The sequence below is a fragment of the Paenibacillus sp. TAB_01 genome (genome assembly GCF_043945595.1).
Lineage (GTDB): Bacteria > Bacillota > Bacilli > Paenibacillales > NBRC-103111 > Paenibacillus_S.
Map to the genome: position 1 here is coordinate 1,366,901 of NZ_JBIFNP010000001.1, position 105,600 is coordinate 1,472,500.

Consider the following 105,600-nt stretch of genomic DNA (forward strand, 5'->3'; position numbering starts at 1 on the left):
TCGGCTGCATTTCGGTATGTATCCCGGTTGTGCTGGCGAGTATGGTATATTACCAGATTTCGACGGACCGGATGGAGAAATATATTCAGACGGAAAGCGATTCGTCGCTAACTATCATGAAGGACCGCGCCGAGAGGGTTTTGCAGGAAATGGAACAGGAATCGCTCCAGTTAGCCAATGATCCTCTGATTCAGCAAGCATTGTCCGGCCCGCAGGACCCGTCCGGCATCTTGACGATAGACATATTGAAAAAGATCGCGCTTGTCAAAAATTTTAACAGCTTCATCAACGATATTTATTTGTACAACAGCACCGAGCATGTCGTTCTTTCCAACGAGTACGGTTCCATCGCACTGAACAATTATAAATATAAAGACAATATTGAGAAGCTGCTGGCCAGCAAGCGTCCGACCCAATGGACCCAGCTGAGCGGCCGCGAGGGGTATATTACCTTTGCCCGGCTGCTTCCGCTGATTGGAACGGGCGGTCACCAGGGTGTGCTGGGGTTTGAAATCGAAACCTCTATGCTCAGTAAATTCATGGAGACGGACACGGTGCTGCTGACAGGCGACCGCGAGCTGGTCGTTGTCAAGCTGAACGACCCTTTCGGGGTTGACCGCAAGCCGGGAGTCGATCTGACGGAGCAAACCGCCAAGCTGAAAGGGATTGCGATGATCAAAGCGTCGGACCAGGGCGCGGGATTTTTTGTTGCGGAAGGCATCGACGGGAAGCCGGCTCAATACCGGTTTGTCAAAAATGTGTTTTCCAGAACATATGTTTCCGTAATTCCGGAGCAGGTGATCACCGACCAATTGGGCTGGATCCGCAAGCTGATGGTGATGATCGTTACGGTGTTCGTTGCCGTCGGTATTCTCTTGACCTATTTTACCTCCAAAAAAGCTTATACTCCGATTGAGAAGCTGATTACCCACAGCCGATCTCTGCGTGTTGATGGAGTGGAGCAGAAGGAGGACGAGTTGGATATTATTAAGGAATCGCTCGATTATTTGAGCCGCGAGACGCAGAAGCTGGAGTCGTATATGCAGGATATCGAACCCTCGCTGCGCGAGAAGTTTCTTTTCCAGCTGTTGAGCGGCGATTATACGGCCAATCAGACGCTGATTCAGGATTGCGGGACGTATGGCGTGGAGGTGGACTGCACCTACGTTACGCTCATTGTCGACGCCGAAAATATATACAAGGAAAAGCGGTTTTTACCGGAGGAAAAAGGGATTGTCGCTTTCTCTCTTGCCAATGTTATGCAGGAGCTGCTAAGGAATCACGGGCTGAAGGGCTATGTCGTGCCGTATCAGGGACGAGGCGTGGCCATTCTGCAGTTCAAGCCCGACATGACGCAGCAGACGATGCGCAGCCTGACTTCGGATTATGTTCAAGCCATGATCGAGGCTTTTCATACCTACCTGTCCTTCGAGGTAACGGTAGGGGTCGGCAGATATTATCCGTATGTCGCCGACGTTCCGGTTTCCTACAAGGAGGCCGACCATGCGCTGCAGTACCGGCTGTTCCGCGATGCGGAGCCCGTGCTGTTTATCGACGATGTGGAGCATGGCAAAAAGCAGACTTTGCTGAGATATCCGGGCGAATGGGAAGCCGCCATTATGGAATCGCTTGAGCAGGAGGATATTGCGTCTGCGGTTCAGCATTTCAGGAAATTTACGGAGATGCTTCAGGGCTCGCAGTCGTATGTCTTCATTTACCAGAGCTATCATGTGTTTCTTTCTTCTTTTATCGTATCTCTGGAGAAGCAGGGCGCGAATGTGGTGGACATTATGGAGCATAACCTGTTCGGGCAGCTGAGAAGCAAGCAGACGTCCAAAGAGATGTGCGACTGGTTTGAAGAAACGCTGTTTCCGCTTTATTTGTGGCTGACGCGAAACGACCGGGAAGCGGCCGGAGATTCGGCTATCCAATGGATTTGCAAATATATAGTTGATAATTGCGGCAGCGATCTGTCCCTGGTGCACTGCGCCGAAAGGGTGGGCGTCAGCCCTTCTTATTTAAGCCGCCTGTTTAAGAAAAAGATGGGCAAGAACTTCCTGGAATATGTCGTGGAAACGAAAATTGCCGAAGCCAGACGGCTTCTCAAGGATACCGATCAAAGCATCAGCGAGGTTGCGGCCGCGATCGGCTATTCCGAGCGGAACTTTATCCGTGTCTTTCAGCGTCATACCCAGATGACTCCGGGGCATTTCAGGACACTGCACCGGTAGCTTGTCTGCCGATGGTGCATAGGCGGTGTATATGCCGATGCCATAGGGGCAGAAGCGTTCCTTTTAAGTGAAATCTATACCAATACATTTTACATTCGAATGGAGAATCAGGATGAAAATTAAAAGTATCGAGACCTTTACTACTCGCCAGCTTTCCGTTGTCCGTGTCACCTCCGAGGATGGACTGCAGGGATACGGGCAAATGGCTCCGTATCACGCCAATATTTCGGCGCTTGTTCTTCACCAGCAAGTCGCTCCCCACGCGCTGGGCGCCGATGCCAATGACATCGAGGCTTTGGTGGAGACGGTGGTCCGCGAGGAGCACAAATTTCCAGGCTCCTACATTTGCCGGGCCGTCGGCGGTCTGGATACCGCGCTGTGGGACTTAAAAGGGAAACGCGCGGGAAAAAGCGTCAGCGAGCTGCTGGGCGGACGTCCGGGCAAGGTGCCGGTGTACGGCTCGAGCATGAAGCGCAACATCACGCCGCAGGCCGAAGCGGAAAGAATTGCGCGCTTGAAGGAAACGCAAGGCTTCGAAGCGTTCAAAATCCGCATCGCCAATAACTTCGGCAATGACGTCGATGTGTACCCTGGCCGCTCGGAAGAAGTCGTGCGTGCGGTTCGTGCGGCGATTGGAGACGATACGCAGCTGTATGTGGACGCGAACAGCGGCCTTACGCCCGCCAAAGCGATCGAAATGGGCAAGATGCTGGCGCAGTACGGGGTTTGCCACTTTGAGGAGCCTTGCCCTTATATGGAGCTCGAATGGACGAAGCAGGTAGCGGATGCGCTGGATATTCCGGTAACCGGCGGGGAGCAGGATACCGATCTCGCTCAATTCAGACGCATGATTCAAATGCGCGCCGTAGATATCGTCCAGCCGGATATTTGCTATGTCGGCGGGATCAGCCGGGCGATGGAAGTAGCCCGAATGGCTGAAGCCGCAGGGATGACTTGCACGCCGCATGCGGCAAACCTGTCCATGCTGACCGTATTTACGCTGCATATGGTTACGGCTATTCCTAACGCCGGAAAATATATGGAATATACGATCGAAGAGGATGCTTGGACGAACGGGCTGTTCACAGAGCCGCTCCAGGTGATCGACGGGCAAGTGCAGGTTCCGCAAGGTCCGGGCTGGGGAATTACGGTTCGGCCGGAGTGGCTTGAGCAAGCGGACTATCAAATCAGCGAATAAACGGACGAGGTGCTTTTTATGGAGACAGCAATAAAAAGGCAGAGCGCTCAGGCCAAGGAGCGCACGCATCTGTGGCAGGCCATGCTGCAAAATAAATGGATGTACGTGCTGGCGCTGCCGGGCATCCTGTATTTTATTCTATTTAAATTCGTGCCCCTGTGGGGGCTTCTGATCGCCTTCAAGGAATACAACCCGTTTAAGGGGCTGTGGGGAAGCGAATGGATCGGATTTACCAATTTTACCGATTTGTTCTCCGATCCTGTATTTTACCTCATGCTTAGGAATACATTTGCAATCAATATTTTCGGGATCGTCTTTATGTTCCCGCTGCCGATCCTTCTGGCGCTGATGCTGAACGAAATCCGGCATGAGGTATTTAAACGGATTAATCAATCGATCGTTTATTTACCGCACTTTTTATCTTGGGTGGTTGTCGCCAGCATGACGTTCTTCATGCTTTCCACCGATGTGGGGCTTATTAATAAGCTGATCTCGGCTATGGGCTTCGAGACCGTGTCCTTCCTGTCGAACCCGAATTATTTCTGGGGGCTGCTCACCGCCCAAAGCATGTGGAAGGAAGTCGGCTGGGGAACGATCATTTTCCTGGCGGCCATGGCCGGCGTAGACCCGCAGCAGTATGAAGCGGCAGTCATTGACGGGGCGTCGAGGATGAAGCAGATCTGGCATGTCACGCTGCCGGCGATCCGCCCGACTATCATTATTTTGCTTATCCTGAGACTGGGTCATATGGCCGACGTAGGTTTCGAGCAAATTTTGTTGATGAATAATCCGCTCGTCACTTCGGTTTCGCAAGTATTCGATACGTATGCGTACACCGTAGGTATCCTGGGCGGCAAAATCAGCGTCGGCGTCACTGTCGGCATGTTCAAAGGCGTTGTCGGGCTTGTTCTCGTGGTGCTGTCCAACTATGTTGTGAAAAAGCTGGGTCAAGAGGGCATATACTAAGGAGGGAAATTCATTGAGTTACGTCGCAACCAAGAAGCTGACACTCTTCGACTATATTAATTACTCGCTGCTCGCCATTATTTCCATCGCCTGCGTGTTTCCGTTCATTTACGTGTTCAGCGTCTCCTTTACCGATCCTGAGGTTTATGTGCCGCTGCAATTTTATTTATTTCCCGAGAAATGGTCGTTGTCCGCGTACAAATATATTTTGTCGACCAACAGCTTCGTGAATGCATTGAAAAGCACGGTGTTCGTCACAGGGGTAGGTACTCTGATCAGTATCGTCATTTCGTTCGCTTTTGCTTACGTGCTGACTAAGAAGCATGTGCCCGGGCGCAATCTGATGCTGGGCGGCGTGGTATTCACGCTCGTGTTTAATGCCGGCATTCTGCCGAACTACTTGCTGATGAAAGAAATGAACCTGCTCAATTCGTACTGGTCCCTGATTTTATCCGGCTTGACCAATGCCTGGAGTCTGATCGTCATCAAGGGTTTCCTGGATTCGCTGCCTCCCGAGCTGGAGGACGCGGCGCGTATTGACGGCTGCTCCGACATCGGCGTCTTCTGGCGTATCGTCATTCCGCTGTCGATGCCGGCTATCGCCGCGTTCATCTTGTTCTTCGCGGTATCGTACTGGAATACTTACTTCAACGCTTTGATTTACTTGAGCGATGCGAAAAAGTGGACGCTGCAAGTGCTCGTCAAATCGCTGGTTATCGACTCGGATTCCAACGGCGTCGGAGCCTCCGGCGGCAGCGACGATCGGGTGCTGCCGCAGGAAACGATCCGGATGGCTTCGATTGTATTGGCTATGGTGCCGATTCTGATCGTATATCCGTTCCTGCAAAAGCATTTCGCCAAGGGCGTTATGCTGGGCTCGGTGAAGGGCTAATACGAGACGGTTGGATCGAGTTATATGCAGTAGTCGTGTTTGCCTATATTAGAAAAATCAGCCTGGCCATTAGGGTCAGGCTTGTTCTTTTATGGTCTCATAGACCTGTCTATATGGCCGGATAACCATATTTTGTTTGTTATTTGTAAGAGTTTTCTGATATATTTAGGTCTAAGTTACTAAATTCGGGAGCTAGCGATGCCGATATGTTCTGAGAGATACCAGAGGAGGCGTAGAAGCCTTGGCTAAGAGTAAAGAGATGACTCTGCATACGTTTATGCAAAAGAAACCATGCGATCTTGGTACTTTTGTGGTACTTGCTTTGACACTTGCAGAAATGCTAAGGAAGCTGCACCTTAGAGGTCTCTTACGTTATAATCTGCATCCTGAACGCATTACCATCCATCCGCCATCTGGCAGATTAACATTTCTGGCCGTACAACCGGATGCGCTGCCTGCGGATGAACGAGCTGCGGAACAGCAGGAGAAGGACCTGATTTCGGCGTTTGCGTACATTTCGCCGGAGCAGACGGGCCGTATGAGACGGAAAGTTGATTCTCGCAGCGACTTGTACGCTTTAGGGGTTCTTTTATACGAGCTGCTTACAGGCATTCTTCCTATGAAAGGCGGCACCGCTAATGAGTGGGTCCATGCCCATATGGCTTGGCTGCCCATTCCTCCCCGGACGATCAACCCCGACATCCCTCCGATTTTGAACGATCTTGTGTTAAAGCTGCTCTCTAAATCGCCGGAACATCGCTATCAAAGCGCATACGGTCTTCATTACGATTTGCGTAAATGCTCGGTTCAGCTGCAGGAGACAGGAATCGTGGAATCGTTTTCATTAGGCGAAGCGGATGAAATCGCCCGGTTTCAGCTTCCGGAGAAGCTCTACGACAGAGAACAAGAGGTGCAGGCGCTGCTGTCTGCTTATGAACGAAGCCGTTCGGGCTCTATGGAGCTCATGCTCGTCGGAGGCTATGCCGGGAGCGGCAAAACCGCGCTGATCAAATCCATTCATGTTTCCATGGTACATAACAGCGGCTATATGATCTCGGGCAAGTTTGACCAGCTTCGGCATTCCATTCCCTATGCTGCGTTAATCAGCGCCTTTCGGGATCTGGTTCGGCAGGTGCTGTCCGAGTCCGATACCCAGATTGTCCGCTGGAAGAAAAAGCTGCTGGCGGCCCTTGGTCCAAACGGGACGGTGATTGCCGAGGTGATTCCGGAGCTGACGTTGATTATAGGGAAGCAGGCGCCGGTAACAGAGCTGCCGCCGTCCGCATCGACCAGCCGATTCCAGACGCTTTTCAGCCGATTCATTAAGGTTTTTGCGGACAAGCGGCATCCGCTGACCCTCTTTCTGGATGATTTGCAATGGGCCGATCCTGAATCGTTTCAGCTGCTCCGTTCTTTGATCCATGATGCATCCAATCAATATGTTTTGATCATCTGCACCTACCGAAGCAATGAGCTCCGCGCGGGATCGGCGAATACGGAGGGATTGGACAGCTTGCTTGGAACGGGAGTCCGTATTCAATGGTTGACCGTCAAGCCGCTGGGGTACCGGCACGTTCTCCGGTATATTGAGGGTGTGCTTCATACCGAGCTGAATAGGATCAAGCCGCTGGCAGACGCTATTTACCGGAAAACAGCGGGGAATCCCTTTTATATCAGGCAAATGCTGCAATGCATTTATGACGAAAAGCTGCTCTATTTTCATTCGGACCGGATGAGCTGGGAGTGGGATATGACAGCGATCATGGAACGGGAAGGCTTTAAGGACGTCATCAGCCTGATTGAGGGAAGGTTTCATATGCTGCCTGAGACAACGCATCGGGTGCTGCGGTTGGCGGGCTGCATCGGCAATGCGTTCGATATTCGGATGCTGTCGCTGCTGTGTGAACAGACGATAGAGCATACGGAGAAGGATTTGCTGCCTGCATTAAACGAAGGTCTGGTTCTGGCTGAACAGGATACCTATCTATTCTTGCACGATCGTGTGCAGAAAGCAGCTTATGATCTCATACCGGATGAGGAGAAGGAGCGCGTCCATTTGCAAATCGGCCGTCTGCTGCTGGATTTCTTCGATACGGAAGCGACGGAGGAGCATCTCTTTGACGTTGTGCATCATTTGAATTTGGGCAGCGGCTTTATGACCGATCCGACGGAAATGGAGCAGTTGGCGCGGCTGAACCTGCAGGCGGGGAGAAAAGCCAAGGCCTCCGCGGCTTATGTCTGCGCTCTTCAGCTGTTGAAGAAGGGCGCTCAGTTAATTGAAGCCGAGGGCTGGTCCCGGAAGGACATGCTGTATTATCAGCTGCTGCTGGAAAGCTCGGAATGTGAATATTTTTGCGGATATTTCGACCAGGCGGAGGCTGTACTGGAGCGGCTGCTTCTGCATGTCACCCGGCTGGAGTACCGCGCCAAAGTCTATGTCGTACAGATTACGATGTACGCATTTCTTAAACGAGAGGACATCGCGGGTGAAATCGCCCTAAAGGCTATGGAGGAGTTTCATCTTATCATCCCGTCTAAACCTTCACGTCTGTCCATTGCCGCTGAGATTTTGCTTACCCAAGCATGGCTTGCCAAACATAGAAACCGCCAAGGCTTGATGCAGCCGTCCAGCAACGATCCGCTGCATCAAGCCTTGGCGGATATTGTCATGGCTGCGTCACCGATTTTATTTAACGTTAATTATGAGAAGGCTGCCATTGTATTTGCCAAATATGTGCGAATATCAGTGAAGCAGCGATATACCGAAGCGTTCGCCATTGCGCTTGGTTCTTATGCGATTACACTGGCTTACGGATTAAAAAGCTATCGAGCCGCTCTGCAATTGGCCGACCTGGCGCTGAAGTACTCTGAGCAGACAGCCAGTGGCCTCGTGAGGGGCAAGAATCTGATGATTTTGACGCTGATATCGCAATTTGTGCGTCCTCAGGAGCTGGGCCAATCGTTCCAGCAGGCGGGACAGCTAAGCCTGGAAGCGGGAGATCTGGTGTATGCTGGCTATGCGATTTCTTCACAGCTGATTACGGACAGTGAAGATCTGCGGCATTTGAATCAAGTATGTATAGCTTATAAGGAAAAGGCTTCGCGCGTTTTGGACGAATTAACGCTCAAGGTGCTGCATCAAACGATGCATTATGTTCATCGATTGCAGCATGGGGAGGAATCATATCACCAGAGTAATGAAAAAGAGCAGGCAGGTGAGGAGCGTCTGCTGCCGGAAGAAGCCCCGGATAATCAGTCCAAAGGAAATAGGTTCTACTATTACACCTGCAAGATTGAGATTTATTACCTCTACGGCCATTATTCAGAAGCAGCGGCATGCGCGGAGAAAACCAAGTCACTAGGGAGCAGCATATTACAGGCCGTCAAGCAGAGACACTGCTTCTATCATGCTCTTGCGCTCATGGCTCAATTATCTGGAGCCTCCGCTAAGGTGAGACGGCGTTTCCGTAGAATAGTAAAAACGTTATTGGCCCAGATGAAACAATGGGCCAAGTCCGTACCTGTTAGCACCATGGCCAAATATAAGCTGATGCAGGCGGAGCAGGCGCGATGGGAACAGGATCCGATGAAAGCAACTGCGTTGTATGATCAAGCGATTCAATGGGCGCAGCAAGCGGATAGTGCTCGTGATGAAGCGATTGCCAATGAATTGGCGGCGCAATGCTATTTTTCACTAGGCAAACAGAAAGTGGCGGAGGCTTATCTCGAGGAAGCCTGCATGGCTTACTTCCGTTGGGGTGCGACGGGCAAGCTTCGTCAACTGCAGGAGCGTTATCCTGCACTCAAGCAGCTTTCCTTCGCAGAGCAGGCAGCAGCCGAGGAGATTCCCGTTCACACAGAAGGGAAACGGGCTGCACAGGGTGGAATGAGCAGAGGGCTCAATAAAGTGTGGGACATGGACATGCTCAGGCAGGCTGCGAAGATGGAGTCCATGGACGGGGCGGAGGAATCGGGGCTGCCGGGGAGCTTTCTGGAGCTGGCCGTTGGCAATGCCGGCGCCGAGAGAGGCTTTCTCTTGCTGGAGAAGAAAGGGGAGCTGGTTGTAGAGGCGAAGAAGGATATCAATCGGAGGCAGATGGGGCCAGGCTGTAACGAACAGCTTTATTCCGCAGCGGTGGTCCAATTCGTCCTGCGAACCGGGGAAGCCGTCGTCCTCGGCGAAGCGCATCAAAGCCTGTTCGCTGCGGACCCTTACATTCGCCGGAATCGGCCCTTATCGATTCTATGCCTGCCCATTCGGTACCCTGATCAGCGGACGGCGTCCTGTACCTGGAAAATAATTTAGTGGCCGACGCCTTTTCGGGGGCCGGTTGGAAGTGCTGGAAATTGCCTTCTCCCGCATGGTTTATTTAAAGCAGCGCCAATCGCCGGACCGTGCCGGTGAAGCTGATTATATCGGAGGAACTTCGATGCCTGCGCTGATCGAACCGCTTACCCATCGCGAGAAGGATATCCTTCGTCTTATTGCCGACGGGCTCTCCAACAAGGAAATTGCCTCCCGCTTGACAATCACGGAGGGGACTGTCAAAATCCATGCCTTCAATATCTATGGAAAGCTGCAGGTGAATAGACGAGTACAGGCGGTCTCCAGAGCCAAGGAGCTGCAGCTTCTGGATTAATACGAGGGAATTGACGACCGGTCAATCGGTGAGCGGTAAGCCGGCGGGAACAGCCGTTGTTGACATAGCTGTGCTATGAAGACACAGCCGGTGGTTGACATGGGATGCTTGGAGGTCCGGCGGCTTGGCCGGCGGCGAGTCTTTTGAAAAACCGTTTGCCGCTGACCCCCGTCTCTCGGTTGATCGTGCCTGATCCTTTTAGAGGATGCCATGCTTCAACGTCATCTCGATAAGGCTGCTTTCTCTTTGTTCTGATCAAGCAATTCCCCTCGAATGATCTGTATATCGTGCGGCGCATCGATGGCCAGACGCAAATGCCCATCTTCGCTTTTGAGCACCTTGACCATAATCTGTTCATTAATAACGATGTATTCTCCCGGTTTTCTTCCCAGCACCAGCATCTATCGTATTCCTCCTTAGGCTTCGGTTTATGAGCTTCACACTACACTGTCCGACCGGATAAGTAACCTAACGAAAGTTATAGCAGGAAAAAATAATATCGAAATCGGCTTTTGGCGAAAATTTTCTAAAACAGCTATTAACAATAAGAATCATGCTGCCGATATAAATAGTAAGCAAATATACTTTGAACACTCAAGGACGAGTGAATAGGCGCGGGCTTCAGGACGAAGCTGCCAGTACCCCTGCCTATTTACTCGTCTTTTTTGTTTTCGGGCGGTTCCGCCCGTTTATCGATGTACAAGTGGATATTGGAAAATCGTATGGCTCATGGATGAGCAAACAGGTCGCTGTTCTTTCTTCAGGACGAAGAGGAGGCATCGGCCGTTTGCTCATCTTTTTTATTTCTTGAAGGGAGAGATGCGGAATGTTGGTGCTTGGCAGAAAACCAGGAGAATATGTAATCATTGATGGTCAAATTATGGTAAAAGTTGTTAAAAGTGATGAGGGTCATCTTCGGCTGGCGATTGATGCACCGAAGCATATTTCGATCGTTCGCGGGGAACTGTTCGAAGAGAACGAACAAACGAATAAGCTATCGTCGTAGCAGAAAAACCGTCTTCGTCCACTAAGGGACTAGTGGATGCAATCAGGGACGACACGCACATGAACTTGCAGTCTTGTGCTCAGGATTAGCGCGCAGTCCGGCAGCGGCATGCAAGGGAAAATGTACGGCATGTACAAAGGATGCAAACGGATGTGCATTCTAAAACCATCACACGGAGGTAGTAGCAATGATCATTAACCACAACGTAACGGCTTTGAACACGTATCGCCAGTTGTCCACGAACAGCACGAACCAATCCAAAAATATTGAGAAGCTGTCTTCCGGTCTTCGTATCAATCGTGCAGGCGATGATGCAGCCGGTCTCGCGATCTCCGAGAAAATGCGCTCGCAAATTCGCGGATTGGACCAAGCGGGCCGTAACTCGCAGGATGCCATCTCGCTGATTCAAACGGCGGAAGGCGCACTGAATGAAACTCATAGCATCCTTCAGCGTATGCGTGAGCTTGCCGTACAGTCTTCCAATGATACGAATACATCGGACGACCGCGTTGAGATACAAAAGGAAATCAGTCAATTAACTTCAGAAATTAACCGTATTGGTAACACTACGGAGTTCAATACCAAAAAACTGTTAAACGGTGAGCTGGATTATTCCGCAGCTACTTCCGGTGCAACCAATGGTAATGTGGCTGTCAGCGCATCCACGATCATTACGAATGCGGCTACGGCGGGTTATGCTACGGGCGGGGCCTACGGAGGCGGAGGCTCTACCAATTCCAAAGCTTCTGCGGCTACGGCGACAGGCACCGTGGATACAAGCGCGCTTACCGTTGCTGCAACGAATGATGAATTAACGCTGAAAGTTGACGGGACGGAATATACCCTGAATATCACGACTGGTGCCGCAGCTGGACAAGCGACATTGGATAACATTAATGCAGCTTTGGCCACAGCAGGTGCGACGGCGTCGGTAGATAGCACGACAGGAAAGCTTACGATTAAATCCGACACATTGGGCAGCGGGGGTTCCGTAGAGATCCTTGGCGGTAACTTTGCAAGCACGTTCATGTACGATTCCGCTTCAGAGACGCTCGGCGATATTACTCATACGGAAGGCAAGGATGTTGGAGACGTATGGATTCACAGCGATACGGCTTCTGAAGTTACAGGCGGTCTGTCCTTTACGGACGGCGCAACCGGAACACTTGACGGCGCGAACCAAGTCGTTGTTGACGCTGCTGCAGGTATGAACGAATTGACGGTTACCATTGACGGCGTACAAAAAACGCTTACATTGGCGACGAAAACCTACGATGGTACGACTGCAGGCAGCCAAGCGAAGGATTTGTTAACGGACTTGAACGCTGCATTAAATACGGCGTACGGTTCCGCAGCCGGTAAGTTCACCCTGGATTCCGGCAATAAGCTGGTGCTGACTTCCGCAACTACCGGTACGACAAGCGACGTGACGGTTGATGGCGGCGGCTTGGCTGACAAGCTGTTCGGCGCTGCATCCACCCGTGTTACACAAGAGCGTCTGGCGGCTAACAACCAAATGACCGTGGATGTTGACGGCACATCGGCAACGGTCAATTTGGCCGACAAGGTTTATCAGGATCTGGATGATTTTGTTACATCCAATGCGGCTGCATTTACCGCAGCGGGCGTGACGGCAACCAATGACGGCGGTAAGCTGAAGCTGACCAGCAATACCAGCGGAGTGGACAGCTCCGTAACCAATGTTACAGATAGCGATGCAACGCGTCAGCTGGGCTTGGTACAATCCGACGGTTCAGCTCTCGGAGCCGGTAATTTTGTAGACGGTGCGAACGGGAATACCACTCTTTCGCTCACAGTAGACGGAGAATCGGTTGATGCCGTCATTCAAGAGGGGAATTATACCGATCGTTCGCTGCTTGCCGCAGCGGTTCAAAGCGCGATTAACAATGCAACGACGACAGCCAAAGACGTTAACGTCTCGGTCAACGAGAATAACGAGCTGGTCATCACAAGCGGCAGCACAGGCACGACTTCGGGGGTTACCATTAATACGCATGCGACCAAGGATGCGGCAGGTATTCTCGGATTGACCGCTAACACGGCAACAACAGGTAAAGCCGAGGAAAACAGCGAGTTAACTTTCCAAATCGGCGCGAACCAGAATCAGTCTATGGCGCTGAGCGTAAGCGATATGCGTGCGAATTCTCTGGGACTTACAGGCACAGGGACCGGCTTCTCCAGCGGAGACAACGTAACGAACGGTACCAACAATGTTGAGAACGAAAAAGCTCTGGACGTGACAACAAGCGCAGGCGCTTCAAATGCAATTACTGTCATTGATGCGGCGATTTCCAAGGTTTCTAGCGAACGTTCTAAATTAGGGGCAAGTCAAAACCGTTTGGAACACACCATTAACAACCTGGGAACATCCTCTGAAAATCTGACTGCGGCCGAATCCCGGATCCGCGACGTAGATTATGCTTCAGCCGCTTAAGAGGCAGCAAGCACAGTCGTCCTGACTGGTAACGGTCAGTGATCATGATCGGGTGAATTGCTGGAAACCCCTTAAGCTACCCGCCCCACAACGCAGCTGGAAACGGCAGACGTGACGGGTCGAAAAGCGGGAAGATTGGGCAATCAGCAGCCAAGCTCCTGTCTCGAAAGAGTGGAGAAGGTTCAACGACTAAGATATACCGCCTTAGGTGCAAGCGATGGCGATGAAATCTGTAGGAAACGAACAGCGTGAGAAGCGTTCGTTCCGAAGTGCCCGGCCCCTAGCAGGTCAAGCTGAGGGTGAAGATATAGTCTGGTCAATCATGAAAGTGATTGTTCGCACGATGGCGAAAGAAATGATGGAGCAAACCAAGAACTCCATTCTCGCACAAGCAGCGCAAGCGATGCTGGCTCAAGCCAACCAACAGCCGCAAGGCGTGCTTCAATTGCTGCGTTAATATCAAGTTACAAAGGAGAGAGGTTGGCCCAATAGTGACTAACCAATTAAGATAAAAATTTTAAACACCGGGGAACTAAGCGGTCTATTCTCGCTTAGTTCCCCGGTGTTTTTGCATCCATAGCTGACTTCTTGAGCAGATTAAGGGTGAGGGCCAACCAACGACCTCCAGACTAACAAAACTTACTTTGGATTAGTCTCGTCGTTTGACAATTATTACAACTATTACTGGTACCGGTGGAATCTGACAAAGATGAGAAACGGCGGCCAGGTCCTTCTCAATTCACGCTCATGCCCTTGCCATGCAAGTAGTCGGTCATTTCGGTAAGAGGATGCTTCATTTTCAGCCTCTCGATGTGTCGACGCGACCAGCTGTCCTGGCGGTTGTTCTCGCTGCGAGTCTGATAATATTGGCTGATCTCGCGGTCGTAAGACTCGATGCGTTCCCGCTGCTCTGCTTCGGGGGCATAGCGGTTCTCGAAGTAGACTGCATCGAGCGGAAGACGCGGCTTTACTTCCGGCTGCTGATCCGGCACGCCGACGGCGATGCCGAACAGGGGGATGACATATTCGGGCAGGCCGAGCATTTCGTCAAGCCGCCGGATGTCCCTCCTGACCGAGCCCATAATTACAGTACCCAGCCCGAGCGACTCGGCGGCAAGTACGGCATTCTGAGCGGCGAGCGCAGCATCGACAATAGCGATTTGGCAGAAAGCGGAGCTTTCCAGCGTCGCTTCCATATCCTGCTTCTCTTGTTCCGTAGCCATGATAGTGAGGCGCTGAAGATCGGCGCAAAAGATCAACAGATGCCCGTTCTCTTCGACATAAGGCGTATTCGTAATTTCCCTCAGCTCGCGTTTTAAGGCGGGATCGGTAAGGCCAATAATCGAATAAGCTTGCATAAAGCTGGACGAAGCGGCCATTTGGGCGGCTCGAACAATCGTTTCGATCTGCGCGGGCTTTAAGAGCTCATCCTTGAATTTGCGTATCGAACGGTGATTCATGATGGTGGACAATACTTCGTTTGGCGTATTACTGGACGGTATATTCATGAGATCCACTCCTTTATCATTTTTTTGTTTCCTGGAAACAATATAACTTACGAAAACGTTTATGTCAATAATGTTTCTTGGAAACAATTTTTACATACTGTATTGGACTTGCTATAATGAAAATAACCAAAGATGAAGGTGGCGTTAATAATGAATCAGCCCCATGATGAACAGCTTTATCAAGATGTGTTCGAGGCGTTCAGGCAGTTCGCTATTAAAATACAGCAGGAGGACGACGAGGAGGGGGCCTGGCTCCTTTCCCAGTGCCCGGATTTGCAGCTGCAGACGGTTTTGAAGGAAATGACCCTGATGATGCTTCATGTGTTGGACGGGATCGGGAAGCTGGGACGGGCGAACGGCAGCGCGTTGTCCAGCACATTCGGTTTTCCGAAGGGACCGTATCCAAAGTAACCAAGCGCCTTGCTGCGCACGACTTGATCGTGATTGAAACGATTCCCGGGAATAAGAAGGAGCTGTACTTCAGTATGACGCCGAAAGGCGAAACGATCTATAAGCTTCATGAGCGGCTTGACGAGCGTATTAAGTCGGGCGCGATTCGTTTTATGGCGGAGTATACGCAAGAGCAGCTGATGTTTGTAAAGGATTTCATACAAAAGCTGACTTCCATCTCGTTTGTCCAGCTGGGTGAAGAGAATGAGAAGTCTGCAGCGACGAAAGCGAAGGCTGCAAGGCCCGATGCCTGAATGTTTTATAAAACTTCAGGAGTTCGGAAGAAAAGTCATCGTCCAAAGAAGTACCCGCAGAGCTGTGTTTATTTGAAACGTACAGGCACGTATAGGCCCTAGCCCACATAAAATGTTACTAATCTCATCGTGGGGGTGGCTCAACGTGCCTGGATTTTTCTCAGCTATAGCTTTATTTATTAAAGAATTAATGCTGTTGGTTTCCTATGTTAAAAATAACGCTTTTCCCCAGCCGCTGTCTGAGTCGGAAGAAGATAAGCATCTTCGATTAATGGCCGAGGGCAACCAGCATTCGAGAAATTTACTTATTGAGCATAATTTACGGCTAGTCGCTCACATCGTAAAAAAATTCGACAATACCGGTGAAGACCTAGAGGATCTGATCTCTATCGGAACGATCGGACTGATTAAAGCGATTGAATCGTTCAGTCCGGATAAAGGGACCAAGCTGGCTACATTCGCCGCGCGATGCATTGAGAACGAAATATTAATGCATCTGCGTTCCCTCAAAAAGACACGCAAGGATGTCTCCCTGCATGACCCGATCGGAACGGACAAGGAGGGAAATGAGATCACATTGATTGATATTCTCGGTACGGAAGCCGACGATGTCGTGGATAAGGTGCAGTTGAAAATCGAGAAATCGAAAATATATAAGAACCTGGATATATTGGACGACCGTGAGAAGGAAGTTGTCGTGGGCCGCTTCGGGCTCGAGCATGGCGGGGAAGAGCGGACGCAGCGGGAGATTGCGAAGGAGCTGGGGATCAGCCGCAGCTATGTGTCGCGGATCGAGAAGCGGGCGCTGATGAAGCTGTATCATGAGTTTTATAAGGCGAAGCGGTAAGGCCGGTAAGGTTGATAAGTCGCATACTTCATTTATTTGGGATCAAGTAATGGAGGCGCAGGGAATGACCTTAATCCAGATCGAGCATGTGAGTAAGAACTATGTGATGGGCGGGGAAATGATTCGGGCATTGGATGATATATCGTTAGAGATTGACTATGGCGAGTTTGTGGCGATTATGGGGCCATCGGGGTCGGGCAAGTCGACGTTGATGAATATTATTGGCTGCTTAGATATTGCCGATCATGGAGACTACGTGTTGGATGGGAAGGCAATTCATCAGCTGAAGGATGCCCAGTTGGCCGAAATAAGGAATCGGAAGATTGGATTTGTTTTTCAGAGCTTTAACTTGCTGCCACGGCTTAATGCGTATGAGAATGTGGAGTTGCCGCTCATTTATCGCGGTATGAGCAGGCGTGAAAGGGAGCCGCTTGTCATGCAGGCTTTGGAAGCGGTCGATTTAGGAGAGCGCAAGCGACACCTGCCTTCAGAGCTTTCCGGCGGGCAGCAGCAGCGGGTTGCGATTGCCCGGACGCTGGCTGGCGATCCGTCAATTATTTTGGCGGATGAGCCGACAGGAGCACTGGATTCGAAGACGGGTGTGGAGATTTTGGACATTTTTAAGAGATTGAATGAGCAGGGCAGGACGATTGTTTTGATTACGCATGATCTGGCGATTGCGCAGCAGGCGAAGCGGGTAGTGCATTTTCGGGATGGCCGGCTCTTTGAGGCTGGATAGGTGGATGTTAGCACCCGGGCTCGGATGGCTAAACTCAAGGAGATCCATTTAGACTGGCCCTAGAAACGCTGTTACGTGAAAAGCACGCCCCCCCCATTGGATTGCGGAAATCAGTGGGAGGCGTGCTTTTTTGTCAACAATGAACGTTATTCACTTTCGCAAGCATTCAATTCCTTTGTCCATAAGCAATTTAATGAATAGCCCGCCCTGAACGGATCGGTTTTGGAAGCTTTCTATTTTTGCGGTGGTCGTTGAATAAAAATCCGTCATCGGAACCCGGCTTTCCGACTCATTATAAGCAACCCACAGGCGGTCCACGAGGGTCGTGAAATCTTCCTTGTTGTCACAAAGCGCAGCGCTCCACACCAGCCAATCCGATTTGGTGTAGGTATTGCGATTATCCAGCATGAGGCCGTAAGGACCGGAATGCTTCTCGATATAGGCTTTCGTCTCTGCCTTGAAAGTATCTTTAGGGAATAAATTCAGACTGAAAATTTGATCCCATACCGCATTGTATTTCATACTAAAGGAGCCGGGACGGTCAAAGGCCAGACGGAAGGTACCATCCTCATTTGCGGCCATCATCAGCCATTTCTCAACCATGGACCCGGCAATTTTCATCAGTTCTTCTGCTTTGTCCTCGTTTCCGGCTAAGCGGTTCAGAAGAGAGAAGCTGGCGATCCCCATCATCGCTTTAATCGACAAATTGCAGTTATGGGCCAGATGCCCCGCGAAATCGTCCGTGCATAACTGGTTATCCGGGTCTACTCCGTTAGCGATGAGGTAATTACACCATTTGTCGAGGTGGCTCCAATGCTCCTGAGCGAACGAAATGTCATTTTCCGCAAGCGCAACTGCCGCGCAGCAGATCAGCATATTTCCGCATTCTTCTACGGGCATCTGCCAAGTCGGGCATGTCCCGCTGCTATATACCTGTCCGTTAAGGAGAGGATAGGTCCCGACATCGTGGGGAGCAAAATCGTAATGCCAAACCTCCATGGCGGCATATTTGAAAATCGGTCTTAGCATCCCTTTGACAAGCTCCGGGTTATAAAGCAAAAATTGAGGGATGGAAGGGTAGGTCACGTCGACCGTCGCGGCACACCCGTTACTGAAATTTTCCTTAGAAATAAACAACACGTCTCCATTGGCATCCACGCAAACTTTATGCGCAGCAACAGCTTGCCGGTAGGCAAGGGATAACAGATCCGCATATTTTTCATTGCCTGATTCCTTGGCATCCTGATACAGCCTGGATGAGAACAGCTCGCATTTCCTGGCAAGATGATCGTACTCGTCCAGAGCTTGCTGGATCGCTTCCTCGATGGTTTGGCCGTCTTTTTTCCAATAAGCATTCAGCGGCTCGTGAAAATATTCAATCGCCTTGATATCGTCATAAGCGACGGCAAATAGTCCCTCCGCATTGTGTTCCGTATCTAATGAGATCGACAGCGCCATCGTATGGTTCAAGGTGCCGTATGTATTCGTCCCGGTTGAAGCCTTTAGCACGGAATGCTTGTGGCTTGAAGCGAGGTAAAGGTATCCCCAATTAATCCTGCGATCATCCCCCGCTGCGCTTAACACTCTCTGGATCTTGCTGCCAACCCTGCCGCAGGCAAAGCCCGGCCGGCTAAGATCGGCATATTCGGTCGGAAACTCGTATTTCAAATTTTGGCATAACTCGTCGTCCACTGTAATGGTAATCGTCACACTATGGTTACGCCCGTCATGGCTCCAGGCTTTCGTATGAATATAAGATACGGGTCTGGACAACAGTTTCAAATCATCCATCAGAAGAGGAGTCGTGAAGGTAACCTCTAAATGAATTTCATCACATATAAAACGATAGGTGGTTGAGAGTGCAGTGATGTCCAGACTAATTTGTTCCATTTTCAGAATGTTTGGCGTATCGCCCATAAAAAGATACTCTTTGCCATCTACCGAAGCCGTTCCGGTCATCCGATGAGGTTTGCCCGTCCAATGCTTGGTGTCCGAATCATTCAGACGGTCGGCCATCGACCAAACGGAAAAATAAGGATCTACCGTAATTAGTGGAACAGCTGGAGCCCGCAAATTCATTTCAATTCCTCCTGTTTTCGTCCTGGATAAGGATAAGGTATGATGCAAAACAAATGTACTGCCTATAGTTTAATTTATCACTTTATTGGGGTTATAATAATAGGAAATGTAATTGAAAATGTGAGGATTATAATCATGCGGGAAGAAGTATATAATTTTTGGCATATGTGTGATTCCAGGTTTCCACTGAATGTTGTCATGTCGGGCATCTCTTATTGCGACAAAAATTACCGGATTGAGCGGCATGGACAGAACCTGTTTTCGTTCGAATACATCATGGACGGCAGCGGCGTTCTGGAGATTAACTCCCAAACCGTGTATCCTCACAAAAATGACGTCTATATTTTGACCCGAGACAGCGATCATATTTATTATTCCAGTGAAGATCATCCTTGGACTAAAATCTGGGTTGTTTTTTACGGGGAGTTTGCCGAGTATTTGTTTAAGCAATATTTACCTGCAGATACGTATATCGTAAAAGACTGCAGCATTCTTTCTTATATGAATGAAATCATCAATATCACGTCCGCCAGCAATAAGAGTTATTCCGAAATGGTCGATGAAGTCTCGGTGATGCTGTTGAAGATCGTTCTGCATTTGAAGAACCATTTGGAGCATAAAGTGCTCTCCGCTGCGGCGCAGATCAAATTATGCCTGGACGTTAACATTGAAAACCGGCTGGACCTGGACGATGTTGGCATCCAGCTTGGATATTCGAAAAATTATATCATCAAGCTGTTTCGGGAAACGTACGGGATCACGCCTTATGCTTATTTCCGCAAACATAAAATCGAGCTGGCCAAGCATTATTTGCTGAATACGCATCTCACCATCAACGAAATTTCCACCAAGCTGCACTTTGCGGACCAACATTATTTTTCTTCAACTTTTAGCGACATTGTCGGCCTATCGCCGTCCCATTACCGGAAAGGAAAAAATAACATTGGAGGGGAAGGTAATTAATCCGAGTTCAACGGGAGGCTGCCGAGAAAGCCGCACGAGGTGAACCATGCGTACCAACGCAGCGGCTGGAGGAAGATACCCCACCGGAGTATCACACATATTCAGGGTTTCTCGACAAGCTCAGGCTGCCGGCACGATCGGCAGTCTTTTTCTTAACATGATAGAATTTATAAATTTTCGGGTGCCCCGCAAAGTACCTGAGTCCGCCTCGAAGCATACGCCCCACTTTGTGGGGTTTTCTTGTGATTGGCAAATATAAAATTATTACAAAAATAATTTATAAAATTACATTTTAATAAAAAGTCATGAGAGTATAATTCTTTGCATGAGATCTCTTTACAAGATTGGTACTCAAATGATTTCGCAGGAGGTTATGTTCGTTACACATTAGGAGGAGAGGAACGATACAAATGAAAGCGGTTTTAGAAAACTATAGAGAGAATACGCAATTAAAGAAAAAGAACCGTATTCTGCATAGTTTAAAAAGAGATTCACTCTTATACCTGCTGTTACTGCTGCCGATGGCGTATATTCTTATTTTTAAATATGCCCCTATCTATGGCGTGCTGATGGCTTTTCAGGATTATAACATTTTCGAGGGAATCAGCGGCAGTGAGTGGGTTGGGCTTGATGTCTTCAAATTCATTTTCGAACAAAATAGTTTTTACCGTGCGCTTACCAATACGCTTGTGTTGAACCTTCTGGATTTGGTAGCGGGGTTCCCTGCACCGATCATCCTGGCCATATTGTTGAGTGAAATCCCGTATGTCCGATTTAAAAAAGTGACCCAAACCATTTTATATTTACCGCACTTCTTATCCTGGGTCATCATTGGCGGTATGGTCTATCTGCTATTCTCATCAGGCGGTATGGCGAATACGGTCTTATCCAGTATCGGGATTGGTAAAATTGAGTTTCTTTCTCAGAAAACAAATTGGTTGATTATGTATGTGGCTATCGGGATATGGCAGAGCGTGGGATGGGGAACCATTATTTATTTGGCTTCCATCATTAGCATCAATAAGGAGTTATATGAGGCGGCAGATATCGATGGATGCAGCAGGCTTCGTAAAATATGGCATATTACTTTGCCTGGGATTAAGCCTACGATTATTATTTTGCTGATTTTACAAATAGGCAGGATGCTCTCGATCGGGTTTGACCGGCCATTTGTGATGGGGAATTCACTGGTCAATGAATACTCCGATGTCATCAGTACCTATGTGTATCGGATTGGCATTGGGTCCGGCGATTTCTCGCAGGCAACCGCCGTTGGATTGTTTCAATCGGTTGTAGGGTTAATCTTGTTAGTGGCAGCCAATTATATTTCCAAAAAAATGGGTGAGCAGGGAATTTGGTAAGGAGTGTGAGTTTGTTGAATAGAAACAAAAGAATCGATTTTACCGATATAAGTATTATTTTAATCATAACGATTGTATCCATTACTTGTTTAATTCCATTTTTATATATGATTTCGCTCTCTCTTAGTTCGAATGATGCCATTATTTCTCAGAAGGTCGCCATTTGGCCGGTAGACTTCACACTTGAAACGTACCGAACGATTCTAAGCGATGTTGAAATGATTTATACACTTGGGTACACGATTGTGCTGACGATTGTCTATACACTGGTTTGTATGTTTTTAACGGTTTGTGCAGCTTATCCGCTGACAAAGCAAAGACTAATGGGAAGAAGCTTGATTTTAACCGTTCTGGTATTCACCATGTATTTTAGCGGAGGTTTAATACCCAGCTATATTCTTGTGAAAAATCTGGATTTGATGAATACGATGTGGAGCTTAATTTTGCCAGGCGCTATGAGTGTTTTCAATTTAATCATCCTCAAAACCTTTTTTGCATCGCTTCCGGAAAGCTTGGAAGAATCGGCCTCGATTGACGGTTGTAATGATCTCGGAATCCTGGTACGAATTGTTCTTCCGTTATCTTTGCCTTCTATAGCAACGTTAAGCCTCTTTTATGCGGTGGATAGATGGAACGGTTTTCAGGATGCGCTGTTTTATATCACAGATAAGAATCTGTATCCGATGCAATTAAAGCTGTACCAAATCATCACGGCGAACCAGCAGCTCGATACCCAGCAAGGTGAAGGCAGTGTTGGGGCTTATATTGTTCCTGAGTCATTGAAAGCGGCAAGTGTTATGTTTGCAACCGTTCCCATCTTGGTTGTTTACCCGAAACTTCAAAAATATTTTGTGGATGGCGTCATGACGGGGGCAATTAAAGGATAGGAGGGCGGAGTGAAGGGTGGTGGTTATTGGACCAGGCACTGCGGAAAAGTCGGTTTTTTTGCTGAAAATGATAAAGGAGAGGTCATAAAAATGAAAATGAAAAAAATGTTGGTTGTACTGCCGGTTTCAACACTATTCATAGGTGCTTTGGCAGGATGTGGAGGCGAGAGTGATAAAGTAAGCCAATCGGCATCACCGGCAGCTTCAACACCTTCCAGTCCTCCGGTTACACTAACAGTTGAAGTATTTGACAGAGGCATACAGGGACAGCCGGATCTGAACAATAATACGTGGACCCGGTATATCAATGATAATTTCGGTAAACAGAACAATGCGATTGTGAAATTTGTTGCGGTACCCAGATCTCAAGAAATTGACAAGCTCAATGTATTGATGGCAGCAGGGGAGGCGCCCGATGTCTCATTTACTTATGACAGCGCAACCGTATCCAGATACGCTAAAGTGAACGGTATTGTTCAATTGAACGATTTATTGGCTAAGCATGGCAAAGAATTAACGAATTATTTGGGTAAGACCGTGCTTTCTTATGGACTATTCGATGGAAAACAGATGGCGATTCCTGCCAAACGAACTTCGCTGGCATGGAATGGCATGTTTATTCGAAAGGATTGGCTCGATAAATTAGGGATGCCTGTTCCTACGACGAGGGATGAATTATATAACACTTTAGTTGCATTCCGCGATAAAAATCCGGGAGGCGTCGATGGCGTTATCCCTTGGGGCTTAGCTGCAACGGGTTTGAATTATAACTATGGAAACTTAGGCGAATCCTTCTGGGGGAAAGAGTCGGAGGAGCAATTCGTTACGGCTCCGTACAGCTGGTTAAGACCCGGCAACAAGGATGCGATGAGGTTTCTGAACAAGCTCTACAATGAAAAATTAATTAGCCCTGATTTCGCTTTAGACAAAACAGCCAAGCAAGCGGATGCCGATCTGACGAACGGCAAAATCGGATTTTTCAGCGCCAATTGGGATTATCCGTTACGGCAAAATATTAGCCAGCCCTTAAAAGCCAATGTGCCGACTGCAAACTATGTGCCGATTGACGTGTTCCAAAATTACGAAGGTAAGTATAAGAAAATCGCATATAACGAGAACGGCGTCAATGTCATTATTCCTAAGAGCAGTAAAAATGCGGAGCTGGCTATTAAATATTTGAACTGGATGGCCGACCCGAAAAACTTGTTCTTCCTTCAATATGGTCAAGAAGGAGTCAACCACAAGATGGTGAACGGGATTCCGCAGGTGATTAATCAGACCGGGGACAATATGCAGACGAGTTATCTGAATCTGGATTACACACTGGTGGTCAATGGGGTGGAGCTTGGCGACCCTGAGAAAAATATTAAGGCTTTAGCTGCATCGGCGCCTGGATATGAAGAAGTGGCAGAACAATCGTACAAAATCAGTACGACGGATACGTACACCAGCTTCTTCTTTGATACGCCGAATGAGTCCAACATTAAGTTCGGCAAAACATTAGGGGATATGAACAAGCTCATGACGGATAAACTGATCGTCTGCAAGCCTCCAGAATTCGATGCTTTGTACGATAAGCTGGTTGCAGAATACCTGGCAGCAGGCGCGCAGGCTGTGACGGATGAAAATGTGAAGATCTACAAAGCAATGCAAGCAAGTAAGAAGTAAGCGGAAGAGCATGTACAACAATTCATATAAGCCGTTGTTCAATCATCGGCTTATATGAATATCAATCAATCGGCTTATGATGAGAACTCCAATCATCCAAGATGGTCTGTGATTCCAACCGACCGCGGCTCCTTCTGGATTACATCGGGCAGCAGTGGCGGATACAGCCTGTAGGAGGTGGTGAATATGTAAATGGCACCGGAGCTGGCATTACGAATGGCACGTCAGTCATTCAATCGCCGAAGACAACGGTTTTTGACAGCGCTTCCAATGGAATGGGGAGTATAACAACTTGTGGGATTACAAAAGGAGCCGACAATCAGCAAGTAAAATTTTGTTGTTAAACAAGGAAAGTAAATTGTAAGTCAAAAAAGGAGGTTGTCTCATGGGAAAAATCAAAAAATCCAGTTGGGTATTGTTTTGCGCTTCAATTGTCATTAGCTTGTTCGCATCCTCGTCGGGATTAGCTTACGCTGCTCCGATTCACGCCGGACCACAATTCGTGGATGGCTATTATGCAGACCCGGATGTACAGATTTATGATGGGCCTATTGGGTGTATCCGACTCGTGCAAGTCAACCTGGCGAGCCCTCCAGCGCGGGCGCGAAATCGATGGATATCTTCTCTTCAACCGATATGGTCAATTGGACCAAACACGCCAATGTCATAAGCTCTGCTAATATATCATGGTTAGAAGACTCATTGTGGGCACCCAACGGGGTTTACCGCAATGGGAAATACTACATCTACTTTGCTGCTAACGCAATCAATGGCGATGGTCAATTAGGCGGAATTGGCGTTGCCGTGGCGGATAACCCAGAAGGTCCCTATACCGATGCGATCGGCGCCCCCCTTATAAATGTTGTCAGAAATGGCGCAGGTCCAATGGATCAGGATGTATTTATTGATGATGACGGTCAGGCTTATATGTATTATGGCAGCTGGGGCGAATGCAATGTTGTAAAGCTTAACGCTGACATGAAATCGCTGGGAACATGGCCTGACGGAACTGTCTATAAGAAAGTTACGCCCACTAAAACGGGCGATAATGATTATTTTGAAGCGCCCAAAGTGTTCAAGAGAAACGGGATCTACTATATGAATTATGCTGCCGGGGTATGGGCAGATTCTTCTTACAAGGTCATGTATGCAACGTCGAGCTCGGTAACAGGACCCTTTGTACCACAAGGCATTATGCTGCATACGGATACGACAACAGCAGATGGGCCTGGTCATAATGGTATTGTTCAATCGCCTGTAACCAATGATTGGTACATTTTTTACCATAAGCGTTATCTAAGCAGCGGACAACGCGTGCTGGCATACGATAAATTTGAGTTTAATGCCGATAATACGATTAAACCCGTCGAAATGGCCGTGGAAGATAACTTTGAAGACGGTAATGATACAGGATGGACCCCATATGGCGGCACATGGACAGCATCAGGCGGTCAGTATAATGTAGGATCAAATCCAGGGGCCAAGGCTCTTCTGGACACCAATTTCTCAGATCTGGTTTATGAAGCGGATGTGACACCCGGTTCAACCGGCGATGCGGGTCTGGTATTCAGGGTATCTAATCCTGGAACAGGTACGGATGCTTACCAAGGCTACTATGCCGGACTCGATGTTCCCAATCAGAAGGTGTTCATTGGCAAGGCCAACAACAACTGGACATCGCTCGCCGCTGCTTCTATGAGCTTAACGGCGAATACAAAGTATCACGTCAAAATTGTAGCACAAGGCGCGTCCATTCAGGTTTATGTGGATGATATGGCTGCACCTAAGGTTAGTGTGACGGATTCCACCTATACTGGGGGGAAAACAGGAGTCAGGACATTCAATTCAGCTGCCAAATTCGATAATATTTCCGTTCAAAGCAGCCGATATGAAACTGAAAATTTAATTGTAAGCGCAACCTCGGGTGCCAAACACGCCATGTTCGGCAATGGAACCGGCCGGGACCTCAGTCTGAGCGGGGGATTTGGAACTGCGCTGAACGCCAGTGGAGTCAACGACTATGTGACTTACACAGTGAATGTGCCTGAGGCACGCACCTATACTGTAAAGGTCGGTGTGAAAAAGGGTAACAACAGGGGACAGTTCCAGTTGTCGGTCAACGGTATAAATCACGGTGCAGTTCAGGATTTATATTCAAGTGCATTTAACTATGTGGAACTGAATGTGGCAACGATAACCTTCAGTTCCGCAGGCGATAAATCCTTCAAGTTTAATGTTACAGGTAAAAATGCTTCAAGCTCAGACTACGATCTGTCGCTTGATTATATTAAACTCGTACCTAATTGATGTACTCTAAACCTAGGCCCCGGCCTAGGTTTTTTGCTTTAATTGAGTATATACTTTCACAACTGAAAGGCTTACAATACCATTGATCAGATAAAAACATAAATAATTACAAAATTAATTTATAAAAATACATTTTATTCATCAAAATTTAGAGTACTATTATTTACATAAAAAATCTTCATCGGGAAGTCATTAACAGGTTTCAATGATCAACGATCACGGAGGTACTGATGTATAGTGTAATTATTGTAGATGATGAACCTTGGGCGATAAAAGGAATAAGGAATGCCTTTAACTGGCATCAATACGGGTTCGAGATCATAGGTCAATTTACAAGTGCCCACAAGGCCATGGAGTTCATTTCTGAGGGATCTCCCGATCTGGTCTTTACCGATATCAGAATGCCCGATATTTCCGGCCTTGACCTTATGAGGATGACGAAAGACATGGGATTGGACGTTGACTTCGTTGTTGTAAGCGGTTTCGCTGAATTTGCTTATGCGCAGGAGGCTATAAGATACGGTGCGCTGGATTATTGTCTCAAGCCCTTGGATATCGAGCTGGCGGATCCCTTAATGGAAAAGCTGGCCTTGCATTTCTCCAAGAAGCGAAGCGTTCGAAATAACCTTATTTTAGAGGCGCTTACCGCACCGGATAAAAGTGATTTAAAAAGTTTGACGCCATTTTTGGATAATGCATCGGATAATTATTTGCGTGTCGTTATCGTGTATTCCAATAGTGAGATCAAGGAGGGTCAAGCCATTCAGTTTGGCGGTATTGAGCAGACCTTAGAGGTTGAATTGGGCTCAAGAAAGACGCTGTACATTCTCAAAAGTGATAAGAAATCAGAGCTGGATGTTCAATTGGATGCGGCAATACTCACAGGCTCGAATATAAAATCGATAGGAATTAGCTCCATTTCTACGAATTACGATCACATGGCCAAGCTCATCAAGGAATCCGATCTTGCAGCTTCACAGCCATTTTTGCATGAGGAACAAGGGATATTTGAATATGAGCCCAAGCTCAGTTTGGTGAATTCGTTTATCGATGGCATGGCTTCCAGTATAAAAGAGAAAAGGTTTGAAGACCTGGATGACATCATGCAGAAAATGAAGAATTTCTTCTCATCTTATCATTTAGGTATGGGAGAAGTCGTTTATGTATGGAATCAAGTGGTCAGCACCTTGGTTGGCACCTATTACGAAGAATTGAAGGACATGGAGCTTGATTTCCTCAACTATTCTGAACTGAAGGAACGATTTGAAAACTTTGATTCCTTATGCAGCTTTTTAAATGATATTTTCATCTACTTAAAGCAGCTTAACGGCCAGTCCATCCATGAAAACGATAAGCACGCTTATTTTACCCAGCTGGTGAAATATATCGACAATCATTATCAGGAAGAGCTGTATTTGAAAGATTTATCTGTCAAATTTCTGATCAACCAAGTGTACTGCTGCCAACTGTTCAAAAAAGTTTTGGGCAAAACCTTTTCGGGCTATGTAACCGATTTGAGAATCAAAAAAGCTTGTGAGCTATTGAAAAGTACAGAGCTGTCCATTGAAGAAATTGCAACCAAAGTAGGTTATTTGGACTATTATTATTTCAATAAAGTATTTAAGAAGCATTGTGGGATTACGCCTACGAAATTCAGAAAAGGCTGACTGGAGTGGGGGAAACTTGAAGATTAGCAGACTCAAGCTTAAACATCAGATCGTACTGATCTTTTTATTTTCGATTCTCATATTTACCATCATGGAATGCTATTCCTACTATAGCTTTTATAATTTAACCCAAAAGAGAGCTATAAATTATGGGAATACGATCATAGAACAAACTCGCCAAAAGATCGATTCCGTTTTTAACGATATTCAAGTCAGCACCAACATAGCTGTGGATAATAAATGGGTACAGGAATTTACCGTTGCAGAGGATGACTATAAAAGGAGCTTTGACATTGGCACGTATGTCATCGACCTCGTTGAATATATGAGGCTCTTTAATTCTTATTTGAGCGGCATTGTGATTACTGATAGCCAAGGAAGGAGAATTTCCAGTCTGGCGACGGCCAACGGGGATATTACGTTTTCCAATCAATATACTGCTTTTATTCATTCATTTACAAATGAGAGTGAAACAGCCGGTAAAGGGAAATTTACAAGCCTATTAAAGGATGAGAAAACAGGAAATGAATATTTCTTTTATATAGCCCCCATTATTGAGGCGATTGGCGGGGTTCAATTTGCTAAAAAGACAGGCTATTGTTCAGTCATCGTGAATAGGGACAAGATGCAAGAGCTTGTGGAAAACACAGAATTGACGCCTAACTCAGCTTTGTATATCCTTAACAGCCAGAATGAGGTCATTGCGGCAAATAATGCACAATGGCATGGCAATGTATTCAAGGAAATTCTTGCGATAGATAGTCAAAGTTTAACTGATGGGGTCAAAACCAAAATCGATGGGGAAGAGGTCATCGTACAGGCCAAAGGCTTGAGGCAGGCGGACGGATGGCGGATCGTCAGTATGATACCGGTGCATGAGCTGACAACGGACATGAAGGCGATTAAGAACATTAGCATTATTGCAGGAATTGGTATCATTGTAAGTATCATGATTCTGGGGTACTTTTTCTTAAACAATCTGACTAGACCTGTGATGGGGCTTGTCTCCGATATGAAAAAAATTGGAAATCGCGACCGAGGCTTCCGGGTGAAGGTTCGGTCAACCAATGAAGTTGGCGTTCTGGCTTATGATATTAATAATATGATTGACAAAATGGAAGAGATGACGAGTCACGTTGTTACTACCCAGGCAAGATTATATGAGGCTGAATTGAGCAAAAAACAGGCGGAGTTTTCTGCCTTGCAAAGTCAAATCAACCCGCATTTCCTTTATAATACTTTAAATTGCATTAGTAGTATCGGTCTGGAATACGGCAGTAAGGAAATCGCGCAGATGACTTCAAGCATGTCCAAGATTTTTCGATATAGTATTGAAAAAAGCGAACTCGTTTTAATAAGCGATGAGGTTCAATGTATTAAGGCCTATCTCAATATTATTTCCATTCGATATGAAAACAAGTTCTCTTTGGAAGTGAAGGTTGATGACAAGCTGTTGGGTATGAAAACACCTAAAATGATCCTGCAGCCCATTGTGGAAAATTCCGTCTATCATGGACTCGAAAGTATGGACGCAGGAGGACGACTTTGTGTCAGCGGCCGTATTGACGAGAATGGCGATATCTGTTTTCAAGTAACCGATACGGGGAAAGGGATAGGTCAAGAGGAACTGGAACGCATAAAGGCGAACCTGCATATGGAGTATTCGGAGAGAGCGAAAACTAGTTTAGAAGGGAAAAATATAGGGCTTTCCAATATTAATAATAGGATAAAGCTGCTGTTTGGAGAGGGTTACGGGGTAGAGATAGAGAGTCAACTTGGTCGTGGAACGACAGTGATGGTTAAGATTCCATCTATATGAAAAAATAACGCGAACAGAACCCGCCAACATCAATGATAGGCGGGTTCTTAGGCTGTTGAGAAACCTGTCTTGAGTGAAAAATGAGTACAGACGCAGGTGGGGTACTCAAGCTTACGAAGCCCGTTTTTTCTTCGAAAAACGCTTAGTTTACGCCCGCCTTTAAAATCCGTGAAAATACCGTAAATTCTAATCCCATTCACGGATTTTAACAGCGGCTGGAGGAAGATACCCCACCGGAGTATCACGCAAATACAAGGTTTCTCAACAAGCTTGAGCCCCGCCAGAGACAGGCGGGGTCTGCTGCGTACAAACCTTTTAACGCGCCCGGATCCGCACAGCGGCCTTCGGCATACAATCGGAAATGCACATCTCTACACCGCCGCAGCTGTTCATCGTCCAGTGCACGGTACATCCTGTTCCCTCAGCTTCATAGTGCAAGCCTTCCGCCATGTTGACCACGATGCTGAAGGCTTGTTCGGCTTCACCCGCATAGTGAAATTCCGCCTGATACGCCGTATAGCTTTCGTTAAAGGACTGCTGCAGCATCCAAACATGAAAACCGGTGGAAACTTTGCCAAGCTGGTAATAAGCAGCAAACCAATTGACGACCGGAGCCGACAAACCGCCGAAATGATGCCAGCCTGCGCCTCGGCCTGTTTGCACGATAAAGTGCTCATAACAGTTATAGGTGGCCTCGGTCTCACGCTTCCATAACTTTAAAGCGGTATCCGCGATGCGGAAAGCAAGCTCGGGGTAACCCAAATCGAGCATGGTTTTCCAGAAAAACCATTGATGCGGCATCCAAACCGCACCGTTCCAGTAGCCGTCCGCCCGATAATAAGGCGCGCTTTGGTCAACGGTGGACAGGCCGATTGGCGTCCATAAACGTTTCTCATCGAACAGCGCGGCAACCAGGCGCTCCGCACGCGATTTACTGCAGATGCCGGCGACCAGCGGGTAAAGCCCATCCATCCCCATGTTGTAATTGGCCCCGGAGCTGTGCCGTAGTGGGCCTTCCGGCTCGCCCTGCTCGCTATGCACTACATAGCCGTAATAACCGGCTTCTTCATCCCAAGCGTACTTCTCCAAAGCATGGCTCCATCGTTCGATATCCTGCTCGTATTCTCTTATGTCTTTCTGCCAGTTCTCCGATATGGCGGCAGCCATTTTCAGGATTTTGGCAATACGAATGGCCTGGCTCGTTGTCACAATAGGGGCAACGGCTGCTTCCAGCGCTTGCTCATGCACATATTTTTGCGGCGGATAGTCGTCCCACCCCCCGGAATTATAGAAGTAATCCCATGTTTTCAGCAATCCTGAGCGCAGCAGGCCGGTAGTAGACCCGTTAATTTTCCCGGCCAGGAACAAATAATACTGACGTAATCGCGGATAAAAATGATTCAAGAAGGCGGGAGACTGCCCTTGGTTCCACAGCTCAAGAAACACATAATGCTGCACGGGCACCGGGCTGCCATGATGAATGAAGGCGGCCTGACGGTCACCAGGCTCTGTCATATACGCATTCAAGCAGTCGATGGAGCGCCCTGCATCCAAATCGGAGAACCCGAGTGCGATAAACCCTGAATCCCATGTATATAGGGAATCCCACCAGCGCCCTGGCGTGTTGTGGCGAATATACCTGCGTTTGGTGTAGACCGGGAAGACGGTATTGGTTAGCAGCGCAGCTCGCATAAGCTGCTGGCTGAACGCATAGGCGCCACCGGCAGCATAGGAGGGAGGCGGCATTACCTTCGCGCGTTCAGCTTCATACAAGGCTTCGCAGGTGTCGTAGTCCAGCGAAATTGCTGTCAGGGAGGCGAGCACTTCTTCGTACGTGCCGGAACAGACCATGCCATGCAGGATCTTCGAGGAAGCGGGTACGACATGGATGGGACGCATGAACACATTCGTAAAGTGACCCTTCCCATTCCCCTGCAAGACGGCATCCACGTGGTTATGCACCGTATGACGGGCATACCGATCCAGCTCGTCGTTGTTGTATTGTCGTATCTCGACATTGGGATAGTTCCACAAAAGGCCGTAATGATAAGGGCAATCTTTATATCGGAGGATCAGGCTGCCGGGAACGGGCCCTTCCAATAATTCAGGCTCGATGTGCCAGGAGCGGTCGGCAAAGACAACCTCCTCGACAGCATTGTGTTCGAGCAGGGTAAAGCCGTCCAGTACCAAGGGGCCGGAGCCGCAAGCAGATAAGGTAAGCGTGAAGTCACCTGCTGCAAGCGTCCCGATCGGCAGAAGGGCAACCCGGAGGGAGTTGGAAGCTTCTACATCGAATCGGTAGGTCTGATGTCCAATTTGAAGCTCAAGCTCTCCGCTGTTCTCCGCTTGATAGCGCAGCAGGAGTACGGCGTTTGTTAAAGAATCTGCGAGGTGGATCTCATAGCGCAGCAAGTCCCCTTGGCCGGCACCGAAGTGGCATCCTATGGCGGATCCTCCCGTAAAATGCTGGCCGCGAATTTCACCCCTAAGAAAACCGTCATAGACCAAGCCGTCCGACGGCCGCGGGCGTGCGAAATTCAATTCGCTGTAATCTAGCGCATCAACCCACACAGCGCCATCTGGCAGCTGCGCCTCTGCACAGATTTGTACGTCACCGTGCCCGAGAAGGCGAGGCGGCTGAAGCGAAGCCATCCAGTGCAGTACCAGGTTTTGCGGATGCTCGGATTGGTTCACGAACGATACTCGAATCAGACGGCACTGATCGGCTAGGCGGCTGAAGGAAATGTCGGCATAGACTCGATCTTTCCATTCAAGCTCATGGCGGTGGGAGAAGAAGCTGTAATCCGCCGTCGCCTCCCATGGATGATAGCCAGATTCCCACAGCACGTTGGGAATGTCCATTTTTCTCCTGTAGAAGCCAGGCATTAAACTAAGATCAAAACGCAAGCCGCGCGCTTGATCGCTGATATGGGAGATTCCCATATATTGTTTGGTATAAGGCCCCAAGCAGGCAGCCTAAGATCATGGTCATCGGGGAGTGTCTCGATTTCATGCATTGTGTATCGCTCCTTCGACATGTAAACTCTTCTCTTTATTCTAAAGGAGTCCATACCCCAATGCCTCTTGATATAAGCTTCAATTATCTTGAAAACGGACATTCATGATATGATGGGAGTAACAGTGAAGTGCAGGAGGAATCTCATGCCAGTGAATGTGAATCTGACAGCTTACGATAAAGAACAAGTGGATTATGCAGATCCGAATTTCCGGATTAAACTATGGACCGTACATCATTCCAGCCAACCATCCGTTCAATATGGGCCCTGGCACTATCATGAAGAAGTGGAGTTCATCGCTGTGCTGCAAGGTACGCTGACGATGGAAACAACACATTTCAGCTATAATCTGCAAGCTGGTCATGTGGTGATATTGGGCTCCAATGAGTTGCACAGATCTCATAAACATAAACATGACGATCTGCTGTATATCGTCTGCCATGTTGATATGGCGGCTTTTATGGACCCATCCTTGCTTCCGTATCTCGCCGCATTTACCGGCCGCTCGGCCAATTTAACTCAGCTCAATGAAACGCTGCGCAAATACCCGGCAAGCCTGCAGGTCACTTCACCAGCTTATCCATCAGATGCTGCACGATATGACGATACAACAGCGGGGCTACGAGCTCTCTATCAATGCCAGCTTGAAAAGGCTCATGTACACGTTAATTCAGATGGATGATGCCGGCATCATCCAACCGATGGACCCAAAGCTGGCGGAGAAATTGCGGCCTGCCCTTGTCTATATCGAGCAGCAGCTGGAATGTTCTTGCCAAATTGCGGATATAAGCAGCAAGCTGAACTATAATAGCAGTTATTTTGCCAAACTGTTCAAAAAAGGAATGGGGATGACGTTTACGTCGTACGTCCAGATGCGCCGAATGAAACGGGCAGAACAGCTTTTGCTGACAGAGGCGTGGTCAGTAACTGAAATCAGCGGCAAAGTAGGGTTTACCAGTCCAGCCCAGTTTTATCAATTATTCAAAAGGCATTTCGGCTGCTCGCCGAGGCAGTTTGTTGAGAAACGGACCTTGCCTAAACAAAGTAGTGAAGTTCTGGAAAAATAATTTTTTGATTTATAGAATAATCATTCACTCAAATAATGATTTTGCGGCAAAATAGCGGCAATGGTATAATGTTATTAAGGAAGGTGATGTTATGTTCACACCCAAGTATTCAATAACAGACGCTATTGCCCGCAGACTAATGGATATACAGCGTGCAAGTGTTGTGGTGGATCTGCTTCCATTACCTGCATCAATTTTAGATTTGCTTAAGAAAGAATCGATGGAACAGACGGTCATTCTTTCCACAAAAATTGAAGGAAACACACTTGACGAGGCGACGAAGCGAAAAGTTTTGTACCAAACCAGCAATGACAATGAGGAGCAAGAGGTTTATAACTTAATGAAAGCTTTGGAATACCTGGATGAAGCCGAAAAAAGGCAGCTCCCGGTCACAGAGGAATTTATTAAAAAGCTGCATGCTATTATCCGAATATCGCATGGACGAAGACCGCGTATCAGCGACTACCGCGAAGAACAAAATCAAGTAGGCAGCCGAAACGCTTCCGGTTTTTATTTGCCGCCGGAATGGGAAGATGTCCCTGTATTAATGGAAGATCTGGTGGCCTGGGTGAACTCACCGGAAACGTATTCGGTTCCGGTTCCTATCAAGGCTGGTATATTCATGTGGCAGTTTCTGACAGTACATCCGTATATGGATGGGAATGGCCGAACGGCCCGAATGATTACGACCTATCTTTTACGCCGTGGCGGATATGGCTTAAAGGGATTATTTGTACTCGAGAATTTCTATGACCGCAACTTGGCTGAATATTATCGCCGACTCCAGTTGGGTCTCCATCACAATTATTATTTTGGGCGGAATGAGGCTGACTTTACGCCTTGGCTGGAGTTCTTTATTGATGGTTTGGCGGAGGTTTTTCAAGAAGCCGCAGCCATCGTAACGGAGAAATCCGCCCAAATGACGAAAATCGAACCGGATCTGATTCGCAAGTTAGATCCCCAGCAAAGAATGGTGTTCGCTCAATTAACCTTTAAACAAGACACCCTAACGACAAGCGAAATGAGGGAACTGCTGCGTTTGTCGGATCGTTCAATAAGGGAAAAGGTAAGTCATTGGAGAGAAGAAGGATTCATTGAGCCGCGCGATCAAGATGCCAAAAGAGTTCGTTCGGTCAAATTATCCGCTGAATATGAGAAGTTGGCTCAAGACATTCGGAATGCCCCGGATAAGTTCGCTCATTTTTTAAAATGAATACAGCACTGCGATCTCAAGTTGAGATATCGCAGTGTTTTTTCTCTTAGTCAATAACTTATCCTGTGCCGGTAAAGTCAGCCTTGAACCACATCGTGCTGAAATCTGCTCTCGGGTCGTCAGTAACAGCCTGCCGGACGCAGACCGCTCAGGCTCATGCCTGACTCTGCTTGCCTTCATCAACCCCGGCTAAACTGATGCGCATATCTACGCAAGTCCCAAGCCCCTGCTCAGACGTAATAGTCATGCCGCTCGAAGGCTCGTTCTGCGAATAGAGCCGGATCCGTTCATCTACATTGTACAGGCCAAAGCTTTGAACGGCTGCCGGCTCCGCGGGCGCTTTAAGCAAGGCTTCAAGACGTTCCGGCGGTATGCCTATACCGTCGTCCGTCACTGTAATGCGGAGCGTTGCATGGTCCAGCGAAGCTGTAATAGTAATCGTGCCGTGCTTGGGGCGCTTCTGATGAATGCCATGAAGCACAGCATTTTCAACCAATGGTTGAATAATCATCTTGGGAATGGTGCAAGGCAAGGCCGCTTCGTCGATCTGGTAGACCATCCGGATGCCGTCGTCGTTTCGTTTGTTTTGAATATGCATGTAGGATCGGATCAGTTGAAGCTCTTCTTCAAGTGTGACGATATAACGTCCCTTGCTGAGACTTTGCCTGAAGTAGGAGGATAACGATTCGATCATATCGCTGATGTCGTCAGCCTTCCTGCGAATGGCCATCCAATGGATGCTGTCCAGTGTGTTGTACAGAAAGTGCGGATTAATCTGTGCTTGCAGCACTCTAAGCTGGGCATCCCGCTCTAACAGCTTGGCTTGATACGATTCAGCCGTCAGGTCATGCACGGTCTGCACCATGCGGGCCACACCCTGCTCCAGCTCCCGAAGATCCCCGCTGTGCCGGGCGTCCAGCCGATCGATGCCATCTCTCTTCATGCTTAGAATCAGCTCCCGAATTCGGCGGCTCAGTCTTTCTGCTGCGTAAGCAAACGAGAGCACAAGGATGAAGATGAATACAATCGATGAAGCAGCCAATATGATGACAGCCGAGATACGCGTTAAGGCAAGGCTTTCGCCCGATACCTCGACGGAGGGAAGCTTGGCAACGATCGTCCATCCCGTGAGGGGAATTTGACGGTATAGAACAGCGACCTCGGCGGAGCCGTTCCATTGAAAGTATCCGTCCTCATGACCCAGCATCGAATGCAGCTGTGCGTCGGTCAAGTCGATTTTGCTTCCGATTTTACTGCTGTCCCGGTAAGATACAATAATTCCTTCCTGATCTATAATAGCCACTTCCTGAGAGGGGGCCAATTCAATATGGTCAACGATCTGGCGCAGCAATTGTTCCTTCACATCGACACTCAAGACTCCGATGATCTTATCGTAATCTTTAGGATCATGAAGAATGCGTGAGGCCGAAGCAACATAAGCGGGGTCACCGCCTACATAAGCTTGCAGATGCGTGCGTCCCCAATAAATCGCACCGTTGCGGGAACGGGCTTTGGCGAACCAGCTTTCTGCTTGAATATCCTGCAGCGAGAAGAAGTGCAGGGTTTCATGGGAGTATAACAGATCAGGCTGGACAAATAGCCGGATTTGCCGGACGTCGCCGCACGTTTCCTCATACCGGTCTCTCCCTGAACTCACTCGGAGTGAATCCCGTATGCTTCTTGAACAGCTTGCTGAAATAACTGGGTCCTTATATCCGACCGCATAGCAAATATCGTAGGTCTTGTTGCTTGGGTCAGACAGCAGACGTTTGGCTTCCCGCAGGCGTACCTCGATGACATAATCGTTAATGGTCATGCCGGTTTCCTGCTTGAACAATAAACAAATATACGTCGTCGTCAAGTAAACGGATGATGCGATTTCAGCGATGGTCAGCTCTTTGGCGTAATGCTCCTCGATGTAGTCTTTAATTAGCGTGACCACGTTTCGGGTCTTTCTCTCCCTTTTATCTGCAATCACATCGTAGGTAAGACGGACATGGTCCAGCAGGGTCTGCTTCAGCTCGGCAACGGTTTCAATCGCAGGCAGCCGGTTCATCAAATGCCGTTCGCTTTGGTGAAGGGCGCCAACGGAAATATCAAGCTCAAGCAGCAGCTCCGAGCAGGCGATAATCATGTACATGCAGATGATTCTTCCATAAGGGACGGGGGCGGCCTCCTTGCCTTGTCCGAAGGCGTCATCCAGAAAACGGGTTACCGTCGGCCAGCTCGGTGATTTGAGCACAGAAATGCAGGAGCGTACATCGAGCTGTAACGCAGAATGGTGTGAGCCGGGGGTGCCGGCCAGACTGTCCATCGTAATAATTTGGTTTTTGCCGAGAAACCATCTGTGCTCTGCGGCCTCCGCAGCAATCCGGTACGCATCCGGAAGGGAGAACCAATCGTGCACGGTGGAGCCGACTCCTATCGTGACATTGCGCTTCAGCAGAAGATTGATTTGCGTTCTGCATTCTTGAATGATCGTGAACAACCGTTCTTCTTCCTGGTCGCTGCCAAAATGAACAAGGCCGACATACTCGCCCGGCTTGCTTTCAAAAGCATGGCCGCCATAGGCCTGCTTAATTATATCTTCGCTAATATTCAGCAAGGCGAAGGAGAGCATCTGCTTGTCTCGCTCCGTCATTTCATGAGAGGCAGCGGAAAAGTCGTCGACGCGAATCACGAACACGCCCAATTGCTCCACTTCAACGGGCAGCTGGATATCGAGCAGCTGAAATTTCTCCTCCAGGCTGTCGCGCGATTTAATACCGTCCACCACGAGTGTGGTTAAATACCTTTCACGCAATAACGGAATACTCTGATTCAGCTTCATCTGCTGATCGAGCCAGCTTTGGCGGGCTGCGTCCTCTTCCTGAAGGATACGCACTACACGCGATAAAACCTCATTCAACTCCTGAAGCCGGACAGGCTTCAATATATAATCTACCGCTTCCAATTTAAGCGCCGACTTCAAATAGTCGACATCTCCGAAGCCGCTGATCAAGATAACCTTTACCGACGGATGGGTTTCGCGCAGCTTTTGGGCCAGAGCGATGCCATCCATATGCGGCATTCTTACGTCGGTCAATACAATATGAACCGAAGCGGATGCTGCAAGGGGTAAAGCGATTTCGCCGTCTTCTGCTTCACCTGCGATTTCAAGCCCCAGGGCTTCCCAGTCTACGCAATCGCGCAGGCCTGAACGAACAGACGACTCATCATCAACAATGAGCACACGATACATTTGCATTCCTCCTAAGGCTGCCCCTGTAGAGAAACCGGCCCCGTAAGCATCTGCTGCTTGGAATGGAACCGAACGAAACTCTATACACTAGCACCAGAAATCGTAATCCGCCCCCTATATCCAATGCGGGAGGGACTATACAATAAATACAGAAGCTGCTTCTACCCAAGCTTATTGTAAGAGGAAATCGAACGTGATGTAAACCCTTTCGGAAAGGAATGATGTTTTTGAGCAAAACGACCGCGTTATCCGAACAGGCTTCGGTTAGGAAGAAGAAACGCAGGATAAGAGTCCATACATTAGGTTTTTGGAGCTACGCTCGTAAAAATACAGATCTATATCTCATGTCCATTCCCGGCCTGCTGTTCCTGGTGGTATATAAGTTTGTTCCGCTCTATGGACTTACGCTGGCCTTCAAGGATTTCAATTTATTTATCGGCGACAACATCGTAGACTCGGTTATGAAAAGCCCCTGGGTCGGATGGAAGCATTTCGATCGGATTTTTCACGATCAGGCTTTTTTTCAGGTTATTACGAACACGCTTTTGATCAGCTTATACAAGCTCGTATTTTTGTTCCCGGTGCCGATCGTCATTGCGCTGATGCTTAATGAGCTGCGGCTGAAATGGATGAAACGTTGGATACAGACCATTGTGTATATGCCGCATTTCTTGTCATGGGTTATTATTTTTGGCTTATTTTATTCGCTGCTCGGCTCGTACGGCATGGTCAACCAGCTATTGGGGGCGTGGGGGATAGCAAGCATCAGCTTCTTCTCCGACACGAGCTGGTTCCGTACGCTGCTTGTTTTTACGGATGGCTGGAAGGACACGGGCTGGAATACGATATTGTTCCTTGCGGCGATGACCTCGATCGATCCGCAGCTTTACGAAGCGGCGATTGTAGATGGAGCGGGGCGGTTCAAACGGATGTGGCATATTACCGTGCCGAGTATTGTTCCGGTGATTTTACTGGTGTTCGTGCTCCGCTTAGGGCAAGTGCTGAATGCGGGCTTTGAGCAGGTGCTGGTCATGTACAATCCTGCTGTATACGATGTGGCGGACATTATCCAGACATATGTGTACCGCATTGGATTAGGGAAGCTGGATTTCAGTCTGTCCACTGCGCTGGGACTGTTCGAATCGGTAGTAGCCTTTATTCTGATTATGTCCAGCAATGCCATCAGCCGCCGTTATCTGGGCAGAAGCATATGGTAGGAGGGAGTACAGCATGAATAGTAGAAGCTGGGGAAGCCGTCTTTTCGATGCAGCCAATGTGCTGGTGCTCGTCATCGTTGGCCTGGTATGTATATTGCCGTTCCTTCACGTGCTTGCCAAGTCGTTAAGCGATCAGGCCTCGGTCATGGCGAACAAGGTATCCTTTTATCCGATCGGCCTGAACTTGAGCGCATTCGAATTCGTCTTGACCAAATCACGGTACTTTGAGGCTTTGAAGGTGACATTGTTTGTTACGGTCGTAGGTACGATGCTGAGCATGGCCATTACGATTATGGCAGCTTATCCGCTGTCCAAGCCGGAATTTCGGGGACGGAAGCTGATTACGCTCCTCTACGTGTTCAGCATGTTATTTTATGGCGGGATTATTCCCGGTTATATCCTTATGAAGAGCCTGGGGCTGCTGGATACCGTCTGGGCCATGATTATTCCGTTGCTGGTGGTTCCGTTCAATCTGTTTGTGTGCAAAACGTTCTTTGAAGGACTGCCGGAAAGCATCGAGGAGTCGGCCCGTATGGATGGAGCGTCCAACTTCCGTATATTGGTCTCGATTCTGCTGCCGATTTCCTTGCCCGTCATCGCGACATTAGGCATATTTTATGCGGTCGGCTACTGGAACAACTATTTCCATCCTTTGATTTATATTAACGCGGTGGATTTGAAGCCTCTGCAAATCTTTTTGTACGATACGATTTCCAACACCGAGGACGTCATCGCCCAGCAGCCTGAAGAAGTGCGGTTGAGTCTATCTTCCGAAGGACTTCGAGCGGCAACGGTTATTTTAACGGTGCTTCCTATTTTGCTGGTGTACCCGTTTTTGCAAAAATATTTTGTACACGGCCTGACGGTCGGCTCGGTGAAAGGATAACCGCATTCGAAGTTGTTGAATACGTTTTTAGGGTGATGCCTTAAAATAGATAACAGAACTTAAGGGAGGGTACACAGTATGGCTGGATTTAGACGTAAACCTAGTGGGTGGATACCGGCTGCATTATCGCTGGCTTTGCTGGCAGGCTGCTCGGCAGGCGGCAGTCAGGAAACCAAGAGGGCGGATCAGCAGCCCGAAGCGGCGAACAGCTCCGCGGATGGGAGTAAACAGAAGCCGGCGCTGAAGGTGCTCGGATTTAACGTAGCCTTCGATCCGAATGCGGACCCGGTGGCCAAGGATGTGGAGACCAAGACAGGGTATAAAGTGACTTATTCCGTGCTGCCTAAGGATAAGCCCGAAGAGAAGCTGAATATTGAGATTGCTTCAGGCACCGAATATGACATTCTGGATTTGACGCCCAGCCAGTTTTATACCTTAGTAGCCCAGGGAGCGCTGCAGCCTATCGACGAGCTTGTTGAAAAAAACGGCACCCATATGAAGCAGGCCATTTCGTCTTCTTCCTGGGAGCTTGGCAAATATAACGGCAAGCTGTACGGCGTGCCGCAAAAGAACGAAAGAGCGAACATCGAGAAAACGATGATTATGCGTCAGGACATTTTGACCGAGCTTGGTCTTAAAATGCCGGAAACTCTTGATGAACTGTATCAGACGCTCAAAACGGTTAAAGCGAAAAAGCCCGACATGATCCCGTTAACGGGCAACAACATGGATGTGTTTATGATTTATAGCGGTTTCGGTCTCTACACGGACTGGGCCGAGGTGAACGGGCAGCTGCTCCCGAGAATTATACAGCCAGCGATGAAGGATTACATGGCCTTTATGCGCAAGCTGTATACCGAGGGCCTGCTGGATAAGGATTGGGCCGTAAACAAGACCGCGCAAACCCAAGAGAAGTTCGTCAGCGGCAAAGCGTTCATGATTCCGGGGAACTGGAATGACGCTTCCAATATGAATGCGGCCTTCGCCAAAAATGTGCCGAACGGCAAGATGGGCTACATGCTTCCTCTCAAGGGGGCGGACGGTAATGCAGGCGTCCAAATGGAAGATAAGCTGCTGTATGTCCATGCGATTCCTAAGTCGTCCAAGCATGCCGAGGATGCGATCAAGTTCATGGATGCGAAGCTGCAAATGGATACCTTCACCTTTCTGACGATGGGCGAGAAGGGAAAAACGTTCAACGAAGAGAACGGTGTATACAGCCCGATCATGCCTGCTTTTACGGAGCAGAGAGGCAATGCTTACTGGTTCCTCGACGGTATCCAGGAAGTGAAATATGCGGACATGTGGCTGGCACGGCTTCGCCGTACGCCTACGCTGTTCGAGGCTTTTAGCGCGATCAACAAAGATTTCGATAAATATGCGAAAAGGAATCCGGTTGCTTTCATGCCGCCAATCGAGGTGGTTGGTAAAAATCAGGCAAGCTTGACGCAAAAAGAAACCGATTACTTTATCAAGCTGCTGCTGGGCGGCGAATCGATCAACAACTTCGATAAGTTTATTAAGGATTGGGATGCCAGCGGGGGCAGCGAGGTCGTCAAGGCTGTGAACGAATGGTATAAAACAGCGAAGAAATAAGCAGTGCATTTCATTATACGAATTGGAGTGAGATACAGATGAAATATTTCAATGAGCCGGTCTTGCATGTGCCTGTAATAGCTGAGCCCGATGTGCTTGTTATTGGCGGAGGGCCTGCCGGGATCGGTGCGGCAGTAGCTGCGGCCCGTAACGGAGCGAAGGTTATGCTGGTGGAGCGGTACGGCTTCGTGGGCGGGAACCTGACGGTAGCTATGGTGAATCCGATGTTTACGTTCCACGATGTGAACGGCAAGCAGGTCATTCGCGGAATTGCAGGCGAGCTGGTGGATCGTCTGGTTGCCAAAACGGTTTCCCCCGGGCATGTGACGGACCTGACCTTCGATAATGCGTCCATGTCTCCGTTTGACCCGGAAGGCATGAAGCTGGTCTTGTTCGAGCTGCTGCAAGAGGCCGGAGTAGAGCTGCTGCTGCATTCTGCCTTTGCTCAGGCTTATACGGACGATCAAGGAAACGTGGCGACAGTCATAGTGGAAAATAAATCGGGCCGGCAGGCGATTTGCTCTAAGCTTGTCATCGACTGCTCTGCGGATGCCGATGTGGTGGCAAGAGCCGGCGCGCCGTTCGTCAAGGGCCGTGAGTCTGACGGAGCTATGCAGCCCGTCACGCTGTTCTATCGCGTAGCAGGCGTCCATATGGCTAACTTAAAGGCATGGATGAAGGAGAACCGGCACCTGCTCAAGGATGCGCCGACCGATGAAGAGATTGATGCGCAAAGCGCGCTCGCTTTCCTGGGGATGAAGGAAATCATTAAGGAAGCCATGGAGCGGGGAGAGTATCCGGCGGATGCAGCGCCGCGAATCTTAATGTATGAGCTGCCGCAGGACGGCCAATTCGCGATTAACTGCACCAGGCTGCAGGGGATTGACGGTACCGATGTGTTCGATCTGACCCGCGCTGAGCTGGAGACCAGACATCAGGCATGGGCCGTCACGGAGTTCATGAAGCGTTATATTGGAGGCTTCGAGCAGGCGTACATTCTTGATACCGGCGTGCAGGTCGGCGTGCGTGAAACGAGACATATCATCGGCGACTACACCATGACCGAGCAGGATGTGCTGAACAGCCGGTCGTTTAGCGACGGGATTGCCTGCGGAACGTTTGCCATCGATATTCACCCGCCGGAAGGCGAACAGCAGGTATTCACAGGCTCCGGAAAAGCGGTGTATGAGATTCCTTACCGCTGCCTGCTTCCCCAAGGCCTCGATAACGTGCTTGTGGCCGGCCGCTGCATTTCCGCAACGCACACCGCGTTCGGCTCCGTTCGTGTGATGGCGACGGCTATGGGAATTGGCCAAGGGGCGGGGACAGCCGCAGCGATAGCAGCTGCGAAGGGCCTGACTACACGTCAGGTAGATGTAGGCTTGCTTCGAAGCAAACTTGTGGAGCAGGGGCAGTATTTAATGACCGAGGATGCGGAAGCTTTGGTCGATGCAGGGTTGCGCCTGTTGAAGACAGATGGCTCAGGGGGGACGGCAAGCCACCATAATCCTTTCGCTAACCAAGCGCCGGACCGGAATTGATAAGAAATCGACATTTTCAATAATTGTAACACAATACCATATTAGTTCGGCAGGAGGGGAGCATTTCTCATGAAAGCGTATTTGAAGGTGTGCCCGGAACAGCAGCTTGGCGAGGTGCATCCGTATATTTACGGGCAATATTTCGAGCATTTGGGCAATTGCATTTATCCGTCCGTGTGGGATGCCCAATCGCCGCATGCGGATGCAAGCGGGGTTCGGCTTGATGTGATCAAGGCGGTTAGAGAGCTTGGCGTTCCGGTAATTCGCTGGCCGGGAGGCTGTTACGTTGATTTATACGATTGGCGGGACGGCGTAGGCCCTTTGAAGGATCGTCCGACGCGAGTGAACTGGCATTGGGGAGGCTTGGAGTCCAATCAGTTTGGTACGGATGAATTTCTGCAGTGGTGCCGGAAGGCAGGGGCGGAGCCTTATGTCAATGTTAATTTGGGCACAGGCACGTTAGTGGAGTCGCTTCGCTGGATCGACTATTGCAACGGAAGCGGAGAAACGGCGGACGCCCAGTGGCGCAGGTCCAATGGACACGCGGAGCCTTATGATGTGAAGCTGTGGGGCATCGGCAATGAAACCTGGGGGCATTGGGAAGCGGGGCAGCTAAGTGCCGGGGAATATGCGCATAAGCTGGCCAACTGGGCGCAATTTTATAAAAAATATGACCGCTCGCTGCAGCTTCTCGGTGTAGGCTCCAGTTACGGCGACGATCCCGATTGGGACCGCGAGGTGATCGTTCATGCCGGGAAATACCTCGACTATTTAACCTTCCACTTGTACGGAAGTAGTATGGACCGGGAGAGCGGGGAGGAGTTTTATCCGGTAGTGTTTACGCCGGTCTACTTCGAGAAGCAGCTGCGCAAGATGGTTGAAACGATCCGAACGACGATTGTGAATCATAAGCTCGAGCTGCCGGGGCCGATCCGGATTTCTATGGATGAATGGAACATCCGCCATTATGAGCCCGACCCGGACAACTTGGGAAGCTACCGCTTGGATCGCAATAGTCCCCGCAATCTGCAGGACGCACTGTTCGTCGCCGGTATTTTCAATACCATGATTCGATTGGGCGATTCGGTCGGGATGGCTAACTATGTTTTCCTGGTCAATGGAAACGGCATTCTTTCGGTCACGGAACATACGGTTATCAAGACCACGCTGTTCCATGTATTCAAGCAGTATGCGGAATGGATGACGGGCCAGTCGGTGCAGGTGCAGGTAAGCTCGCCTTCGATGCGCATCCCGGCGCCGCAGGTCAATCGAACCGGCGATGAACGAGCGGATGCAGAGCCTGTACGAGCCTAGCGACGAAGCATATATCGACGCGGTTGCCGTCCTTCGTGAGCAGGGAGAGCTGAATCTAGCCATAGTCAATCGCCATAAGGATGATGGGGCGGAAGCTGAAATTACGCTGCCGGAAGGCTACCGGGTTGAGCAGGTCTGGACACTCACCCATGACCAGCTCTATGCCTCCAATACCGAAGAAAATCTGGAGAACGTAATGCCTGTGATCACGGATGTGACCGACAGGGAATTGAAGTCGTGGAACGTTCCGGCCCATGCCGTTGTTCTCATTCATTGTAAGAAAGCGACCTACCAACTGTAATAAAATGTAAAATTTTTATGTGAAATAATCCAGCCGCGCATTGCGCGGCTTTTTGCCGTTCCTAATATGAAAATCCGCGAGGAACGGGCGCTACGCCCTGCGCGAGATGATCCAGCGCTGCGGTATATGGGACGGACCGGTTTGCTTATCCTATGCAGGGAATTTTCTGAATTATCCCAGAAGGGATAGGAAATCCTATCCTTGACATGGACTTAAATCAAGGAGGCCGTTTAACCATTGACACACCTGACGCTAGCTCCCCATGAAGCGCTTGAGCTGCATGAAGCGCTGAATTTCAAGACACTCTGTCTCATCAAATCGAAGCTGATGCAAGGGCTCGTTTTCGATCAGGAGCTGAAGGCGCTGATGCAAAAGGACGTTGTGCAATCGGAAGAAGCCATCGCCGAGCTTCAGGCGATCTATGAGCGCGCTCCTTTTCAGGCGCCGGTTCCCCCGAATAAGCCTACTCCTATCCTAAACTGAAGGAGGTACCCGATGAATAACGACTACCTCGATCCGATCAATTCGCTGAACATGCCGGAAATGGCGGATATGACTTTTGCCGTGGACTTCCTTATGCGTGCCAAAGAAGGGTCCGCAACACGGCTGCCGCGCTGACGGAAACGGTATCGCCTGATGTCAGAGTACTTTTGCGAAAGCAATTGAAGCAGGCCATAGCGCTGCATCAGGAAATTTCCGATTTGATGATCCGCAAGAAGTGGTTTCACCCCTATGAGCTGCAGGAGCAGTATCAGCTGGATCAGCTCTCGGCCCGCAATACGGCGATGATCGCCCGAATGAATCTTTTCCCGGGGATACTTCCCGCAAGGGCATGTTCGACCGCACGCCAGATGAACAAATGGGGGCAACGCAGGCATGAAGGCAGTCACTTATCAAGGGATCAAAAATGTCGTGGTCAAAGAAGTCCCGGACCCCAAAATTGAAAAAAACGACGATATGATCGTCAAAATGACGACCACGGCCATTTGCGGCTCCGATCTGCATCTCATTCATGGAATGACTCCCAATTTGCAGGAGAATTATGTGATCGGGCATGAGCCGATGGGGATTGTAGAAGAGGTGGGTCCTGGCGTAACGAAGCTGAAGAAGGGAGACCGGGTCATTATCCCTTTCAATATTTCTTGCGGCGAATGCTTTTATTGTAAAAACCAGCTGGAGAGCCAGTGCGATCATTCCAACGAGAACGGCGACATGGGCGCTTATTTCGGATACAGCGGGAATACAGGCGGATATCCGGGCGGACAAGCGGAATATTTGCGGGTGCCTTTTGCCAACTTCACCCATTTCAAATTCCGGAAAGTAACGAATAGCCGGATGAAAGCCTGTGCTTGATTGCCGATGCGCTGACAACGGCTTACTGGACTGTCGACAACTCGGGGGTGAAGCAGGGGGATACCGTTATTGTGCTGGGCTGCGGTTCGGTCGGTCTGCTTGCGCAAAAGGTTTGCTGGTTTAAAGGAGCCAAACGGGTGATCGCGGTCGACTACGTAGATTACCGTCTGCAGCATGCGAAACGTACGAATAACGTAGAGATAGTGAATTTCGAGCAGTATGAAAACGTCGGCAGCTACCTTAAGGAAATCACCAAAGGGGGAGCGGACGTCGTCATTGATGCGGTTGGTATGGATGGCAAAATGAACGATCTCGAGTTTCTGGCGAGCGGCCTTAAGCTGCAGGGCGGGACGATGAGCGCGTTAGTTATCGCTGCCCAGGCGGTTCGCAAAGGGGGAACCATCCAAATCACGGGCGTCTATGGCGGCAGATATAACGGTTTCCCGCTCGGCGATATTATGCAGCGCAACGTAAATATCCGATCCGGGCAGGCGCCGGTTATTCACTACATGCCTTATATGTATGAACTGATTACGACAGGCAAAATAAATGCCGGCGACATCATTACGCACATCATACCGCTTAGCGAAGCCAAACGGGGATACGAGGTATTTGATACGAAGACGGATAACTGCATTAAAGTTATTTTGAAGCCGTAGGCTAATAAACGGAAAGGAGGCTGTCTATTGAATCCTGTATTGGAATATTTGACAGGCATGAATACATTAACGGATGAAGTGATTGCGATGGATTTTCTCAATACGTCAAAGAGCGCCGTCCGCAGCTACGCTATGGCTGTAACCGAATGCGCTACCCCCGAAATCAGGGCTGTGCTGGCAGAACAGCTGGAGCAGGCGATGGATACCCATGAGACCATCATGGAATATATGATTAGCAAAGGCTTGTACCATCCGCATCAGGTCAGCGAACAGATCGAGCTTGATTTGAAAAACATTCAAATCGCATTGAGTATTCCGTCCTGATTATCGAGACTGGGATCTTGCTTCGAAAAGGATTGCTGCCGGCTTAGGAGCGGCAGCATCTTTTTTTAAAAACAGGTAAAATTTGTTGCATGGATAGACTCTGAAGAAGGTCAAGTCCATTTTCACGCTTCGCGCTTGTATTGTTCGTTGCATGCTCCGGCTTCCTGCCGCTAGCCTTCATCCGTCAGCACATAGCCTTGTGCGGGCTCTACTTCTATAAAGCCTGCCAATTGCCTGGCTTGAAAGGCGATGGGTCGGTTACCGGCGGCAAGGATCATATTTTTTACGTCATGGACACTGCCTTGAGGTAAGGCAAAGGCTTTAGTGTAACGATACACTTCGGTAAGCGTGGTGTGGATAGCGCCGATTCGGCTGTCCTGTTCGCCTCGGCCCATCAGGTTCAGGAAGAGGTACCCCTCAGGCTGCAGCTTCTCCTTGGCCATAAGGAAGAATTGCTTGGAGATAAGATGTAACGGCGTCCCTTTCTCGGTGAACGCATCGACAAAAATATAATCGTGAACGGCAGCTTTTTCCCGGCTCAGCACCTCGCGTCCGTCGCCGACGATCACATTATCGCCTGTATATCCAAAAAAGTCTCGGCTGTATGCCGCTACAGCTTCGTTAAGCTCGGCGGCCGTAATCCATTTCCTAGAGAAATAACGGGCTATCGTCCCGATTCCATGCCCGATAATAAAGCCTCTCTCAAAATCCGGATTGTTATGTTCCATTAAATGAATGATCGCTCTAGGGTATTCAAACACAACGCGCCGCGGATCGTTCAAATCCATTGCTCCTTGAACCGCGTTATCGGAAAACTTCAGAATCCGGAAGTTTCCTTTTTCCCCGTACAGCTCTTCCGTATCGTAGACGCTGACGGACTGTCCATCCTCTGAATGCTGAGCAAGTAAATGCAAGCCGGTGATCTCCTTTTTGCTTGACTTTATGCCAAGTATAGCACGGCGGAGCATTCTAACTGAACAAGAACCTCATCATTGTCACGATCCCTGAGGCTGAGGTTCCTTCTGTTCGCTTGGCAGCCCATAGTCTTTCCTGTCCAGGAATAAGGATGCCGCCATGCCCCCGATTAATCCCCAGAAAGGCGCTCCAATGTGGAGGATCGATATGCCCGAAACGGTAATTAAGAAGGAAAACAAGGCGCCGGATTTAAAACGGCCGGAGAAGCTCATTTTAAACGAGTCAATCAGTACGCCGATCATCGCCATACCGCCGAGCATCTTGATCAAGGAAGCAGGGATCAAATGGGGAATGGTTGCCGCCATCGGAGCGAACAAGCCTACTAGACAGGCCAACACGCCGAGCACGATAGCCGCGGCATAACGATTCTCGTGGCTGCCGGACTCCTTATCGGCCAAAATGGCGGTCATCGGGCCGGCGACGCACGCCGAGTGGGCTCCGATCACACTGTTAACTATGCAGCCGATGCCGCTCCAGCTGCTCATCGAATTCACGGGCGGCTCGTATCCGCTGCTTCTCAACACCGCGATGCCTTGCGCATTTTGGATAGCTACGACAGTGAGCACAAGCGGCACGACCAGCTCGCCCATTGTCGACAGGTCAAAGGAGGGCAGCACGAGCTGGGGGATCGCAACCGAAAAAGTGAGACCGCCCTCAGAGCCGCTGCCAGGCAATACTTTCAGCAGGACTGCCGCAGCCAGCATGGCGCCCAGAATGGGCGGGAATTTTTTGGACAGCTTCGCGAATAAAGAAAGTATGAGAAAAACAAGCAGAGGAATTCCGTTGAGCAGCGGATTTTCCAATACCGAGCGGAACAGATCGGTCCCGAACGGGAGCAGCACCCCGGCAACCATTCCCATCATAACAGGTAAGGGCAGGGACCTCATCAATGTGCGTATAAAGCCGGTGAGGCTTAACAGCAAAATAAGGAGCCCGGTTGCGAGATAGGCTCCGGCCACCTGACTCAGGCTATGATGGGCCAGGGAATCCCCGACCAGAATAACTCCTGGAATAGAGAACGCATAACCGATGGGCAGTCGATAATAAAACGACATTATAAGGGTTAATATTCCCCCGGTTCCATAAATGCCCAGAATCCATGAAGAAGTGGCTGCGTCGCTCAAGTGACCTTTAGCGGCGGCTTGCAGCACAATAAGTAAAGGCCCCGCAGCACCGAACATTGCCGCAACCAGCCCATTCGAAAAGCTTCCCATCGTCAGATGGCGGGGAAGCTCCACAACATTCTTTTTCCACAAAACGACCACTCCTTAAAAATACCTACAATTAGTGTATCAGAGAGTTTCATTTAATGAAAATATATAAAATGCATAGCTTCCATGCTTTTTGTTTATAGTCGGCCGCCTGATTCGAAGGAAGAACATCCGGTTATCTGCGTTTTTTCCAGATCATTCGACAGAAGTGTAAACGGGACAATCTAAAGATTTGATAAAATTCGTCAAAAAAAGAGATTTTATGGGATTATTGTAGTATAATCCGAAGTATAAATAGGAAATTTGGCACTGGTATTAAATATTTAATAGTTCTTAAGAACTTGTTAGCGAATTGTTAGCGAAAGGAAATAAATGGAAATTAAGGAAACCCAAATAAATGATTATATAGGAGGATCATCCAATGGAAGAGGTTATGTATGGAAATCGGAATGCAGCGCATGAGTTTTATTTAGATGAGGGTAATGGCACTCGAGTGTCCAAGTATTCCAAACGTAAGAAAAAGTATTACCTTGGTGTACTGCTGATTGCGGCTATCGGCGCTACCGCCGTCGGTACTACTCTGCTGTGGGCTGGCGGGGAGCTGCTTTCAAAAGCACCGAGCTTTACAAGCCAGGAAGCTGCGGCAGGACGAACCGCGTGAGGATGCGATAGCAATGAACTCCATAGCCTTTGCGGAGGGCCTCTACGCCCCTCTATCTAGATTCGACAATAACGAACAGGCAGGCCCGCTTGTTGAAGCGGACAACGTTCAGACAGCGAGCGGTGTCATCAGCGCTCCGAAAGCCGGTGAATCAGTACAGGCTCAAGCTCAGGATAAAGCTAAAGAGGCGCCTAAAAAATCGGCATCGGAGCTCACCAATAAAAGTCAAGCTGCTGCCGAATCCAGGTTATCTGTCGTCACGGCTAAAGAGAACACGGCGGCCCCCTCTGAAAAAGCCGCGAAAGCAAACGTAAAACCAAGCGAAGATAAGGTGCAGACTTCCGCCGCGACGGTTAGTACCAATCCGCAGTCCTCTACTTATCGCGTAAAAAACGGAGATACGCTGTATAGTATTTCACTTGCTTTCTATAACACCGGGGACTATGTACAGTTGCTGGCGGATACGAATCATCTTCAATCGTCCGGTATGTTAAAAGAAGGGCAGCAGCTAGAAATTCCGTACCTGCCGCCGGCAGATGCGAAAAAGGCCGGCTCGAAGGCAAACGTTGCCGCCAATGGGTCCACATCGTCATCCGATGCTGCGCAAAGGGCGATTAGCGACAATGGGAAGATGATCAACCATGTTGTCAAGTCGGGAGAGAGCCTTTCCAGTATCTCGCAAAAGTATTTCGGTTCTCCGAACTTCACGGAGTTCATCGCACTGCTGAATAACCGCTCTGCAGATGCTCCATTAAAAGTAGGCGAGACGCTCGTCATTCTGCCGTCTGGCCAGGATTAGAACAAACAGAAAATTCATGATGCCATAAATAAAGGTTGATCTCCCGCTGAGGAAGATCAACCTTTTTTGTATGGAAGGCCAGTCCAAAGGCGCCGAGCGGCAGGCTCTTCAAGAATCGATCCGGTTTACCGCATTCGTTTCATGGATGACCCCAAGCATAATGGCGTCGACGAGCGTGGCTCCGGCAGACATTTTCTCAATATCATAGCGATGATCCAGGATGCCGAAGCAAAAGCGGTATTCCTCAGGAAACTGTAACAAAGTATAATGCCCCCCATATCGCTGCCTCGCTATACTTTCCGCCGTTTCTAACCAAAAGAGTGTGTTTTTATGCAGCATTTTAATTCCTCCTTTGATATCCCGATATTCTTAAAATCTTGTATAGCTTCAGCATCGACAAATCTATCGATTTTTAAACCGAATCTCTCGACCAATCTAGCGAAATGTCCGCGGCGAACGGAGCGTCTAAAGCCATGTTTGATAGCATGGAGGAAAAAGAAGCGGAACGTCGAAATAAAATGTAACTAATAGTAAAATGTGTATAAATATACTGTGAGGGTCAAACACCATGGAGAATAGAACGCAAAAATTAGAGGATATGGAACCGCCTATACATTTTACACGGCAAATGAATAATATATTTGATTTATACTTTAATAATACAAATGTCAGTGTCGCCGTAGTCGACTTGAATCACCGGGTGTTTCAGGTTAACAAAGCTTTTGAAACATTATACGGATGGTCGGGCGAAGAAGTGATTGGCAAGTTTTTGTCCACCACGCCTCCCGGCTTGGCAGAGCAGGAAAGAGCGATTCATCAATCCGTTATAACGAGCGGACAGCCGTACAGCTACGAGACGGTGAAGATCTCTAAAGAAGGCTATGAATTTCCAGTGAGTGCGACGCTTTCTCCGCTTAAGGATCATTCCGGCCATATCCTGGCCCTCGTCGAGGTAGTTAGAGATATTTCCCAGAGGAAAGTGGAAGAAGAGAGGTTCAGGGAGAGCGAGGAACGGTATCGAAAACTGGTGGAGCTGTCCCCTTTACCGATCTTGGTATATAACGAGTTCCGTATTACTTATGTCAATGCCGCTGCAGTGAAGCTTCTGGGTGCAGATAACCAAGAGCAGCTGATAGGCAAGTCGATGCTGGAGTTCATCCATCCCGATGACATTGAGCGGCACCAGGCGCAGGTGGAGCAGCTCCTCAAGGAAAAGCAGCCTTCGGAGCTGATGGGAAATAAGCTGGTACAGCTCGGCACTCAGCAGGTTATCGAGGTGGAGATCAGAGCGGTTCCCGTCGAGCATCTGGGTTCTATGTCCGTTCAATTGTTGTGCCAAGACGTGACCCAGAAGAAAGTGATGGAACGGATCGTCCGGGAGCGGGACGAGGAATACCGGAGAATGGTGAGGCTGCTTCCCGAGCCGATCATCGTGCATCAGCAGGGAGTGATCTGCTACATCAACGACGTAGGCTGCAGGCTGCTAGGAGTGGCGTCTCCTGCGGAAATTGTAGGGGCATCCGTGTATGAGTTTATTCATCCGGACTCTCTCGAATTAGTAAATCAACGGCTGAAGACGGTGGCGTTAGCCGATGACTATATTCCTTTTATCGAACTGAGGCTAATATTGAAGAATGGGGAACAGCTGGCCATTGAGGCGTCATCCGTTGTGCTGCATTCCTATTTGGGCATACCCGTCATTCAAACGGTGTTCAGGGATATTACGGGACGCAAGCTTGCCGAGGAGATGCTGCGCCAATCGGAGAAGCTTTCGGTTGTGGGGCAGCTGGCCGCCGGGATTGCTCATGAAATCCGGAACCCTTTAACCAGCCTTGTCGGATTCTCCAAGCTTATAAAGAACGCTTCTCCGAATAAGGTCCAGGAATATGCCGATATTATGCTGGATGAATTAAGCCGGATTAACGGCATTGTGAACGAATTCATGCTCATCGCCAAGCCTCAAGACGGCAGATTTGAAGACCAGAGCATTAACGGGATTATCGCCAACGTGATCTCCCTAGTTCAACCGCTGGCCATCTTACATAATGTGGAAATTCGTATGGAGAATGAGAATGATTTCACTTATATCATCAAGTGTGATGAAGGGAAGCTGAAGCAAGTATTTATAAATCTCATTAAAAATGCAATTGAAGCGATGCCAGCCGGCGGCACGATAGACATCATCCTTCAACAGATGAAAGAACGCAGGCTGCAGATTACGCTGAGGGATAGCGGAACGGGGATCGCAGAAGAGCTCATCCCTAAGCTGGGTGATCCGTTCGTTACTACCAAAAACGAAGGAACCGGGCTGGGACTTATGGTCTGCTATCGTATTATTGAGGCCCACCAAGGGACATTACACATTCACAGCCAATTAGGAAAAGGGACCTCTATCGAGATTGAGCTTGAATATAGTAACGCTATTTTAAGATAACGCGTTAAAGTGTCGAATCACGGAACATGAGGCGGGATCTGATTGGGACCGAGCAGTAAACCGCGATGAAATCCGGCTTCCTGAGAAGGCAGCCATTCGCTGTATAAAGAGGAGGAAGCCGTGGCGGCTTCCTCTTTTTAGCTGCTACAGCTTGATTTGGACTTTCATTAAATGGCTTGCCTTTGGCTGTTCAAGAAAAGCCACCGTTTCTTCCAGACTGATTGTTTGGGAGATGAGAGGCTTGACATCGATCCGGCCTTCCTTGATCCAGTGAAAAGCAGGGATGAACGTATGATTAATGGCCATTGAGCCGAGCAGGGTCCAGTCTTTGTTATACAATTTGAACGGGTTGACCCGAATGCTCGCATGCTCCGGCGTCACGCCGAACTGCAGGTATTTTCCGGCGGGACCGACATAGTCCAGCGCCTGCTCGATCACCGCCGGAATGCCGGTCACATCTACGACGGCATCGAAGCCGTGAGGATAATTGTCTTTGCTTAACTCGGTATCCACATTCCGGCTCAGGATCCCCTTGGTTGCCCCGTATTGCAGCGCGAGGTCCAGCTTTTCCTGCGCCACATCGACGACAACGAGCTCAGAGGCGCCAGCTCTGGCGAGGGATTGGATCAGCTGCTGTCCCATGGCTCCGGCGCCGAACAGCAGGACACGGTTGCCGACTTGAAGCTGCAGCCGGTTCATCCCATGCACGACGCAAGCCATCGGCTCAATGAAAGCGCCTTCTTCAAACGACATCGAATCCGGAAGTTTAATTACGTTGCCGGCAGGAACGGACACGAATTCAGCCATGCTGCCGTTCACCGTGTTGCCTAGCGCTCCCCAATTCTCGCACTGATTGCCTCTCTGTGTGAGACAGAAGGAGCATGCGCCGCAAAATAAGGACGGGTCGGCGCTGACCCGGTCACCCGGCTGAAAGCCGCAGACGCCTTCGCCTACTTCATGAATGATGCCTGAAAATTCATGCCCCGGGATAATCGGATACGGAGAGATAAACTCTCCCTCATAAATATGAAAGTCGGTCCCGCAGATGCCAACCTGCTTGACTTGAATGGTGACTTCTCCGCGTTGAGGAGCAGGGTAAGCCACTTCCTTGATGACGGCTTGCCGTGGAGCTTCGATAACTAATGCTTTCATCGTATCATCCCTTCAATGGAAATGCGCTGTATATAACTGGCTATATCAGACGGTGGTACCTATTTCCATTTTACTATACCCTGATTGCTCCTGTAAGGGAATAGATGGAGTTCTGTTCTTCTTGTACGATGGTAATAAATCTTACCAAACTGCAAGAAGAGTCGAGTTCTCTCCATTCAAAGGATGCCTTCTATCCTTTATATTGAGGATGGATCACAAATGAAGGAGGGGTCATCGTGAACTACGAGAAAAGGCTGCCTCGCAGCCGTCCGGAGGAGCAGGGGATATGTTCCTCGGCGATTACCGGTTTTCTGGAAACCGCAGAGAAGCAGGGGCTGGAGCTGCACAGCTTCATGTTAGTACGGCATGGTCATGTTGTGGTCGAAGGCTGGTGGTCGCCGTATCGCCCGGAGCATCCTCGCATGCTTTTTTCACTAACGAAGATTTTTACGTCCACGGCTGTAGGCTTGGCTTTGGAGGAAGGGAGACTTACGCTGGAGGATAAGGTGTGCCGCTTTTTCCCGGAATATGATCGTAATCGGATGGATCCGCGCAAGTCGGCGCTAAGCATTCGCCACTTGCTCACTATGAGCGCGGGGCAATCCCAGCCCGCTATGGGAGCGGATTTTCGCCGGAAGGAAACGAGCTGGGTGAAGCATTTCCTGGAGATGCCTCTGGATCACGATCCGTCGGAGCGATTCGTTTATAACGGAGGCGCGAGTCACATGCTGGCAGCCATTGTCCAGAAGGTGACCGGGCAGACCTTGACGGAATACATGCAGCCCCGTTTTTTGGTCCGCTCGGCATAGAGGAGGTAAGGTGGGAAACCGATCCGGCAGGTCTTCAATGCGGAGGCTTCGGACTGATTCTGCGGACAGAGGATATAGCCAAAATAGGCCAGCTCTACCTGCAGCGAGGCAGCTGGAAAGGGCGGCAGATTCTGTCTCCGTATTGGGTGGAGCAAGCTGTAAGCCTTCAGATAGCGACGGCTGATCGTGCGGGACATGCGGATGCCCAGCAGGGATACGGCTATCAATTTTGGCTGAGCCGGCACGGAGCTTACCGGGGGGACGGTGCCCACGGGCAGCTGTGTGTCGTGATGCCGGAGCAGGATGCCGTCGTTGCGATTACGGGCGGGGAGAATAATATGGGGAGCGTGCTGCAGCTCATCTGGGACCATCTGCTGCCGGGCATGCTGAACGAACCGGCAGCTGCGGAGGAATCCGGGCAGGCGCTGCTCTCCGGCAAGCTGGCTTCTCTTGCCTATCCGCCGGCCGCTGCATTCGGCGGTAATGGCGAGCAGGCCAGGCTGGCCGACGGGAAGCGTTACTGCTTCGAAGCCAATCCATATGGCCTTCAGGCGGTGTCGTTTCGGTTCGAAGAAGAGGCCTCGGAAGTTACCTTTTGGGATGAGCAAGGAATGCATCGGATTGTTTGCGGCAATGGAGCTTTTATTGAAGGAGAAACGACCCTGTCGGCCAAAGAGCTTCATCACCAATGCCGACTTCCGGTCATGAAGGTGGCGGCGAGCGGGACCTGGCAGGACGAGTCCGCATTTATTATAACGCTGCGCTATCTTGAAACGCCTTTTTGCGACACGCTGGTATGCTCTTTCGAAGGAAAGCAGCTGCGCCTGGCCCATCAAGTCAATGTAAATAATGGACCGTTGGAGCGTGAGCTGCTTCAAGGACGATCCGAATAAGCTGAGGGAGCATATTACATTTCTCCAAGAAGAGCGGAGCTGTCTCCATTCCAAATGGCGTTGTAAATCCTTATATTAAAATGCATAAGCACCAAAAAAGTAAGAGGAGGGTACGAACAGCTATGAACAAGTTACTCAAAAAAAGCGTATTTATCGGAATGAGCGCCCTGCTTGCCGCGTCCGTGTCTGCGTGCAGCGGAACTACGGCAGGCTCTTCGGAAAAAGCCGTCTCATCCGGCTCCGCCCAGGAGAAGGTAACGATCCGGTTTGCATGGTGGGGCGGGCAGGCCCGCCAGAAGCTGTATGACGACATGATCGCCGATTTCGAGAAGAAGCACCCGAATATTAAGGTGGAGCAGGAGTTCAGCGATTTCGATCCCTATTGGCAGAAGCTGGCTACGCAAGCCGCTGGAGGCAATGCGCCCGATGTGTTGAGCATGCATCTGACAAGGTATATGGATTATGCCAACCGCAAACAATTGCTGCCGCTGGACGACTATATCCAGTCCAAAGCGATCGATATGTCCGGCTTCGATTCGAAGATCATCGATATTGGAAAAGTAAACGCGAAAACGATCATGGTTTCGATAGGCAACTCGTCCAAAGGCTTTTTCTTTAATTCGGACTTATTCAAGAAATATAATATTGAGCCACCCAAATTCGATATCACCTGGGATGAATTTTCCCAGAAAGCTGCGGAACTGAAGAAAGCAGTCAATAAAGACGGCTTTTACTTTATTGATGACCAGAGCGGGATTACCGACACCTTCGGCTATTTTCTTCGCCAGAGAGGCAAGGATCTGTATACGAACGATGGCAAGCTGGGATTCACGAAGGAAGATATGACGGCTTACCAGCAGTATTGGGATCAATTGCGCAAGGCGGGGCTCGTACCTCCAGCTGCGCTTACGGCGGAATATAAAGGGAAGCAGCAGCCGGAATCGATGCTGGTCAAAGGTGTAACCGCTTCCGCTTTCGCGGCGGGCAATCAGATGAAAATATTCCAAATGTATATGAAGGACCCATTGGATATCGTAAGGCTTCCAAGCGACCCGAAAGGAAAGCCCGGCGAGGATATCGGAGGCGTATTCCTGAGCATTTCCTCCAAGTCGAAGCATCCGAAGGAAGCGGCGGAATTTATTAATTACTGGATCAACGATGCGGATGGCGGCAAGATGTTTAAAGATGAGATGGGCATTATCCAGAACAAAAGAATCAGCGAAATTATTCAACCGCTGCGTGTTCCGGCCGATGTGAAGGTAGCGGATTATCAGAACAAAATTACACCTTACGTCAATGTCCCCGTTACTCCGCCGGCAGGGAATGCGGATATCAGCAAGCTGTTCTCCACGGCGAGCGAAGCCATTGCCTTCGGCAAGAAATCGATCGAACAAGCGGTTAACGAATTTTTTGACGAATCCGCTAAAGTTTTGAAGTAAATGCAGGAGTGATTGAATATGCGAATGAGCAGCTTTCTGAAAAAAGACGGAATCGGCTACTTGTTTCTAAGCCCGTGGATTGTAGGCATGCTGGCTTTCACCATCGTTCCTGTAGCGGCATCCTTGTATTTATCGTTTACGGATTACGAAATGTTCGACAGCCCGGTCTGGAATGGCACCTATAATTATGTGCAGATTTTTACTAATGACAAACAGTTTTGGGAATCGCTGCGCGTTACATTGACCTACGTTTTCCTCGGCGTTCCGTTGGAGCTTGCCTTTGCTCTGCTCATAGCACTTATGTTAAACAAAGGGCTCTCCGGACTGCGGCTGTACCGGGCGCTGTACTACGTGCCGTCTTTATTCGGCGGCAGTGTGGCGGTGGCGCTGCTGTGGAGGCAGCTGTTTGGCGCCGAGGGGATGGTCAACGGGTTTCTGGCTTACTTCGGCATCGAAGGCATCAGCTGGATTGCGACGCCGGAAACAGCGTTATATACGATTATTATTATGAAAGTATGGCAGTTCGGGTCGCCGATGATTATTTTCCTGGCAGGCCTTCAGCAAATCCCGAATGATTTGTATGAAGCGGCGTCCATTGACGGCGCCGGCAAGGTATCCCAGTTTCTAAGGGTAACGGTGCCGCTGCTGACCCCGATTATTTTCTTCAATTTGATTATGCAAATCATTTCGGCCTTTCAAGCTTTTACACCGGCCTATATTGTGAGCGGAGGGACCGGCGGCCCTCTGAACTCAACGCTGTTCTATACGCTGTATTTATATCAGAAGGGCTTTATCAGCTTCCAGATGGGCTATGCTTCAGCCTTGGCGTGGATTCTGCTGATCATGATCTCGATCTTTACGGCGATTGCTTTTCTTTCCTCGAAGAAATGGGTCCATTATGAGAAGTAAGGAGGGAGCGGGATGAGAGGGAAAGCTTCGCCGTTACTGCGCCATGGTTTGAATATCGTTGTAACGCTGCTGATGATTTATCCGCTGTTGTGGATGTTCAGCAGTTCCTTTAAACAGCCGCAGCATATATTTACGGATACGGGCTTATGGTCGGATGCCTTCACGCTGGATAATTACATCCTGGGATGGAAAGGTCTGACCTCCGTTACCTTTGCTACCTTTTTCAAAAATTCGTTCGTGGTCAGCGGCCTGTCGATCATCGGCAATCTTCTCAGCTGTTCTATGGCCGCTTATGCCTTTGCCCGGCTGCAGTTTCGATTGAAAACGCTTTTATTCGGTCTGATGCTTCTGACGATGATGCTTCCCCACCATGTAACGATGATTCCGCAGTACATTATCTTCAATAAGCTGGAATGGGTGAACACCTTCTTACCTCTAATCGTTCCGAAGTTTACGGCAACGGACGGCTTCTTTATTTTCTTGATGATCCAGTTTATCCGCAATATTCCGGCCGAGCTGGATCAAGCGGCAACGATGGACGGCTGTGGAGCCATCCAGATCTACTGGCGGCTGATCCTGCCTTTGGCGCTGCCGGCTTTGGTAACAACGGCGATATTTACGTTTATTTGGACATGGAACGATTTCTTGGGCCAGATTCTTTACTTGAGCGATATTAAGCAGTATACGGTTTCCTTGGGGCTGCGCACGTTCCTGGATTCTCAAGGGGATTCCCAATGGGGCAGACTGTTTGCAATGTCCACTTTGTCGCTTGTTCCGGTATTCGCGATCTTCATTTTCTTCCAGAAGTATCTCATTGAAGGCATTACTTCAGGAGGCGTTAAAGGCTAGGGAGACAGGAAGAGAACGAGCTATACTTTTCCCCCTTTTTCATATAAAATCATTAATAATTCTGAAGCAGATTGGAGGCTGCCGCCTGATATGTACCGGGCGCTGCTTCCTGTTTTCATTAAAAGGCGGTCGTTCCCAACATGCAGCAATGGAGATTGAAGCCGTTCCTGTTTGGCGTCATGGTGCTGACTATCAGTTTTTTCTTACTCTTGATGACGATGGCGACTTATTTCAGCGTCTCTTATTTTTTTACGAAGCAAAAGAGCGATGCGCGGATCGAGGTCTTAAACAGCAATCAGCTCAAGCTGAACGAGCGGTTGGGAGATATGGAAGGCACGGCTTTGTCGATCTCCACGCACCGCCTTACCAAAGAACTGCTGGAAAATACCGATTCACCCGATCTGTACGAATATTTGAAGCTGCAGCGGGATGTGACGGAGTGGCTGGACACGTTCACCTATATTAAACCGTTCATTACCAGTATTCAGATCTATACCGACCGTTTTGTCCAGTATGAGAAATACGGCCAGGTCGGGAAAAATCGCATCCTGCCGATGTCAAAGATTCCGTGGAAGGAAGACATGCGGCGGTTTGAGGATGTAGGCGCGCAGTGGATTCCTTCGCATGGCGATGACTATTACTCGGATTCGAATGCGAAGCCGACTGTGCTCACGTATGTTCTAAGCATTTATGACCGGAAAGGGAGCGTCATTGGCTATGTCGCGGTGAATCTGCTGGAGGATTCGTTAACCCGGCTGTTTTTTAGCGAGACGAAGGAAAGCTCCCCAACGAACCGGTCCTTAATGCTGCTGGATTCGAGCGGCCGGCTCATGTCTGGAATGTCGGCACAGGTCAACGCACAGCTGATAAATGCTTTTCAATCCGCTATCGGCGGAATAGATAAGCCTTCCTACGGCTATCAGCCTACGAATGTTGCCGGCAGCAACTATTTGATGATCTACACGGCACAAAGCGAGAACCATTGGAGACTCGTCGAATTTCTGGAAACGAAAGATATTTATCGCGATACGAACATCATCCGCAATATTATGCTGTTGATCGGAACGGTTGTACTCTTGCTTGTTTTTCCCGTAGCTTCTTATTTATCAAGCCGGATTATTCGCCCCGTCCCACTGCTCCTAAGGGGATTTCAGCAGATCGAAAACGGGAATTTCGAGGCGAATATGGGCAAATATTTTATTGTGGAATTCAATAAATTGATCCATGGTTTTAATAAAATGGCGCTGGAGCTGGAGCGGATGATTGAAGAGCTGGAGCACAAAAACCGGTTGAAGCGGGATCTTGAGCTCAAGGTGCTGCAAAGTCAGATCAATCCTCATTTTCTATATAATACGCTGGACATGATCAATTGGGCGGCGGCGATGAAGGGGAATACGGAGATTAGCGTGATGGTGACGCGTCTGGCCAGGCTGTTCCGGATCAGCTTAAGCGGCGGCGGTACCTTTATCCGGCTTCAGGAAGAATTGGAGCATGCAAGGCTCTATGCGCAAATCCAACAAACCCGGATGGAAGACAAATTTGTGTACCGCGAGCAGATTGATCCTCTTTTAAAATCGTGCTATGTGCCGAAAATTATTTTACAGCCGTTTATCGAGAATTGTATCGTCCATGGCTTTGGGGATTTCCAAGAAGAGAAAGCGGAGGTCTCTGTCTGTGCCGAGAAAATGGGCGATCATATCAAAATTACAATTATAGATAACGGAGCCGGATTGGAGCAGCAGCGCAGTAAAAGCCCGCTTCATGTGTCGGGAACGAGCGGATACGGGATTAGAAATATTAGAGACCGGTTAGAGCTCTACTTGGGCTCTAATTACAAGCTGGTCATTTCGAATGCGGATGCCAGAGGAGTTAAAGTTGAAATGGTGCTTCCTTATTATGATTCCTTGGAGGAAATTAAGCATATAGCCACATAACATAAGGGGTGCGGGTATGAAGGTCTTGATCGTCGATGACGATGCTTATGCTGTGAATGGGCTGAAGCGCATGATTGCGTGGGATAAGCTGGGCATTAACGAGGTGATGACGGCGAAGGATGGGGAAGAAGGGTGGCAGTTATTCCAGAAGCATCCTCTGGATTTGCTGATTACGGACGTATACATGCCCAGAATGAATGGACTGGAGCTCATCAAGCGTATCCGAAGCGTGAATGCGGATATCCCCATCATTATTTTGAGCGGGTACGATGAATTTAATTATGCCAAGGAAGCGATTCAGCTTGATGTAGCGCAGTATATTCTAAAGCCCGCTGTCTTTACGGAAATTGAGCGCGTGCTCAAGGAGGTCGTCAGCGAGAAATTCGTTGCCGACAAGAAGGAGCAGTACCTCTGCGGATTAAGAAGCCACTTGGAGCAAAGCGTGCCGATCCTGCGGGAGCAGTTTTTGTTTGACATGCTCTCCGCTGCCTTAATGGAAAGGGACATTACCGGGCATCGAACGCAGTTTCTTGATCTGGATGAACAGGTCTTTGACGGGGGACTGGTCATGAGTCTAATGATTTACCGCGACTGGAATCATAAGACCGAATCGGAGCGGGATTGGCAGCTGTACAAATTCGGCGCTTACAACATCGCGCAGGAAATCGTTCAGGCCAAGGGAAGCTGCTATTTGCTCCGTTATATGGAAGACAGGCTGCCGCTATTGCTGTACGGAACCGAAAGAAGAAACGCTGCAGAGGGCTAAAAGTATTGCCGCCGAGTTCATCGAAAGCGTCGGCGCCTACCTCGAGCTTAACGCCAACGCAGGGATCGGCCGATGGTACGGCAGGTTTACCGCCTACCCGATTTCGCACAAGGAATCCAGAGATATGCTGGCCATGGTGGAGTATGAGGGATACCAGCAAATTTTCGATGCAGAAGAGAAACGGGAGCAGTCCGGGGGAACATGGCACGCCTATCCGTTCGAATATGTCCGTCAACTGACGGAAGCTTTATTTCACATGGATCATGAGAAAGTGATGCAGCATTGGGCAGAAATAGAAAGCATGCTTCTTGACGGAACCGGCGGGTCGCTCAAATACTTGAAAACGTTATGTATAAGCATGGTAAACAATCTTGTATTATACGGTATGAAAGAAGATCCTTCGACGCTGGAGCTTGGGCAGCTGGCCCAGTTTCTGCAGGATATCCAGTCCGCGCCCAGCCAGCAGCTGCTGATGGAGCGGGTTCGGACCATTTTGAGCCAATTGCTCGAAACACTGGAGCGCAAATATCGTTCAGGCAAGCAGAATGCCTATGTACAGCACGTGAAGCGGGCAGTAGCCAAGCAGTATAAGGAGAATATCTCATTTGCCCGCATTGCGGATGAGCTTCATGTGACCAGAAATTATTTGAGCAGCTTGTTCAAGAGCGAAACGGGTGAAAGCTTCACCAACTATTTAACGCTTTACCGGATCGAGAGGGCGAAGGAATTAATGAAGCTGGGCCGTTATATGATCTATGAAATAAGCGAAATGGTAGGCTATTCCGATCCGGCGTATTTCAGCAGGGTGTTTAAAAACGTGGCCGGTATGAACCCGACAGAATATGCGCTTGAGCATTGGAATGGATAGGCCTTTCCAGGAACCGTAAACCTTATGCAAAAGCTTCCAAACAAAGCCCCCTTGACCAAGCGGATAAGGGGGCTTTGAGCTTGTGGCAATTATTTACACTTGTGGTTTGATGCGAGAATTAACATTTCCTCAATACAGCGGTAACATACACTTGACACTCCTCTGATAAATTAGGGTTACGTGCCTCAGTGGACAGGTATGACACAATACATCACAGAGACATAACAGACTAAGAGTATCGGAGAGTGTGGAGCAATTGAACAGAGGAATGTTGTTTAAAAAGCTTGTACTGCATGCATCCCTGGCCAGCTTGCTGGCCGGGCCATTTGCATCGCTTGGAGCGGACAAGGCCGGGGCGGAGCCGCTTCAGACAACGGTTGATTATACCAAAGTGCCGAAGCTGCTAATTACCGAGCTGGCGCCGGACAGCACGAATGTGTCGGGGGCCGACGCCTACGAGTTTATTGAGGTTTATAACAATTCGAGCGAGCCGGTCTCGTTTAAGGATTACCAGTGGAATTATCACTATTTCGATTCCAAAAATGTTGAAAAAAATGATATTTGGCCGCTGGTCTCCGCAACGGATCATCCGGTGATTCAGCCGAGAGGGTCCGTTGTATTTTGGGTTATGAATAGTAGTAATACGACCTTGACTGCAGAGCAGTTTAACGCTAACTACGGTACTTCCTTGACTGAAGGCACCAATTTGTTCCGATTGTCGGGCGGAGGAGGCATGAGCAACAGCGCTCCGCGCGATCTCATTATTAAAGACGGCAGCGGGCAGGTCGTTGTGTCGGCTTCCTACCAGAACGACGACCAGACGCTGCCGGACAAAGGGATTTTCTATGCCTACCCGGCAGACGGAAGCACGAGCATGTCCATGGTCACTGCAGGTGCCTATGCGGCTGGCCTGCACAATGCAACGCCCGGGATGGTTGAAAGTCAGCTGGTTCCCGAGTTTACCTATGACGATCCGAATCCGCAGCAGCCTTCGCTTGTCATTTCGCATGCGCCGGTTACCGAAGCGATTGATGACAGCGATTTGGACATTGCGGCAACGATTGCCACAGATGTGCAGGGAAGCCCTTCTAATGTCACGGGAGCGGTTTACTACAAGCTCAATTCCGAGAGCTCTTATACTAAGCTGCCCATGAATATGAATCCGGATCGTTCGACGGCGGATCAGTTTGCCTTCGAGGCATCTATTCCGAAGGAACGCCTGCTGGAAAGCAAGCTTCAATATTATATTGAAGCGAATGACGGCCAGGTGACGAAGGCTACGGAGGTTTATACGGTTAACATCCGTCCGAGCTTTAATTATAACTACGTGCCGGCCATCTTGATTACGGAGCTGAATCCGAACTCCGCTAATCTGACGAATGGGGCCAAGACGGCCAACGGCTATGAATTTATCGAGGTGTACAATAACTCGGACAAAACGATCAATCTCAAAGATTACAAGCTGATGTACCGGTATACGGATAAAACGCCCAATACCGAAACTCTGTGGGATACGGGCAGCGTCGTTATTCCTTCCCAAAAGTCGGTTGTGCTGTGGATTGCCAACGGCTCTAACGACGATAAAACCGATACGGATTTCAACAGCTTTTTCGGATCGAATCTGAAGCTGAATGAATCATTGTTCAAGATAACTAATGACGGCATGGCCAACGGTGGAGCTAGAAGCATCGTGATCCGCAACTCCGCAGATCAGGAAATCGTCTCCGCCCACTATGAGAAAGAAGTCAGCGGCGTCAGCGATAAGCCGATCTTTTACAAATACCCTGACGATGGAACGACACAGATGATTCTGGATCGCGCCGGCACTGCCGCAGCGACTCCGGGAACGGTAGAGCCGCTCCAGGTGCCGAAGCTGCCGGCTTCTTTGCCGGAGGAAGGCGCAAACGAGCCGCCGGTCATTAAACATACGCCGGTGACCGAAGCGGAAACGAACGTTAATTTGCAGATTAATGCTGAAATTACGAACAAGGAAAGCGCACAGGGCTTGGTTGATCCCGTTATGGCTACCGTGCATTATAAAACCGGCTCGCAAGCCGATTTTACGACAATGGAGATGAATGTGACCTCGGGCAATCATTATTTGGCCGATATTCCGCGGGAAGAGCTGAAAGAAGCAACCTTCCAATATTACATTGAAGCCAAGGACGCTAAAAACACGGTCAAAACGGATACCTATACGGTAGCGGTTCATGTGCCCGATTTTGATCCGGCCAAAGTACCTCCGCTTCTTGTGACGGAGCTGGTGCCGAATACGACGAATGTCGGCAGTGCGGACGGCTATGAATTTATTGAAATCTACAATAATACGGATCGGGCTATTAACCTGAAGGATTACAAATTGTATTACCGCTATACGGATTCCGGTTCGGCTGCCGACATTGTATGGCCGACCGACCGCGAGGATATGATTATCGGGGCCGGCAAGACGCTTGTGTTCTGGGTTATCAACAGCGCTAACGGAAGCAAAACGGCGGCTGATTTCAATGCCCTGTTCCATACGAATCTGGTAGAGAATCAAGATATTTATAAAGTGTACTCGGATGGCATGGCGAACACCGGCAAGCGGGGCGTTGTGATCGGAACGAATACGCACGTGGATATTTCGGCTGCTTATTACGATGGCTCGCTGCCTAAAGAAACGGCTGAGAATAAAGGCATTGAATATAAGTTTCCGACCAACGGCAGTACGACAATGCTGAAGCTGAGTGCAGGTGTGGAAGCGCCGTCCCCGGGCAGTGTGAATCCGGCTCAAGTTCCGGATGTGCCTGTTACGGTTGCCGACGACACACAGCCGCCGGTTTTCACGGACATGACCGGAATTACGAGCATCGATCAATCGAAGGATCTTGCTATTGTAGGGGATGCTTCGGACAATGTAGCCGTCAAATCGGTCAAGCTCTTCTACAAGTCGGATCAGCAGGCTGACTATTCCAGCCGTTACCTGTATGTGGATTATAACGATTTCATGTACCATTTTACGATCTATTCACCGGACCTGATCGGCAAGTCTTATATGGAATACTATTTTGTCGTATCCGACGGCACACATGAAATCACCTCCAATACTTACAGGGTCGATATTACCGGGGGGCCGGACTGCTCCGCGCTTCGCCTGAATCTGAAAGATGGAGATATTCTGAGCGGTACGAAGGCGATCAAGGGAACGCTGGAGAACGGCTCCCCTGACTCTCTGCAGCTTGAGATGGATGGCAGCCCGCTGACTGCAGGAACCTACCATGCGCTGGAGCAGGATGCTTACTTTGCCTTTGAAGCGAATGCCGTCAATTATTATTTTAAAAACGGCGTTACTATCGGCAATGAAATTTTATATACGTTTATGGATCCGATCAATTCGTATACGACGCTTTCGGTACCGATCCAGGCTTCCCGTCTGAAAGAGGGCGGCAATACGATTTCGATTCGCGCGGGCTCCAAATCTTCGCCGTTCGATGACCGTCCGGAGGAGAATAAGGACGATTTCACGGTCAAAAATATTCGTCTTGTCTTTGCCGACGGTACGGTCCTTTACGATCCGAACTATGCCGATCCGAATAAGGAAATTAAAATGGGCGACAGCGCAGGGAAAAACCCGGTCGTTGACTTCAACTTCAACCTCCCGGCAGAACGGCTGAAGTCCCAAGCCTATGACCTGGATACGACGACGCTGCCGGATGGTCCGCATACTATTACTGTTAACAGTGCAGAAGGACAGAAAACAGCGAATATCGTGGTAGATAATACGAAGCCTGAGATTGTTCCTTCCATCGAAAGCGGTAAGATGATTCGCGGCGAATTTACGCTGGATGCTCAAATTACGGATGCCCTTGCAGGTGTTGCATCGGTGGAAGCTTCGCTGGACGAACAAAAGATCGAGCTGCCTCTGGCAACGGCTTCTTCCAAGCTGAGCGCCGGCGCTCATACCTTCGTCGTCAAAGCGGCGGATAAGGTGGGCAACGCCTCGGAGCAAACGGTCACTTTTGAAGTGCCTGATGAGAATCCGGCCAAGCCTGAGCTGATGACTCCTACCCATGATCAAAAGGGGGCGACCCCTCAGCTGTCCGTCAAGGTGCAGGACCCGACAAAGGATGCAATGAATGTCAGCTTCTATAAAGGCTTTCTCTTTGACGCGCTGCATCGTACCGGACTTGCGGCATTCAAGAACGCATCGGAGGTTGAGCCTCCCAAGCAGCTGAAGCCGGAAGGGGAACAAGCTTTGAGCGAGGAAGAGTACAGCCTGATCGGCACTCCGGACGGCAAGTATCTTACGAACGATTCGGATGATAAATTTCCGTATCACCGCTTTGAAGTCAAGCTGGACCCTACGGTGAAGCCGACCGATAAGGTCGAGATCGACTGGCAGGGGAAATCGCTGGAAGGGCGCCAGGTGAGCATGTACGGCTGGAGTCCGGCTGACGGCAAATGGAACAAGCTGGACGGCACCGTTGCCGGGAATGAGGATTTCTCCCTGGCTGCAGAAGTGCCTGCCGGTGATTATGCCGTGGACGGAACGATCCATGTCATTATTCAGGATGAGCTTCCGGTGAAACAGGATCCTTATGATTTCAGCTTTGTATGGATGTCCGATACCCAATATTATTCGGAGAGCTACCCTGAAATTTATGAAGGCAATGTCAAGTGGATCGTGGATCACAAGGATGATATGAACATCAAATATGTGATTCATACCGGCGATATCGTCGATGAAGCCGACAAGGAATACCAGTGGCAGGAAGCGGACAAGGACATGAAAGTCCTGGAGGATGCGAAGATTCCTTATGGCGTGCTTGCGGGCAACCATGACGTGTCGCACCAATATGCCGACTATACCAAGTTTTACCAATATTTCGGTGAAGACCGCTTCAAAAGCCAGCCTACCTACGGCGGCTCCTACCTGAACAACCGCGGCCATTACGATCTGGTCTCGGGCGGCGGGAACGATTTCGTTGTCATATATATGGGCTGGGATATCCGCGACGAAGATATTCAATGGATGGACGATGTTGTCAAAATGTATCCGGATCGCAAGGCGATTCTGGATTTCCACGAATATTTGCTCGTTTCGAACAACCGAGCGCCGATTTCTGAAAAAATCTATGACCGTGTTGTCGTACCGAACAAAAATGTCATTGCCGTATTGTGCGGACATTATCACGATGCCGAAGAATTGGTCGATGAGATCGACGATAACGGCGACGGCGTGCCGGACCGCAAGGTTTATCAGCTGCTGGCCGACTATCAAGGGGCCGAAAAAGGCGGCTTGGGCTACATTCGCCTGCTGCAGTTTGATGTGAAAAACAACCAGATTCATGTGAAGACTTATTCGCCTTATCTGGACGATTACAACTATTACGATCCGACGACTTATCCGGGCAAGGACGAATACGATCTCGATGTCAATCTCCAGCCTATGCATAAGCAGGTGGCTACGGACTATTTTGCAGTCAAAGTGTATACCGATCAGCTGATCGGCAAGCAGACAGAGGTAGCCAGCGGGGGGACGGCGAGCACGTACTGGGGCGGCCTATCGAATGGCGGGTATTACCAGTGGTATGCAGAGGCAGAGGACGCCTACAGTGGCAAGACCCGTTCCGATGTATGGGGCTTTACCGCAGCGGTCCGAAGCTCGCATTCCCATGGCTCGCAGCCTTCGTCATCGCCATCGCCATCGGCGCCGGCGAATCCTCCTGCGGAGACTGTACCTGCGCCGGAGACTGGCTCGACACAGCCGCCTGTAACGACCGCGCCAGGCTCGACAACACCGTCAGCAGAGACGCCGCCGGTTGAGCTTCCGTTCAGGGATGTCGACAGCAGCTATGACTGGGCGAAGGAAGCGATCGGCATGTTGACGGCAAAAGGGATTATTCAAGGAACCACGGAAACAAGCTTTGAACCGGGTCAAAATATTACCCGCGCCGACTTTATGACACTGCTCGTGCGGATGCTCGACTTGAAAGCAGACGTGGACAGCAACTTCAGCGATGTAAGCGCAGCGGACTATTACTATGAGACACTCGGCATCGTTAAGAAGCTGGGAATTGCTGATGGGGTAGGCGAGAACAAGTTCAATCCAAGGGAGTCGATATCCAGACAGGACATGATGGTGCTGCTTATGCGCGCATTGCAAGTCACGGGCAAGCTGAACCTGTCCGGTACGGCGTCCGATCTGAACTCGTTCCAGGATAAATCCGACGTAGCAGTTTATGCGCTGGATGCGATTGCTGCGATGGTGCAGGCAGGGATCGTACAGGGTGACGGTACCTCGTTACATCCGACGAATCCGGCGACAAGAGCGGAAACCGCCCAGCTGCTGTACCGGGTGTATGCTCAATTGAAGTAAAGCTGCTTCTTCAGCTGCTTTTGCGTCATAAAAGAACAGATTAGGGAAAGTAAAAATAAGGCAGAAGCGCCCGAATGAAAGACTGGGTGCTCCTGCTTTATTTTGTTATCACTTGTTTTATTTGTTGAAAGGTCAAGACGATATCATCGTGGATTACATAATCAAACAAATAGTCCAACGGCGTAGCTTCATTATTTACGATGGCTTTAGTAATCTTATGGGCATTCTGAATATATTTCGGCAGCTCTTTGACCGGGCAGACCCGTAGAGACGAGCCAAGCGTCAAAAATAATTCTGTGTCGCATACCGCTTGATGGTTTCCTCCATATATTTCACTTTGCCTTCATAAAGTACGATATCCGGCTTTAATACGGCTCCATCCACATTACATAACGGGATCTCGTTGCTCAACAGATAAGCCATTGCATATTCGCGGTGGCATAAGGGGCATCTGGCTGTTCTTAAAGAACCGTGGACTTCAAGCACATTGGAGCTGCCGGCCTTTTGATGAAGTCCATCTACATTTGATTCCTGCAGATGAGAATTGGAAACAACGATGTGCTTGCCTAGGATGAGCGGAGACGCGAACAGGGAGCCGCCCTCTGCAGCTCTACTCTACGGGGAATACTGCTTGCGAAACCGCAGAGGCGAGATGCCGGCGTACTGCTTGAAGCAGTTGGAGAAGTAGGGAGCATGCTGAAAGCCGGTCTGTTCTGCGATCTGTGCGACAGGCCATTCCGTCTTGATCAGCAGCAGCTTCGCCTGCTCAAGCCGGTATTCGTGCAAATATTCCATTGGCGTACATTGGTACATTTCTTTCATGCATCGGACAATATAGTTCGGGTGAAAATGAAGCGCCTCAGCCAGCGTACTATTCGTCACCTGGGTCTGATAATGCTGCCGCAAATAAGCCTCCGTCCGATGAGCCAGCCGTAAGGCGGGAGTGACGTCGATCCCCGGGTGCTTCTCCTCAAGCAGGCGCAGCAGCTCAAGAAATAGCTGCTGCTCGTTCCAAAAGGCCGCCGATCGATGCTGATTCGAGTCGGCCAGCATTTTGTGAAGGTGACGCTCGGCTAAAGGAAAATCAGGCGGCGAGGCATACTGCGGGATCCGGATCGTGTAGGGATTGGCCCATATTTGCCGGCCCGGGACGGCTATAATCGCCTTCTCGTCAGATTCCTGCTGCCACGATCCATTGAAATCAAAATGAATCCAATAGAACACCGTTTCGGTTTCGCAGGCCTTTACCGGATAATGATACCGGTCCGGCAGCAGCAGCAGGGTTTGGCCTCTTCCGACTTCCCATTGCCGGTCATCCTCACCGATGAATAGGGTCCCTTTGACGACCCACAGCAGGTCGAAGATACCGAGGCGGCGCCGGCTCGGATGCTGCTCACCCGGACGAAAGGCTGACAGGCCGATCGTGATGTAATAAGGCATCGGCGGCAGCTCCATCGCAATGCATTCCCTGTCCATTTGAAATCACCTCAATAGTGTGAAATTTTATAAAAAAAGGTTTGATTTATTCGTAGATGATCTTTTATTCCAAGGATAAACTGGATGAAGGCTATAATCAAATGTTATATAAATGGGTTCACGAATGAAGGAGGGAAGACAGATGACAACAAGCTCAACCAGAGGACAGCGGAACGCGGAAAAGGTACATATTGAAGATGCATTTTGGAACCCGTTGATGGAGCTCGTTCGAAAGACGGTTATTCCTTATCAATGGGAAGCGCTGAATGACCTGATCCCGGATGCCGAGCCCAGCTATGCCATCCGCAATTTCCGGGTTGCCGCGGGACTTGAAGAAGGGGAATTCGGCGGGATGATCTTTCAGGACAGCGATGTGGCCAAATGGCTTGAAGCGGCCGGTTACTCGCTTGCCAACCATCCCGATCCCGAGCTGGAGCGCACAGCGGACGGAGTGATCGAGCTGATCGCCCAAGCTCAGCATGAGAACGGCTATCTCAATACGTACTTCACGATCCGGGAACCCGGCAAGCAGTGGACGAATCTGCATGAGGCTCATGAGCTGTACTGCGCGGGGCATATGATGGAGGCGGCTGTTGCTTATTATGAAGCGACCGGCAAACGGAAGCTGCTTGATGTCATGTGCAAATTCGCAGATTATATTGGAACCGTTTTCGGTACCGAGCCCGGCAAGCTGCGGGGCTATGACGGCCATCAGGAGATTGAGCTTGCACTGGTGAAGCTGTATCAGGCGACAGGGGAGGATCGGTTTCTGAAGCTGGCGCAATTCTTTATTGACCAGCGCGGAACAGAGCCGAATTTTCTTGTGGAGGAGTGCAAACGAAGAGAGGGGTACAGCCATTGGGCGCAAAAGAAGGTGCCGATTCCGTCCGTCGAGCAGCTGTCGTATAATCAGGCGCATAAGCCGGTTCGCGAACAGGATGCTGCCGTCGGGCATGCCGTGCGGGCCGTATATATGTACACGGCGATGGCCGATTTGGCAAGGCTGACGGGCGACCGTGAACTGTTGGAGGCATGCCGCCGTTTGTGGAGCAATACAACGACAAAACAGATGTACATTACCGGCGGCATCGGTTCGACACATCATGGCGAGGCGTTTTCCTTCGATTACGATCTGCCGAACGATACGGTTTATGCCGAGACCTGCGCGTCCATCGGTCTCATCTTCTTCGCCCGCCGGATGCTGCTGCTGGAGCCGAGAAGCGAATACGCCGATGTGATGGAGCGGGCGCTGTACAACAATGTGATCGGCAGCATGTCGCAGGACGGCAAGCATTATTTTTATGTGAATCCGTTAGAGGTATGGCCGAAGGCGTCCGAGCACAATCCGGGCCGCCGTCACGTGAAGCCGGTACGGCAAAAATGGTTCGGCTGCTCCTGCTGCCCGCCGAACGTAGCGCGGCTGCTCAGCTCGCTGAACAGCTACATTTATACCGCCTCGGCAGAGGAGAACAAGATATATGCCCATCTGTTCATCGGCAGCGAAGCGCAGTTCGGGCTTGCCGCCGGACAGGTGGCGCTCAAGCAGCAATCGCGTCTGCCGTGGGAAGGCTACGCGCGCTTCGAGTTCACCGAAGCTCCGTCAGAACCTTTTGCGCTTGCGCTTCGTATTCCGTCCTGGAGTCTCAATCAGGCCGTGATGAGAATCAACGGCGTTACGGCGCATTATGACGTTGAGCAGGGCTACGCGGTAGTAAACAGGCAGTGGGTACCGGGAGACATTGTAGAGTGGGAGCCCGCTCTCGAGGCTCGGCTGATCGCAGCCCATCCGGAGATCCGGGTGAACGCCGGCAAGGCTGCCTTCGAACGCGGACCGCTCGTTTATTGTCTGGAGGAAACGGACAATGGCCGTCCGTTGGCGTCCCTGTCGATTGAGCGGAGTGCAGAGCTAAGATCCGGCTATGATGCCGATTTGCTTGGGGGCGCGGTTACAATTGAAGCACAAGGCCGTGCAGATGAGCATGATTCCTGGGACGCGGCTGCGCCTTACCGTCCATTAATTCAGCAGCAGGCATCCGAACCGGTTACGTTAAAGGCGGTACCCTATTATTTATGGGGGAACCGGGAGACGGGGGAAATGACGGTGTGGATACGTACGTGCAGTTAATGCCGCTTCTATAGTGGAAGCTTCATACGACAGCCTGCCCCGAATCGGCAGGCTGTTGCTGTATGAAGGCAGCGGGCACAATGTCCAATAAATGGAAAATAATTACATTCACGGCGTGTGCTTTGCACTGTGTGTTATTTCGGACATAAAGAAACCGGGTAGCCATCTTAGATGGTTGCCCGGTTTTTTAATAAATTATTTTGCGAGGGATTTGTGAAGCGCAAGAATCAGAGAAACGGCTTCAGCGCGAGTCGCATTTTCGTTCGGGGCGAATACATTGTTGTCGCGTCCGCTGATAATGCCCGCTTGCTGTGCAGCAGCGACGGAGGCTTGAGCCCATTGTGGGATGCTGTCCGCGTCGGAGAAGCTGGCGCGTGCGTCAGCTTCCACATCCAGCTTCAGGGAGCGTGCAATAATAACGGCCAATTCCGCACGGCTGACTTGACGGTCGGCGCGGAAGCTTCCGTCCTCATAGCCGGTAACGATGCCGGTCTCTACGACCGGAGCGAGATAAGGCTTCACCCATTGCGGGATTTGAGCCGCATCGGTGAAATTCAGTTCGCTGTCAGAGCTTTGGCCCAATTTCAGCGTTTTGTTCAGCAGAGTAATAAACTCGGCACGGTTAATGTTAGCGTCCGGACGGAAGGTACCGTCTTCATATCCATTCACGATGCCAAGCGCTACCGCTTGCTCAATTGCTGCTTTGGCCCAGTGATTTTGCAGATCTGTAATAACTACCGGCTGCTCGGTCGGCTGGTTTGCACCGTCGCCAGGAACAGGCTCTTGACTTGCTGCAATGGTGGTTTCGTCAAATAAGAGATCGGCTTTAACCTCTTCCGGATCTTTACCTGGAAGCGACAGAGTGAACTGGGTCGACAACCGGTTTTGAGCATTAGCAATTTCAAATCTTACCGTTCTCAGGTGAAGCTCGCTGTTTACGTCAACAACTTGAGCGCTTGCTAGAACGCCATTCGTTCCGCTTACTTTCAATCCGGACACTTCCTGGCTGGAGACGGTTAATTCCACATAGCTTTTGCCGTCAGCGACAACCAGCTTCGCCGGATGCTTGAAGTAGGCATCCGCAGCAGAGGCTTGCGTTGTCCCCTGCGAATAAAGTGCATACTCGATGGTATACTGACCGGCTTCCAGCTTATCGGCTAATGGCTGGATAACGACTCCGCCGCCACCGCCGCCGTGGGAGTGGCCGCCGCCTGTATTCGGATTCGTTCCCGGATCGGTCCCAGGATCTGTACCCGGATCCGTTGCCGGCGTCAAGGCGATATCGGAGAAGTTAATTTCGAAAGCGTGCTCGACTTGGTCGGCATCCAGCAAGCTTAGTACATATACAGCAGAGCGGTCTTTGATTTCAAAGCTGACGGTTGCAGGCGTGCTGTCTGCAGCCAGTACTTTTACAAGACCTGTCCGTTTGGCCGCTGCCAAGGTCGAAGCATCTTCCAGCGAACCGTCGGCTTTCTTGATTTGGAGCTTTTTGAACGTCACGCCGTCAGCGAGATTCATCGTGACGATTTGTTTGCCTTCGGTTACGTTCATCGTAGCACCCGACGAGATGAAGTTGGTCAACGGTGTTCCGGTGCTGTCTGTAATCGTAGACGGCCAGCTAAAGGTGTATTTGGCGTCAGCCAAAATAACGGATGCGGAGAAGACGGCAATAGCTTTATTCAATGCCGTTACGGCATTATTCACGGTCCGCTGCGAAGCTTCGGCGTTGGCTGCTACTGCTTCAGCCGTAGTGATGGCTGCTTGCAGAGCTGCTTTGGAGCCTGCAACGTATTGTCCCGCAGCTGTGCCTTCCACTGCTTCGTTCAGCTTAGCTTTGGCTGTATCTACCAGAGCGGTCAACTTCGATTTGTCGGTTTGGAGATCGAAGCCGAGCTCTACATCATATTCATGATCATAGATGCCGATTGGAGCGGGAAGAACCCAATAAATTTTGACCCAGCCGTTCAAGCGTGCATCCAGATCGGTGACTTCAAAACGAACGACGCGCGTATTGGCGGCTTCATCCGTACTAACCGTATCTGTTTCAGTCAAGGCGCCGTTGTGCTCGGTCTTGAACGATAAAATTTCGGCGTTTTGCTTCAACATGAAGGAAACGTACTTTTTGCCGTCGATAACGGTCAATTTGCCGCTGTTGTGATCGACATAATCGTACATGACCGATGTTTCGTCAGTGCCTTTTTTGTAGATGGTAAATCCGAGAGGATATTCTCCGTCAGGGAGTGTGTCGATAATGACGGAAGCTTTAAAGGCAGCTACGGCTTGCTGCAAAGCTTGCAGTGCCGCCGCTGTTAGGGCGTCCGTGCCGTTAACGCGGGAAGCCTCGGATCCGGCCGCATTGATTGCTGCTTGCAGGGCTGCTTTGGCTTGCTGCGGATATTGTCCCTGCTCCGAACCCGCCACAGATGTGCGGTAAAGCGTGTTGGCTTCGGTAATGGCCTGGGATAATGCCGTGTTGTCCACATTGTTGAAGTTCAAACGAATATCGTGCGTACGGTCATAATTTTGAGCGGGTATAGAGATGTGAACCTTGGCGTCGCTCAGCGCAGACAGGCTGTCCACTTTAAAGGAGACAATTCGCGTATCTTGTTCAGCATTCTCGCTGACAACGGCTGCATCCACATACTCGCCGCCTGTTTTCACTTGGACATTCTTAATGACCGAGCTTTGCTTAATCTCGAAGGAGACATAAACCGCGCCGTTCACTGTCGTAGCGGTCGCCGGCTTCGCAAAGTAGCTTTCGACAGCGGAGAACGCATCGTTCGTCGCATGCACCGACGTGTAGTAGAGCGGATAAGTCGCTGTGTCTGTAAATGCAGTCAGCGCTTGCGCTAATGCGGTACTGGCAGCAGTCAGCTGAGGACGTGTGCTCGCCAGGTTCTGAGCGGTTGCTGCAGCCGCGTCGATTTGACTTTGCAGACCGGTTTTGGCTGCTGCATAAGCGGCTTCGGCTCCCGGCTTGGCGGTTGCTGTATTAGCTACATTGCGCGCAGCTGCCACAGACTGGCTCAAAGCCTCGAGCTTGTCCGCGTTGAAGCTCAAATACGTTACTTGAGTCACGCCGTCAAGCTTGTAGCGGACATAATAATGGCCGAGCCATTTGGTGTCGTCATCCACATTTGCAGCTTTGACGGTCAATTGATACACTTTGATATTGCCTTGAGAGCTCTTGGTAACCTTAGGGACAAGATTTTCTGTGGCTTTATAGCCGCCGGTTACAGCAGTAGCGTCTGGCGCCATCACATCGGTAATCGCGGAATCGGTAATAAAGGCAATGTTTGCTTTATATCCAGGTTTTGGCAAGTTTTTTAATCCAATATATGCCGTTGTGCCCGAGATTTGCGGAAGCTTGGTGGATGGAGCGGTTGCTTCGGTTAACGAATCCAGCGCCATCACTTTCACCGAGTCATTGCTGATGTAATAGTAAGAGTCTTTGGAGCCATTGTAGTTACTTTCCAAGCTAGTTTTCGCTCTGTCGACCTCTGTTTGCGTTGCCTTGGGATTATCGTAAACGGCTTGGGCAAGGCCGATCTGACGTATCAGATTGGATTGCGAATTTCCGACAAACTCGCCGGGAGTAACCGCACCAAGAACGCTGCCCGGAAAGCCTTCCTCTGTCCCTATCTCCTTCATGTTATTTGCAAATTCCGTTACGATGGCGATCAGGGAACCGAGAGCTGTTTTATTCGCCGAATGGATCAGTGCTTTGAACGTATTCAGGGCAGCTGTCAGCGCATCATAGGCTGATTGCACCGCAGCAGCCGACGTATTGCCGGAATCAATGAATTGTTCGGCTTGTACGATGGCGTTGTAGAAAGGCTGTCTGCTGCCTTCAGGCGCCTCGCCGAGCTCCGTTCCTTCATACGTATTCTCGTATACGGACTGCGAGACGGTCACAAGGTCCTGCAGCTGATCGATCGTAATCGGCTGCTCTGTTCCGCCGCCGGTATCGCCGCCGGTATCGCCCTGCAGAGGCAGGTTCTTCGTGTCGATTTCCAATTGCACATTGTACCAATAATCATAGGAGAAACCGGCTCCGAACTCGGGAGAATCCTTGATTACGACATGCATAAGGATATCTTGCTTCTTCGAAATGTCTTCTATATTAATAGAAGCAATCTTATTGCTGTTGGCTGCATCACGCACGGGGTAGTGGGTGTAGCCATCCAGCCCTTGTACCGTGTTGGTGGAGGTGTTGATTACGGCTTTGGCAGCGCCGGGATTACGAAAGCCAATGTATTGAAAGTATCCGTAGTATTGCGGATAGATCTCATGCTCGAATGTGATGCTGCCGTTCTGGGCGATCACCTTGCCTGTGTTCTCAACGAACAGGTACGAATAGGCTGCGGAGATACTATTGGTTCCATCCTTTATATACCGGTAGTTTGCCGAATATACACCGTCGGGCAGCGTCACCGCTGCATCGGCTGTCTTTACGTTAAAGTTCAGGGCAGTAAACAAGGAGGATAGGAATAAGGCGAGAGACAGGCATAAGGCGATGGACTGCTTGAGATTGCTCTTTGACACTTGTATGTACACTCCTTTTTCTTGGTCTCGGACCAAAATGCCAAAACGAAAAGCAGTCGGACATAAGACCGCTTTTCGCCTTGGCACTTATTTTATTGGGGTGGAGCTAGACGATTAGTTCCAGTGAATAGTCAGCTCGTACTCGGAAGAGTGAGGTCCAGCTGCAACGGACAGTTTTGTATTGATGTCAGCGGTTGGGTTCGAGTTCGTGAAAGTGAAAACAGTGTTGCCGTTAGCATCGTATGTTGGGTAGTAAGTTACGAAAGTGCCGGTGCCGTTATCGGCTTGCAATTGAGGGTAATAGTCATCTTGCAATGTGATAGTAACGGTTGTGCCTGTTACGTCAGCATCCCCAACGATGTACGAGTTCACGTGCGCATTGTAAGAGGAAGACGGGTTGTTCTGGTAATAGAATTCATACGATTGGCTGGCAGCCGAAGCCGGTACCGCGAAAGCAAGAACGAGCATAAATACGAGCATCATCATCGAAAAAGATTTTTTCATGGATAATTTCATGGATTAACACACTCCCTGGTTTTGGTATGGTTTTTCATTTCATGAAACAACAGGATTACTTTGGCATGAATGATACTACATTAAGCAGCTGCTTCAGCATTCGATTTGGGAACGGCTTACGACCCTCCTTTCAAAAAAGTGTGACGCCACAGAACACCAAGCTATTTCGATAATGATAATCATTATCAATCTCGTTGTAAAAAAAAATCTGCGGCTGCTGCCCGGTGGCAGGTACCTCGTCTTACGGATGTCGATAATGTGTGCACCAACTATCGACACATTTATCTTATTTTTCATTCTAAATTTTGTCAATTCCACAAATTGTCATTTTTTTGGCGGGCCGATTGCTCAAAAAAGCCGAAATCTCTTGATACGACTGGGTTCTCGGCTTTTGAAGAAAAAAACGGAAGAAGATCTATTAAATTTTCTAATATCCATTAAATGTTAAAAATTAAATATTTTATGCAAAAAGTTGACCGGAAACTTCCAAATTTATTTCAAATGACAACTTTCAATAGTTTTTAGATTGTTTATGAAAGAAACATTCGACAGCAATTATTTCAGCTTCATGATGGGGATTTCAAAATAAATGGAGAAAAATAACGCAAAGCCAATAAACAGGAAAGAGGCGACAAGCGGTTTGTGCTGATTGAGCTTGAGCAGGGAAAAGGCGATGCAGTTTAAAATAATCGACCAGTAAAGTGTCCAGCCATTGTCGTATTTCATCAGTTTCAGCGTATGGGTCACCCATTCGAGGACTGTATAAATGGCCACCCACATAAGAATATAGCCCAACTGCCGGAGCCAGGATAAGCCGGAAGGGTATTGACTCAAATAAATCAGGATCGAGCATGGAAACGCAACGAAGGTGATGGCAATGCCAATAATGGTATGATTCAAGCCGAATCCGGGAGAGAGATATTCCCAGTAGGAATGCTGTTCCGTCGTCAAAATGCCGTAAACCAGGTCTCCTGTCATCATCATGAAAATAGAAGCCTGATATATTTTAAAGCTTTTCCAATGCCCCCATTTAAGCGAGGCCATCACCCAAAGGATGATCCCGATAAAAAAAAATATTTCTTTTTGCGCAATCGATTCCATTGGATTACCTCTCGATTTTCAGGATAAGAATATAACCTAGTATTGTAAATTAATTACACAATATACATTTAATTTCCAGTAAATATGTGATAAGGAAGCCGTTATTCAGGACGAGACGGGTGTAAAGAAGGTTTTTACCCTGTCTGCTTCGAATTTTATAAGGAAGAATCAAATGGAGAACTTGACCGCTGCGGTAAAAGAATGGAGGCGCGCCTAAAGCATGCGTTTATCAAAGACCGTTTGGTGGATGGGATTACTGGTGTTTCTGGCGGAGCTTTCTTTCGGGTTCTGGATGGCCGTCACGAATCAGTACATTCCGGGCGATGCGCTGAGCAGGGTCGCTAATGCCTATTATGTCTTATACAGCCGGGATCCGCATCTTGCGGCTATCGGGTTTGTATGGAATCCGCTGCCGAGCCTGCTGACCTTGCCGGTGTTACTCGCTTGGCCGCTCTATCCCGAGCTTGCTTCCTCAGGCTTGGCAGGAGTGATCCTGACCGGCTTAGCCGCCGCGGGTACCGCTATGATGCTTTTTCATCATTTTATCAAACGCGGACAGCCCTATTTCCTAAGCCTGATCCTTTGTCTGCTCGTTTCCTTTAATCCTTTTCTGTTTCTATATGGATCCAACGGAATGAGTGAGAGCTTATTCATCTTTTTCCTGGTATGGGCTGTTCTTTATTTAACGAAATGGTTTGACCGAAGCGGCATGGACAGCATTATTCATGTAGGAGTGACGCTGACGTTCGCCTTCCTTACCCGGTATGAGGCTGTAGCCTTCGGCGCTTGTCTGGCTCTATCCGTCGTTCTGTTTATCTGGAGCCAGAGACGGATCATCCTGGAGCAGTGGACCTACCGCGAAATTTACCGGAAAATCGAAGCGACGGAAATTGTCTTGCTGTCCCCGGTTTTTTACAGCGGGATATTGTGGATTGTGCTGAACTATATGATCATGAACGACCCGCTGTATTTCTTAAGGTCGAACTATTCCAATCTGGGGCAGGCTCAGCAGTTAGCCGAAAATACATCGATCGGTCCTTTAATCGGCCATCCGGGTGTGGCGATGCAGTTTATTCTGATTCGGAGCGCATGCTTCGTACTGCCGCTGGCTGCGATTCTGTTTATGCGATTGTGGCAAAGAACGCTCTTTCACATGGATTTTGCGATTATTCTGCTGCTGATCGCTTCCATACCTGCGATGCAGTTCGTGATGCTGGTCAAAGGCTCTTCCTACGGCTGGCTTCGCTTCTTCGTCTATCCTTTGCCGCTGGCTGCGGCCTGGCTTCCTTATGAGCTGCAGCGTCAGCGGGCGAAAGGCCCGTTCGGCTATTGGACAGCCGCGGCGGTCAGCGTACTGCTGCTACTCGGCAGCGCCGCGATGACCTGGCAGGCAATGCAGAAATATGAGCTTGCACCCGAAGAATATGAAGCGATTCATTATAAGGAAAGCGCAACGCTGCAAAAAACAATCGTCGCCAAGCAAATAGCGGAAGACTTGGACCGGCGGGTTGCAGAAAATCCGGAGCTCCATATCTTAACCGATTCCTTTAACGCCTTTCAAATCATTTTAAATGTCAGGCATTCGAACAATTTGGTCATTACAAGCGACCGGGATTTCACTCCGTCGCTGGCAGCTCCTTATGAACGGAAGGTTCAATTCATCCTCGTGCCCAATCCGACCGGCATAGCGGGACTGAACGCTGTGAACCAAAAGTACGGGGAGCTCTATGAGAAGGGAACCTCCTGGGCCCGTCTGGAGAAGGAATACAACGGCGGCTGGCGGCTGTACCGGGTTACGGGACCGATACCGGCCGAGAGAAAACCTTCATAAAGGCTGCGGCCGTTGAAAACTAGCGGAGAGTACGGAATCGTTCTTGTAGAAGCGTAAGCGTTCACCTTTGTTCCCGGATTCCAACCGCTAGAAACGGAAGGCAATCAAAGCAATTCGGGACAACAGTGATCGGAAAGAAGTTTCCGTACACGCGGCGGTGACGTTTTTTGGAGGCCTCGCAAAGGTTGAAGGCCTTCTCTTTTTTTATATGATAGATAATGATAATCGTTATCAATTAGTGGCCGTTAACGCATGACGAGAGTGGAGGCAGGTTACGATGTCGGAGCAAAATGCAATGCGCTTCGTCTACCCGGGTCCGCAAACCGTGGATCAATAAAAAAAATGGAGAAATCCCCTAATGAAAGTATTCATAGGGGATTTCTCATCACAAAACGGATCGCCTGGCTGATCAGCACCGGCAGGACGGAAATATGATTTTCATTGGCAAACTCGTTGTATTCAACGGACAGCCGGCCTGGAGCAACGAGCGACAGACGTTCGGCAAGCGCTTGAGCTTTGGCGTTGACCAGACTTTCGTGCGTCCGCTCGAGCTCTCCTGCGGCCAGCAGGAGGCGGACTTGGTTGGTTTCCAGCAGCCGTCCGCTCAGGAGAAGCTCCTGCTCCTGCAGCATCCTCTCATTCCAATAGATGGAAGGGCTGCCCGCTACATAATTTTGAAAGCTGTAGGGCCGCGTATACAGCGCGAATAAGACGAACAGCCCTCCGAGCGAATGACCGTACAAAGACTGCTTGGCCGTATCCACGGGAAATTCGTTCGCGATGATCGGCTTCAGCGTCTCTTCGATAAAAGCCAAGAAGGCCTCGGCGCCGCCCTGCTCCGGCCATTCCTTGCCGTCAGGGCTTGGCGGCAGCTCCGATCTTGGCACGGGGAGCGTGAAGTCGTAATGGCGGGATGGATGAAACGGAGCTTCCGTGTCGTAGCCGATGCCTACGACGATGGCCGGCCATACCCCGGTTCTTGCGGGAAACCGCGATTGGGCCCGCACGGCTTCGGTCATCGTGGCGAAAACCGAATTGGCATCCAGCAGGTAAATGACCGGAAACCCCGTCGGGGGAGGAGCTTCAGCCGGAACGCTGATGAAAATGTGATATTCCCGTCCCTGATGCGTCACAATCCGCTTCTGTGAGCGGGGAATCACAACCGAGTCTAATAAATGATTGTCCATGGCTGGAGAGCACCTCGCCTTATTTTCATTATATCTGGTATTGAGAAACATTCTCATATACAAGCAAGTTTATTCTGGGCCCAACTATATCAAAGTGAGAGAAAAAGAAAAGATGGCACGAAAAAGAAGTTCAGTCACACTCATCGCCATGATGATGATCTCAGCTCGGCTGCTGGGCGTCCAGCTGCCCCAGCATCCGCGCGAGCGGATACGCCGTACCGGCAGTGCCGAGAAGCAGCTGTCACAGGGAGTTCCTCTGTGACAGCTGTTTTTTTTGCGTCCGGGGGCTGCACATCCGGCGGGTACCGCTGCGGCTGGCTGGCTCGCAGCGGTGTCTCTCCTGCCGTGCAGGCCCGCAGCGTGCAGCCTGTCCCTGCCATGCCGGAAGCCTGCTGCTCCGTCCAGGCATATGGCAGGGACAGAGGCATTTTTGTGCTAAGAAATTCGCGCCAATAAATGAAAGATAGGCTTTGACAATAAAAGGATTCTTGTGTTACTTTTATAATAATTTGTGTCACCGGTAGTGAAAGGGGATTGGGAGTGCGGCAGTGAAGAAAACCAGGTTTATTATGAAGCGTATCGTCCAAATCCTTCCTATGCTTCTGGTGGTCTCCGCTTTGGCTTTTACGCTGAGCAATTTGTCGGCAGGCAATGCTGCGGAGATCGTCATTATGAATCAAGGGGGGCAGGTGACCCCGGAGTCCGTTGCGGCAGTGAAGAAGGAATTGGGGCTGGATAAGCCTCTCTATATCCAGTATTTTGTTTGGCTTGGCAAGGTGTGCACATTGGATTTCGGCGTTTCGTTCCGCAGCAAGCTGCCTGTGCTGGACGAAATTAGGCAGCGGTTTCCGGCGACCTTGAGCCTGATCTTGTGCGCCACCTTGTTTTCCATCCTGCTGGCCGTCCCTACAGCCATCCTGTCGGCAAGGTACAAGAACAAGTGGATCGACCACTTGTTTCGGGTCATCTCTACCGCCGGGGCTTCCATTCCCGACTTTTGGCTCGGCTTGATCCTGCTGTACGCATTTGCCGTTCAGTTCAAGCTCGTGCCTGTCATTGCGGGCAATAAGCTTCAAAACATCTTTTTGCCCGCGTTTACTCTAAGTCTGGGGTATGCGGCCATCTATACTCGAATGCTCAGAACGAACTTGATTGAAATTATGAAGCTGAACTATATGAAAGCGGCACGGGCGAAGGGACTAAGCGAGAGTGCGGTGCTGATCAAACACGGCTTGAAAAATGCGGTGATTCCGTGCCTGGTGCTTGTGGGCAACAATATCGGTTCGCTGATTGCCGGCAGCTTTGCCTGTGAAGTGATCTTCTCGTGGAACGGGATCGGCAAATTTGCCATCGAAAGCATTAAGATCAAAGACTTTCCCGTAATCCAGGGATATGTGCTGTCGGTCGCGTTCACTTTTATCGTGATTAATTTGATAATGGATATTTGCTATGCATATATTGACCCCAAAATAAAACTAGATTAATTGGAAGTGGATGTCATGAAAAATGCATATGCGCCTACCGCTGCTCCGGCTTTGTTCAGCCATGTATTCTTCTACTTTAAAAAGGACAAGCTGGCCTTTGCCGGAGGGACTATTTTTATACTGCTTACCCTTGTCAGCCTGCTGGCTCCTTATCTTGCTCCGCACGATCCTATAGCCGTGGATTTGGAGCAGCGACTGCTGAAATCATCGTTCGAGTATCCTTTAGGAACAGACCAGCTGGGGCGGTGCGAGCTGTCCCGCTTAATCTTCGGCATTCGCGCCTCGTTCGGAAATGCGCTGCTCGTCCTGGGCGGCATCCTGATCATCGGCGTTCCTCTAGGCATTGCTGCAGGGTATGCGGGCGGCTGGGTCGATAATCTGATTATGCGGGCGGCTGATATTGTTTCGACGTTTCCTTCCAGTCTGCTCGCGTTAGCGGTCGTAAGCATTATCGGAACCGGGCATGTCGAATATTATGCTGGTTTTAGTCTGCTTGTGGTGGGCCCCGTTTGCCAGAATCATTAGAGGAACGGTGCTCAAGATGAAAGAACAAGATTTCGTCATGGCTGCGGTCGCTGCCGGAACATCCCGATTCAATATTGTCGTCAAGCATATTTTATTAAACTCGGTTTCCCCGATTGTCGTGCTCTCCACGCTCAAAATTGCCAGCATTATTATGCATATTGCGGGCTTTTCATTTATCGGGCTCGGAGCCCAGCCTCCGGCAGCCGATCTGGGCGTAATGCTGAACGACAGCCGGCAGCTCATCTCCTCGGCCCCGATCCTTATGCTGTGGCCGGGCCTCATGATTATGATAATTGTGTTTGGGCTTAACATGCTGGGAGAGGGCTTGAACGAAGCTTTGCTGCCGAATTCAAGCAACCAAATAACAAGAGTAAGCAAAGGTGATTAAATGGAGGCCGGAGCGGTTTTTTCCATCAAGGATTTGAAAACTTATTTTTACAATCATAAGCAGGGCGCGGTCATTAAGGCGGTGGACGGGGTCAGCCTGGACGCCTATGCGGGAAAAATTACCGCAATTGTAGGGCAGAGCGGCAGCGGCAAATCCGTGATGGCTTTATCGGTGTTCAACCTGGTGGACGAGCCGGGCAGGATCGAAGCCGGTGAAATCCTCGTTAACGGCAGAGATGTAATCAAGCTGAGCAAGCGGAAGCAGCGCCACGTCTACGGCAAGGAAATAGCTATGATCTTTCAGGATCCGTCCAGCGCGTTGAATCCGGTCGTCAAAGTAAAGAAGCAGCTGCTTGAAGCGATCCGGATTCATGAGAAAACGAGCAGGCCGGATGCATTAGGGCGATGCGAGCAAGCGCTTCTCAAGGTCGGCTTGACAAATACCGGCCGCATTCTTGAAAGCTATCCCTTCGAGCTGAGCGGAGGCATGTGCCAGAGGGTGATGATTGCGATGGCTCTGCTGACCAACCCCAGCGTGTTAATAGCGGATGAGCCGACAACGGCGTTGGATTTGACCATTCAGGCGGAAATATTGGACGAGCTGCTGAAGCTGAAGGAGCAGGGAATGGCGATCATATTGATCACCCATGACTTGAGCGTAGTCGCGCAGACAGCCGATTACGTATATGTGATGAGCCAGGGCAGGATTGTGGAGAGCGGGGAGGTCTGCGGCATCTTCGAGCATCCCCGGCATGAGTATACGAAAGGGCTCCTGGAGGCCATCTTGTAGAGCTTAAGAGGGAAGGAGAGAGCGCATACGATGAATTTGATCGAAGCGGCTGGTCTGAGCAAATGCTATGACGTCAAAGCGAAACCTCAAATCTATGCCGTCAACCACGTCGATTTAACCATCCGCCAGGGCGAATCCGTGGGGCTTGTCGGCGAATCCGGCTCCGGGAAAAGCACGCTCGGGAAGCTGTTACTGCAGCTGGAGAAGGCGACAAGCGGCACTGTGCATTATCGCGGGAACCGTATTTCAGCTTATAGCTTTAATGAAATGCGCAGCATCCGGAAGCATATGCAGATGATTTTTCAGAACAGCGGGAACCTGTTCAATCCTTACTTCAATGTCAAGCAAATCATTCTGGAGCCGATCGATAATTACAGCCGGGAAAGCGAAGCCGAGAAGGAGCGCCGGGTGGTGGAGATGCTCGACAGAGTGGGCTTGGATCGAAGCTATCTGACCCGGTTCGGTCATGAGCTGAGCGGCGGCCAGAGGCAAAGAGTAGGCATAGCCCGGGCGCTCGTGCTCCATCCGGAATTTGTCGTATGCGATGAGGCGGTTTCCAGCCTCGATTATGTGATAAGAAATCAGGTGCTGAAGCTGTTAATGGAGCTGAAGGAACAGCTCGGCTTGACTTATTTATACATTTCGCATGACGTGTCGTCAGTCCGGAAAATATGCGACAGGGTGCTGGTCATGTACATGGGCCATATCGTGGAGATTCTTCCGCGCATCGACGAAAACGTTCTTCATCCTTATACGCAGGCGCTGATGGGGGCCATATTGGACAGCAACCCAAGGAACCGGCAGAAGCGCAAGCCGCTGTTCAAAGCGACGGATGAGCAGCGCGCACCGGACCAAGGCTGTATCTTTCAACACAGGTGCTTATATGCGAAGCCGGAATGCGGGGTCTTGAAGCCCAAGCTGGAAAATGTTGACGGCAGCCACTTTGTTGCCTGTCATTTACATAAAAAATAATCGTCACCTGGGGAGATGAAAATGAGAAAGCATACATCCATTGTTACAGCCATCCTTGCTTTTCTGATGCTGTTTGCCTCAGCTTGCTCCGGCGGCAGCCAGAGTCAGCCATCTTCGGACGGCGCAGAGCGCAAGAAGGAGCTTGTCGTAGCTATATCCGGCGACGGGCAGATGGACCGATTCGATGCGGCATCGTATAACGGTCCCCATCCGATCTACAAGATGATTTACGAAGGCTTTGTGGAAGACGGCGGAGCGGAAGGAATCCTCCCGTCGCTGGCCACGGAGTGGAGCGTTGCCGAGGATGGAAGGACGTACACGTTCAAGCTCCGGCAGGGGGTTAAATTTTCCGACGGAACGGATTTTGACGCGGACGCGGTTATTTTCAATTTAAACAGATGGGTGAATAACAAGCTTCATGCCGCTCTGACCTCGGTTAACGTGGAAAGCATGGAAGCGGTAGATAAATATACGGTCAAGATGGTTTTTACAAACCAAGCCTACCCTATACTAACCGAGCTTTCGTTTCCAAGACCCGTCCGGTTTCTGAGCCCGAGCTCGATTCAAGCGGTCGAGGGCGACCCGATGGGGAAATTCACCAAGCCGGTTGGGACGGGGCCCTGGATGCTCGAAAGCTACAAAAAGGATCAGGAATTCGTCCTCGTTCCGAACCCGTATTATTGGGGCGGGAAGCCGAAGCTGGATCGTATCGTATTTAAAGTAATTCCGGAAGGCCAGGCCAGAATCATGGCGCTTCAGAGCGGGGAAGTGGATATCATTGGGGGAGACCTGCTGGGTAAGATCCCGCTGGACAGCATCGAGGCGCTGAAAAAAGACAGCAGCATCACCGTCTACAACGATCAGACGATGAGCTCTCAATTCATTATTTTCAACCAGGATAATCCGGTGTTTCAGGATAAAAACGTCAGACTGGCATTTAATTATGCCATTAACAAGGAAAGCATGGTCAGCAAGCTGCTGAACGGGATCGGGCAGGCGGCGGACGGACTGAACCAGTACAGCGTGCCGTATGTGACCAAGGAAAATAACCAGTGGTACAAGTATGACAAGCCGAAAGCGAAGCAATTGCTCGAGCAGGCCGGCTTCAAGGATACGAACGGGGACGGCATTGTAGAGAAAGACGGCAAACCGCTGGAGATCAGCTTCGTATTGACGACCGATATGTTTCCCGAATGGAAGCCGATGTGCGAATTTATTCAATCGGAGCTTCTAGGGATCGGGGTCAAAGCCAATCTGAATGTGCTGGATGCGAACGCTTATGCGGACGCTCAAGTAAAGAGCCGCAAGTTTGATATATTGATCCAGCGTACCTCCTCTGACTCCTGGCTGCCGCACAGCGACCTGCTGCAATTTTTTACCATATTCAATGCGAATAACAAGGCGCGTGTATGGTATGACGAGCGTTTGGTCGAGAGCATCAACGAAACGCTGCAGACGATGGATGAGAAGAAGAGGCAGGAGAACTATGACAAAGTGTTCAAAATCATGCATGACGAAGTGGTGTGCATTCCGCTGTACTATCCTGTGACGACCTTTGCGGTGAGCTCCAGGGTTCAAGGCTTTAAAACCGGCGTCAACGGCTATGCGCCGATTGAATGGAGCCAGCTGGATATTGCCGCCAACTAAACGCGATCTAGGAGGATCTTATGGAGCTTCAGCAAAGAATTGAAAAAAATTGGACGGACGGTGCCGTTAATTACAGCAACAGTGTGAAGGGCGAGCTGGGCAGCATCTCGATGAAGCAGGCATGGATCGATATGATCCTTGCCCATGCTCCTCACACGGGAACGTTGGATATATTGGATGTGGGAACAGGCCCCGGTTTCTTTGCAATCATCATGTCGCTTGCCGGGCATCGGGTTACTGCAGTCGATTGTACGGAAAAGATGATAGAGCAAGCGCGAATGAACGCACAGCATGAAGGAGTACAGCCGAGCTTTCACGTATCGGATGGACATCAATTGGATTTTGCCGACGAGTCCCTCGATTTGATCATTAGCCGGAATGTCACATGGACGCTGATCGATGCCGAGAAAGCGTACCGCGAATGGAGACGCGTCCTGCGTCCCAACGGAAGAGTCATCATTTTCGATGCCAACTGGAACATGCGTTATTTTGACGAGGAATATATGAGAAAGCATGAGGAGGATAAGCGCGAATATGAGGCCAGGTTCAATAAACCGGCACAGCATTACACCGATGAAATGCATGAGTATAGAAAACGCATGCCGATGTGCAGCAGGCTTCGTCCGCAGTGGGATTTCGATACGTTGATGAAAATTGGCTATTCGAAGTTTTACTGCGAGATCGATGTGACGGACAAAGCATGGGACGAAGAAAGCCAGGTGAAATTCAAATCGACGCCGATGTTCATGCTGGTTGCGGAAAAATAGAATTTTATGGTGCTTGCACTGTTTATTCATTCCCTATATGATGGACAGTAAGACAAGTGAATATGATAAAGATCAGGTGTCTTTGCGAAAGCAAAGAGTAACAGGGAATTGGGTGTAAATCCCAAGCGGTCCCGCCGCTGTAACCGGGGAGTTGCCTTCAACGATGTCACTCAAAGAAATTTGGGGAAGACTGAGGGCGATGACGATACGGAAGCCAGAAGACCTACCTGATGGTTGCACCAAACAAAGCCTTCGGAGAAAAGGAGTGGTGTGCATGGAAGACGATGATGATTGGAGTATCTCGTTTTATTTAGCTGTGCACGGACGCCTGCCTCTTGATGAAGAGGCGGGCTTTTTTGTTGATGGAAATGGATGAACAGCAAGTATGATTATCCATTCAGCCATTTGGAAGTGAAGTAAACAGAGGGGAATAAGGGGAAAGGGGAGGAAGCATGGCTACATGGGACTTATCGGGTACGCAGCATCATGTCCTTATTTGTAATGGAGGAAGCTGTCTGCGCAAGCAGGGAGACGAGGTTACGCTTGCTTTACGGGAAGAGGTCGCATTGCATGGAGCGGAGAATCTTATTCATACGACCAGAACCAGGTGCAACGGCCGCTGTGAGGACGCATGTGTCGTCACGGTATATCCGGAAGGCATCTGGTATAAGGATATCGGACCGGAGAGCGCAAGGCTGCTCGTAAGGGAGCATTTGCTCCAAGGCAGGCCGCTGTATGAACGAATGGCTTATTCGTATCGGAACGAACGATTTGTTCCTACAGGCAGCGGCGCCAAAGGCGTTCCTCGCCATTAGCACGGCCGGTGACCCGGCTGTATAATGAGAGGGACTGGTTAGGACAAAGAACTTACGGAAAGGGGGAGCCGCTTGACTTTACAGCAATTAAAGTATGTTATCGAGGTCGCCAACCGCGGCTCCATCAATGAAGCCGCCAAACGGCTGTTTATTTCGCAGCCGAGTCTTTCCAATGCGATCCGGGAGCTGGAGGAAGAGCTGAAGATTTCCATTTTTGAACGAACGAACAGGGGCATCTCCCTTTCCAAGGAAGGGGCGGAATTTTTAAGCTACGCGCGCCAGGTGATAGAGCAGGCGGAGCTTCTGGAAGGACGCTACCTGCACGCGAAGCCGTCCCCGCAGCATTTCTCGGTGTCGACCCAGCATTATGCTTTTGCGGTAAATGCGTTCGTCAGCCTGGTCCAGGATTACGGGCAGGACGAATACGAATTGGCGCTGCGCGAGACCAAAACGTATGAAATCATTGAAGATGTCAAAACGATGCGAAGCGAAATCGGTATCCTGTACCTCAATGAGTTTAATGAAAAAGTAATAAAGAAGATGCTCCAAGCGGCGAACCTGCAATTTACCGGCTTGTTTACCGCTAAGCCCCATATTTTCGTCAGCATTTATCATCCGCTGGCGAAGCAGTCTGTCGTGACGTTCGATCAGCTGCAGCAGTACCCTTATTTATCGTTCGAACAGGGGGAGTACAATTCGTTTCATTTTTCCGAGGAAATTCTGAGCACAATCTCACATAAGAAAAGCATACGGGTGAACGATCGGGCTACCCTCTTCAATTTGTTGATCGGATTGAACGGCTATACCATCTCGACCGGGGTGCTGAGCGCCGATTTGAACGGCAATGAAATCATTCCGGTTCCGCTGGACTGCGAGGAAACCATTCACGTCGGCTGGATCTCGCATAAAAATACACAGTTAACGAAGCTGGGCGCGGCTTACATTGAAGCGCTCCGGAAGGCCATTGGCTGTTAAACGAAACTGACGGAACCATTCCGTCTCCATAAAATGGTTAGAGGCGGGGGGATGCGGTTCCCGGCCTCTTTGCTGCGCCTAGATAAGTCTCCTGTTCGAAAGTACCTTCCAGGTCGTTGAGCTGCCTCCGGCCGGAGCACCCTGCCGCACAGCTCGAGCCAGCGTTCCCGGGTTGCGGGACTCGTATATTCGAGATGGTGCATGAACGTTTCGAAATCTTCGAGACCGAAATGGCGGATGAGGGAGGTCATGCGTTGCTCATCTTCCACGTGGGATAAGAAATGAAGCAGCTCATATCGCATAAGAGGTTCCTCCTTGCCGGACGGATGTAAGTTTTCAAGCTGCTTGTATAAGCCTGCTTGACAGGGCAGACTAAGCAACCGCAGGACTGGTTTTTTTATTTTATTAGGCGGACACCGTTTTCATGATTGCAGGATCGGATTCGAAGCCCTGTGTGAGCGCTTCATGATGTGCTTGGAGTCTTTAAAATAATTCGTTGACGGATTGGGGAAACACATATATTATATAATATATGTTGTATACATCATTCGAAACAAAGGTGGAAGTGCAATGAGCTTACCGAAGATCGACACATCCAATTTATGGGATAAAACCTATGCGCTCTTGAAAGAAAGCATTATTCGCCGGAAATATGCACCGAACCATAAGCTGTCGATTCCGGAGCTTTCAGAGCAGTTAGGCGTAAGCCGTACGCCAGTAAGAGATGCGTTGACGCGTCTCGAAATGGAAGGACTTGTGAAAACGGTCTCTAAGGTGGGAACATTCGTGGTTGCTATAACGAACCAGGATGTGCAGAACATTATGGACACCCGGCTCATGCTGGAATTTTGGGTTATTGAGAAACTGAACAACGTTGATAAGGAAACGCTGAAATTCAGAATTTCGAGAATGCAGGACATTCTGAGGCAATCCGCCGCCAAGGTGGAGTCCAACCATGTGGACGAGTATTTGAAATCCGATTTTAATCTGGAGTTCCATCTGGAATTTATGGAGCTCGGACAAAATAAAAATAACCTCGATATTTATTTGAGAACGATGAATTACCGGTATATTACAATGAAATCATCGATCGTGACCGATGAAATGGTGAAAGTAGCTATGAACCAGCATCAGCAAATTGTCGATGCCATCTTGGGTGGGGACATCGGCGATATGAAGCAGGTCATCCAATTGCATCTGGAAGATTCGAAGGAACGGCTTCTCAAAGGAATTAGAGAAAACGGCGGAAGTATTTGAATGGAGCGTGGAGCGTTCCTTTCTAAGCGAAGGTTCGTAAGCCAGGCTGTAAGATCAGGAACGAGAGGATAGAGCATGCTTCTATTCAATCATCCTTTTTCTTCAATAAATGATGTATACAACATACTACACACAACAAAAGCAGTTAGTGTCGGAGGGGGCAGCTGGATGTTTAATGCAGAGGGAATAATACCGGCGATGATAACGCCGTTCAACGAGCAGCAGGAGGTTAACGAGGAGGCCTTGCGCTTTCTTGTAAAGCGCTTTCTTAAAGCCGGCGTTCACGGATTGTTTTGCCTGGGCACGAACGGCGAATTTTTCTCGTTAAGCTTTGAAGAGAAAATAAGGGTCGCAGCGATTGTCATTGAAGAAACGAAAGGGCAAATTCCCGTCTATGTCGGGGCAGGCTGTATCAGCACGGCGGAAACGGTCCGGCTGATACACGAGCTGGAGAAGCTCGGGGCAGATGCATTATCGGTCATTACGCCGTATTTTCTCTCCTTCACCCAGAAGGAATTGGCGGACTATTACCGCACATTGGCCGACGAGACTTCGCTGCCTATCGTCTTGTACAACATTCCGGGGCGAACGGGCAATGCACTTCATCCTTCGACGGTCAGCGAGCTGGCGCAAATTCCGAACATCGTAGGCATTAAGGACAGCAGCGGCAGCTTTGATACGATACTCAGCTATCTGATGGAGAGCAACGAATCGTTCTCCGTGCTGGCCGGCACCGATTCCTTAATTTTATCGACGCTGATGTCGGGAGGACGGGGAGCCATCGCAGCTACGGCGAACTTGTTCCCCGAGCTGGTGGTGTCGATCTACGAGCTGTGGAAGCAGGGAAGGATCGAAGAGGCGGAAGCCATGCAGCGGGGGCTGAGGGAAATCCGCAGTGCATTTCAATGGGGGACGCTGCCTTCGGTATTGAAGGAAGCGATGAACTGGATGGGGCTGCCTGCAGGACCGTGCCGCTTGCCGGTCAGTCCGCTCAATGCGGAGAAGAAACAAGATATTTCCCATTTGATGGATATGTATCATAAGCGCGGGCTGCTGATCGCCGACGATACTGTTCCTATGAAGAAGGTCACTTAACAGCTACATAAAGGAGGAATACTTGTGGGTTGGAGAACAAATCTTGTGAATCAAGGAATCGACAAGGACGGTATGCTGCGATCCCGCTATAACGGCGGAGCCGAATCGTACCTTCCTACCTCTTACCGCGTGAATCATGCGCCCAGCATGACGGAGCTCGCTAACGGGGACCTGCTTGCAGTATGGTTTGCCGGGCATACGGAGGAAGGACGCAGCGATATTGAAATCGTCATGTCCAGGCTAAAAGCGGGGGCCTTCCAATGGAGCGAGCCGGTGAGGGTATCCGATGACGATACCAGATCGGAGCAGAATCCGGTGCTGTTTGAAGCCCCTGACGGCAGGCTGCTCTTGATGTACACCGCGCAGGAGGCAGCTTCGATGAGCCGCGCGGAATTCAAGAAGCTCTATCCGAACGGGGCCTTTACCCGGCAGGAGACGGCGGTCATCCGGTGCCGCGAATCGGCGGACAACGGATATACCTGGGGACCGGCCCGCACGATGTTCGAAACGGAGGGCTCGTTTTGCAGGGCGCCGATTCATGTCGCAGCTGACGGAAGCTGGCTGTTCCCGATGTGGTACAGTAAGGCCGACGGCCGGACCGAATATGGCAGCGATTACAGCGTCATTCAACGCTCTGTCGATGAAGGGAAGACGTGGGAGGAAATCCCGGTCCCGAACAGCCGCGGCCGTGTTCATGCCTCGCTGATCTCCGGCGAAGGCACGAAGATGCAGGCCTTTTTCCGAAGCCGCGCCGCCGACCGGATTTATGTGAGCGAATCGTCCGACCTCGGACGCACATGGAGCGAGCCCGAGCGCACCGTGCTGCCCAACAATAATGCGTCCATCCGGGCGATCCGCCTGCAGAGCGGGCGGTTGGCGGTCATTTACAATCATGCAAGCGCGAACGCTAACCCGGAGCTCACGGTTTGGCCCAAGGTCAGATATCCCGTAACCGTGGCCTTGTCTGAGGATGGCGGACTCACCTGGCCGTACCGCAGGGTGATCGAAGGCGGAGACGGTTTTTGCGGAGAGGCGAATGAAGCCCTCAATCGCCGGTATGAATATCCGTGGCTCACGCAAACCAAGGACGGCCTGCTCCATGCTTCGTTTGCGTACGGCGGGCGGGAAGGCATCAAGCATATCGTTTTGACGGAGGCGTGGGTAAGGGGCACAGAGCAATAATATTTACACCGCGGTTGAAAGCGTTTACCGATTGTTGTAAGGATAACAATACCTTCTGGGGGGATCCACCTTGTTTACGAAAAATTGGACGAACGTATCGAAAAAAACGATGAGCGTGGTTATGGTTGGAGCACTGCTTGGAACAACGGCCTGCGCCGGAGATCAGCCTGCGCCAACGAATCAAGCGGGTGCAGGCACGGACGCTTCGGCGGGAGCGGCCAAGTTTTCTTATACGCTTCCCGGCAAATTCGTTAACTGGATCAAGGATATGAACTGGATTCCGGTGCTCTTGAAAGAAACCGGCGCCGATATTGAATTCGTTAATGGCGGGGACGGAGACCCTTATTATAAAAATATCGACCTGAAGGTAGGTTCAGGCCAATTCTCCGATGCCGGCATTGTGCAGCTCAGCCAGGCCGAGGTGTACGGCTCCAAAGGAGCTTTCGCGGATTTGCGTCCGCTGATCGACAAATACGCTCCGAATATCAAAAAGTTCATTGATGACCACCCGGACTACAGCAAGCTGATTACAAGCAGTGACGGGAAAATCTACGCAATTATGCCTCAGTATCCGAGAATAGCCAATACCACCTTTTACCGCGATGATATGTTCAAAAAGGCGGGAATCACATCGGATCCGAAAACCGTTCAGGAATTTACGGATGTGCTCCGCAAGCTGAAGGATGCGTTTAAAGACAATAAAAACTTTTATCCGTTCGGGGGCCGGGACGATTTCCTCAGATTTCAATCCGCTTTCAGCGCGAATGATTTGATCGATGCCCAAGGCAAGGTACACGGGGTATATAACGGCGGACAAGGCTATGACCTGAAGGCGCCGGGCTTTAAAAAGCTGATCGAATGGTACATCGGTCTGTACAATGAAAAGCTGATCGATCCGGAATGGGTCAGCGGGCTGTCCACCGAGGAGGCATGGCAGACCAAAGTGCTGAACGGGAATGTGGCGGTTGGCAACGACTTTTACACCCGTCCTTCCTGGTTTATGCTGAACGGCGGAGTCAAGACCGACCCTAACTTTTCGATGAAAGTGATGCCGCCGTTCCTGAACGATGCGGGAGCCCAGTCCAAGTTCCCTACCGTTCCTGAATTCCGGGTGACCCGCGCGTTTGTCATTAATGCCAAGTCTGTCGATAAAGCTCCGGGCATTTTGAAATTCCTCGACTACTTGTACTCGGACAAAGGACAAACCTTGGCGGGATGGGGCGTAGAAGGCACGACCTTCAAGAAGAATGCAAGCGGCAAAAACGAGTTTACGATCAAGTTCGAAGAGGAATCGACGAAGCCGCTGGGGACTCCGGCGTGGACGTTCTTCCAGGACCGCCTGACCTTCCCGATACCGGTAAATAATGAAGCGTTCTATGAATTTAACGCTGACTTGACGAAATCGTACGCGAACGACTATTTCAGCAAATATGCGGAGACGTTCCCGATTATCAAGTACTCCACAGATGAATTAAAGGAAAGAAGCAATCTGGTCGCCAAGGTCAACGAAGCCTTGAAGGCCAACCTGGTGAAGTTTGTCAGCGGCAAACGCCCTATGAGCGAATGGGATGCGTTCTTGAAAGAAATGGATGCGATGGGCTACTCCAAAATCGTCGAAATCGATCAAAAAGCTTATGACTCCATGATGAAAAAATAATATGCAGCCATAAAGGCCGAGGTCATGCCGGAAAAGCCCGTGAGAGCGGGATTTCCGGCAGGCTGAGGACGCAGCCTCATGCAAGATTTCCAGTTCGCACACCGCTGATCCGGAAGAAGAGCTATTCGGAAAATACAATAACAGGGGTACATTCTTATGGAAATCAAACAAACGCAAGCTGGGATTAAACCAAGACCGCAAGCCGTAGTTTTTTCTGCCCGCCAACGTCTGCTTAGACAGCTGTGGAATACGAAGCTGCTCTATTTGCTTTTGCTCCCCGGGCTGCTGCATCTGATTCTGTTCAAGCTGGCACCGCTGTTCGGGCTCGTGATTGCCTTTCAGGACTACAACACCTTCCAGGGGATTCGAGGGAGCTCATGGGTCGGGCTGGACAATTTCGTTACATTCATCCGTGATCCTTACTTTCTGGTGCTGCTGAAAAACACGCTGCTGCTGGCTATCTATAACCTCGTGTTCGGTTTCCCGGTTCCGATTCTGTTTGCTTTGTTTTTAAATGAAGTGAGAAATATGTTCGTCAAACGGTTCGCGCAGTCGCTCAGCTTTTTCCCCTACTTCATCTCATCTGCCGTTACGGTCAGCATCGTATATACGTTTTTGTCCCCGCAGACCGGGCTCGTGAACCGGCTGATGGAGTTTCTGGGCATGCAGCCGGTATTTTTTATGGCGGAGCCGGGCTGGTTCCGCACCTTGTACGTCAGCCTGAATATATGGCACTCGTTCGGCTACGGCTCGATTATTTATTTAGCCGCGATTGCAGGCATAGATCCTTCGCAGTATGAGGCTGCCGAGATTGACGGAGCTACCCGGTGGCAAAAAATGTTCTTCATTACCCTTCCGTCCTTGTCCAATATTATCGTCACGATGTTTATCCTGAATATCGGTTCCTTCCTGTCGGTGGATCTGGATAAGGTGCTGCTGATGTACAACCCGAGCGTGTACGAAACGGCGGATGTGATTCAAAGCTTTGTTTACCGTCAAGCTTTCGCATCGCAGGGCTTCCCGAATTACAGCTTCGGCGCGGCGGTCGGGCTGTTCCAGTCCTTAGTGGCGATGCTGCTCGTTGTCAGCGCCAATAAGGTTTCCAAAAAATATTCCGAATCCCGATTGTTTTAGGAGGCTGCAGCATGAGAAAACAAAAATTTGACTTGTTTGAAGCGGTGAATAACACCTTGCTCATTGTGCTGGCCCTGATCTGCGTGTATCCGTTCCTGAACATCCTGTCGGTTTCTTTAAGCGACGGATTGGCCGTCATCACAGGCAAAGTGTATTTCTGGCCTGTCGGCTTCAACATAGAGACTTATAAGTACGTTCTCGGCAACTCCCGGCTTGGGATATCTCTCGGCTTGTTCAACTCGATCTTTTATACGGTATCCGGCACCTTGGTAGCCGTGCTGCTGACGTTCGTTACCGCTTACGGTTTATCCCGCAAAAGACTGAAGGGCCGTTATTTCATTATGCTGCTGTTTCTGTTCAGCTGGATCTTCGAAGCCGGCCTTATTCCGAGCTATCTCGTCAATAATGCGCTCGGCTTGGTGAACTCGCGCTGGGTTATGATCCTGCCGGGCGCTATCAGCACGTTTCTGCTTATTATTGCCCGCTCGTTTCTGGACGCCATTCCCGGCGAGCTGGAGGAATCGGCGTTTATTGACGGAGCTAACGAGCTGCAGCTGCTGACCCGGGTGTTCTTCCCGCTCTCTACGCCGGTGCTGGCGACGATCGGCGTATTTTATGCGGTGCACATTTGGAACGCTTTTATGGTGCCGCTCATTTATTTGCAGGACCAGTCGCTTCAGCCTCTTCAGCTGATCCTATACCGGTTAATTATTAAGCCTGACGGGGAACCTCCTTCGAGAATTTAACGGTCAATAATCACCAAATTTTACCGGACAACATCGAGGCGGCGACGATTTTTCTGGCTATCTTTCCGATTCTGTTCGTATATCCGTTTGCCCAAAAGTATTTTACCAAAGGGATGCTGCTCGGCTCATTGAAGGGGTAGGCCTTTAGCACGCCGGCGGCGGGTATTTCTCATCATCCCATTTCAACTACGAAAGGACTTGCGGCAATGAAACCTTTTCAATTCAAAACGGCCGGCACCATCGTGACAGGGCGTCACGAGGCCGGGAACATCGTCACGCATTTGCGTTCCGCATTGGGAGACGTCCGTACGGCGCTCGTCGTTTCCCAGCCGTCGATGCAGCGGAGCGGTTATCTCGACCAGCTGTGCGGAGAACTGCACAAAGCGGGGATCGGCTTCCGGTGCATCACGGATATCAAGCCGGAGCCGACGGAGGAACAGCTTACGGAGCTGCACAGAATGGCTTCGGAAGCGAGCTATGACGTGATGATCGGCATGGGCGGCGGCAGCGTGCTCGATGCCGTTAAGCTGCTGTCCGTGCTTGCGACCAATGAGCTGGGCATCCGCGATATGCTGGGAACAGGGCTGGTAGCCAAGCCGGGCATCCCGACGGTGCTCATTCCGACCACTTCGGGGACAGGCTCGGAGGTCACGCCGAACTCGATCGTTACGCTGCCCGAAGAGGAGCTGAAGCTGGCGGTTGTAAGCCCGCATTTATATCCGAGGCTGGTGATTCTGGACCCGATGCTCACGCTGACCCTGCCTCCGTCCATTACGGCGGCCACAGGAATGGACGCGTTCACCCATGCGCTGGAGTCTTACATATCGAATAAAGCGAATCCGATGAGCGATATGCTGGCATTGGAATCGCTTCGTTGGATCAGCTCCAGCCTGGAGGAAGCTTATCATGACGGCACTTCCATCGAAGCGAGGGAAAAGCTGCTGCTCGGCTCCATGTACGGGGGCATGGCGTTGTCCTGCTCCGGGACGGCAGCCGTCCATGCGCTCGCGTACCCGCTGGGAGGGAAATATCACATTACGCATGGCGTCGCTAATTCGATGCTGCTTACTCATGTGATGGAGTACAACTTCGACGCCATTACCGGCCGGCTCGCGGAGGCTGCGGCCGCTATGGGACTCGCCGAGGCCGGCACGGCCAATGCGGCGGAGGCGGTAATCCGCCGGATCGCCGATTGGACCCGCACACTGCGCATCCCGCAAAATCTCGGCGATTACGGGGTCGGCGAACAAGATATCGACGCACTGGCTGTCGCAGCCTCGAAAGTGACGCGCCTGCTGTCCAACAATCCGAAGCCGTTGGCATTGGAGGATATGAAGGCGATCTACCGCAAGCTGCTTGCCTAAGAGAAGGTAGGGCAAAAGAACAGATCATCATACCAATTATAAGGGAGAGAAAAAGAATGAGCGGATACAAAGGAAACGGAATCACGCCAACCCATATGGAGCATGTCGTACTTTATAAAAATAATCAGGAATTCAGCTCCTGGCCGTTTAACGCCGGGATGTGGAAAATTGCAGACAACAACATCCTCGTCGGGTTCATGAACATGCCCTGCGACTATACGAACCCCAAGCATCTGACGCACCGCCGGGTCGAATTTTTCGGACGCATTGCCGCGGTACGGTCGACCGACGGAGGACGGAACTGGGGGCCGGCGGAGACGATCGCCCGCAATCTGGAGGTCAACGAAGACCTGCAATTTGGCAAGCTTCCAACGATCGAAGCTCATGATTTCAGCGATCCGAACACGCTGCTCTGCTGCTGGACGACGCCGAATTCCGGCGCGCCCGATGCGAAGGCTTGGGTGAAGCTGTCGAAGGACGGCGGCCAAAGCTGGGGCCCCGCCGCCCTGCTGCCTTTCTGCAACATTCCGCGCTTCCAGGGAAGATCGTCGTATCTGGTTCGTCCCGACGGAGTGATTCTGCTGTTCCTGACGGCGAAGCCGCAGCACAATAATTACGACCGCCCGGTCGTCTACGGCTCCTTCGACGGAGGCGCCAACTGGACGCTTCTCTCTTACATGCCCGACAGCAGCGAATATCGCGTCATCTGCCCTTCGCCGGTGCTGATGAAGGACGGCACGATTGTCGTCGGCGTCCGGTGCAAATCCTCGATGGAGGGCGCGTGGGGCGAGGTTTACGCCTCAGAGGACGGCGGATTGTCATGGCAGAAGCGCTCGCGTATCAACGATCACGGAGATACGGTGCATCTGACGCTGCTGGAGGATGGCCGCATCTTCGCGGTCTACGGCTACCGGATCGCCGCCTTTGGCATCCGCGCCAAAATCAGCGAGGATGGCGGCCGCACATGGGGGCCTGAGCTGATTCTGCGCGATGACGGCGGCAACAAGGATCTGGGCTATCCGCGTGCCGCAGAAGTGGGCAAGAATGAGATCCTGGCGACCTACTATTTTAATTCCAAGGACGATCCGATTCAAATGAACGGGGGCGGCGTCCGCCACATCGCGGGAACGATCCTGAAGGTGTAGCGGGCAGGGAAGCTCTTCTCTACGGGGACGAACGAATTGTACGGGTTTAGTATTAGTAAAGGAGATTCGGAGCCCATGAAGCAAACGATGCGCGAAAAGATAACACAGCCTCTGATCGATCAGGCTCTGGGGGGCGGGAAGCGGAGCCTTCGCACGCTGCCCAAATCGAACTTGCTCGGACCTACCGGGGCCCGCTTGTGGGCCGACTTCCTATGGCCTCAGCCGGGCTTTGCCGGAGCGGTCGATTTTATCCACAAGCTGAATATTCCCTCTTTATTTACGGTGGAATGCAGCGCCGTGACGAGCTATGAACCGTCCAAGAGCGATTGGTATCCAAGCTATCTATCGATGGAATATGCGTCGAATAAAATTAGCTTTAAGGAGAGCAAATACATTACATGGGAAGACTGCGCGGTCTCCTGCCAGACCTGGACGAACACAGGCCCGCAGGAGGCGACGCTTCGGCTGGTAGCGGAGCCGCTGCTGTTCGGGAATGAATCGCGGTCCGAAGGATTATCCGGAAGCCTCGAAGTGCCGCGCCACGGGTTTACCCTCCTGGCGGCGCTGCGCACTAGCCGGCCTGAATTGTTTACCGGGCTGACGCTCAAGCCGGGGGAAACGGCGGAGATCATCATTGCCGCCGCCTTGGGCTTGCAGGAGACGGACGAGCCTGCCGCTTTGGAGCAGCGGCTCGACGGGCTGCTCTGCCCGGGCGCGAGCGCCGAACAGCTGCTTAGCGGGCAGCAGCAGGCGTACCAGCGGTGGTTCGACCTTGCGCCTGTCTTTACGAGCAGCGAGCCCTTGCTCGATAAGACGTGGCTTTACCGCTGGTTTGTGATGCGTCATACACTGGCCGAACCGCGGTACGGCCAATTGCAGCATCCGGTCTTTTATGAGGGGCGCTCGCACAAGATGAGCAAAACGCCGCTGTAACCGAAAGGGTGGGAGTTCAGCAAAATGATCCCGCTGACCGTTCCCATGCATCTGCTTGAATCGCGCTGGTACGGCGATCCCGTCTACTCGCGCGGAGCTATGCGCAGCATGAAAGCGAGCCAGGACGAGGAGGGCTTCTACAAGTGCCTGTTCGTCAACGGAACTCTTCATTCCTATGCGAATTTCATGGGCTGGGCGGCATACCAATCGTATTTGGTGCATAGGGACATGGACCTGCTTAAGGAGATGCTGCCGTCCTTGAAGGAGCAGATTCGCGGGGAATCGCTCAAGCTGGGCAATGACGCTGACGGCCTGCTGATCGAATATATGCATAACCGGACAGGCAAGGAATACCAGCCGAGCTACTGGTACTTCCATGATTTCCCCAAAGACTGCAAGGATCCGGCGACCTTCACCCCACTGAAAAGAGTCGACCGGTCCATATATCATTATTTGAACTGCATCGGCACAGCCCGTCTATGCCGGGCGGCGGGCGACAGCGATGCGGATGAAATCGAAGCCAAGGCGGAATCCATCCGGCGCGATATTCTTGAGAAGATGTGGGATGAGGACACGCAATTTTTCTATGATCTTCATCATCTGACCGACGAGAAGGCATGGGTGAAAAATATTGTCGGATTTTATCCCTACTGGGCGCAGATTACGGATGCCGAGCATACGGACGGCCTGCTGCATGCTTTTGATGAAGCGGAATTCGGTACGCCGGCTCCCTTCCCATCGGTCTCTGCGGATTGTCCCGTCTATCAGCCGGAAGGCAGCTGGCAGGGCAATTTCTTCAAAGGACGCAACGGCTGCGTCTGGGACGGCCCGACCTGGCCGTATACCAACAGCATCGTACTTGATGCGATGGCGATGGAAAGCAAGCGGAACGGCCATGTGTGGGATGAGGCGTTCGGACATTTGCTCCGCGAGTATTCTCTGCTGCATTACCGCAGCCGGGATCTGACGGCTCCTTATCTGGTCGAGCATTATAGCAGCCAGAGCGGAGAGCCGTTGAGCGATGAGGCGGATTACAATCATTCCTATTATATCGATTTGATCGTGAAGCATATTGCAGGGCTGAGCGTGGAAGAGGACCGGCTGGTGCTCGATCCGATCGATATCGGCTTGTCCTGCTTCCGGTTGGACCGCATCCATGCAGCCGGACGCGAATTGAGTATCACGTATAACCGCGGGGACGATCCGAATACCGATCTCGCTGTCGGCTATCAGCTTTTTGTGGATGGAGAGCTGGCCTTGGCAAGCGAGCATCTGTCCCCAATGGTCTATCCGTTGAAAAGCAGCTGAGAGATCAAACGAGAGAAAAAAGAGAGAACAATCGAATCGAATAAGCGGTGCGCTGATCCCCGTCAGAGCGGCCGCATGACAGATTATTGTCATCCATGCCCCCCTTTTTATGAGTGAAGGGGGGGCCACTTTTTTCAGTATGAAATAATTTGTCAACCCCATGCTGACACGCAGCCGGTTTCGAGATATATTTAATACTAGAATGGATACTCGGGAATGAAAAAGTGGGGATCGTTTTGTTAGGAATAGACAACTTATTATTGAACTTCCTGTTCATTTTGGTGAGTATCCTGATTTATTTTTCCCTCGGTCTTTACAAAACGAAGTATAAGTCCCTCCTCATTGGAGTGAACGGGAGTATTTCCGTCATTTTCTGCATGTCTTTTCCATTTACCGTTTTTTCCGGATATATCTATGACCTGAGAATCCTGCCTTTTATCATTACTATTCTGTATGGCGGGGTGCGTCCAGGTCTATTTGTCGCGTTGGTGCTTTTGTTGTACAGGTATCTGTTAGGGGGCAGCGGCTTTGTAGTCACCAGCTTTTGTTACATTCCCATTTTTTTATTTACAGCGGTCTTTGTGCGGTTTTACGCGGAGTTATCCAAGACTAAGGTCATTACCTTCGGCACCCTGCTGGCTTCAGTGTCGGCGCTGTTCGTCACTGTCGGCAGTATTATCAAATCGGATGAGGCCATCCTTCAGCATCTTTCATTTTTTGTGTACTATTGCCTTACTCTGATGACTTGTACGTGGATTACCCTTTACATGATTGAGACGATAAAAGATAACGTGAAGATGAGGGAGGAAATACACCGTTCGGAGAAGTTAAACGTCTTGGGGGAATTGGCGGCGACCATTGCGCATGAGATCCGAAACCCGTTGACGGTTTCCAAAGGCTTCATTCAATTGATGAAATCGCGGGTGAATAATGAAACGGATCTTAAATATTCGACGCTGGCGCTCGAAGAAATCGATCGGGCCGAATCCATAGTTTCAGAGTATCTGATGTATGCGAAGCCGCAGGCCGACAAAACGGAACAGATCCACATCAAGAAGCTATTTCATAACGTTTTACAAATTATTGAGCCGTATATTACCTCGCACGGGCACATTTTAAATTACAAAATAGAGGACGCCCTGTACATTCATGCGGATGCCAAAAAATTCACGCAGGTCATGATTAATTTGATGAAAAATGCGGTAGAGGCTATGGAGCACAGCGGTCAGCTTACGATTCATGTGTATGGCGGTCAATACGATGTGGTCATTGAGATTTCGGATACAGGGACGGGGATGACCAAAGAGCAGCTTTCGCGGCTGGGCGTTCCTTTTTATTCGACGAAGGATAAAGGGACCGGATTGGGACTGATGGTATGCTACCGGATCATCGAGGCACTGGAGGGAACGATTCAAGTGGAAAGCACGAAGGGCGTCGGCACCAAATTCAGTATTGCTATTCCTAAAGCTGCAGAGCCAATGGAGAGCAGATAGATTGAATCCCCCAAATGGCCCTGCCTTTATTGAAGGCCGCTGATTAGCTGTCGGAGAGTACGGACTTCTTCTATTAGATGCGCAGACGTTCGCCTTCGTCCCTGACTTCAGCTGCAAAAAGCTGAGGATTCAAAGACATTCAAGGATAACGGCGCTCGGAAAAAGAACCGTACATCGCAGGAGGCCACTGAAATACAAGCGGAGGGTACGGAATCGTTCTGTAGAAGCGAAACCATTCGCCTTCGTCCCTGGATTTCAACCGCTACAAGCGGAAGAAAATCCAAGAAATCCAGGGACAACAGCGATCGTAAGCGTGTTCCGTACTCGCAGCAATGACTTTTTCAGCGGCCTCCATCGCAGCGAGGATTTTTCAACAGCCTCCATAGGGGCAGGGCTATGTTTAATTACGAAAGCTGATCTTCATTATTATTTGCAGTATTTCCAAGCCGTGCTTGGGCTAATTGCTGTTGGGCCTGGTCAAGCTGTTCTTCCGCTTCTTGGATCGCATGATCTTGATTTCTGCTATTGTGCGCTTCGTTTATTTCACTGAGAGCGTGGTTCACGGCATTGCGGGCTTGTGTCACGTCATTGGCTTCTTGTTGGCTGGATTGTTGTTCGGACAAGATAAAACCTCCTATATTTTGTTATGTTTCCGAGTTAATATGGTCTTTAGCTTAAGGAATCATGCATAGAAGGGGAGTTTTAGTTTGATTATAAAATATGCTTGTATTCCTGCAAGAACTGTGATAAATTAAACACCTTGCTGTTAAAACCAACGGAAAAGTTTAGCAGCTTTCAAAAAATATTATACTTGCAAATTGTAATTGACCTATGTTATATTGATTCAGCTGCTTCGAGCCGTAAGGATGCAAGCGAAGATCAAACAAATCGTCTCCATATGATGTGAGATGACTGGTAAAAATTACAACTTGCAATCAAGTAAGCAAATGTGGTAAATTGATGTTCCTGCTGTTCGAGAGAACAGTGAGAAAACAAGAACTACTATAATGAAGCATTGCCCTTTGAAAACTGAACAACGAGTGAGTGAAATAAAGAGAATGCAAATTCTCGCTAGCAAGAAATTTTGAGCTTAAGACAAGCTTGATACTTGATATACCCATGAATTCATGGGGCCCCGAAAAGTAATAGGAATCGGCTTCGGCAGGTTCACTTCACTTTTTGGGGTATCGTGGAGAGTTTGATCCTGGCTCAGGACGAACGCTGGCGGCGTGCCTAATACATGCAAGTCGAGCGGATTTCACCTTCGGGTGAAGTTAGCGGCGGACGGGTGAGTAACACGTAGGCAACCTGCCTGTAAGACCGGGATAACTATCGGAAACGATAGCTAAGACCGGATAGCTGGTTCTCTCGCATGAGGGAATCATGAAACACGGAGCAATCTGTGACTTACGGATGGGCC

Annotated in this window: 83 protein-coding genes, 1 rRNA gene, 3 pseudogenes and 1 riboswitch (2 of these 88 only partly in view); of the genes and pseudogenes, 70 read left to right on the forward strand and 17 right to left on the reverse strand. The window is 50.0% G+C overall.

Annotated features, from left to right (window positions below):
• The 6 genes from ACHHV8_RS06645 to ACHHV8_RS06670 form a co-directional block, all read left to right on the forward strand.
• On the forward strand, positions 1-2,231 hold the 3' portion of the coding sequence (locus ACHHV8_RS06645; RefSeq protein ID WP_395157574.1) for a helix-turn-helix domain-containing protein. It extends 85 nt beyond the left edge of the window; only the last 2,231 of its 2,316 coding nucleotides appear in the window; its start codon lies beyond the left edge, outside the window; the stop codon is at positions 2,229-2,231.
• Positions 2,232-2,343: 112 nt separating this feature from the next.
• On the forward strand, positions 2,344-3,429 hold the full coding sequence (locus ACHHV8_RS06650; RefSeq protein WP_395157575.1) for a mandelate racemase/muconate lactonizing enzyme family protein: 1,086 nt from the start codon (positions 2,344-2,346) through the stop codon (positions 3,427-3,429).
• Between the two features lie 81 nt (positions 3,430-3,510).
• Positions 3,511-4,395, forward strand: a complete 885-nt coding sequence (locus ACHHV8_RS06655) for an ABC transporter permease (protein WP_395163440.1) — start codon at positions 3,511-3,513, stop codon at positions 4,393-4,395.
• 13 nt (positions 4,396-4,408) lie between these two features.
• Positions 4,409-5,287: a carbohydrate ABC transporter permease gene (locus tag ACHHV8_RS06660; RefSeq protein WP_395157576.1), complete on the forward strand. Its 879-nt coding sequence runs from the start codon at positions 4,409-4,411 to the stop codon at positions 5,285-5,287.
• Between the two features lie 241 nt (positions 5,288-5,528).
• Positions 5,529-9,593 (forward strand): ATP-binding protein, encoded by a 4,065-nt coding sequence (locus ACHHV8_RS06665; protein ID WP_395157577.1) that lies wholly within the window; start codon positions 5,529-5,531, stop codon positions 9,591-9,593.
• 31 nt (positions 9,594-9,624) lie between these two features.
• The gene (locus tag ACHHV8_RS06670) at positions 9,625-9,927 is read left to right on the forward strand and encodes a helix-turn-helix domain-containing protein (RefSeq protein ID WP_395157578.1); all 303 of its coding nucleotides are present in this window, start codon (positions 9,625-9,627) and stop codon (positions 9,925-9,927) included.
• A gap of 221 nt (positions 9,928-10,148) precedes the next feature.
• Here ACHHV8_RS06670 and ACHHV8_RS06675 read toward each other — a convergent pair whose 3' ends face one another.
• On the reverse strand, positions 10,149-10,328 hold the full coding sequence (locus ACHHV8_RS06675; protein WP_395157579.1) for a carbon storage regulator: 180 nt from the start codon (positions 10,326-10,328) through the stop codon (positions 10,149-10,151).
• A gap of 425 nt (positions 10,329-10,753) precedes the next feature.
• Here ACHHV8_RS06675 and ACHHV8_RS06680 point away from each other — a divergent pair, with 425 nt between their 5' ends.
• The 3 genes and pseudogenes from ACHHV8_RS06680 to ACHHV8_RS06690 form a co-directional block, all read left to right on the forward strand.
• Complete coding sequence (locus ACHHV8_RS06680) at positions 10,754-10,933, forward strand: carbon storage regulator (protein WP_395157580.1); 180 nt, start codon at positions 10,754-10,756, stop codon at positions 10,931-10,933.
• A 187-nt stretch (positions 10,934-11,120) separates the two neighbouring features.
• Positions 11,121-13,388, forward strand: coding sequence for a flagellin N-terminal helical domain-containing protein (locus tag ACHHV8_RS06685; RefSeq protein WP_395157581.1), 2,268 nt, complete (start codon positions 11,121-11,123; stop codon positions 13,386-13,388).
• 343 nt (positions 13,389-13,731) lie between these two features.
• Positions 13,732-13,845: pseudogene (locus ACHHV8_RS06690) on the forward strand (flagellin); the annotation flags it as partial.
• 277 nt (positions 13,846-14,122) lie between these two features.
• On the opposite strand, the gene nfsA reads toward ACHHV8_RS06690, so the two are convergent.
• Positions 14,123-14,896 (reverse strand): oxygen-insensitive NADPH nitroreductase, encoded by a 774-nt coding sequence (gene nfsA, locus ACHHV8_RS06695; RefSeq protein WP_395157582.1) that lies wholly within the window; start codon positions 14,894-14,896, stop codon positions 14,123-14,125.
• A gap of 150 nt (positions 14,897-15,046) precedes the next feature.
• Here nfsA and ACHHV8_RS06700 point away from each other — a divergent pair, with 150 nt between their 5' ends.
• From ACHHV8_RS06700 to ACHHV8_RS06715, 4 genes are all read left to right on the forward strand, one after another.
• Positions 15,047-15,307, forward strand: coding sequence for a hypothetical protein (locus ACHHV8_RS06700; protein WP_395157583.1), 261 nt, complete (start codon positions 15,047-15,049; stop codon positions 15,305-15,307).
• Positions 15,308-15,330: 23 nt separating this feature from the next.
• Positions 15,331-15,600: a hypothetical protein gene (locus tag ACHHV8_RS06705; RefSeq protein WP_395157584.1), complete on the forward strand. Its 270-nt coding sequence runs from the start codon at positions 15,331-15,333 to the stop codon at positions 15,598-15,600.
• A 145-nt stretch (positions 15,601-15,745) separates the two neighbouring features.
• Positions 15,746-16,447: an RNA polymerase sporulation sigma factor SigK gene (gene sigK / locus ACHHV8_RS06710; RefSeq protein ID WP_395157585.1), complete on the forward strand. Its 702-nt coding sequence runs from the start codon at positions 15,746-15,748 to the stop codon at positions 16,445-16,447.
• Positions 16,448-16,511: 64 nt separating this feature from the next.
• Complete coding sequence (locus ACHHV8_RS06715; RefSeq protein ID WP_395157586.1) at positions 16,512-17,186, forward strand: ABC transporter ATP-binding protein; 675 nt, start codon at positions 16,512-16,514, stop codon at positions 17,184-17,186.
• Positions 17,187-17,336: 150 nt separating this feature from the next.
• On the opposite strand, the gene ACHHV8_RS06720 is transcribed toward ACHHV8_RS06715, so the two are convergent.
• Complete coding sequence (locus ACHHV8_RS06720) at positions 17,337-19,313, reverse strand: glutaminase domain-containing protein (RefSeq protein ID WP_483874875.1); 1,977 nt, start codon at positions 19,311-19,313, stop codon at positions 17,337-17,339.
• 87 nt (positions 19,314-19,400) lie between these two features.
• On the opposite strand from ACHHV8_RS06720, the gene ACHHV8_RS06725 reads away from it, so the two are divergent.
• The 7 genes from ACHHV8_RS06725 to ACHHV8_RS06755 all read left to right on the forward strand — a co-directional run bounded on the left by ACHHV8_RS06725 (position 19,401) and on the right by ACHHV8_RS06755 (position 29,937).
• Positions 19,401-20,228 (forward strand): AraC family transcriptional regulator, encoded by an 828-nt coding sequence (locus ACHHV8_RS06725; protein ID WP_395157588.1) that lies wholly within the window; start codon positions 19,401-19,403, stop codon positions 20,226-20,228.
• A gap of 410 nt (positions 20,229-20,638) precedes the next feature.
• On the forward strand, positions 20,639-21,589 hold the full coding sequence (locus ACHHV8_RS06730; protein WP_395157589.1) for an ABC transporter permease: 951 nt from the start codon (positions 20,639-20,641) through the stop codon (positions 21,587-21,589).
• 14 nt (positions 21,590-21,603) lie between these two features.
• Complete coding sequence (locus ACHHV8_RS06735) at positions 21,604-22,476, forward strand: carbohydrate ABC transporter permease (protein ID WP_395157590.1); 873 nt, start codon at positions 21,604-21,606, stop codon at positions 22,474-22,476.
• Between the two features lie 90 nt (positions 22,477-22,566).
• On the forward strand, positions 22,567-24,144 hold the full coding sequence (locus ACHHV8_RS06740) for an extracellular solute-binding protein (RefSeq protein ID WP_395157591.1): 1,578 nt from the start codon (positions 22,567-22,569) through the stop codon (positions 24,142-24,144).
• A gap of 555 nt (positions 24,145-24,699) precedes the next feature.
• Complete coding sequence (locus ACHHV8_RS06745; protein ID WP_395157592.1) at positions 24,700-26,451, forward strand: family 43 glycosylhydrolase; 1,752 nt, start codon at positions 24,700-24,702, stop codon at positions 26,449-26,451.
• Between the two features lie 230 nt (positions 26,452-26,681).
• On the forward strand, positions 26,682-28,118 hold the full coding sequence (locus ACHHV8_RS06750; RefSeq protein ID WP_395157593.1) for a response regulator transcription factor: 1,437 nt from the start codon (positions 26,682-26,684) through the stop codon (positions 28,116-28,118).
• 16 nt (positions 28,119-28,134) lie between these two features.
• Positions 28,135-29,937 (forward strand): cache domain-containing sensor histidine kinase, encoded by a 1,803-nt coding sequence (locus tag ACHHV8_RS06755; protein WP_395157594.1) that lies wholly within the window; start codon positions 28,135-28,137, stop codon positions 29,935-29,937.
• Between the two features lie 315 nt (positions 29,938-30,252).
• Here ACHHV8_RS06755 and ACHHV8_RS06760 read toward each other — a convergent pair whose 3' ends face one another.
• On the reverse strand, positions 30,253-32,799 hold the full coding sequence (locus ACHHV8_RS06760) for an MGH1-like glycoside hydrolase domain-containing protein (protein WP_395157595.1): 2,547 nt from the start codon (positions 32,797-32,799) through the stop codon (positions 30,253-30,255).
• Between the two features lie 300 nt (positions 32,800-33,099).
• Here ACHHV8_RS06760 and ACHHV8_RS06765 point away from each other — a divergent pair, with 300 nt between their 5' ends.
• The 3 genes from ACHHV8_RS06765 to ACHHV8_RS06775 all read left to right on the forward strand — a co-directional run bounded on the left by ACHHV8_RS06765 (position 33,100) and on the right by ACHHV8_RS06775 (position 35,234).
• The gene (locus tag ACHHV8_RS06765; protein ID WP_395157596.1) at positions 33,100-33,636 is read left to right on the forward strand and encodes a cupin domain-containing protein; all 537 of its coding nucleotides are present in this window, start codon (positions 33,100-33,102) and stop codon (positions 33,634-33,636) included.
• Positions 33,611-34,021, forward strand: a complete 411-nt coding sequence (locus ACHHV8_RS06770) for a helix-turn-helix domain-containing protein (protein ID WP_395157597.1) — start codon at positions 33,611-33,613, stop codon at positions 34,019-34,021. Before ACHHV8_RS06765 ends, ACHHV8_RS06770 begins: the two co-directional genes overlap by 26 nt.
• A 91-nt stretch (positions 34,022-34,112) precedes the next feature.
• Complete coding sequence (locus ACHHV8_RS06775) at positions 34,113-35,234, forward strand: Fic family protein (RefSeq protein ID WP_395157598.1); 1,122 nt, start codon at positions 34,113-34,115, stop codon at positions 35,232-35,234.
• A gap of 154 nt (positions 35,235-35,388) precedes the next feature.
• Here the strand turns inward: ACHHV8_RS06775 and ACHHV8_RS36795 are convergent, their stop codons facing one another.
• Positions 35,389-38,475, reverse strand: coding sequence for a histidine kinase (locus ACHHV8_RS36795; RefSeq protein ID WP_483874876.1), 3,087 nt, complete (start codon positions 38,473-38,475; stop codon positions 35,389-35,391).
• A 221-nt stretch (positions 38,476-38,696) separates the two neighbouring features.
• Here ACHHV8_RS36795 and ACHHV8_RS06795 point away from each other — a divergent pair, with 221 nt between their 5' ends.
• From ACHHV8_RS06795 to ACHHV8_RS06840, 10 genes and pseudogenes are all read left to right on the forward strand, one after another.
• Positions 38,697-39,692, forward strand: a complete 996-nt coding sequence (locus ACHHV8_RS06795) for an ABC transporter permease (RefSeq protein ID WP_395157599.1) — start codon at positions 38,697-38,699, stop codon at positions 39,690-39,692.
• Between the two features lie 13 nt (positions 39,693-39,705).
• Positions 39,706-40,578 (forward strand): carbohydrate ABC transporter permease, encoded by an 873-nt coding sequence (locus ACHHV8_RS06800; RefSeq protein ID WP_395157600.1) that lies wholly within the window; start codon positions 39,706-39,708, stop codon positions 40,576-40,578.
• A 78-nt stretch (positions 40,579-40,656) separates the two neighbouring features.
• Complete coding sequence (locus ACHHV8_RS06805) at positions 40,657-42,174, forward strand: extracellular solute-binding protein (protein WP_395157601.1); 1,518 nt, start codon at positions 40,657-40,659, stop codon at positions 42,172-42,174.
• Positions 42,175-42,212: 38 nt separating this feature from the next.
• Positions 42,213-43,715 carry an FAD-dependent oxidoreductase gene (locus tag ACHHV8_RS06810; RefSeq protein WP_395157602.1) on the forward strand — a complete coding sequence of 501 codons (1,503 nt, stop codon included), beginning with the start codon at positions 42,213-42,215 and terminating at the stop codon, positions 43,713-43,715.
• Between the two features lie 69 nt (positions 43,716-43,784).
• A complete protein-coding gene (locus ACHHV8_RS06815) occupies positions 43,785-45,029 on the forward strand; it encodes an alpha-L-arabinofuranosidase C-terminal domain-containing protein (RefSeq protein WP_395157603.1) in 1,245 nt (414 codons plus the stop codon).
• Positions 44,995-45,330 carry a hypothetical protein gene (locus ACHHV8_RS06820; protein ID WP_395157604.1) on the forward strand — a complete coding sequence of 112 codons (336 nt, stop codon included), beginning with the start codon at positions 44,995-44,997 and terminating at the stop codon, positions 45,328-45,330. The genes ACHHV8_RS06815 and ACHHV8_RS06820 overlap by 35 nt, the downstream gene beginning before the upstream one ends.
• Positions 45,331-45,567: 237 nt before the next feature.
• Positions 45,568-45,813 (forward strand): spore gernimation protein GerQ, encoded by a 246-nt coding sequence (locus ACHHV8_RS06825; RefSeq protein ID WP_395157605.1) that lies wholly within the window; start codon positions 45,568-45,570, stop codon positions 45,811-45,813.
• Between the two features lie 12 nt (positions 45,814-45,825).
• Positions 45,826-46,210: pseudogene (locus ACHHV8_RS06830) on the forward strand (spore coat protein).
• Positions 46,207-47,342, forward strand: a pseudogene (locus ACHHV8_RS06835) (zinc-dependent alcohol dehydrogenase). The pseudogenes ACHHV8_RS06830 and ACHHV8_RS06835 overlap by 4 nt, the downstream one beginning before the upstream one ends.
• Positions 47,343-47,369: 27 nt before the next feature.
• Complete coding sequence (locus ACHHV8_RS06840; RefSeq protein WP_395157606.1) at positions 47,370-47,666, forward strand: spore coat protein; 297 nt, start codon at positions 47,370-47,372, stop codon at positions 47,664-47,666.
• 170 nt (positions 47,667-47,836) lie between these two features.
• Here the strand turns inward: ACHHV8_RS06840 and ACHHV8_RS06845 are convergent, their stop codons facing one another.
• Positions 47,837-48,580 (reverse strand): spermidine synthase, encoded by a 744-nt coding sequence (locus tag ACHHV8_RS06845; protein WP_395157607.1) that lies wholly within the window; start codon positions 48,578-48,580, stop codon positions 47,837-47,839.
• Positions 48,581-48,661: 81 nt separating this feature from the next.
• A complete protein-coding gene (locus ACHHV8_RS06850; protein WP_395157608.1) occupies positions 48,662-49,897 on the reverse strand; it encodes a benzoate/H(+) symporter BenE family transporter in 1,236 nt (411 codons plus the stop codon).
• A gap of 376 nt (positions 49,898-50,273) precedes the next feature.
• On the opposite strand from ACHHV8_RS06850, the gene ACHHV8_RS06855 reads away from it, so the two are divergent.
• Positions 50,274-50,513: a hypothetical protein gene (locus ACHHV8_RS06855; RefSeq protein ID WP_395157609.1), complete on the forward strand. Its 240-nt coding sequence runs from the start codon at positions 50,274-50,276 to the stop codon at positions 50,511-50,513.
• A gap of 13 nt (positions 50,514-50,526) precedes the next feature.
• On the forward strand, positions 50,527-51,312 hold the full coding sequence (locus ACHHV8_RS06860) for a LysM peptidoglycan-binding domain-containing protein (RefSeq protein WP_395157610.1): 786 nt from the start codon (positions 50,527-50,529) through the stop codon (positions 51,310-51,312).
• Between the two features lie 108 nt (positions 51,313-51,420).
• On the opposite strand, the gene ACHHV8_RS06865 is transcribed toward ACHHV8_RS06860, so the two are convergent.
• Complete coding sequence (locus ACHHV8_RS06865; protein ID WP_395157611.1) at positions 51,421-51,573, reverse strand: hypothetical protein; 153 nt, start codon at positions 51,571-51,573, stop codon at positions 51,421-51,423.
• A 307-nt stretch (positions 51,574-51,880) separates the two neighbouring features.
• Here ACHHV8_RS06865 and ACHHV8_RS06870 point away from each other — a divergent pair, with 307 nt between their 5' ends.
• The gene (locus ACHHV8_RS06870; protein WP_395157612.1) at positions 51,881-53,746 is read left to right on the forward strand and encodes a PAS domain-containing protein; all 1,866 of its coding nucleotides are present in this window, start codon (positions 51,881-51,883) and stop codon (positions 53,744-53,746) included.
• A 144-nt stretch (positions 53,747-53,890) separates the two neighbouring features.
• Here ACHHV8_RS06870 and ACHHV8_RS06875 read toward each other — a convergent pair whose 3' ends face one another.
• Positions 53,891-54,898: a zinc-dependent alcohol dehydrogenase family protein gene (locus tag ACHHV8_RS06875; protein ID WP_395157613.1), complete on the reverse strand. Its 1,008-nt coding sequence runs from the start codon at positions 54,896-54,898 to the stop codon at positions 53,891-53,893.
• Between the two features lie 236 nt (positions 54,899-55,134).
• Here ACHHV8_RS06875 and ACHHV8_RS06880 point away from each other — a divergent pair, with 236 nt between their 5' ends.
• The 9 genes from ACHHV8_RS06880 to ACHHV8_RS06920 all read left to right on the forward strand — a co-directional run bounded on the left by ACHHV8_RS06880 (position 55,135) and on the right by ACHHV8_RS06920 (position 69,723).
• The gene (locus ACHHV8_RS06880) at positions 55,135-55,707 is read left to right on the forward strand and encodes a serine hydrolase domain-containing protein (protein WP_395157614.1); all 573 of its coding nucleotides are present in this window, start codon (positions 55,135-55,137) and stop codon (positions 55,705-55,707) included.
• Positions 55,708-55,853: 146 nt separating this feature from the next.
• Positions 55,854-56,600: a serine hydrolase domain-containing protein gene (locus ACHHV8_RS06885; RefSeq protein ID WP_395157615.1), complete on the forward strand. Its 747-nt coding sequence runs from the start codon at positions 55,854-55,856 to the stop codon at positions 56,598-56,600.
• Positions 56,601-56,722: 122 nt separating this feature from the next.
• Positions 56,723-58,039, forward strand: a complete 1,317-nt coding sequence (locus tag ACHHV8_RS06890; protein ID WP_395157616.1) for an ABC transporter substrate-binding protein — start codon at positions 56,723-56,725, stop codon at positions 58,037-58,039.
• An 18-nt stretch (positions 58,040-58,057) separates the two neighbouring features.
• Positions 58,058-58,948 (forward strand): carbohydrate ABC transporter permease, encoded by an 891-nt coding sequence (locus ACHHV8_RS06895; protein ID WP_395157617.1) that lies wholly within the window; start codon positions 58,058-58,060, stop codon positions 58,946-58,948.
• A 12-nt stretch (positions 58,949-58,960) separates the two neighbouring features.
• Complete coding sequence (locus ACHHV8_RS06900; RefSeq protein WP_395157618.1) at positions 58,961-59,797, forward strand: carbohydrate ABC transporter permease; 837 nt, start codon at positions 58,961-58,963, stop codon at positions 59,795-59,797.
• A gap of 140 nt (positions 59,798-59,937) precedes the next feature.
• The gene (locus tag ACHHV8_RS06905; protein WP_395157619.1) at positions 59,938-61,731 is read left to right on the forward strand and encodes a sensor histidine kinase; all 1,794 of its coding nucleotides are present in this window, start codon (positions 59,938-59,940) and stop codon (positions 61,729-61,731) included.
• Between the two features lie 16 nt (positions 61,732-61,747).
• The gene (locus ACHHV8_RS06910) at positions 61,748-62,497 is read left to right on the forward strand and encodes a response regulator (RefSeq protein WP_395157620.1); all 750 of its coding nucleotides are present in this window, start codon (positions 61,748-61,750) and stop codon (positions 62,495-62,497) included.
• A 124-nt stretch (positions 62,498-62,621) separates the two neighbouring features.
• Entirely contained in the window at positions 62,622-63,365 is a 744-nt protein-coding gene (locus tag ACHHV8_RS06915; protein WP_395157621.1) for a helix-turn-helix transcriptional regulator, read from the forward strand.
• 256 nt (positions 63,366-63,621) lie between these two features.
• Positions 63,622-69,723, forward strand: coding sequence for an S-layer homology domain-containing protein (locus ACHHV8_RS06920; RefSeq protein WP_395157622.1), 6,102 nt, complete (start codon positions 63,622-63,624; stop codon positions 69,721-69,723).
• Between the two features lie 282 nt (positions 69,724-70,005).
• Here ACHHV8_RS06920 and ACHHV8_RS06925 read toward each other — a convergent pair whose 3' ends face one another.
• Positions 70,006-70,314 (reverse strand): Sir2 family NAD-dependent protein deacetylase, encoded by a 309-nt coding sequence (locus ACHHV8_RS06925; protein WP_395163443.1) that lies wholly within the window; start codon positions 70,312-70,314, stop codon positions 70,006-70,008.
• Between the two features lie 24 nt (positions 70,315-70,338).
• The gene (locus ACHHV8_RS06930) at positions 70,339-71,199 is read right to left on the reverse strand and encodes a helix-turn-helix transcriptional regulator (RefSeq protein WP_395157623.1); all 861 of its coding nucleotides are present in this window, start codon (positions 71,197-71,199) and stop codon (positions 70,339-70,341) included.
• A gap of 142 nt (positions 71,200-71,341) precedes the next feature.
• Here ACHHV8_RS06930 and ACHHV8_RS06935 point away from each other — a divergent pair, with 142 nt between their 5' ends.
• Positions 71,342-73,324, forward strand: coding sequence for a glycoside hydrolase family 127 protein (locus ACHHV8_RS06935; RefSeq protein WP_395157624.1), 1,983 nt, complete (start codon positions 71,342-71,344; stop codon positions 73,322-73,324).
• Positions 73,325-73,519: 195 nt separating this feature from the next.
• On the opposite strand, the gene ACHHV8_RS06940 is transcribed toward ACHHV8_RS06935, so the two are convergent.
• The 3 genes from ACHHV8_RS06940 to ACHHV8_RS06950 form a co-directional block, all read right to left on the reverse strand.
• Positions 73,520-77,869, reverse strand: coding sequence for an NEAT domain-containing protein (locus ACHHV8_RS06940; RefSeq protein ID WP_395157625.1), 4,350 nt, complete (start codon positions 77,867-77,869; stop codon positions 73,520-73,522).
• Between the two features lie 114 nt (positions 77,870-77,983).
• On the reverse strand, positions 77,984-78,385 hold the full coding sequence (locus tag ACHHV8_RS06945; RefSeq protein WP_395157626.1) for a hypothetical protein: 402 nt from the start codon (positions 78,383-78,385) through the stop codon (positions 77,984-77,986).
• Positions 78,386-78,940: 555 nt separating this feature from the next.
• Positions 78,941-79,486: a CBO0543 family protein gene (locus ACHHV8_RS06950; protein ID WP_395157627.1), complete on the reverse strand. Its 546-nt coding sequence runs from the start codon at positions 79,484-79,486 to the stop codon at positions 78,941-78,943.
• Positions 79,487-79,706: 220 nt separating this feature from the next.
• Here ACHHV8_RS06950 and ACHHV8_RS06955 point away from each other — a divergent pair, with 220 nt between their 5' ends.
• On the forward strand, positions 79,707-81,317 hold the full coding sequence (locus ACHHV8_RS06955; protein WP_395157628.1) for a hypothetical protein: 1,611 nt from the start codon (positions 79,707-79,709) through the stop codon (positions 81,315-81,317).
• 368 nt (positions 81,318-81,685) lie between these two features.
• Here the strand turns inward: ACHHV8_RS06955 and ACHHV8_RS06960 are convergent, their stop codons facing one another.
• On the reverse strand, positions 81,686-82,504 hold the full coding sequence (locus ACHHV8_RS06960; RefSeq protein WP_395157629.1) for an alpha/beta hydrolase: 819 nt from the start codon (positions 82,502-82,504) through the stop codon (positions 81,686-81,688).
• A 112-nt stretch (positions 82,505-82,616) separates the two neighbouring features.
• Between ACHHV8_RS06960 and ACHHV8_RS06965 the strand changes: the two genes are divergently transcribed.
• From ACHHV8_RS06965 to ACHHV8_RS07015, 11 genes are all read left to right on the forward strand, one after another.
• On the forward strand, positions 82,617-82,766 hold the full coding sequence (locus tag ACHHV8_RS06965) for a hypothetical protein (RefSeq protein WP_395157630.1): 150 nt from the start codon (positions 82,617-82,619) through the stop codon (positions 82,764-82,766).
• A complete protein-coding gene (locus ACHHV8_RS06970) occupies positions 82,763-82,960 on the forward strand; it encodes a hypothetical protein (protein ID WP_395157631.1) in 198 nt (65 codons plus the stop codon). Before ACHHV8_RS06965 ends, ACHHV8_RS06970 begins: the two co-directional genes overlap by 4 nt.
• 92 nt (positions 82,961-83,052) lie before the next feature.
• Positions 83,053-83,988 carry a nickel ABC transporter permease gene (nikB, locus tag ACHHV8_RS06975; RefSeq protein ID WP_395157632.1) on the forward strand — a complete coding sequence of 312 codons (936 nt, stop codon included), beginning with the start codon at positions 83,053-83,055 and terminating at the stop codon, positions 83,986-83,988.
• Between the two features lie 15 nt (positions 83,989-84,003).
• A complete protein-coding gene (locus ACHHV8_RS06980) occupies positions 84,004-84,513 on the forward strand; it encodes an ABC transporter permease (protein ID WP_395157633.1) in 510 nt (169 codons plus the stop codon).
• Positions 84,464-84,901: an ABC transporter permease gene (locus tag ACHHV8_RS06985; RefSeq protein ID WP_395157634.1), complete on the forward strand. Its 438-nt coding sequence runs from the start codon at positions 84,464-84,466 to the stop codon at positions 84,899-84,901. The genes ACHHV8_RS06980 and ACHHV8_RS06985 overlap by 50 nt, the downstream gene beginning before the upstream one ends.
• Positions 84,902-85,690, forward strand: a complete 789-nt coding sequence (locus ACHHV8_RS06990; protein ID WP_395157635.1) for an ABC transporter ATP-binding protein — start codon at positions 84,902-84,904, stop codon at positions 85,688-85,690.
• 30 nt (positions 85,691-85,720) lie between these two features.
• On the forward strand, positions 85,721-86,662 hold the full coding sequence (locus ACHHV8_RS06995) for an oligopeptide/dipeptide ABC transporter ATP-binding protein (protein ID WP_395157636.1): 942 nt from the start codon (positions 85,721-85,723) through the stop codon (positions 86,660-86,662).
• 21 nt (positions 86,663-86,683) lie between these two features.
• Complete coding sequence (locus ACHHV8_RS07000; protein ID WP_395157637.1) at positions 86,684-88,309, forward strand: nickel ABC transporter substrate-binding protein; 1,626 nt, start codon at positions 86,684-86,686, stop codon at positions 88,307-88,309.
• A 20-nt stretch (positions 88,310-88,329) separates the two neighbouring features.
• Positions 88,330-89,076, forward strand: coding sequence for a class I SAM-dependent methyltransferase (locus ACHHV8_RS07005; RefSeq protein ID WP_395157638.1), 747 nt, complete (start codon positions 88,330-88,332; stop codon positions 89,074-89,076).
• Between the two features lie 57 nt (positions 89,077-89,133).
• Positions 89,134-89,321: riboswitch (cobalamin riboswitch) on the forward strand.
• 207 nt (positions 89,322-89,528) lie between these two features.
• Positions 89,529-89,891: a (2Fe-2S) ferredoxin domain-containing protein gene (locus ACHHV8_RS07010; protein ID WP_395157639.1), complete on the forward strand. Its 363-nt coding sequence runs from the start codon at positions 89,529-89,531 to the stop codon at positions 89,889-89,891.
• A 72-nt stretch (positions 89,892-89,963) separates the two neighbouring features.
• The gene (locus ACHHV8_RS07015) at positions 89,964-90,866 is read left to right on the forward strand and encodes a LysR family transcriptional regulator (RefSeq protein ID WP_395157640.1); all 903 of its coding nucleotides are present in this window, start codon (positions 89,964-89,966) and stop codon (positions 90,864-90,866) included.
• On the opposite strand, the gene ACHHV8_RS07020 is transcribed toward ACHHV8_RS07015, so the two are convergent.
• On the reverse strand, positions 90,863-91,168 hold the full coding sequence (locus tag ACHHV8_RS07020; protein WP_395157641.1) for a hypothetical protein: 306 nt from the start codon (positions 91,166-91,168) through the stop codon (positions 90,863-90,865). The genes ACHHV8_RS07015 and ACHHV8_RS07020 overlap by 4 nt on opposite strands.
• Positions 91,169-91,436: 268 nt before the next feature.
• On the opposite strand from ACHHV8_RS07020, the gene ACHHV8_RS07025 reads away from it, so the two are divergent.
• The 11 genes from ACHHV8_RS07025 (at position 91,437) to ACHHV8_RS07075 (ending at position 104,180) form a co-directional block, all read left to right on the forward strand.
• Positions 91,437-92,123 (forward strand): GntR family transcriptional regulator, encoded by a 687-nt coding sequence (locus tag ACHHV8_RS07025; protein ID WP_395157642.1) that lies wholly within the window; start codon positions 91,437-91,439, stop codon positions 92,121-92,123.
• A 168-nt stretch (positions 92,124-92,291) separates the two neighbouring features.
• Positions 92,292-93,218 carry a 4-hydroxy-tetrahydrodipicolinate synthase gene (dapA, locus tag ACHHV8_RS07030; RefSeq protein ID WP_395157643.1) on the forward strand — a complete coding sequence of 309 codons (927 nt, stop codon included), beginning with the start codon at positions 92,292-92,294 and terminating at the stop codon, positions 93,216-93,218.
• 24 nt (positions 93,219-93,242) lie between these two features.
• Positions 93,243-94,400 (forward strand): sialidase family protein, encoded by a 1,158-nt coding sequence (locus ACHHV8_RS07035; RefSeq protein WP_395157644.1) that lies wholly within the window; start codon positions 93,243-93,245, stop codon positions 94,398-94,400.
• 70 nt (positions 94,401-94,470) lie between these two features.
• Positions 94,471-96,057, forward strand: coding sequence for a type 2 periplasmic-binding domain-containing protein (locus tag ACHHV8_RS07040; protein WP_395157645.1), 1,587 nt, complete (start codon positions 94,471-94,473; stop codon positions 96,055-96,057).
• A gap of 156 nt (positions 96,058-96,213) precedes the next feature.
• Positions 96,214-97,191 (forward strand): ABC transporter permease, encoded by a 978-nt coding sequence (locus tag ACHHV8_RS07045; RefSeq protein WP_395157646.1) that lies wholly within the window; start codon positions 96,214-96,216, stop codon positions 97,189-97,191.
• 11 nt (positions 97,192-97,202) lie between these two features.
• Positions 97,203-97,937, forward strand: a complete 735-nt coding sequence (locus ACHHV8_RS07050) for a carbohydrate ABC transporter permease (protein WP_395157647.1) — start codon at positions 97,203-97,205, stop codon at positions 97,935-97,937.
• A gap of 206 nt (positions 97,938-98,143) precedes the next feature.
• Complete coding sequence (locus ACHHV8_RS07055) at positions 98,144-99,301, forward strand: iron-containing alcohol dehydrogenase (protein ID WP_395157648.1); 1,158 nt, start codon at positions 98,144-98,146, stop codon at positions 99,299-99,301.
• A 56-nt stretch (positions 99,302-99,357) separates the two neighbouring features.
• The gene (locus ACHHV8_RS07060) at positions 99,358-100,446 is read left to right on the forward strand and encodes a sialidase family protein (RefSeq protein WP_395157649.1); all 1,089 of its coding nucleotides are present in this window, start codon (positions 99,358-99,360) and stop codon (positions 100,444-100,446) included.
• Between the two features lie 75 nt (positions 100,447-100,521).
• Positions 100,522-101,379 carry a hypothetical protein gene (locus tag ACHHV8_RS07065; protein WP_395157650.1) on the forward strand — a complete coding sequence of 286 codons (858 nt, stop codon included), beginning with the start codon at positions 100,522-100,524 and terminating at the stop codon, positions 101,377-101,379.
• Positions 101,380-101,403: 24 nt separating this feature from the next.
• Positions 101,404-102,687: an MGH1-like glycoside hydrolase domain-containing protein gene (locus ACHHV8_RS07070; RefSeq protein WP_395157651.1), complete on the forward strand. Its 1,284-nt coding sequence runs from the start codon at positions 101,404-101,406 to the stop codon at positions 102,685-102,687.
• Positions 102,688-102,968: 281 nt separating this feature from the next.
• Positions 102,969-104,180, forward strand: coding sequence for an ATP-binding protein (locus tag ACHHV8_RS07075; RefSeq protein WP_395163444.1), 1,212 nt, complete (start codon positions 102,969-102,971; stop codon positions 104,178-104,180).
• A 404-nt stretch (positions 104,181-104,584) separates the two neighbouring features.
• On the opposite strand, the gene ACHHV8_RS07080 is transcribed toward ACHHV8_RS07075, so the two are convergent.
• Positions 104,585-104,803, reverse strand: a complete 219-nt coding sequence (locus tag ACHHV8_RS07080; RefSeq protein WP_395157652.1) for a hypothetical protein — start codon at positions 104,801-104,803, stop codon at positions 104,585-104,587.
• 563 nt (positions 104,804-105,366) lie between these two features.
• Between ACHHV8_RS07080 and ACHHV8_RS07085 the strand changes: the two genes are divergently transcribed.
• A 16S ribosomal RNA gene (locus tag ACHHV8_RS07085) occupies positions 105,367-105,600 on the forward strand; it runs 1,309 nt beyond the window's last position.

Bases quoted from the DNA above. Each gene is read 5' to 3' on its own strand.
- ACHHV8_RS06650 (WP_395157575.1), top strand. From the start codon at position 2,344: ATGAAAATTAAAAGTATCGAGACCTTTACTACTCGCCAGCTTTCCGTT.
- ACHHV8_RS06655 (WP_395163440.1), top strand. From the start codon at position 3,511: ATGCTGCAAAATAAATGGATGTACGTGCTGGCGCTGCCGGGCATCCTG.
- ACHHV8_RS06675 (WP_395157579.1), bottom strand. From the start codon at position 10,328: ATGCTGGTGCTGGGAAGAAAACCGGGAGAATACATCGTTATTAATGAA.
- ACHHV8_RS06680 (WP_395157580.1), top strand. From the start codon at position 10,754: ATGTTGGTGCTTGGCAGAAAACCAGGAGAATATGTAATCATTGATGGT.
- ACHHV8_RS06685 (WP_395157581.1), top strand. From the start codon at position 11,121: ATGATCATTAACCACAACGTAACGGCTTTGAACACGTATCGCCAGTTG.
- nfsA (WP_395157582.1), bottom strand. From the start codon at position 14,896: ATGAATATACCGTCCAGTAATACGCCAAACGAAGTATTGTCCACCATC.
- ACHHV8_RS06700 (WP_395157583.1), top strand. From the start codon at position 15,047: ATGAATCAGCCCCATGATGAACAGCTTTATCAAGATGTGTTCGAGGCG.
- ACHHV8_RS06715 (WP_395157586.1), top strand. From the start codon at position 16,512: ATGACCTTAATCCAGATCGAGCATGTGAGTAAGAACTATGTGATGGGC.
- ACHHV8_RS06725 (WP_395157588.1), top strand. From the start codon at position 19,401: ATGCGGGAAGAAGTATATAATTTTTGGCATATGTGTGATTCCAGGTTT.
- ACHHV8_RS06730 (WP_395157589.1), top strand. From the start codon at position 20,639: ATGAAAGCGGTTTTAGAAAACTATAGAGAGAATACGCAATTAAAGAAA.
- ACHHV8_RS06740 (WP_395157591.1), top strand. From the start codon at position 22,567: ATGAAAATGAAAAAAATGTTGGTTGTACTGCCGGTTTCAACACTATTC.
- ACHHV8_RS06750 (WP_395157593.1), top strand. From the start codon at position 26,682: ATGTATAGTGTAATTATTGTAGATGATGAACCTTGGGCGATAAAAGGA.
- ACHHV8_RS06760 (WP_395157595.1), bottom strand. From the start codon at position 32,799: ATGGACATTCCCAACGTGCTGTGGGAATCTGGCTATCATCCATGGGAG.
- ACHHV8_RS06765 (WP_395157596.1), top strand. From the start codon at position 33,100: ATGCCAGTGAATGTGAATCTGACAGCTTACGATAAAGAACAAGTGGAT.
- ACHHV8_RS06770 (WP_395157597.1), top strand. From the start codon at position 33,611: ATGTACACGTTAATTCAGATGGATGATGCCGGCATCATCCAACCGATG.
- ACHHV8_RS06775 (WP_395157598.1), top strand. From the start codon at position 34,113: ATGTTCACACCCAAGTATTCAATAACAGACGCTATTGCCCGCAGACTA.
- ACHHV8_RS36795 (WP_483874876.1), bottom strand. From the start codon at position 38,475: ATGTATCGTGTGCTCATTGTTGATGATGAGTCGTCTGTTCGTTCAGGC.
- ACHHV8_RS06795 (WP_395157599.1), top strand. From the start codon at position 38,697: ATGTTTTTGAGCAAAACGACCGCGTTATCCGAACAGGCTTCGGTTAGG.
- ACHHV8_RS06800 (WP_395157600.1), top strand. From the start codon at position 39,706: ATGAATAGTAGAAGCTGGGGAAGCCGTCTTTTCGATGCAGCCAATGTG.
- ACHHV8_RS06805 (WP_395157601.1), top strand. From the start codon at position 40,657: ATGGCTGGATTTAGACGTAAACCTAGTGGGTGGATACCGGCTGCATTA.
- ACHHV8_RS06810 (WP_395157602.1), top strand. From the start codon at position 42,213: ATGAAATATTTCAATGAGCCGGTCTTGCATGTGCCTGTAATAGCTGAG.
- ACHHV8_RS06815 (WP_395157603.1), top strand. From the start codon at position 43,785: ATGAAAGCGTATTTGAAGGTGTGCCCGGAACAGCAGCTTGGCGAGGTG.
- ACHHV8_RS06820 (WP_395157604.1), top strand. From the start codon at position 44,995: ATGAACGAGCGGATGCAGAGCCTGTACGAGCCTAGCGACGAAGCATAT.
- ACHHV8_RS06855 (WP_395157609.1), top strand. From the start codon at position 50,274: ATGGAAGAGGTTATGTATGGAAATCGGAATGCAGCGCATGAGTTTTAT.
- ACHHV8_RS06860 (WP_395157610.1), top strand. From the start codon at position 50,527: ATGAACTCCATAGCCTTTGCGGAGGGCCTCTACGCCCCTCTATCTAGA.
- ACHHV8_RS06870 (WP_395157612.1), top strand. From the start codon at position 51,881: ATGGAGAATAGAACGCAAAAATTAGAGGATATGGAACCGCCTATACAT.
- ACHHV8_RS06875 (WP_395157613.1), bottom strand. From the start codon at position 54,898: ATGAAAGCATTAGTTATCGAAGCTCCACGGCAAGCCGTCATCAAGGAA.
- ACHHV8_RS06890 (WP_395157616.1), top strand. From the start codon at position 56,723: ATGAACAAGTTACTCAAAAAAAGCGTATTTATCGGAATGAGCGCCCTG.
- ACHHV8_RS06895 (WP_395157617.1), top strand. From the start codon at position 58,058: ATGCGAATGAGCAGCTTTCTGAAAAAAGACGGAATCGGCTACTTGTTT.
- ACHHV8_RS06900 (WP_395157618.1), top strand. From the start codon at position 58,961: ATGAGAGGGAAAGCTTCGCCGTTACTGCGCCATGGTTTGAATATCGTT.
- ACHHV8_RS06905 (WP_395157619.1), top strand. From the start codon at position 59,938: ATGCAGCAATGGAGATTGAAGCCGTTCCTGTTTGGCGTCATGGTGCTG.
- ACHHV8_RS06910 (WP_395157620.1), top strand. From the start codon at position 61,748: ATGAAGGTCTTGATCGTCGATGACGATGCTTATGCTGTGAATGGGCTG.
- ACHHV8_RS06915 (WP_395157621.1), top strand. From the start codon at position 62,622: ATGCTGGCCATGGTGGAGTATGAGGGATACCAGCAAATTTTCGATGCA.
- ACHHV8_RS06930 (WP_395157623.1), bottom strand. From the start codon at position 71,199: ATGGACAGGGAATGCATTGCGATGGAGCTGCCGCCGATGCCTTATTAC.
- ACHHV8_RS06935 (WP_395157624.1), top strand. From the start codon at position 71,342: ATGACAACAAGCTCAACCAGAGGACAGCGGAACGCGGAAAAGGTACAT.
- ACHHV8_RS06945 (WP_395157626.1), bottom strand. From the start codon at position 78,385: ATGAAATTATCCATGAAAAAATCTTTTTCGATGATGATGCTCGTATTT.
- ACHHV8_RS06950 (WP_395157627.1), bottom strand. From the start codon at position 79,486: ATGGAATCGATTGCGCAAAAAGAAATATTTTTTTTTATCGGGATCATC.
- ACHHV8_RS06955 (WP_395157628.1), top strand. From the start codon at position 79,707: ATGCGTTTATCAAAGACCGTTTGGTGGATGGGATTACTGGTGTTTCTG.
- ACHHV8_RS06960 (WP_395157629.1), bottom strand. From the start codon at position 82,504: ATGGACAATCATTTATTAGACTCGGTTGTGATTCCCCGCTCACAGAAG.
- ACHHV8_RS06965 (WP_395157630.1), top strand. From the start codon at position 82,617: ATGGCACGAAAAAGAAGTTCAGTCACACTCATCGCCATGATGATGATC.
- ACHHV8_RS06980 (WP_395157633.1), top strand. From the start codon at position 84,004: ATGAAAAATGCATATGCGCCTACCGCTGCTCCGGCTTTGTTCAGCCAT.
- ACHHV8_RS06985 (WP_395157634.1), top strand. From the start codon at position 84,464: ATGCTGGTTTTAGTCTGCTTGTGGTGGGCCCCGTTTGCCAGAATCATT.
- ACHHV8_RS06990 (WP_395157635.1), top strand. From the start codon at position 84,902: ATGGAGGCCGGAGCGGTTTTTTCCATCAAGGATTTGAAAACTTATTTT.
- ACHHV8_RS06995 (WP_395157636.1), top strand. From the start codon at position 85,721: ATGAATTTGATCGAAGCGGCTGGTCTGAGCAAATGCTATGACGTCAAA.
- ACHHV8_RS07000 (WP_395157637.1), top strand. From the start codon at position 86,684: ATGAGAAAGCATACATCCATTGTTACAGCCATCCTTGCTTTTCTGATG.
- ACHHV8_RS07005 (WP_395157638.1), top strand. From the start codon at position 88,330: ATGGAGCTTCAGCAAAGAATTGAAAAAAATTGGACGGACGGTGCCGTT.
- ACHHV8_RS07010 (WP_395157639.1), top strand. From the start codon at position 89,529: ATGGCTACATGGGACTTATCGGGTACGCAGCATCATGTCCTTATTTGT.
- ACHHV8_RS07020 (WP_395157641.1), bottom strand. From the start codon at position 91,168: ATGCGATATGAGCTGCTTCATTTCTTATCCCACGTGGAAGATGAGCAA.
- ACHHV8_RS07025 (WP_395157642.1), top strand. From the start codon at position 91,437: ATGAGCTTACCGAAGATCGACACATCCAATTTATGGGATAAAACCTAT.
- dapA (WP_395157643.1), top strand. From the start codon at position 92,292: ATGTTTAATGCAGAGGGAATAATACCGGCGATGATAACGCCGTTCAAC.
- ACHHV8_RS07045 (WP_395157646.1), top strand. From the start codon at position 96,214: ATGGAAATCAAACAAACGCAAGCTGGGATTAAACCAAGACCGCAAGCC.
- ACHHV8_RS07050 (WP_395157647.1), top strand. From the start codon at position 97,203: ATGAGAAAACAAAAATTTGACTTGTTTGAAGCGGTGAATAACACCTTG.
- ACHHV8_RS07055 (WP_395157648.1), top strand. From the start codon at position 98,144: ATGAAACCTTTTCAATTCAAAACGGCCGGCACCATCGTGACAGGGCGT.
- ACHHV8_RS07060 (WP_395157649.1), top strand. From the start codon at position 99,358: ATGAGCGGATACAAAGGAAACGGAATCACGCCAACCCATATGGAGCAT.
- ACHHV8_RS07065 (WP_395157650.1), top strand. From the start codon at position 100,522: ATGAAGCAAACGATGCGCGAAAAGATAACACAGCCTCTGATCGATCAG.
- ACHHV8_RS07070 (WP_395157651.1), top strand. From the start codon at position 101,404: ATGATCCCGCTGACCGTTCCCATGCATCTGCTTGAATCGCGCTGGTAC.